The 115,343-nt window shown below is 31.6% G+C and carries 96 protein-coding genes, 1 tRNA gene and 1 pseudogene (1 of these 98 running past the window's edge); 60 read left to right on the forward strand and 38 right to left on the reverse strand.

Annotated features, from left to right (window positions below; genetic code table 11):
• Nucleotides 1-120 (forward strand): annotated as a pseudogene (locus Q0842_RS04920) (fructose-6-phosphate aldolase); the annotation flags it as partial.
• 84 nt (nt 121-204) lie between these two features.
• Here Q0842_RS04920 and Q0842_RS04925 read toward each other — a convergent pair.
• The 4 genes from Q0842_RS04925 to Q0842_RS04940 all read right to left on the reverse strand — a co-directional run bounded on the left by Q0842_RS04925 (nt 205) and on the right by Q0842_RS04940 (nt 9,192).
• On the reverse strand, nt 205-3,075 hold the full coding sequence (locus Q0842_RS04925) for an alpha-amylase family glycosyl hydrolase (RefSeq protein WP_298494960.1): 2,871 nt from the start codon (nt 3,073-3,075) through the stop codon (nt 205-207).
• A gap of 82 nt (nt 3,076-3,157) precedes the next feature.
• Nucleotides 3,158-4,507 (reverse strand): SusE domain-containing protein, encoded by a 1,350-nt coding sequence (locus tag Q0842_RS04930; protein WP_298494962.1) that lies wholly within the window; start codon nt 4,505-4,507, stop codon nt 3,158-3,160.
• 20 nt (nt 4,508-4,527) lie between these two features.
• Nucleotides 4,528-6,075: a RagB/SusD family nutrient uptake outer membrane protein gene (locus Q0842_RS04935; protein WP_298494964.1), complete on the reverse strand. Its 1,548-nt coding sequence runs from the start codon at nt 6,073-6,075 to the stop codon at nt 4,528-4,530.
• Between the two features lie 12 nt (nt 6,076-6,087).
• Complete coding sequence (locus Q0842_RS04940; RefSeq protein WP_298494966.1) at nt 6,088-9,192, reverse strand: TonB-dependent receptor; 3,105 nt, start codon at nt 9,190-9,192, stop codon at nt 6,088-6,090.
• A 238-nt stretch (nt 9,193-9,430) separates the two neighbouring features.
• Between Q0842_RS04940 and Q0842_RS04945 the strand changes: the two genes are divergently transcribed.
• From Q0842_RS04945 to Q0842_RS04990, 10 genes are all read left to right on the forward strand, one after another.
• Nucleotides 9,431-10,504 (forward strand): LacI family DNA-binding transcriptional regulator, encoded by a 1,074-nt coding sequence (locus Q0842_RS04945; RefSeq protein ID WP_298494968.1) that lies wholly within the window; start codon nt 9,431-9,433, stop codon nt 10,502-10,504.
• Between the two features lie 178 nt (nt 10,505-10,682).
• A complete protein-coding gene (locus Q0842_RS04950) occupies nt 10,683-12,053 on the forward strand; it encodes an MFS transporter (RefSeq protein WP_298494970.1) in 1,371 nt (456 codons plus the stop codon).
• Nucleotides 12,053-12,715 (forward strand): beta-phosphoglucomutase, encoded by a 663-nt coding sequence (pgmB, locus tag Q0842_RS04955; protein WP_298494972.1) that lies wholly within the window; start codon nt 12,053-12,055, stop codon nt 12,713-12,715. The genes Q0842_RS04950 and pgmB overlap by 1 nt, the downstream gene beginning before the upstream one ends.
• Before the next feature lie 7 nt (nt 12,716-12,722).
• Entirely contained in the window at nt 12,723-15,032 is a 2,310-nt protein-coding gene (locus tag Q0842_RS04960) for a glycoside hydrolase family 65 protein (RefSeq protein WP_298494974.1), read from the forward strand.
• Nucleotides 15,033-15,052: 20 nt separating this feature from the next.
• A complete protein-coding gene (locus Q0842_RS04965) occupies nt 15,053-17,170 on the forward strand; it encodes a glycoside hydrolase family 97 protein (protein ID WP_298494977.1) in 2,118 nt (705 codons plus the stop codon).
• A gap of 116 nt (nt 17,171-17,286) precedes the next feature.
• Entirely contained in the window at nt 17,287-19,164 is a 1,878-nt protein-coding gene (locus Q0842_RS04970) for a glycoside hydrolase family 13 protein (protein ID WP_298494979.1), read from the forward strand.
• 55 nt (nt 19,165-19,219) lie between these two features.
• Nucleotides 19,220-20,200, forward strand: coding sequence for an alpha/beta hydrolase-fold protein (locus tag Q0842_RS04975; protein ID WP_298494981.1), 981 nt, complete (start codon nt 19,220-19,222; stop codon nt 20,198-20,200).
• A gap of 1 nt (nt 20,201) precedes the next feature.
• Nucleotides 20,202-22,079: an alpha-amylase family glycosyl hydrolase gene (locus Q0842_RS04980; protein WP_298494984.1), complete on the forward strand. Its 1,878-nt coding sequence runs from the start codon at nt 20,202-20,204 to the stop codon at nt 22,077-22,079.
• 67 nt (nt 22,080-22,146) lie between these two features.
• The gene (locus Q0842_RS04985) at nt 22,147-23,799 is read left to right on the forward strand and encodes an alpha-amylase family glycosyl hydrolase (RefSeq protein WP_298494986.1); all 1,653 of its coding nucleotides are present in this window, start codon (nt 22,147-22,149) and stop codon (nt 23,797-23,799) included.
• A gap of 99 nt (nt 23,800-23,898) precedes the next feature.
• Nucleotides 23,899-26,271, forward strand: a complete 2,373-nt coding sequence (locus tag Q0842_RS04990) for a GAF domain-containing protein (protein WP_298494989.1) — start codon at nt 23,899-23,901, stop codon at nt 26,269-26,271.
• Here the strand turns inward: Q0842_RS04990 and Q0842_RS04995 are convergent.
• Nucleotides 26,261-27,511, reverse strand: a complete 1,251-nt coding sequence (locus Q0842_RS04995) for a Pycsar system effector family protein (protein WP_298494992.1) — start codon at nt 27,509-27,511, stop codon at nt 26,261-26,263. The genes Q0842_RS04990 and Q0842_RS04995 overlap by 11 nt on opposite strands.
• Before the next feature lie 156 nt (nt 27,512-27,667).
• Between Q0842_RS04995 and msrB the strand changes: the two genes are divergently transcribed.
• The 5 genes from msrB to Q0842_RS05020 all read left to right on the forward strand — a co-directional run bounded on the left by msrB (nt 27,668) and on the right by Q0842_RS05020 (nt 35,104).
• Nucleotides 27,668-28,129, forward strand: a complete 462-nt coding sequence (msrB, locus tag Q0842_RS05000; protein WP_298494995.1) for a peptide-methionine (R)-S-oxide reductase MsrB — start codon at nt 27,668-27,670, stop codon at nt 28,127-28,129.
• 72 nt (nt 28,130-28,201) lie between these two features.
• Nucleotides 28,202-29,764: a YdiU family protein gene (locus tag Q0842_RS05005; protein ID WP_298494998.1), complete on the forward strand. Its 1,563-nt coding sequence runs from the start codon at nt 28,202-28,204 to the stop codon at nt 29,762-29,764.
• Between the two features lie 19 nt (nt 29,765-29,783).
• Nucleotides 29,784-30,284: a peptide-methionine (S)-S-oxide reductase MsrA gene (gene msrA / locus Q0842_RS05010; protein WP_298495001.1), complete on the forward strand. Its 501-nt coding sequence runs from the start codon at nt 29,784-29,786 to the stop codon at nt 30,282-30,284.
• A gap of 42 nt (nt 30,285-30,326) precedes the next feature.
• Nucleotides 30,327-31,292 carry an aldo/keto reductase gene (locus tag Q0842_RS05015; protein WP_298495004.1) on the forward strand — a complete coding sequence of 322 codons (966 nt, stop codon included), beginning with the start codon at nt 30,327-30,329 and terminating at the stop codon, nt 31,290-31,292.
• Nucleotides 31,293-31,399: 107 nt separating this feature from the next.
• Complete coding sequence (locus Q0842_RS05020) at nt 31,400-35,104, forward strand: metallophosphoesterase (RefSeq protein ID WP_298495007.1); 3,705 nt, start codon at nt 31,400-31,402, stop codon at nt 35,102-35,104.
• Here Q0842_RS05020 and Q0842_RS05025 read toward each other — a convergent pair.
• Entirely contained in the window at nt 35,101-35,904 is an 804-nt protein-coding gene (locus tag Q0842_RS05025) for an SdiA-regulated domain-containing protein (RefSeq protein WP_298495010.1), read from the reverse strand. The genes Q0842_RS05020 and Q0842_RS05025 overlap by 4 nt on opposite strands.
• A 127-nt stretch (nt 35,905-36,031) precedes the next feature.
• Here Q0842_RS05025 and Q0842_RS05030 point away from each other — a divergent pair, with 127 nt between their 5' ends.
• The 15 genes from Q0842_RS05030 (at nt 36,032) to Q0842_RS05100 (ending at nt 50,080) form a co-directional block, all read left to right on the forward strand.
• The gene (locus tag Q0842_RS05030; protein WP_298495013.1) at nt 36,032-36,904 is read left to right on the forward strand and encodes an acyl-CoA thioesterase II; all 873 of its coding nucleotides are present in this window, start codon (nt 36,032-36,034) and stop codon (nt 36,902-36,904) included.
• Nucleotides 36,894-37,580 (forward strand): glycerophosphodiester phosphodiesterase family protein, encoded by a 687-nt coding sequence (locus Q0842_RS05035; protein WP_298495015.1) that lies wholly within the window; start codon nt 36,894-36,896, stop codon nt 37,578-37,580. Before Q0842_RS05030 ends, Q0842_RS05035 begins: the two co-directional genes overlap by 11 nt.
• On the forward strand, nt 37,577-38,788 hold the full coding sequence (locus tag Q0842_RS05040; protein ID WP_298495018.1) for an NAD(P)/FAD-dependent oxidoreductase: 1,212 nt from the start codon (nt 37,577-37,579) through the stop codon (nt 38,786-38,788). Before Q0842_RS05035 ends, Q0842_RS05040 begins: the two co-directional genes overlap by 4 nt.
• A gap of 1 nt (nt 38,789) precedes the next feature.
• Nucleotides 38,790-39,326, forward strand: coding sequence for a DUF1697 domain-containing protein (locus Q0842_RS05045; protein WP_298495021.1), 537 nt, complete (start codon nt 38,790-38,792; stop codon nt 39,324-39,326).
• 3 nt (nt 39,327-39,329) lie between these two features.
• Nucleotides 39,330-40,409: a diphosphomevalonate decarboxylase gene (gene mvaD / locus Q0842_RS05050; RefSeq protein ID WP_298495023.1), complete on the forward strand. Its 1,080-nt coding sequence runs from the start codon at nt 39,330-39,332 to the stop codon at nt 40,407-40,409.
• 68 nt (nt 40,410-40,477) lie between these two features.
• Entirely contained in the window at nt 40,478-41,407 is a 930-nt protein-coding gene (locus Q0842_RS05055) for a mevalonate kinase (RefSeq protein ID WP_298495024.1), read from the forward strand.
• A gap of 69 nt (nt 41,408-41,476) precedes the next feature.
• Nucleotides 41,477-42,379 carry a geranylgeranylglycerol-phosphate geranylgeranyltransferase gene (locus tag Q0842_RS05060; RefSeq protein ID WP_298495027.1) on the forward strand — a complete coding sequence of 301 codons (903 nt, stop codon included), beginning with the start codon at nt 41,477-41,479 and terminating at the stop codon, nt 42,377-42,379.
• Between the two features lie 161 nt (nt 42,380-42,540).
• A complete protein-coding gene (locus Q0842_RS05065) occupies nt 42,541-43,383 on the forward strand; it encodes a pseudouridine synthase (RefSeq protein ID WP_298495029.1) in 843 nt (280 codons plus the stop codon).
• 601 nt (nt 43,384-43,984) lie between these two features.
• A complete protein-coding gene (locus tag Q0842_RS05070; RefSeq protein ID WP_298495031.1) occupies nt 43,985-45,436 on the forward strand; it encodes an arginine decarboxylase in 1,452 nt (483 codons plus the stop codon).
• Nucleotides 45,437-45,440: 4 nt separating this feature from the next.
• Entirely contained in the window at nt 45,441-46,376 is a 936-nt protein-coding gene (speB, locus tag Q0842_RS05075) for an agmatinase (RefSeq protein ID WP_298495034.1), read from the forward strand.
• Nucleotides 46,363-47,340 carry a deoxyhypusine synthase family protein gene (locus tag Q0842_RS05080; protein ID WP_298495037.1) on the forward strand — a complete coding sequence of 326 codons (978 nt, stop codon included), beginning with the start codon at nt 46,363-46,365 and terminating at the stop codon, nt 47,338-47,340. The genes speB and Q0842_RS05080 overlap by 14 nt, the downstream gene beginning before the upstream one ends.
• A 2-nt stretch (nt 47,341-47,342) precedes the next feature.
• Nucleotides 47,343-48,869: a bifunctional GNAT family N-acetyltransferase/carbon-nitrogen hydrolase family protein gene (locus tag Q0842_RS05085; protein ID WP_092847997.1), complete on the forward strand. Its 1,527-nt coding sequence runs from the start codon at nt 47,343-47,345 to the stop codon at nt 48,867-48,869.
• 48 nt (nt 48,870-48,917) lie between these two features.
• On the forward strand, nt 48,918-49,241 hold the full coding sequence (locus Q0842_RS05090; protein ID WP_298495043.1) for a hypothetical protein: 324 nt from the start codon (nt 48,918-48,920) through the stop codon (nt 49,239-49,241).
• An 11-nt stretch (nt 49,242-49,252) separates the two neighbouring features.
• On the forward strand, nt 49,253-49,474 hold the full coding sequence (locus Q0842_RS05095) for a hypothetical protein (RefSeq protein WP_298495045.1): 222 nt from the start codon (nt 49,253-49,255) through the stop codon (nt 49,472-49,474).
• A 225-nt stretch (nt 49,475-49,699) separates the two neighbouring features.
• Entirely contained in the window at nt 49,700-50,080 is a 381-nt protein-coding gene (locus tag Q0842_RS05100; RefSeq protein WP_298495047.1) for a hypothetical protein, read from the forward strand.
• 24 nt (nt 50,081-50,104) lie between these two features.
• Here the strand turns inward: Q0842_RS05100 and Q0842_RS05105 are convergent, their stop codons facing one another.
• The 6 genes from Q0842_RS05105 to Q0842_RS05130 all read right to left on the reverse strand — a co-directional run bounded on the left by Q0842_RS05105 (nt 50,105) and on the right by Q0842_RS05130 (nt 57,183).
• A complete protein-coding gene (locus Q0842_RS05105; RefSeq protein ID WP_298495050.1) occupies nt 50,105-51,496 on the reverse strand; it encodes a mannosyltransferase in 1,392 nt (463 codons plus the stop codon).
• 135 nt (nt 51,497-51,631) lie between these two features.
• Nucleotides 51,632-53,122 (reverse strand): cellulose synthase family protein, encoded by a 1,491-nt coding sequence (locus Q0842_RS05110; RefSeq protein WP_298495053.1) that lies wholly within the window; start codon nt 53,120-53,122, stop codon nt 51,632-51,634.
• Nucleotides 53,122-53,811, reverse strand: a complete 690-nt coding sequence (locus Q0842_RS05115) for a glycosyltransferase family 2 protein (protein ID WP_298495055.1) — start codon at nt 53,809-53,811, stop codon at nt 53,122-53,124. The genes Q0842_RS05110 and Q0842_RS05115 overlap by 1 nt, the downstream gene beginning before the upstream one ends.
• The gene (locus tag Q0842_RS05120) at nt 53,808-54,284 is read right to left on the reverse strand and encodes a hypothetical protein (protein ID WP_298495057.1); all 477 of its coding nucleotides are present in this window, start codon (nt 54,282-54,284) and stop codon (nt 53,808-53,810) included. The genes Q0842_RS05115 and Q0842_RS05120 overlap by 4 nt, the downstream gene beginning before the upstream one ends.
• Entirely contained in the window at nt 54,284-55,873 is a 1,590-nt protein-coding gene (locus Q0842_RS05125; protein ID WP_298495059.1) for a 4Fe-4S dicluster domain-containing protein, read from the reverse strand. Before Q0842_RS05125 ends, Q0842_RS05120 begins: the two co-directional genes overlap by 1 nt.
• Before the next feature lie 2 nt (nt 55,874-55,875).
• Nucleotides 55,876-57,183, reverse strand: coding sequence for an FAD/NAD(P)-binding oxidoreductase (locus Q0842_RS05130; protein ID WP_298495062.1), 1,308 nt, complete (start codon nt 57,181-57,183; stop codon nt 55,876-55,878).
• Nucleotides 57,184-57,414: 231 nt separating this feature from the next.
• Between Q0842_RS05130 and Q0842_RS05135 the strand changes: the two genes are divergently transcribed.
• The 5 genes from Q0842_RS05135 to Q0842_RS05155 are packed head-to-tail and all read left to right on the forward strand — an operon-like array spanning nt 57,415 to nt 62,045.
• Nucleotides 57,415-58,128, forward strand: coding sequence for a DUF547 domain-containing protein (locus Q0842_RS05135; protein ID WP_298495064.1), 714 nt, complete (start codon nt 57,415-57,417; stop codon nt 58,126-58,128).
• Between the two features lie 31 nt (nt 58,129-58,159).
• Nucleotides 58,160-59,026 (forward strand): transporter, encoded by an 867-nt coding sequence (locus tag Q0842_RS05140; RefSeq protein WP_298495067.1) that lies wholly within the window; start codon nt 58,160-58,162, stop codon nt 59,024-59,026.
• Between the two features lie 36 nt (nt 59,027-59,062).
• Nucleotides 59,063-60,067: a glycoside hydrolase gene (locus Q0842_RS05145; RefSeq protein WP_298495070.1), complete on the forward strand. Its 1,005-nt coding sequence runs from the start codon at nt 59,063-59,065 to the stop codon at nt 60,065-60,067.
• The gene (locus Q0842_RS05150) at nt 60,064-60,789 is read left to right on the forward strand and encodes a hypothetical protein (RefSeq protein ID WP_298495072.1); all 726 of its coding nucleotides are present in this window, start codon (nt 60,064-60,066) and stop codon (nt 60,787-60,789) included. The genes Q0842_RS05145 and Q0842_RS05150 overlap by 4 nt, the downstream gene beginning before the upstream one ends.
• Nucleotides 60,786-62,045, forward strand: coding sequence for a POTRA domain-containing protein (locus Q0842_RS05155; protein WP_298495075.1), 1,260 nt, complete (start codon nt 60,786-60,788; stop codon nt 62,043-62,045). The genes Q0842_RS05150 and Q0842_RS05155 overlap by 4 nt, the downstream gene beginning before the upstream one ends.
• Before the next feature lie 7 nt (nt 62,046-62,052).
• Here the strand turns inward: Q0842_RS05155 and Q0842_RS05160 are convergent, their stop codons facing one another.
• Nucleotides 62,053-65,505: a pyruvate carboxylase gene (locus Q0842_RS05160; RefSeq protein ID WP_298495079.1), complete on the reverse strand. Its 3,453-nt coding sequence runs from the start codon at nt 65,503-65,505 to the stop codon at nt 62,053-62,055.
• A gap of 173 nt (nt 65,506-65,678) precedes the next feature.
• Here Q0842_RS05160 and Q0842_RS05165 point away from each other — a divergent pair, with 173 nt between their 5' ends.
• Nucleotides 65,679-66,407: a metallophosphoesterase family protein gene (locus Q0842_RS05165; RefSeq protein WP_298495081.1), complete on the forward strand. Its 729-nt coding sequence runs from the start codon at nt 65,679-65,681 to the stop codon at nt 66,405-66,407.
• Nucleotides 66,408-66,410: 3 nt separating this feature from the next.
• On the opposite strand, the gene Q0842_RS05170 is transcribed toward Q0842_RS05165, so the two are convergent.
• From Q0842_RS05170 to Q0842_RS05210, 9 genes are all read right to left on the reverse strand, one after another.
• A complete protein-coding gene (locus Q0842_RS05170; protein WP_298495083.1) occupies nt 66,411-67,202 on the reverse strand; it encodes a TIGR04283 family arsenosugar biosynthesis glycosyltransferase in 792 nt (263 codons plus the stop codon).
• A gap of 6 nt (nt 67,203-67,208) precedes the next feature.
• Nucleotides 67,209-68,072 carry a DUF547 domain-containing protein gene (locus Q0842_RS05175; RefSeq protein WP_298495087.1) on the reverse strand — a complete coding sequence of 288 codons (864 nt, stop codon included), beginning with the start codon at nt 68,070-68,072 and terminating at the stop codon, nt 67,209-67,211.
• 30 nt (nt 68,073-68,102) lie between these two features.
• Nucleotides 68,103-69,074 carry an arsenosugar biosynthesis arsenite methyltransferase ArsM gene (gene arsM, locus Q0842_RS05180; RefSeq protein WP_298495089.1) on the reverse strand — a complete coding sequence of 324 codons (972 nt, stop codon included), beginning with the start codon at nt 69,072-69,074 and terminating at the stop codon, nt 68,103-68,105.
• A gap of 16 nt (nt 69,075-69,090) precedes the next feature.
• The gene (locus tag Q0842_RS05185) at nt 69,091-69,903 is read right to left on the reverse strand and encodes a purine-nucleoside phosphorylase (protein ID WP_298495092.1); all 813 of its coding nucleotides are present in this window, start codon (nt 69,901-69,903) and stop codon (nt 69,091-69,093) included.
• Nucleotides 69,896-70,525, reverse strand: coding sequence for a TIGR04282 family arsenosugar biosynthesis glycosyltransferase (locus Q0842_RS05190; protein ID WP_298495095.1), 630 nt, complete (start codon nt 70,523-70,525; stop codon nt 69,896-69,898). The genes Q0842_RS05185 and Q0842_RS05190 overlap by 8 nt, the downstream gene beginning before the upstream one ends.
• Nucleotides 70,518-71,012 (reverse strand): rhodanese-like domain-containing protein, encoded by a 495-nt coding sequence (locus tag Q0842_RS05195; RefSeq protein WP_298495097.1) that lies wholly within the window; start codon nt 71,010-71,012, stop codon nt 70,518-70,520. The genes Q0842_RS05190 and Q0842_RS05195 overlap by 8 nt, the downstream gene beginning before the upstream one ends.
• Nucleotides 71,013-71,022: 10 nt before the next feature.
• Nucleotides 71,023-72,078 (reverse strand): arsenosugar biosynthesis radical SAM (seleno)protein ArsS, encoded by a 1,056-nt coding sequence (gene arsS, locus Q0842_RS05200; protein ID WP_298495099.1) that lies wholly within the window; start codon nt 72,076-72,078, stop codon nt 71,023-71,025.
• 143 nt (nt 72,079-72,221) lie between these two features.
• Complete coding sequence (locus Q0842_RS05205) at nt 72,222-72,557, reverse strand: arsenosugar biosynthesis-associated peroxidase-like protein (protein WP_092847926.1); 336 nt, start codon at nt 72,555-72,557, stop codon at nt 72,222-72,224.
• A 144-nt stretch (nt 72,558-72,701) separates the two neighbouring features.
• The gene (locus Q0842_RS05210; protein ID WP_298495104.1) at nt 72,702-73,844 is read right to left on the reverse strand and encodes an acyl-CoA dehydrogenase; all 1,143 of its coding nucleotides are present in this window, start codon (nt 73,842-73,844) and stop codon (nt 72,702-72,704) included.
• 138 nt (nt 73,845-73,982) lie between these two features.
• On the opposite strand from Q0842_RS05210, the gene Q0842_RS05215 reads away from it, so the two are divergent.
• The 9 genes from Q0842_RS05215 (at nt 73,983) to Q0842_RS05255 (ending at nt 82,226) form a co-directional block, all read left to right on the forward strand.
• On the forward strand, nt 73,983-75,041 hold the full coding sequence (locus Q0842_RS05215; protein ID WP_298495106.1) for an anhydro-N-acetylmuramic acid kinase: 1,059 nt from the start codon (nt 73,983-73,985) through the stop codon (nt 75,039-75,041).
• 159 nt (nt 75,042-75,200) lie between these two features.
• Complete coding sequence (locus Q0842_RS05220; protein ID WP_298495109.1) at nt 75,201-76,427, forward strand: Glu/Leu/Phe/Val dehydrogenase dimerization domain-containing protein; 1,227 nt, start codon at nt 75,201-75,203, stop codon at nt 76,425-76,427.
• A 12-nt stretch (nt 76,428-76,439) separates the two neighbouring features.
• Nucleotides 76,440-77,840: a sodium:proton antiporter NhaD gene (gene nhaD / locus Q0842_RS05225; protein WP_298495111.1), complete on the forward strand. Its 1,401-nt coding sequence runs from the start codon at nt 76,440-76,442 to the stop codon at nt 77,838-77,840.
• Nucleotides 77,841-77,950: 110 nt separating this feature from the next.
• Complete coding sequence (locus Q0842_RS05230; RefSeq protein WP_298495113.1) at nt 77,951-78,652, forward strand: MotA/TolQ/ExbB proton channel family protein; 702 nt, start codon at nt 77,951-77,953, stop codon at nt 78,650-78,652.
• A 1-nt stretch (nt 78,653) separates the two neighbouring features.
• The gene (locus Q0842_RS05235; protein WP_298495116.1) at nt 78,654-79,043 is read left to right on the forward strand and encodes a biopolymer transporter ExbD; all 390 of its coding nucleotides are present in this window, start codon (nt 78,654-78,656) and stop codon (nt 79,041-79,043) included.
• A 3-nt stretch (nt 79,044-79,046) separates the two neighbouring features.
• Nucleotides 79,047-79,901, forward strand: a complete 855-nt coding sequence (locus Q0842_RS05240; protein WP_298495119.1) for an energy transducer TonB — start codon at nt 79,047-79,049, stop codon at nt 79,899-79,901.
• 3 nt (nt 79,902-79,904) lie between these two features.
• Nucleotides 79,905-81,122, forward strand: a complete 1,218-nt coding sequence (locus Q0842_RS05245; protein WP_298495121.1) for a folylpolyglutamate synthase/dihydrofolate synthase family protein — start codon at nt 79,905-79,907, stop codon at nt 81,120-81,122.
• 62 nt (nt 81,123-81,184) lie between these two features.
• Nucleotides 81,185-81,259 (forward strand) — tRNA-Val (locus tag Q0842_RS05250).
• A gap of 196 nt (nt 81,260-81,455) precedes the next feature.
• A complete protein-coding gene (locus tag Q0842_RS05255) occupies nt 81,456-82,226 on the forward strand; it encodes a LuxR C-terminal-related transcriptional regulator (RefSeq protein WP_298495123.1) in 771 nt (256 codons plus the stop codon).
• Nucleotides 82,227-82,373: 147 nt separating this feature from the next.
• On the opposite strand, the gene murF is transcribed toward Q0842_RS05255, so the two are convergent.
• Together murF and gldJ are read right to left on the reverse strand one after the other, a co-directional pair.
• On the reverse strand, nt 82,374-83,654 hold the full coding sequence (gene murF / locus Q0842_RS05260) for a UDP-N-acetylmuramoyl-tripeptide--D-alanyl-D-alanine ligase (RefSeq protein WP_298495125.1): 1,281 nt from the start codon (nt 83,652-83,654) through the stop codon (nt 82,374-82,376).
• 89 nt (nt 83,655-83,743) lie between these two features.
• Nucleotides 83,744-85,435, reverse strand: a complete 1,692-nt coding sequence (gene gldJ, locus Q0842_RS05265) for a gliding motility lipoprotein GldJ (protein ID WP_298495128.1) — start codon at nt 85,433-85,435, stop codon at nt 83,744-83,746.
• Nucleotides 85,436-85,697: 262 nt separating this feature from the next.
• On the opposite strand from gldJ, the gene porU reads away from it, so the two are divergent.
• The 11 genes from porU (at nt 85,698) to Q0842_RS05320 (ending at nt 99,949) form a co-directional block, all read left to right on the forward strand.
• Nucleotides 85,698-89,582: a type IX secretion system sortase PorU gene (gene porU, locus Q0842_RS05270; RefSeq protein WP_298495130.1), complete on the forward strand. Its 3,885-nt coding sequence runs from the start codon at nt 85,698-85,700 to the stop codon at nt 89,580-89,582.
• Nucleotides 89,583-89,616: 34 nt separating this feature from the next.
• Complete coding sequence (porV, locus tag Q0842_RS05275; RefSeq protein ID WP_298495133.1) at nt 89,617-90,825, forward strand: type IX secretion system outer membrane channel protein PorV; 1,209 nt, start codon at nt 89,617-89,619, stop codon at nt 90,823-90,825.
• A gap of 95 nt (nt 90,826-90,920) precedes the next feature.
• Nucleotides 90,921-91,403 carry a cytidine deaminase gene (gene cdd, locus Q0842_RS05280; protein WP_298495136.1) on the forward strand — a complete coding sequence of 161 codons (483 nt, stop codon included), beginning with the start codon at nt 90,921-90,923 and terminating at the stop codon, nt 91,401-91,403.
• A gap of 181 nt (nt 91,404-91,584) precedes the next feature.
• Nucleotides 91,585-92,583, forward strand: coding sequence for a pyruvate dehydrogenase (acetyl-transferring) E1 component subunit alpha (pdhA, locus tag Q0842_RS05285; RefSeq protein WP_298495138.1), 999 nt, complete (start codon nt 91,585-91,587; stop codon nt 92,581-92,583).
• A gap of 3 nt (nt 92,584-92,586) precedes the next feature.
• Nucleotides 92,587-94,218, forward strand: coding sequence for a pyruvate dehydrogenase complex dihydrolipoamide acetyltransferase (locus Q0842_RS05290; protein WP_298495140.1), 1,632 nt, complete (start codon nt 92,587-92,589; stop codon nt 94,216-94,218).
• A gap of 108 nt (nt 94,219-94,326) precedes the next feature.
• A complete protein-coding gene (locus Q0842_RS05295) occupies nt 94,327-95,361 on the forward strand; it encodes a M20/M25/M40 family metallo-hydrolase (RefSeq protein WP_298495143.1) in 1,035 nt (344 codons plus the stop codon).
• Nucleotides 95,354-96,037: an SDR family oxidoreductase gene (locus Q0842_RS05300; RefSeq protein WP_298495146.1), complete on the forward strand. Its 684-nt coding sequence runs from the start codon at nt 95,354-95,356 to the stop codon at nt 96,035-96,037. The genes Q0842_RS05295 and Q0842_RS05300 overlap by 8 nt, the downstream gene beginning before the upstream one ends.
• A 3-nt stretch (nt 96,038-96,040) precedes the next feature.
• Complete coding sequence (locus Q0842_RS05305; RefSeq protein ID WP_298495149.1) at nt 96,041-96,670, forward strand: HAD family hydrolase; 630 nt, start codon at nt 96,041-96,043, stop codon at nt 96,668-96,670.
• 114 nt (nt 96,671-96,784) lie between these two features.
• Nucleotides 96,785-97,393, forward strand: a complete 609-nt coding sequence (locus Q0842_RS05310; protein ID WP_298495152.1) for a SprT-like domain-containing protein — start codon at nt 96,785-96,787, stop codon at nt 97,391-97,393.
• Nucleotides 97,386-98,465, forward strand: coding sequence for a mannose-1-phosphate guanylyltransferase (locus Q0842_RS05315; RefSeq protein ID WP_298495155.1), 1,080 nt, complete (start codon nt 97,386-97,388; stop codon nt 98,463-98,465). Before Q0842_RS05310 ends, Q0842_RS05315 begins: the two co-directional genes overlap by 8 nt.
• Nucleotides 98,466-98,467: 2 nt before the next feature.
• Nucleotides 98,468-99,949 (forward strand): DUF389 domain-containing protein, encoded by a 1,482-nt coding sequence (locus Q0842_RS05320; protein ID WP_298495157.1) that lies wholly within the window; start codon nt 98,468-98,470, stop codon nt 99,947-99,949.
• A gap of 48 nt (nt 99,950-99,997) precedes the next feature.
• Here the strand turns inward: Q0842_RS05320 and Q0842_RS05325 are convergent, their stop codons facing one another.
• Both Q0842_RS05325 and Q0842_RS05330 read right to left on the reverse strand, forming a co-directional pair.
• Nucleotides 99,998-100,765 carry an ATP-binding cassette domain-containing protein gene (locus Q0842_RS05325; RefSeq protein WP_298495160.1) on the reverse strand — a complete coding sequence of 256 codons (768 nt, stop codon included), beginning with the start codon at nt 100,763-100,765 and terminating at the stop codon, nt 99,998-100,000.
• Complete coding sequence (locus tag Q0842_RS05330) at nt 100,765-101,502, reverse strand: ABC transporter permease (protein ID WP_298495168.1); 738 nt, start codon at nt 101,500-101,502, stop codon at nt 100,765-100,767. Before Q0842_RS05330 ends, Q0842_RS05325 begins: the two co-directional genes overlap by 1 nt.
• Nucleotides 101,503-101,610: 108 nt before the next feature.
• Between Q0842_RS05330 and pafA the strand changes: the two genes are divergently transcribed.
• Nucleotides 101,611-103,233 (forward strand): alkaline phosphatase PafA, encoded by a 1,623-nt coding sequence (pafA, locus tag Q0842_RS05335; RefSeq protein WP_298495170.1) that lies wholly within the window; start codon nt 101,611-101,613, stop codon nt 103,231-103,233.
• Nucleotides 103,233-104,042: a DNA/RNA non-specific endonuclease gene (locus Q0842_RS05340; RefSeq protein ID WP_298495171.1), complete on the forward strand. Its 810-nt coding sequence runs from the start codon at nt 103,233-103,235 to the stop codon at nt 104,040-104,042. Before pafA ends, Q0842_RS05340 begins: the two co-directional genes overlap by 1 nt.
• On the opposite strand, the gene Q0842_RS05345 is transcribed toward Q0842_RS05340, so the two are convergent.
• The 4 genes from Q0842_RS05345 to gcvP form a co-directional block, all read right to left on the reverse strand.
• Nucleotides 104,035-104,883 (reverse strand): glycosyltransferase family 2 protein, encoded by an 849-nt coding sequence (locus tag Q0842_RS05345; protein WP_298495173.1) that lies wholly within the window; start codon nt 104,881-104,883, stop codon nt 104,035-104,037. The two genes, Q0842_RS05340 and Q0842_RS05345, sit on opposite strands and share 8 nt — an antisense overlap.
• Before the next feature lie 24 nt (nt 104,884-104,907).
• Complete coding sequence (locus Q0842_RS05350; RefSeq protein WP_298495175.1) at nt 104,908-105,429, reverse strand: methyltransferase; 522 nt, start codon at nt 105,427-105,429, stop codon at nt 104,908-104,910.
• A 2-nt stretch (nt 105,430-105,431) separates the two neighbouring features.
• Nucleotides 105,432-106,490, reverse strand: coding sequence for a 3-oxoacyl-ACP synthase III family protein (locus Q0842_RS05355; RefSeq protein WP_298495177.1), 1,059 nt, complete (start codon nt 106,488-106,490; stop codon nt 105,432-105,434).
• Nucleotides 106,491-106,603: 113 nt separating this feature from the next.
• Entirely contained in the window at nt 106,604-109,447 is a 2,844-nt protein-coding gene (gcvP, locus tag Q0842_RS05360; RefSeq protein WP_298495178.1) for an aminomethyl-transferring glycine dehydrogenase, read from the reverse strand.
• A 120-nt stretch (nt 109,448-109,567) separates the two neighbouring features.
• Between gcvP and Q0842_RS05365 the strand changes: the two genes are divergently transcribed.
• Nucleotides 109,568-110,386, forward strand: a complete 819-nt coding sequence (locus tag Q0842_RS05365) for a hypothetical protein (protein WP_298495180.1) — start codon at nt 109,568-109,570, stop codon at nt 110,384-110,386.
• Here the strand turns inward: Q0842_RS05365 and Q0842_RS05370 are convergent.
• From Q0842_RS05370 to Q0842_RS05405, 8 genes are all read right to left on the reverse strand, one after another.
• Nucleotides 110,379-110,639, reverse strand: coding sequence for a hypothetical protein (locus Q0842_RS05370; RefSeq protein WP_298495181.1), 261 nt, complete (start codon nt 110,637-110,639; stop codon nt 110,379-110,381). The genes Q0842_RS05365 and Q0842_RS05370 overlap by 8 nt on opposite strands.
• 2 nt (nt 110,640-110,641) lie before the next feature.
• Nucleotides 110,642-111,193, reverse strand: a complete 552-nt coding sequence (locus Q0842_RS05375; RefSeq protein ID WP_298495422.1) for a sigma-70 family RNA polymerase sigma factor — start codon at nt 111,191-111,193, stop codon at nt 110,642-110,644.
• 208 nt (nt 111,194-111,401) lie between these two features.
• Nucleotides 111,402-111,800 (reverse strand): hypothetical protein, encoded by a 399-nt coding sequence (locus tag Q0842_RS05380; protein ID WP_298495183.1) that lies wholly within the window; start codon nt 111,798-111,800, stop codon nt 111,402-111,404.
• A gap of 10 nt (nt 111,801-111,810) precedes the next feature.
• Nucleotides 111,811-112,452, reverse strand: a complete 642-nt coding sequence (locus Q0842_RS05385; RefSeq protein WP_298495184.1) for a methyltransferase domain-containing protein — start codon at nt 112,450-112,452, stop codon at nt 111,811-111,813.
• A 101-nt stretch (nt 112,453-112,553) separates the two neighbouring features.
• On the reverse strand, nt 112,554-113,294 hold the full coding sequence (locus Q0842_RS05390) for a DUF2071 domain-containing protein (RefSeq protein WP_298495185.1): 741 nt from the start codon (nt 113,292-113,294) through the stop codon (nt 112,554-112,556).
• On the reverse strand, nt 113,278-113,667 hold the full coding sequence (locus tag Q0842_RS05395) for a DoxX-like family protein (protein WP_298495186.1): 390 nt from the start codon (nt 113,665-113,667) through the stop codon (nt 113,278-113,280). Before Q0842_RS05395 ends, Q0842_RS05390 begins: the two co-directional genes overlap by 17 nt.
• 44 nt (nt 113,668-113,711) lie before the next feature.
• Nucleotides 113,712-114,215 (reverse strand): MarR family transcriptional regulator, encoded by a 504-nt coding sequence (locus Q0842_RS05400; protein WP_298495188.1) that lies wholly within the window; start codon nt 114,213-114,215, stop codon nt 113,712-113,714.
• Between the two features lie 100 nt (nt 114,216-114,315).
• On the reverse strand, nt 114,316-115,343 hold the 3' portion of the coding sequence (locus Q0842_RS05405; RefSeq protein ID WP_298495191.1) for a M3 family metallopeptidase. The gene runs 1,006 nt beyond the window's last position; the window shows 1,028 of its 2,034 coding nt (coding positions 1,007-2,034); its start codon lies off the right edge, out of view — the gene reads right to left on this strand; the stop codon is at nt 114,316-114,318.

The following is a 115,343-nucleotide window of genomic DNA, read 5'->3' on the forward strand; positions in this document are numbered from 1 at the left end:
AAATTAGGAAGTGATGTTATGACAGGTCCTTTATCGGCTATTAAAGGATTATTAAAACACCCTTTAACAGATATTGGGTTAGCTAAATTTTTAGCAGATTATAAAAAAGGAAATAGTTAAAATACTATCATTTTATAAAAGTTAAAAAGCTTCTCAATTCCAATATGGAATATGAGAAGCTTTTTTATTAAACAAACTACAAGACTATATTTTTATAAGTTTTATAGTGTTTACTTCACCTAAATCGTTAGTCACTTTAACTAAGTAAATGCTTTGATTTAGGTTTGATATGTTGAATTCAAATCCTTTTTGGAAATCACCTTTAAAAGTTTTTACCAATTTTCCAGTTATAGAATAAATATTTAAAACTTCTATGTTTTTATTTATTTTAAATGAATTTTTTGTAGGATTAGGAAATACTTTTAAGCCAGATTGTTTATCAACCTTATTTGTTGTTAATGTTGATGCTTTATTTCCATAAACTTTAAATTCACCAGGAGCTAGGTTTATAGATGATATAGCACCATCAATAGTAGTTGTTCCTGAATTATCCATTAAATCATACCAATCTCCAGAATAAGGGAAGTTAGGATTTACAGATTGTGTAGTAACTGAAAAATTTGCTAGTACAATAACATTTTTTAATTCGGTACCAGAAGCGTTTTCATCACCTGTATAAATACTTATTCTAGGGGTTTGCGTGCCAGAAGTAATATTGTAATCTCCTTCAAAAACAGCTTCATTAATTTTTAAAGAATTTAACCTTGCCCAATCATTATAAATTTGGCTTCTATTAGTATCACTTAACCAGTTATTTACCCATTGTGGTTGGGGTTTTGTGTCTAGTTTACAATCACCATCTCCGTTGCCATCATAATCTGAATTAACGGCTCCGTTTGAGCACATCCAAATAGAGTTTTCCATGCCTAAATCTGCAAAATGCCAAACCATTTTTGGTCCAGGAACAGTAAGTGTTACAGCTCCTAAAGCAGACATTCTTTCTAAAGCAGTATTCAATTCAAATCCCGAACCACTATTTCCAAACTCCATCATTTCATACATGATTCTGTCTTTATCATGACTTTCTGGGTAACCAAGTGTTCGCTTTTCAGTAAAACCATGAGCCGTATGGCCCATTCTGTCAAAATTTATATCACTAGATTGGCCTTGAGCAAGGTTTTTATATGGTGTCCACATTTCGCTCCACATCATAATACCTTTAGGAATAGCGTCTCCAAGTCTGTAATTAGCCCATTGTTTTTCTTCAGTATCTCCACCCAAATGCTCAAATATAACATAATGAGTTTCATCTAAACTCCAAGAGTAATCGGCATAATCTTTTAAAATATCAACACGGTCTTGTTGAAAGCTATTTGTACATCCTTCATCACCAGAAGAACAATTTTGTGTGAATCCTTTGGTTAAATCCCAACGGAAACCATCAATATTAAACTCTTCTATCCAATGTTTTACAACACGTTTTGTGTAAACTTTTGTAAAAGAATTTGAATGGTCGAAATCCGAGCCAACACTATAGGTGTGTTTTGCGGTTTCGTTAAAATAAGGGTTTTCTGAACTTGGTTCTCCCCATCCATCGTTATCTGAATCGTTCATCCACATGCGAACCATTGGGTTTCTACCAAATGCATGGTTTAATGCTACATCTAGAATTACTGCAATACCATTTTGGTGACAAACATCTACTAGTTCTTTAAATTTATCTTCGGTTCCGTAAAACTTATCCAAAGCCATGTGAAATGAAGTGTTATAACCCCAACTCTCATTGCCTTCAAACTCCATTACAGGCATTAGTTCAATAGCATTAATATTTAAGTTTTTAAAGTAGTCTATTTTATCAATAATATCTTGAAAGTTTCTATCGGCATTAAAATCACGAATTAAAACTTCATAAATTACTAAATCTTCTTTTTTAGGTTTATTGAAATTAGTAACCTGCCAATTATATGGTGTTTTTCCAGTTTGTAATACAGTAACCTCACGTTCTTGACCAGCAGGATAAGCCGGTAAGCTTGGATATGTTGATGCTGGAATATATGGATCATCAAAAGGTGATAAAACTAAAGTAGAATAAGGATCTGCTGTTTTAACTAGTGCCGGTGAATTTGCTAATGGTGTTTTATCTACAACCCAATATTGGTAGGTTTCAATTTGTCCTGGCGTTAATCCTGTTAATGTTATCCAGAATTTGTTATTTCTTGAAGGGTCGCGTTTCATAGCATAACTAGTATCTGGTTGCCAGTTATTAAAACTACCTGCTACATAAACAAAATCTTTGCCTGTAGCATAAAGTACTAAAGTTGCCGTAGTTGGGTCGTTATCATCATAGGTAATACCATCTAAATACGTTTGTGGCATAACACTAAAATTCGAACCTGGATCTACAATAACCGAAAATGATTTGGTTTTTGTTGTACCAGCAACAGTAGCTTCAAGTGTGTAATTTTTATTTGTAGTAATATTTGTATCTGTATATGAATAAGAAGTAACACCAGATTGTGAGTTAATGGTACTGCCATCGACTTTTAATACGTAATCTGCATTGCCACCAGTATTTGATGCTGAAATGCTAAGATTACTTCCAGAATTTAAAATGGTTGTGGTATTGGTAGGTGTGCTTAATGATAACTGAAAAGCTCCAACATCTTCTAATATATCTTGAGATTTTTTATCGCCTGAACCATCTTTAGCTTTTATTAAAAAGCCAATTCTTCCAATCCCAGTTCTTGAGAAAAATGAGGTTGGTGTAAAAGAAATTGTATAAGTATCTGAACCACTATTATAAGTGAATCTATTTGTTTCGCTTGAGTTGTCCCAAGAGCCATTAGTTGGGCAATCTTGTTGTGCGGTTAAATTAGTATCATAAGACCAAGCCCATAAGTAAAGAGCATTACCAGTAATGTCCCAAGTTACTTCGTTAACACTACTACCTTGAATTGTAATGGTAATATTATCACTTTCTTCAAAAGGAGAGGGTGTTACAGAATAAGTAACGTTTTGTTGTTGCGCGAAACACCAATTAGTAAATAATAAAAAAATAAGTATTAGTTTCTTCATAGCATTAAGTTTTATAAAAAAAGGGGTTACAGCACCTAACTTGCAACCCCTTTTAATTAGTTTATATCTTTTTTATAAGAGCTTACCTTGAACCTAAGTAATAAACAGGTCCAGCAGCATCATTAAAATCTATAGAAACTACATAGTTTCCAGCAGTAACAGCAATATTGTTATCAGCATCTTGATCTAGAATATTATCAAGATTTGCATCTCCATAATCACCACCCCAATCATTATTCATACGGAATTTAATTTCGCCATCAACCATAGTAAGATTTTCAGCATAAAACACGCCAGGTTGAATTTCTGTTAAGCTTCCATCAGGTGTTGCTCCCCAATCATTGTAACCAGACCCTACAGCACCCCAAACGGTTGCTTCTTCAATAGTGTAAGAATTGTCATTTAGGTTTATAGTTATTAAATAGTGTCCGGCAGTTGATGCAATATTATTATCAGCATCAGTATCTAAAACACCATCAAGAGTTGCATCACCAAAATTAACATCCCAAGCATTATTCATACGGAATTTAATTTCGCCGTCTAATAATTGAACACCAACTTTAAAAGTATCGGTTGTATAATCATAGTAGAATTTTGCATCAGGAGTTGCACCCCAATCGTTATATCCAGATCCTACAACACCCCATGAATATGGCTCAATTGTATAAGAGTTATCGTTAGTATCGATAGTAATTTTGTAATCTCCAGCAGTAACAGCAATATTGTTATCTGGGTCTGCATCTAATACACCATCTAAATCAGCATCACCTAAATCACCACCCCATTCGTTATTTTCTCTAAATTTAATTTCACCATCTACTAAGTTTACATAAGAAACAATGACACCAGGCACAGCTGTAGTGTAAAATTTAGCATCAGCAAATGCGCCCCAGTTATTATAACCAGAACCAACTACACCCCAAGAAGCAACTTCAAAAGCACCACCACCTTCTACTATTTCAGGTAAAACTACTGTAAGTTCTTGTATTGCAGAATATGTTGGTAAGCCTTCAGTTCCAACAAATCCTTTTACTCTAAAGTAAAGTGTTCCTGTATTTGGTAAATCTGTATTAGGGTCATTATCTAAACCAGCTTCTGTAGCAAATTCAAGCATTTTTCCAATAGTTACAGCAAGTTCATTTCCTCCTGTAGTTCCAACTTGTTTTGCGTCTGTAAAATCCCCTAATATTGAATTTTCCAATTCGTAAGTTACATTTGTTGGTACGCCAAAGTTAGCATCTTGCCAAGTAAAGCGTTCACCCAAATTGTTTGAAGCTGCAACCGTTAGTACATACTCCTCTAAAAAAGAATTAGAGAACATGATGCCTTCAACAGGTGCTTGAGCGGTGAATACTAAATCATCATCTTGATCACAGGCAGTAAAGCCTATGAATGCAATTAATAAGAGTGATAAAAGTTTTATATTTTTCATAATCGTTTATATTTAGTTTTTTAGAATCCTGGGTTTTGAGTTAAATTTGGGTTAGCTTGTAATGCAGAAGAAGGAATTGGATATAATTTATAAGTGGCTGGAATTGATGTGCCATCTTTTACACCACCTTTCCATGGCCATAAATATTTGTTTCCTGTAAACATTCCAAATCGTATTAAATCTGTACGTCTGTGACCTTCTAGGTTTAATTCTCTTCCACGTTCATCAATTATAAATTGCTCAGTTAAATCTGTTTGTGTTATAGGGCTAGCTTTTGATCTTGTACGAACATTATTTACATAAGTTACAGCAGTTCCCATATCTGCACCTGCAGCACCTCTAACAGCACATTCAGCATACATTAAGTAAGCATCGGCTAGTCTAAATAAAGGAAAGTCTGTTGGAGAAAAACTTGAAGGTAAAGAAGTTCCTGTTAAGTTAGTATTTCTAAATTTGATAGAAGGATAACCATCAGTCCATTCTTTATAGTCTTCCATTTCGTAATTGTGACCTTCAGTCCAAAATAATTTTGCTCTTTCGTCTGATGTAGTTCCTAAATCACCAAATAAACCATACCAAGCTTTGCTCGATCTGTGACCACCCCAACCTTCAGTAGCTCCAAATTGAGCTAAAGGCGTTGTATCTGCGTTTAAGCTTCCATTAACTATGTAAGTAGTGTTTCCGTAACTTTGACTTACTTGTGCATCAGCAATTAATGGAAATATAATTTCTGTAGACGAATCATTATCTGCTGAAAATATACTCACGAAATCTGTTGCTAATGAATAAGGGCCTTCTGTAATTACTTTATTAGCATAAGTCGCTGCTTCACCATATCTAGGAGTTCCTGTATACACTTCGGCATTTAAATATAATTTTGCTAATAACATTTGTGCAGCACCTTTGGTTGCTCTACCATAAGTATTTGTTTCTGGTAATAAAGGTTCTATAGCTAATAATTCAGATTCAACAAAGTCAAACAATTCTTGTCGTGATGCTTCAGGTAAAGATTCTGTTTGACCAAAAGTGTCTTCAGTAGCTAAAACTCCTTTTCCGAATACATCTATAAGATAATAGTTTGCTAAAGCTCTAATAAAACGTACTTCAGAATTAATACCTTCTTTGTTTTCTAAATCTACATTAGGTAGAATAGAAAGTAAGTTATTACATTGAGGGATTGTAAAGAAAATTCTATTGTATAAATATCTAAAGAATTTGTTCTCAGGTGTCCAGTCTGTAGTAGTAGTTAATTGATCAAGACCATTATCACCCCATCTATTTTTCATAGCATCTGCAGCGAAATCCTGAAGGTTAACAATACCTCTTAAAAAAGGTGATTCACCAGCATCGTCACTAATATCTGAACTACCAGGGCCATCTGCTCCAGAAAGTGCAAAAGAACCGTAAAGTCTTGATAATATGCCCTCAACTGCTTGTGGGTCTTGAGCTAGAAGCTCATCAAGAGATAATTCAATAATTGGTTTTGTGTTTAAATCATCTGTGCAACTTATGTTAACAGTGAAGATTACTACTAAACCAAATAGTAATTTTAAAGTTTTATTTTTCATAATTTTCATAGTTTAAAAATCAACATTAATACCTAAATTATAAACTGTTGCTCTAGGATAGAAGTCGTTATCAATCCCTGTGAAATTTTCTGGATCTTGTCCCGAATAATTTGTAATTAAGAAAGGATTGTTAACAGCACCATATATTTTAAGCGTTGCATTTTTTATAACATTACTTAACGTATGGCCAAGTACAATATTTTCGCATCTTAAGAATGAAGCACCTTCAATAAAGTAATCTGAATATTGAACAGGATCGACAATATCTGTAAATACTGGATTTGCTTCACCAGTAAAGAAATTTAATGTGTTGTTAAACGAATTGCCATCTAAAGATAGTGCATTTTCTACAGCACCATGAGTTAAACGTCTTGAGTTATAAATTTCACCATCTAACTGGCCTCTAAAGCTAGCACTTAAATCCCAGTTTTTGTAGTTCATATTAAAACCAAAACCAAAAGTCCAGTTAGGTTGTATAGCTCTATAGTATCTGTCAGCTTCAGTAATTCTACCATCATCATTTAAATCTACAAAAGATCCTAGAATTGGGTCTCCAGCTGTATCATAAACTTGTTTTAACACCCAAGCAGAACCTGCTTGTTCGCCTAAAGCATGTCTTAGAAGGATATTTCCTGTTCCTATGGCTAAGCCACCATCTTCTGCATTAATTTGTTCTGCACCTTTTAAATCTGTTACTTCGGTAATATTATATGAAAGGTTACCGTTAAAAGATAGATTGAAAACTTCATTTTGTATAGGGTTTAAGTTTAAGTTTAATTCAAAACCTTTACTTTCTGTTGAGCCCACATTTTGAATAACCTGATCACTTAATGCTTGTCCTGGTGGTACATTTGTTAGAACTAATAAATCTGTGGTTTCTCTTTTAAAGATATCAAAAGAACCAGAAAGGAAACTGTTTGTAAAGAAATCAAAATCAACACCCGCATTATAAGTGGTTGTTTTTTCCCAAGTTAAATCTGGGTTAAATTCTTTAGCGTTATATAAATTAACACCTGTTATGTATTGACTTTGTGGAGAACCTATTTCAAATAATGGAATAGATGGATAAAAACCAACTTGCCCAGATATATCTTGTTGTCCCGTTTCACCCCATCCAAATCTTAACTTAAAATCGTTAACAAAGTTTATATCTTTTAAGAAACTTTCCTCTTTAACCTTCCAAGCTAAAGCAGCAGAAGGAAAATAACCCCAACGATTATCTTCTGTAAAGAATGATGATCCATCTGCTCTTAAAGATGCTGTAACAAGATATTTGTTGTTTAGATTAATATTTGCTCTACCAAAGAAAGATTGAAGGTTTAGCTCGTTAAAATATCTGTTATTAGGATTTAAAGGGTCGAAATTAATTACTCTTTGGCCAGTTACTGGGTCGTTTTGGTATTCATCTTTAATACCATCATTTTTAAAATTTTGGTAAGAATAACCTGCTTGTACATCAAAGTTATTGATAAAAGATTCTTCAAATTCTTTTCTATAAGCTAAGTAAGATTCCATAGTAACATTAGTAATATGTTGGTTTTCACCAAAGCTTTTTCCTGGATTAAAAATATATGTCCCAGCAGGAACATTGGTATCAGGAACTAACGTATATGCATTGATAGCATTTTCGGCGAAATTTTCAGTAATCTCTGCTCTAGAAGCTTCTAAACCTAAATTCACAATAGCGCGTAATTCTGGTAAAAAGTGCATCTTATAATCTAGTTCTATATTACCAAGTATACGATTTACTTTTTCTGGGCGTGTTCTTTGAAGTAATACACCTAAAGGATTTCCTGCTCCAATTTTTGCATTTGGGTCGTTAGGATTGTCTGATGCTTGTAATTGCTGATAGAAACCACCAAAAATTGAATTTGCATCATAAATTGGTTTTGTAGGATCCATGGAGATAGCTCCACCTAAAGCAGCACCATCATCAATAGAGTTTTTATCTACAACAGTTCCTTTAGCATTAATATCTACTTTTAAGTGATCGTCAAAAAACTTAGGCGTTAATCTTAACGATGCTGTAATTCTTTCGTAATCATTAGTTCTTACAACACCTTCGGTTTCATTATAACCAATAGAAGCTCTAAAAGGAATTTTTTTCAATAAATTAGCTCTTACACCAAAGTTGTAATCTTTAGTCACAGCTGTTCTGTATATAACATCTTGCCAATCTGTATTATAAATAGCTCTATCACCACTTGGTGTGCTAATAATTTGTGAAACAGATTGATTAGTATCTACACTTCCAACAGGTACACCTAAAGCTTCTATGTTTTCTGGAAAGTATGTTTGTGCGAATGATACAAACTCATCACCATTCATAACTTGAATCTGGTCTCTTGAGCTCACATTGCTTAAAGATGTTCTTGCAGAGAAATTAAATTTAGCTTCTCCAGAAGTTCCTTTTTTAGTAGTAATAATAAGTACACCATTAGAAGCACGCGAACCGTAAATAGCAGTTGCAGAAGCATCTTTTAGTACACTAAAACTTTCAATATCATTTGGGTTTATTAAACTTAAAGGGTTACCTACACCAGCAACACCACCATTATCTAATGGTACACCGTCAATAACAATTAATGGCGCGTTATTACCAGAAAGCGATGATCCACCTCTAATTCTAATATTTGGAGCGGCATCTGGTTGTCCACCAGCACTAGTAATTCTAACACCTGCAGCTTTACCTTGTAGTAATTGATCTGGAGAGACAACAGCACCTTGGTTAAAGTCTTTAGACGAAATAACATCAACAGCACCAGTTAGGTCTTCTTTTTTAACACTACCATAACCAATAATAACAATCTCATCTAATTGAGAAGTATCTTCGGTTAATTGAATGTTTAATTTTGATTGCCCTGAGTAGATAACTTCTTGCGATTGGTATCCAATATAGGAAAATACAATAACGTCTCCATTATTTGCTTCAATACGGTAATTTCCATCAAAGTCTGTTGCGGTACCAGTACTGGTTCCTTTAACAACAACATTAACTCCTGGGAGTGGAATTGAAGTGGATTGTTCTGTTACCGTTCCTGTAAGTGGTGTTTGCCCAAATATGTGGACGGGAGCCAAAAACAGAAAAAACAGTAAACTATTAAAAATTGTCTTCATACAAATTAGTTTAGTTAATAAGTCATTTTAATTTAGTTATATTTTCACTTCTCGATATCAAAGCTATGTAAAGAAATTGTAAACAAGTAAATAAGTATTACGAAATATTTAACGAAAACGTTTTCGTGTTAACAACTTTTCAAAATATATACCTTATTTTGATAAAACCATAATAACTGTTTTGTTTAAATAATCTTATATATTTACAAAATCATATGAATTATTACTAATTTAGAGTATGAAAAGAAAGATAACATTAAAGCAAATTGCAAAAGAACTAGATGTCTCTGTTTCAACAGTTTCAAAAGCTTTAAGTAATAGCAAAGAAATTAGTGAGGACACTACTCAAAAAATTCAAGCGTTTGCAAAACTTTATAATTACAAACCAAATAACATTGCGCTTAGTTTAAAAAACAGAAAAACTAAGACCATTGGGATTTTAATTCCAGAGATTGTACATCACTTTTTTTCGACCGTTATTCGCGGTATAGAACGAGTAGCCAATCGTCGTGGATATAATGTTATTGTTGGGTTATCAAACGAGTCTTTTACAAAAGAAATTATTAACATGGAAATGCTCGCTAATGGTAGTATTGATGGGTTTGTGCTTTCTATCTCAAAAGAAACTTTATTAAAGCAAGATTATCATCATTTTAATGCTACAATAAATCAAGGTATTCCTATTGTGATGTTTGATAGGGTGGTGAACGAAGTGGATTGTGATAAAGTTATAGTTGATGATTTTAATGGTGCAGTAAAAGCCGTAAATAAACTCTTAGAAAACGGATGCAAAAATATTGCATTAATTACCACTATGGATTATGTAAGTGTAGGGAAATTAAGAACTCAGGGTTATTTAGAAGCTTTACAAAACAATGGGATTATACCAGATTCTAATTTAATACTTAAAATTGATGATAGTTTAGATGTAGAGAACAATCTTGATGTTTTAGAGATCGAAATAGCTCAGTTTTTTAAGTCTAATCCTAATATAGATGGAGTGTTTGCTGTTAATGAGCTTTATGCCGTTTCAGCAATGAAAGTTGCGAGAAAATTGGGGTTAAAAATACCAGACGATCTACAAGTTATAGGGTTTACTGATGGTGTACTTTCAAAACATGCCACACCAAGTTTAACAACGGTAAGTCAACATGGTCAGAAAATAGGGGAACAATCAGCAAATTTACTCATAGATAGATTGGAGGCTGAAGATAGTGAGACTGAGCAATACTTTACAAATAACGAGAAAAAAAGAGACTTTATTAAGATGGTAATTGAGACCGAAATTATCGAAAGAGAATCTACTAAATAGTTTCGTAACCAAAATTGGCAATTAGGAAATTCAAAATTCTTTTATATCTTTGATTCGAAATCAAAACTTATATTTTCACTTCTCACGTAAGTTTTGATAAGTAAAACATATTTAGTTCAAAGCTAAATTTGTTTTTATAACCGCTTATCAAATAGTATTCATTTAAACATACTATTTAATGGAAAAGCGCAGATTAAGTTTCTGGCAAATTTGGAACATGAGTTTCGGATTTCTAGGAATACAATTCGGATTCGCACTTCAAGGAGGCTTTATGTCTCGAATTTTTCAAACGTTAGGAGCAGGTCATGACGATATCCCATTGTTATGGATTGCAGCTCCTTTAACAGGATTGCTTGTACAACCAATTATTGGTTATTTAAGCGATAGAACTTGGCATCCTAAGTTAGGGAGGAGACGACCATACTTTTTAATTGGAGCTGTTTTAAGCTCGATTGCTTTGTTTTTTGTGCCTCACTCTTCGGCTTTATGGATGGCAGCAGGGTTTTTATGGATTCTCGATGCTTCTATAAATATTTCAATGGAACCCTTTAGAGCTTTAGTTGCAGATAAATTACCAGAGTCTCAACGGTCTTATGGATTTGTAGTTCAAACTTTAATTATAGGAATTGGTACTTGGATTGCAAGTAACCTCCCATGGTTAATTTCGCAATTGGGAGTTAGCGATTCTGCACCTCAAGGTGTTGTGCCAATGTCTGTGAAAGTGGCTTTCGCAATTGGTGGTTTTGTTTTTCTTATTAGTGTTTTATATACCATTTTTACAACTACAGAATACCCTCCAGAAGATATGGAGGCATTTGAAAAAGAAAAGCAAAAAAAGAATCAGTTTATACCAGATATTGTAAACAATATAGGGAATATGCCTAAAACCATGAAAAAGCTTGGTATCATTCAATTCTTTTCTTGGTTTGCCTTTTTCACCATGTGGAGTTTAGCAAACCCAGCTTTAACAGAACATGTGTTTAATGCACCAGCACCAATTGAAGCAAATTACAACATGGATATTCCTTTACAAAAAGAGGCTTTTAATGTTGCTAATACATCATTTCAAAAGGCATCAAACCTTGTTGGTTCGGCTATGGGAGTTTACGGGTTATCATCAATGGCGTTTGCATTGTTATTAACGTTTTACACTTCAAAAAAGAATATAAATAGAAAATACGTTCACATGGGGTCTCTAATTTTAGGAGGCTTAGGGTTTATTGGAATGTATTTAATTGAAAGTCCAGAAAATTTAAAATACTGTTTTATGCTAGTAGGAATAGCTTGGGGAAGTATTTTATCTATGCCGTATGCTATGTTATCAAGCTCTGTTGATCCTACAAAAATGGGCATGTTTATGGGGATTTTTAACATGTTTATTGTAATCCCTCAAATTATAGCGGCTTTAGGAGGTATTAATTATATCTCTGGTCTTATAGGAGAAGAAGCTATTAATGCCATGTTAGTAGCAGGCGGAAGTTTAATAATTGCAGGACTATGTAATTTCTTAATTACTAACAAATCAGCAATTTCATATCAATTAAAATAATGAACAAAATAGGAGTCATATTCGATTTAGATGGTGTTATAGTTGACACCGCCAAATATCATTTTTTAGCATGGAAAGACCTTGCAGATCATTTAGGTTTCGAGTTTACCGAAACACATAACGAACTTTTAAAGGGTGTTAGCCGTGTAAGGTCTTTAGAAATTCTTTTAGACATCGGGAACATAAAACTTTCTGATGAAAAAAAACAAGAGTTTTTAATTAGTAAAAACGAGCATTACTTGCAGTATATAAACAAAATGGGGCCAGAAGAAATTTTACCCGGAGCCAAAGAGCTATTAAATACTTTAGATGATTTAGGTATTAAATATGTATTAGGTTCTGCAAGTAAAAATGCACCATTAATCTTAAAACAAGTTAATCTATTAGATAGGTTTGCTGGTATTGTTGATGGTAATAGTGTAACTAAAGCCAAGCCAGATCCAGAAGTTTTTTTAATTGGAGTTAAAAAATTGAATTTACAACCAGAACATTGCGTTGTTTTTGAAGATGCCATTGCAGGTGTTGAAGCTGCAAATGCTGCAAACATGATATCAGTCGGAATTGGTGATGAAAAAACACTACATGAAGCCGATTTTAATTTTAATAATTTAACTGAAATTCCTAATAATTTTTTCACAGAGGTTATTTCAGAAAAAATATAGAATCATAATGAACCAGGATTATATAAAACCAGATAATTGGTCCATCATAGAAGAAGGGTTTGATGCAAGTCGCATTAAATCTTCAGAAAGTTTATTTAGCATAGGAAACGGTGCTATGGGGCAACGTGCTAATTTTGAAGAAGCATACTCCGGCGACACCTTTCAAGGAAGCTATATTGCTGGGGTTTACTACCCAGATAAAACCCGCGTAGGTTGGTGGAAAAATGGCTACCCAGAATATTTTGCAAAGGTATTAAATGCACCAAATTGGATTGGAATTAACGTGATTGTTAATGGTGAAAACTTAGATTTAAATACTTGTAAATCTGTAGATAATTTTAAACGCGAACTTAATATGAAAGAGGGTTGGTTGTCAAGAAACTTTATTGCAACCTTACCAAATAATATTCAAGTAGAAGTAAAAATAAAGCGTTTTTTAAGTTTAGATTTAGATGAAATAGGCGCTATAAATTATGAAGTAAAACCTTTAAATAATGATGCCGAAATTATATTTCAACCATATTTAGATTCTGGTATTACTAATGAAGATACTAATTGGGATGATAAATTTTGGGATACTACAGATGTTTGTCATTTAAACAATCAAGCTTTTATTCAGGCAAAAACCATGAAAACAGACTTTCATACTTGTACATTTATGGAGTCTGAAGTGTACATTTCAGGAAAGCCAATTTTGGTAGAACATAATATAAAAGCAGATTCAAATAAAGTGTCTTTTAGTTACGCATACTCTGTAAAAAAAGGCGAGACTTATAGTATACATAAATTTGGTGGTTATACAGTTGATAGAAATCATAATAAATCTGAAATAGTAAATATTGCCAAACAAGTTTTAAAAACGGCAACTAAAAAAGGTTTTAATCAATTACTTGAAGACCAAAAACAAGCTTGGTCAACTATTTGGGATATGGCAGACATTACTATTGAAGGTGATGTGAAAGCACAACAAGGTATTCGTTTTAATATTTTCCAATTAAATCAAACTTATTTGGGTAAAGATTCTAAATTAAATATTGGTCCTAAAGGGTTTACCGGAGAAAAATATGGAGGTAGTACCTATTGGGATACCGAAGCATATTGTATTCCTTTTTATATGGCAACTAAAGACCAAAAGGTAGCTAGAACGTTGTTAGAATATCGTTACAACCACCTAGAGAAAGCTATTGAAAATGCAGAAAAACTAGGTTTTAAAAACGGAGCAGCTTTATACCCAATGGTTACTATGAATGGTGAAGAATGTCATAACGAGTGGGAGATAACCTTTGAGGAAATACACAGAAATGGCGCTATAGCATTTGCTATTTATAATTACTATCGATATACAGGTGATTATAGTTATATACCAGAAAAAGGATTAGAAGTATTAATTGGTATTGCTCGATTTTGGCAACAACGTGCTACGTTTTCAACAGATAAAAACCAATATGTAATTCTTGGTGTTACTGGGCCAAATGAATACGAAAATAACGTTAATAATAATTGGTATACAAACTATTTGGCTAAATGGTGTATCGATTATACTTTAGAGCAAATTGAAAAGATAGAATTAGAATACGCTTCAGATTTTTCAAGAATAGCTAAAAAAGTAAAGCTCTCTGAAAAGGAATTAGCACTATGGAAAACCGTTGCAGATAATATCTATTTTCCATATTCAGAAAAGCATAAAGTGTTTTTACAACAAGATGGATTTTTAGATAAAGAATTAATTTCTGTTGAAGATTTGCCTAAGTCTGAAAGACCTATAAATCAAAAATGGAGTTGGGATAGAATTTTACGTTCACCATACATTAAGCAGGCAGATACTTTACAAGGGTTTTATTTTTTTGAAGATCAATTCTCTAATGAAGAATTAGAACGTCATTTTGATTTTTATGAGCCATTTACCGTGCATGAGAGTTCTTTGTCACCATGTGTACACAGTATTCAAGCCGCTAAATTGGATAGAATGGAACAAGCTTATACTTTCTATTTGCGTACCTCAAGATTAGATTTAGATGATTACAATCACGAAGTTCACGAAGGTTTACACATCACTTCAATGGCTGGAACCTGGATGAGTATTGTTGAAGGTTTTGGTGGAATGAGAATTAAAGATAATACTCTTTCATTCACTCCAAAAATACCAAAACAATGGAAAGATTATTCGTTTAAAGTGAATTTTAGAAATCACATTTTAAAAGTAAACATCGCTCAAAATAAAACAAATTTCGAGTTGTTAAGTGGCAGCGACCTTGAAATACTTGTAAATAATAAACCGGTATTACTTAAAAGTGATTCGTTACGTGCAGTAAGTTAATCTATATTAAAACCTAAAAGATGAAATCTCTAAATATATTAATTATAACCCTGTTTTTATCAGTCTTTAATCTCATTAGTGCGCAAGAATTAAAGTCACCAAATGGTGAGATAACAATGGTGTTTTCATTGCAAGAAAAAGGTGTTCCAACTTATGAATTGGTATACAAAAACCAAGATGTAATAAAACAAAGTCATTTAGGTTTAGAATTAAAAGAAGATGAAAAATCTTTATTAGATGATTTTAAAATTATAGACACTAAAAATGCAACTTTTAATAATACATGGAAACCAGTTTGGGGTGAAGAAAAAGAAATTAGAAACCATTATAACGAATTAGCTGTAAGCTTAAAACAAAATGAAACGGATAGAATAGTATTAATTCGTTTCAGATTATTTAATGAAGGTTTAGGGTTTCGTTATGAATTTCCAACACAACAAAATTTAGTTTATTTCACAATTAAGGAAGAGAAATCGCAATTTGCAATGACTGGCGATCATACAGCTTTCTGGATTCCGGGAGATTATGATACTCAAGAGTATGATTATACAGAGTCTAAATTATCAGAAATAAGTACAAAATTTGATAAAGCTGTTACTGGAAATGCTTCTCAAGAACAATTCTCAAAAACAGGAGTTCAAACAGCGTTAATGATGAAAACGGCAAAGGGTTTATACATCAATATTCATGAGGCAGCTTTAATAGATTATTCATGTATGAGTTTAGATTTAGATGTTGAAAATTTGGTTTTCGAATCGCATTTAACACCCGATGTTAATGGTGATAAAGGGTATATGCAAGCACCTTGTAATTCGCCTTGGAGAACCATTATGGTAAGTGATGATGCCAGAGATATATTGGAGTCAAGAATAACATTGAATTTAAATGAACCATGTGCTATTGAAGATACTTCTTGGATTAAACCAGTTAAATATATTGGTGTTTGGTGGGAAATGATTACCGGTAAAAGTTCTTGGTCGTATACTGATGATTTACCTGCAATTCAATTAGGAGTTACAGATTATTCTAAAGTAAAACCAAATGATACGCATGCAGCAAATATTACGAAGGTAAAACGCTATATCGATTTTGCTTCAAAGCATGGGTTTGATGGTGTTTTAGTTGAAGGTTGGAACGAAGGTTGGGAAGATTGGTTTGGAAAATCTAAAGATTATGTATTTGATTTTGTAACGCCATATCCAGATTTTGATGTTCAAGATATTCACAACTATGCAAAATCAAAAGGCGTTAAAATGATTATGCATCATGAAACTTCTGGTTCTACTAGAAATTATGAACGCCACATGGATAAAGCTTATCAATTCATGAAAGACAATGGTTATGATGCTGTTAAAAGTGGATATGTAGGTAATATTTTGCCACGAGGAGAGCATCATTACAGCCAATGGATTGTAAACCACTATCAATATGCTATTGAAAAAGCTGCCGATTATCAGGTTATGGTAAACGCTCATGAAGCAGTAAGGCCAACAGGAATTTGCAGAACATACCCAAATTTAATTGGGAATGAATCTGCAAGAGGTACCGAGTTTCAGGCTTTTGGTGGTTCAAAACCAAATCATGTAACCATATTGCCATTTACACGTTTAATTGGAGGACCAATGGATTATACGCCTGGGATTTTTGAAATGGATATTAGTAAACTAAACCCAAATAACAACTCTCATGTTAATAGTACTATAGCCAATCAATTAGCACTATATGTTACCATGTATAGCCCGTTGCAAATGGCGGCAGATTTACCAGAGCATTACGAGCAGTTTATGGATGCATTTCAGTTTATAAAAGATGTTGCGATTGACTGGGATGAAAGTGTGTACTTAGAAGCTGAACCAGGGCATTTTATAACAGTTGCTCGTAAAGAAAAAGGAAGTAATAATTGGTTTGTAGGTAATGTTAATGGAAACCTTGCTAGAACTTCAAGTATTAAGTTGGATTTTCTTGAAAAAGGAAAAAAATACAAAGCAACTATTTATGCTGATGCTAAGGATGCGAATTATAAATCAAATCCGCAAGCTTATACAATTAAAACAAAAATAGTAACAAGTAAATCAAAGCTTTCAATTTCATCAGTTCCAGCAGGAGGTTTTGCAATTAGTATTATAGGAATTAATTAAAAGATGAATTTATGAAAACTGTTTGTTTAATTATTCAAAAAAAAATAAAACAATCACTTTTGATTGGGTTAGTGTGTGTTTTTGCTTTAAATTTATCTTGTAAAAAAGAAAGTAACATGAATCTAATTGAGGCTGATGATGCATCAGCGATAGTTGAAAGTCATGATATTTCAAGAATTGAGCCTCTAAATTGGTGGGTTGGTTTTAAAAATCAGTCATTACAGCTTTTGGTTCATCATTCAAATATTTCTAAAAGCACTCCAGAAATTTCTTATCCAGGTGTATTTATAGACAAAGTACATCATGCAGATAGTCCTAATTATCTTTTTATAGATTTAACCATTTTAGAAACAGCAAAAGCTGGAAAATTCAATATTGTTTTTAAACAAGAAGGTGAAAAAGATTTAATTCATACATACCAATTAAAGTCTAGAGAAAAAGCTTCTGAAGATTATGTAGGTTTTAATAGTAGTGATGCTATTTATTTAATTACACCAGATCGATTTGCTAATGGCAATCCAGAAAATGATATTGATACTACTCTTAATGAGAAAACAATTAATAGAAAAGATAATTATGCTAGACATGGTGGAGACATCCAGGGTATAATTAATAACTTAAACTATATTGAAGACTTGGGTTTTACTGCAGTTTGGCCATGCCCTCTATTAACTAACAATATGCCTCAAGGTTCTTATCATGGTTACGCTGTGACAGATTTTTATGAAATTGATCCTCGCTTTGGGACTTTGGAAGATTATAAAAATTTATCTACTAAAATTTCTGAAAAAGGGATGAAGCTTATTATGGATCAAGTAGCAAATCATTGTGGTTTAGAACATTGGTGGATGAAAGATTTACCTTTTAAAGATTGGGTAAATCACCAAGAAAACTATGTAAATAATAAAAATAATTGGGATAATAGTAAAAGTATAACAACAAATCATAGACGCACAACAAATCAAGATATATATGCCTCTCAAATTGACAAAAATAATATGAAGGAAGGGTGGTTTGTGCCTTCTATGCCAGATTTAAATCAGCGCAATCCGTTTATGGCAAACTATACAATACAAAATAGTATTTGGTGGATTGAAACAGCAAATTTAGGCGGTATACGTCAAGATACATACCCTTATCCAGACAAACATTTTATGAGTCGTTGGGCTGGTGAAATTATGAATGAATATCCAAATTTTAGTATTGTTGGAGAAGAGTGGAGTTACAATCCGCTTTTGGTTGGGTATTGGCAAGATGGAGCCAATAATAGAGATGGCTACAAGTCTAATTTGAAATCGCCAATGGATTTCCCAATGCAAAATTTTATTGTTGAAGCTCTAAATGAACATGAAGAGTGGGATAAAGGCCTAGTTAAAATTTATCAAGGTTTGGCAAACGATTTTCATTATGCAAGTCCTAAAGACCTTCTGGTTTTTCCAGACAATCATGATATGAGTCGTATTTTTACCCAGCTAAAAGGCGATATAGAAAATACAAAGATGGCTTTGAGTTACGTTTCTATTTTGCCTCGAATTCCACAAATATATTACGGTACCGAAATTTTAATGAACGATTTTGATAACCCAGGAGATCATGGTTTAATCCGTACAGATTTCCCAGGAGGCTGGCATGGCGATACTGTTAATGCTTTTACAGGTGAAGGCTTAAGTGAAGCGCAAAAGGATATGCAGACCTTTTTAAAGAAACTTCTAAATTACAGGAAAAATAGCAAAGCCATTCATTACGGTGAAACCATTCATTTTGCACCAGAAAATGGTGTTTATGTGCTTTTTAGAATTTTAAATGATGAAATCGTGGTGCATATTATGAATAAAAATGATAAACCCGTTGAGCTAGATTTATCAAAATTTAAAGAAATTGGATTAAAAGGTAAGGCCGTAAAAAATATTATTACAGACTATCAATTTTTCTGGGGAGATAATATTACTCTAAATAAAAAAGGAAGTACCATTTTATCTACTAAATTAAATTAATTCAATTTTCTACAATAAAATTTTTCAGCATCCTAAATTTGAAATAAATACTAAAATGAAAAAGTTGTTTTTTATTGCCATATTATATTTTGGTTTCATTTCCTGTAAGGATAATAGAAAGCAAAATGATAATACACTTAAGCTCGATGAGCAAAAAGCTTATTTTATTAAAAAATTAGATAAAGCAAAATTGTCTAACGGAAAATTAATGCGTTTGGATAGTTTTTCTTCAAAATATATAAAACCCCGACCAGTAGATATATGGTTGCCTGATAATTATTCTGAAAATAAAAAACACGCCGTTTTATATATGCATGATGGGCAAATGTTATTCGATTCTACCACTACTTGGAACAAACAAGAATGGAAGGTTGATGAGTGGGCACTAAAACTAATGAATGAAAATAAAATAAAAGATTTTATCGTTGTTGCGATTCATAATATTAATGAAGAACGTTGGTCAGATTTATTCCCACAAAAGGCATTTGAGTTTTTAAATGAGAAGGATAAGGAGCTTATTAATAAGCAATCAAATAATATAAAGCATAGTAGTAAACTAAATGGCGATAACTATCTGAAATTTTTAGTAGAAGAACTAAAACCAATTATAGATTCTGAATTTGAGGTATATAAAAACATAGAAAACACAATTGTTATGGGGTCCAGCATGGGAGGGTTAATGAGTATGTATGCTATTTGCGAATACCCTGAAGTTTTTGGGGGTGCTGCATGCATGTCTACACATTGGCCAGGAGCAAACCCTATCGAAAATAATCCACTTCCTAAAGCTATATTTAAATACATGGAAGACAATCTGCCAAATCCCGAAACACATAAAATTTATTTTGATTATGGTACCGAAACCCTAGATGCTTACTACCCTGAGTATGCACCAACCGTTACCAAAATTTTAAAATTAAAAGGGTATTCCGAAAATAATTTTAAAAATTTAAAATTTCAAGGAACAAATCATTCCGAAAACTCATGGAATAAAAGATTGGATATACCTTTACGTTTTCTATTAGAAAAAAACTAAAATGAAATCAATAACATACATATTAATAGCAATAATGATAACAGGATTAAGCTGTACGAAAGAGAAGAAGGAGATTCGAAGTGATAATAATAGCGTAAAAATAACAAAGAAAAAATACGTGGTTTATCAGGTCTTTACTAGATTGTTTGGTAATACAAATACAACTAATAAACCTTGGGGCACTATAGAAGAAAATGGTGTTGGTAAATTCAATGATTTTACAATAAAAGCTTTAAACGAAATTAAAGATTTAGGCGTGAGTCATATATGGTATACAGGAGTGCCTCATCATGATGTTATAAGAGATTATAGCAAATACGGGATTTCAAATGATGATCCAGATGTAGTAAAAGGGCGTGCAGGTTCGCCTTATGCTGTTAAGGATTATTATAATGTAAATCCAGATTTAGCCGTTAATGTAGAAAAAAGATTAGAAGAATTTCAAGCACTTATAAAAAGGACACATGAGGCTGGTTTGAAAGTAATTATTGATATTGTTCCTAACCATGTGGCTCGAAATTATAAGAGTATTTCAAAGCCAGAAGGTGTCAGGGATTTTGGTGAAGATGATGATATATCTGTCGTTTACAATGTTAATAATAACTTCTATTATAATCCAGATGAGTCGTTTAAAGTACCAGTTTGGAAAAATGATTATTCGCCTTTAGGAAATGAAAAACACCCGCTTGAAGATGGTGAGTTTCCAGAAATGCCTGCAAAATGGACTGGAAACGGTTCTAGGTTATCACAACCAGATATGAACGATTGGTATGAAACTGTAAAAGTTAACTATGGTATTTCACCAGAAGGTAAAAAGGATTTTGACGAACTTCCCGACGGTTTTGAGAATGAAGATTATAAAACACATTATAATTTTTGGAAAGATAAAACGGTGCCTAATTCTTGGTTAAAGTTTAGAGATATTGCTTTGTATTGGTTGGATATGCAGGTTGATGGTTTTCGTTATGATATGGCAGAAATGGTGCCTGTTGAGTTTTGGAGTTTTATGAATTCATCCATCAAAATGAAAAATCCAGATGCTTTTTTATTGGCTGAAGTTTATAACCCTTCACTTTATAGAGATTATATAAAGAAAGGAAAAATGGATTATTTATATGATAAAGTACAGTTGTATGATACCATAAAAAGTGTTATGCAAGGAACCGGTAAAACAGATCATATTCCTCCAATTCTTGACGAGTTAAAAGATATTGAACACCACATGTTGCATTTTCTTGAAAACCATGATGAGCAACGTTTAGCAAGTTCTGCTTTTGCCGGTAATGCAGAAAAAGGTAAACCAGCAATGGTCGTTTCAGCAACTTCAACAACAGCTCCAACAATGATTTATTTTGGACAAGAAGTAGGGGAGGATGGCTCAGAAAATGCAGGGTTTGGCTTACCAACAAGAACTTCAATTTTTGATTATATAGGTGTTCCTGCTCATCAACGTTGGGTTAATAATAAGCAGTTTGATGGAGGCCAATTAACAAAAGAAGAAAAGCATTTAAGAGATTTTTATAAAAGAGTGTTAAACCTTACAATTAACAGTTCTGCTTTAGCTGGAAATTATCAAGATATTCATTTACATAATATACAAAATACACAATGGTATAATGATAAAGTACTATCATATGTGCGTTGGAGTGATGACGAGAAACTAATTATTGTTTCAAATTTTAACGACCAAAATACCTTTGGTTTTGAATTAAGTATTCCTGAAGATATTATTGAAAAATGGCACTTAAAAGATGGGGATTATGTAATTGAAGATCAATTGTATAAAGTTTATAAAACTAATTTAAAAGTTACTAAAGGAAAAGCTTTATTGAGGGTAGATGTTAAACCATTGGAGTCCTTTATTTTTAAAGTGAATTAATTTAATAATCAAATTCTTTGCCTGCTAGGTTTCTAAAGCCTAAAGGTTAAATAAACATAGAAACAAAATGAAGTATTTTTTAATCCTATTATCTTTTTTAGTTTTTAATGATTGTGAAGACAAAAAACAAATATCCTCTAAAAAACAAAAAACACCTTTTGTATGGGAAGGTGCAAATGTGTATTTTTTATTAACCGATAGGTTTAATAATGGAGATACTTTAAATGATGTAAATTTTGATAGAAATTTAGAGACAGGAAAACTTCGTGGTTTTAAAGGAGGAGATATAAAAGGAATCACTCAAAAGATAAAAGATGGGTATTTCACCAAATTAGGAATTAATGCCATTTGGATGACACCAATAGTAGAGCAAATTCATGGCGGAACTAATGAAGGAACAGGATTGAGTTATGGCTTTCATGGCTACTGGGCTAGTGATTGGACAACTTTAGACCCTAATTTTGGAACAAAACAAGATCTACATAATTTAGTTGAAACGGCTCATAAAAATGGCATTCGTATTCTTTTAGATGCTGTAATAAATCATACTGGGCCTGTAACAGATAAGGATCCTGTATGGCCATTAGATTGGGTGCGAACAGGGCCACAATGCGATTATCAATCTTACAATAATACTATAACTTGTACATTAGTTAAAAATCTTCCAGATATTAAAACAGAAAGTGATGAAGCTGTTGAATTACCAACTCAATTAGTTGAGAAATGGAAAAATGAAGGTAGATATGAAGATGAAGTTGCAGAATTAAACTCATTTTTTAAGAGAACAAACCACCCAAGAGCGCCTCGATTTTATATCATGAAATGGCTAACCGATTACATAAAAGAATTTGGAATTGATGGTTATCGCGTTGATACCGTTAAGCATGTTGAGGAAAACGTATGGCAAGAATTTAAAAAAGAATGTGATTTTGCGTTTTCTGAATATAAAAAATCTAATCCAGAAAAAGTATTGGATGATAACGATTTTTATTTAGTAGGAGAGGTATATAATTACGGGATTTCGGCAGGAAAAGCATTCGATTTTGGAGATAAAAAAGTAAATTATTTTGATAATGCTTTTAACGGACTTATAAATTTTGAGATGAAATGGAATGCCGCTCAACTAACAAAAGAAGAGTTATTTAAAAAATATTCTGATATTTTGAATTCAGAATTAAAAGGCTATGGCGTTTTAAATTATTTAAGTTCGCATGATGATGGGCAACCATTTGATGCGAACCGTAAAAAACCATTTGAAACTGCAACAAAACTGTTGTTGTGTCCAGGAGCATCGCAAGTATATTATGGTGATGAGTCAGCTCGTGCTTTAGTAATTCAAGGAACAGAAGGTGATGCAACATTACGCTCTTTTATGAATTGGGAGTCCATTAAAAATAATACTGAAACAAAAGCAGTTTTACATCATTGGCAAAAACTAGGACAATTCCGTGCTAAACACCCTGCAATAGGGGCTGGCGTTCATCAAATGATTACGGAGTCACCTTACGCATTTTACAGAAGTTTTTCTAAAGACGATTTCAAAGATTTGGTTGTTGTTGGTTTAGATTTACCTATTGGTGAAAAAGTATTAGATGTTTCAAAAGTCTTTGAAAATGGTGATACACTACATGATGCATATTCAGGTCTGTCTAGTAAAGTTGTAGAAGGGAAATTTACAGTTAACTCTCAGTTTAATATTTTACTTCTAGAAAAAATATAACTGTAATATTTTAAACGACAAATTAATAGGTAAGTAAGTTAAATTAATAACGACAAAACTTATTAATTTGTAACTTTGTATAATAAGCATAGTAATATTATGGATATTAACGACAATATTGAGTCACCTTTAAATTTAAAAGTTAGTTTCAATAAATTGTTGGAGCAATATGAGGTTTTGGCTAAAAGTGATGATGAATTTATTGTTACAAAAGCTAAAAGTATTCTTAAGATTGCTAATATATATCCTGAGCTTAGAGAAGGTTTTAGTGACACTTCTATATTAAAACTAAGAGAAAAAGAAATAAGCACGATTCTTAAAGACAGTTTTAGTCCATTACTAACACAAAATGAGATTAAAACAGCTTCGGTACCTTTTCATGATTTAATATTTAATTCTTCAGTACGTTTTAAAAATATAATAGAAAAAGCAGGAGAAGGATTTACTTTAAATATTAAAAATATGCCTGATGATGATAGGTATATTATAGCATGTACAATTATCTTAAATTTTTGTTATGGTTATAATTTAAATTTTAAAAGACCTTTTTATTACGAAATTCCCGATGCTGATGGTATACTACATTACTATAAAATATTATACAATGCAGATTTTTGCGAAATTATTCCAACGGATAAAGCAAAGAAAATTACAGAAGCAGACTATAGAGAATTATTAGATAATTTTGAAAATATTGCACTCTGGAAAGAGAAGTTTCCGCCAAATAGTTACTTGTTTAAAGGATTTGTAATTTCTAATATTTTTGATGTTACAGACGATCAATCAATATCAAATATAAAATCAACTCTTATTGGAGAAAATAAGCGGAAAAATGAAAATTTTATGGAAAGTTTTCATGAAATATTTAGGTCGCTACTTATGTTAAAAGACATTAAGGTTGGGTTTTCAATATATAATAAAGAAGAAGGAAGTTTTCAGCGTGTATATGGTGCAGGTATGAATAGCTATCTTCTAGGAGATAGAGATCATGAAAAGTGTTCAGATGCGTTATGTGGATGGTCGTATAACAGGTTGTTAAACGAAAACAAATACTTTTCTGTTTCAGACGTAGACACTAAATTCGATATAGCTAAAGGTCGTGCGCCACACATTACAAGTCTGCATGAACAAGGAATTAAAAGTGCAATTTTTGCACCCATTTCCAATGATGATGGATTAATGGGGGTTATAGAAATAGTGTCTAAAAAGCCAAGAGTATTAAATAGTATTAATGCTAATAAACTGGTTGATGTTATGCCTTTTATTATTTCGGCTGTTGAGCGTTCTAAAAATGAAGAAGAAAATTTAATAGAAGCAATTATTCAACAAGAATGTACATCTGTACATTCAAGTGTTAAATGGCGTTTTGTAAAAGAAGCAAAAGCGTTTATTAAAGATGAAATGAATGGACTAGATCCAAGTTTTAATGAAATTGCATTTAATAATATTTATCCGCTTTATGGTCAAATAGATATTAAAGGGTCTTCCGAGGCTAGAAATATAGCAACACAGCAAGATTTAATACTACAACTTAAATCTATTAAGAATATTTTCAATTTAATTTCAAAAACTGAAAATTTGCCAATCTATGAACAATACATCTACCAAATAAACGAATTTTTAGACGCTACAAAAAACAACTTTCAAGTAGATAGTGAGCAACAGATATCGGCATTTTTAAAAGAGGATATCGATCCTGTATTTAAACATTTAAGTACTTACAGGCCTGTAAAAGAAAAGATTGAAACATATTATTCTAGTATTGATGATGAATTAAATGTGTTGTATAAACACAGAAAAGCTTATGATGAAACCATAGCTAAAATTAATACAGAAATGGCATCATTATTAGATAAAAAACAACATGATGCTCAGGCAATGTACCCACATTTTTTTGAGCGTTTTAAAACCGATGGTGTAGAACATAACATGTATATAGGAGAGTCTATAACTAAAGAAGATAGTTTTAATCCTGTGTATTTATACAATTTGCGTTTGTGGCAATTACAAGTTATGTGCGAGATGGAAAACAGCTATTATCAAATGAAATCTGATTTTCCTGTTGCCCTTGATGTTGCTTCTATGATTTTAGTTTTTAGTCAACCTTTATCTATTAGTTTTAGAATGGATGAAAAACAATTTGATGTAGATGGTACTTATAATGCACGCTATGAAATTGTAAAAAAACGAGTAGATAAAGCATACATTAAAGGCACCACAAATCGTGTAACCCAAAAGGGAAAAATAAGTATTGTTTATTCGCAAAAGCAGGATGAACAAGAATACTTACGATATATTAAGTTTTTACAGTCTAAACATTATTTAGATACCGATGTTGAAATTGTTGAGCTTGAAGATTTACAAGCTGTAACTGGATTAAAAGCTATAAGAGTAAGTGTACTTTATCATACAGATGGTAATGATAAAGAATTTTACACATATGATGATTTAATGAATGAGATTAAGGCTTAGTTGTCATTTCTTGAACATGAGAAACTGGCGATTCGTCTGGTAAAACATCTTCTAACTCTGCTCCATTTATCTTTAAAGCAATACCAAATGATAGAACAGAAACAATCATGCCTATCATAAAAATAGTATAAGTAACTCTAAGAATTCTATATTTACGCTCTAAAACTTTTCCTAAAAAATAAAGGTCTTTGGTTAAAGAGCTATAAACGTATTCTTTATCTTTTATAAGTTCTTTAACTGCCCAATCATATTCCTTTAAACTCATTTTATGAAAGTTTCCAAAAAAGGTAAGGTTAACATCTTTATTTGCTACATCTTCTTTAGTAAACTCTCCACTAGTAATATTAGGTCTGGTTGCTATAATTGATAAAACCATAGATACAACACATGATAATGTAAAAATAGCTGTAGGGTAAATTAAATAAGCGTTATTATCTAATTTTGATATTAAATTTGCTAAAACAAGTGAAATGATAATGGCATTTACAGATAATAAAATGTTAGCTTTAGTATCTGCAATATCACTAAGTTTAATGTGGTTTCTTAATGCAACCCTATAAAATGTTTGTATGCCTCGTTCTGGACTTTCGTTTTTGTATTGTGCTTTATATTTTGCTTTTAATTCTTCAGTTTTAAGTTTGCTATTTCTTTTCTTCTTAGTTTTCATTAATTTAGAAAGGTTTTTTTCCTTTCTAGGTTGCCAATTTTTTAAAGCATAGTCTGTGTAAAACTCATGTTTCTTTGTAAGAACTTTTATGTTTTCATTTAGCCATTCATTAGGCGAATAGCTTGCAACTCCTTGTATTTCTAGTTCCTTTCTAAGAAATTCGCTGGCTTCGTCAAAATATTTTTTTCCAAAATGAGACGCATCAGCATCTCTAATTATTTTTCCAAGTTCTGTATTTGGCGAATCTTTAAATTTAGTGGCTAAAATACATGCGTTTACAGCTTTTATTGTTTCCGCATCGGCATTGTTGTCTGTTAAAAAACGCGTTGCAATCTTAACACTTTCTTCTTCATGCCCATCTTTAGTTTTAGTATAGCCAGTATCATGTAATAAAGCAGTTAATTGAAGAATTTCTGAATCTTTTTCGCTTATCTCAGTATTTTCAATAATTTCTCTTACACTTCTTAAAACACGTTCAGTATGTGTGTAGTTATGGTAAATAAATGTATGGTCTAATTCGTTTTTAAACAAATCAAAAACAAATTTTTCAGCACTATCAATTAATTTCGACATAAAACAAGTAAATTTAATATCACAAATTACTAAAATTTAAATATATTATGTGTGCTTTATCTATAAAGATTTTGACTGTAAGAATGTTGACTTGTTTTCGACTTAAGATATCTTAAAACATAGTATATTTAACTAAAAAATAAAGAACCTATTATTATGCTAACTTGGAAAGAAGTTATTAATTTTTCTGTAAAAGGAAACCCTACTCCAGACAAACGTGTCGAAAAAACTGAAGCTGAATGGCAAGCTCAACTAACTCCAGAACAATTTAGGATTACAAGGTTAAAAGGGACAGAAAGGCCGCATAGCGGTGCTTTATGCTCAATTCATGAAGCTGGAAAATACAATTGTATATGTTGTGATACGCCATTATTTGATTCTACAATTAAGTTTGAATCTGGTACTGGCTGGCCTAGTTTTACGCAACCAATTAAGGAAAATGCTATAAAGTATGAGCGCGATACTGCTTTTGGTATGGTTCGCGTTGAGGTTATGTGTAATACTTGCGATGGCCATTTAGGGCATGTTTTTCCTGATGGTCCTGAGCCAAGTGGTTTGCGGTACTGTATTAATTCAGAATCAATGCAGCTAGAAAAAGGTGCATTAAGTACAGAATAAAATTAATTTTTATAATACATGCCATAAGGGGTTAAAATAAACAGTATTAAAAAGTACGGTTATAAAACTTATATGAATTTAAATATTAAAGATATATTTAATAAAGAATTACCTGCAGATCTTATTAAAGATAACTCTAGGCGACAAGTAATTGAAGCTTGTTTTTCTTTTGTTACACCAAAGCATACAGCAAAACCAGAATTACTCCATGTGTCTTCTGAAATGTTAGAAAACTTAGGGCTTTCTGAATCAGATGCAGAAAGTAAAGATTTTTTAAATGTTTTTACAGGAAATAAAGTTTTAGAAGAAACAAATCCATATGCCATGTGTTATGGTGGGCATCAATTTGGTAATTGGGCAGGACAATTAGGCGATGGGCGCGCCATTAATTTATTTGAAGTTGAGCATAATAAATCTAATTGGCAAGTACAGTTAAAAGGAGCAGGAGAAACACCTTATTCTAGACATGCAGATGGTTTAGCGGTATTGCGTTCTTCGGTAAGAGAATATTTGTGTAGTGAAGCCATGTTTCATCTAGGTGTTCCTACAACTCGTGCTTTGTCCCTGGCACTATCAGGAGATAATGTACTTCGAGATGTTATGTATGACGGGAATTCGGCTTACGAAAAAGGAGCAATAGTATGCAGAACAGCCGAAACTTTTTTACGCTTTGGGAGTTATCAAATTTTTGCTTCAAGACAAGATGAAATAAACTTAAAAAAGTTAGTTGATTATACAATTAAGAATCACTTTACTCATATAGGAGAACCATCTAAAGAAGTATATATCACATTTTTTAAAGAAGTCTCAGAACGAACTTTAGATATGATAATTCATTGGCAACGAGTTGGTTTTGTTCATGGGGTAATGAATACAGATAACATGTCGATTCTTGGTTTAACGATAGATTACGGGCCATATGGCTGGTTAGAAGGTTATGAGTATGGCTGGACTCCAAACACAACTGATAGGCAAAATAAGCGCTATCGTTATGGTAACCAACCTAATATTGGTTTATGGAATTTAATTCAACTTGCAAACGCAATATACCCGTTAATCGATGCTGCAGAACCTTTAGAAGCTATTTTAAATCAATATAAAACAGATTTTGAAGTTAAGTTACTAAACATGATGTGCTCTAAGTTAGGTTTTTTAAATAAAGATGAAAATGATCAAAAACTAATACTAGAATTAGAGGATATATTACACTTAACAGAAACCGATATGACAATTTTCTTCAGAAATCTAAGTAATTTTGAAAAAGAAAAACCTTCAGAAGGGCTTCATGTAATTAGCGATGCATTTTATAAACCAGATGAAGTTACTGGGAATATTGAAAAGCGATGGAAAAGTTGGTTTGAAGAATATGCAAAAAGGTTGCGACAAGAATCATTTTCAAATGATGAACGAAAAGACAAAATGAACACAATAAATCCTAAATATGTATTACGTAATTATATGGCACAATTAGCCATTGATGATGCAGATAATGGAGATTACAAATTAATAGACGAATTGTTTAATATGCTTAGAAAGCCTTATGATGAGCAACCAGAATATCGAAAATGGTTTGCTAAACGCCCAGAATGGGCTAGACATAAAGTTGGCTGTTCTATGTTATCTTGCAGTTCATAAAATAATATAAATTATAATAATGAATAATTATAAAAAGGCATACATAGCAGGAGGCTGCTTTTGGGGTATGGAAGATTTGTTTAGAACGCGCCCAGGAATAAAAGATACCGAGGTTGGTTATATAGGTGGCGAAAACGAAAACCCAACTTATAAAAACCATCCAGGTCATGCTGAAGGGATAGAGCTAATTTATGATCCAAACGAAACATCATTCAGGGAGATATTAGATTATTTTTTTAGAATTCATAATCCTACAACAATAGATAGACAGGGTAATGATAAGGGTTCGAGCTATAGGTCGGCTATATTTTTTCAAAATGAAGAAGAAAAAAAAGATGCCCAAGATATTATTAAAATTGTAAACGACTCAGGTAAATGGGAAGGGACTGTAGTTACTACTTTAGAGCCCTATTCAACATTTTGGAAAGCTGAGCCAGAGCATCAAGATTATTTGGTAAGAATTCCTAATGGATATACATGTCATTTTGAAAGGTTTGAAGAGCCTTTTATTTTATTGTAAACTCAATATTAATACTATTTTCAAAAAAGTTGTTACAGATAAATGAAAACGAATTCAAAAACAGAATTAGGCCTAGGTTTAGCAGCTTTAGGTAGGCCAGAGTACATTAATATTAGAACAAATAAATCAATTGATAAGTCTGAGGAGGCTTTTAAGCAAAATACATTTTCGGTTTTAGATGAAGCTTATAAGTTAGGAATTCGATATTTTGACACAGCACCATCCTACGGGAAAGGCGAAGCTTTTTTAGAAGAATGGAATAGAAAACATAAGCACCTAAATGTTGTTTTGGGTACAAAATGGGGTTATACTTATGTGGCTAATTGGGAACTTGGTTTTGAGGGAAAACATGAAGTTAAAGAACATTCATTAAAAAAATTGAATGAGCAATGGGATGTTTCAAAAGCAATGCTTCCGAGCCTTAAATATTATCAAGTGCATTCGGCTACTTTTGAAAGTGGGATTTTAGAAAATATAGATGTTTTAAATCAGCTTCATAAAATAAAAAAGGAAACTGGAGTACAAATCGGTATCACAACAAGTGGTCCAAATCAAAGTAACGTAATTAATTTTGCTTCAAATATTATAATAGAAAATAAATGTTTGTTTGATACTTTTCAAGTAACTTATAATGTTTTTGAACAATCAGCTTATCCTGTTTTAAAAGAGCTTCTTAAAGATGGTAAAAAGGTAATTGTTAAAGAAGCCTTAGCTAACGGACGTGTTTTTCAAAATAAAAATTTTCAACATTATAATAGAGCATATTTAGTTTTAAACCAGTTGGCAGAAAAATATAAAGTGGGTGTTGATGCCATTGCATTACGTTTTGTTATAGATGGTTTACAACCAAACTATGTGCTAAGTGGTGCCTCAGATTCTATACAATTAAAAGAAAATTTTAAGGCATTAAATTTTAAATTAACAGAAGAGGAATTGAATGTACTTAAATCAATAAATGTTGCAAGTACTACTTATTGGGATGAGCGAAGTGATTTGCCTTGGGATTAAAGAAACTCTTTTTTAGAAACTATATATTATTTGAGTTAATTATTTAGTTGATTGGAATAGCTTTACAAAAGCTAAAAAAGTAATTTTACATACAGAAATAATAAACTATGAAGATTCTTAAATACATTTTAATTTTAACAGTAATTTTATTTGTAACTGCATGTGCCACATACACACCACAATATGCTGATGAGAATCATAGCAAAATAGAGTTTCCAAACAAAGAAATAGACAAAACATTTTATCTAGTTGGTGATGCCGGAAAATCTCCAATAGGAGGTATGTCTAAAGCCTTAACGGCTTTTAATAAATATATTGAAAACAAAAAAACAAAGGGCGATTACACTATTTTTTTAGGAGATAACATATATCCTTCAGGGTTACCTAAAAAAGGCAAAAAAGGGAGAGGAAACGCAGAAAATGCTCTTAATGCTCAAGGAAAATCTATTGCCGATTTTGAAGGAAAAACTGTTTTTATTCCTGGAAATCATGATTGGTATGCAGATGGTTTAAAAGGTCTAAAACGCGAAGAAAAATATGTTGAAAAATTAGTTGGTAAAAATACCTTTAAACCAGAAAATGGTTGCCCGCTTGAAAGTATTGATGTTAGTGAATCTATTCAATTAATTATTATAGATACGCAATGGTATCTAGAAAACTGGAACAGACACCCAACAATTAACGACGAATGTGAAATAAAAACTAGAGAGCGCTTTTTTCAAGAAATTGAAGGAGAACTTAAAAAAGCACAAAATAAAACTACGGTTTTTGCCATGCATCACCCTATGTACACAAATGGCGCGCATGGAGGTAAATATGCATTAAAAAAACACTTATACCCATTTCAACAAAAAATACCACTTCCTGGTGTAGCATCTTTTATCACACAATTAAGAACACAAGGTGGTGTGTCTATACAAGACAGGTATAATGAGCGCTATCATGAATTAATGAGTCGTTTGGAAACAATGACTTTAGATGCTGATAATGTCGTTTTTGTATCTGGTCATGAGCATACTTTGCAGTATATTGAACAAGAGAGCATAAAACAGATCGTATCTGGATCGGGAGCAAAAGAATCTTCTGTTGAGTTAAGTAGCAATGGATTGTTTTCTTCTGGCGAACAAGGGTTTGCAGAGTTAACTATTTTTAAAGATGGAAGCAGTTGGGTGCGTTATTATGGCGAAGCTAATGGTAATCCAAAATTATTATTTACAAAAGAAGTGTTTCCTCCAAATAAGAAATATGATTTTTCAAACCTTCCAGAAACATTTCCACAAGAAGTAGAAGTGTCTATTTATACAAAAGAAGAAACAGATGTTTCTGGTTTTTTTGAGTCGGTTTGGGGAGACCATTATAGAGATATTTACAGTACAAAAATTAAGGCTAAAGTAGCAACACTTGATACTCTTTATGGCGGATTAGAATTAGTAAGAAAGGGAGGAGGGCACCAAACAAGGTCTTTGCGATTAAAAACTAAAGATGGTCGCGAACTTAATATGAGAGCCCTCCGAAAAAGTGCTACACAATATTTACAAACAGTACTTTTTAAAGATACTTACATTCAAGATGAATTTGAAAAAACAGCAATTGAAGGATTAATTTTAGATTTTTATACTGCTGCTCATCCATACGCTTTTACAGTAGTTTCAGATTTATCTGATGCCGCAAAGATATACCATACAAACCCTAAATTATTTTTTATACCTAAACATAAATATATGGGTGAGTACAATAAAGAATATGGCGGGGAATTATATATGATAGAAGAAAGGCCAGAAGATAATTATGCTGATGATAAGAATTTTGGGTATGCTGATGATATTGAGAGTACACATGATATTGTTAAAAAAATTAGAGAAGATGAAAAACATAAAATTGACGAAAATGCTTTTGTAAGAGCTAGGCTTTTCGATATGTTAATTGGCGATTGGGATAGGCACCAAGATCAATGGCGTTGGGCGCAGTTTGATATGGAAAATGGAGATAAGTATTATAGGCCAATTCCTAGAGATAGAGATCAAGTATTTTCAAATTTTGATGGTGCGCTGTTAGACGTCATGAAGGTTATTTCTGGTTCAACAAAACAGCTTCAGGTATATGATGAGGAATTGGCAAATATTGAGTGGATGAATGCTGCAGGTATAAAACTAGACAGAGTTATGGTCCAGCAAGCAGATAAGGAAACATGGTTAAAACACGCCAAATTTCTTCAAGAAAATATTACTGATGATGTTATAGAAAAAGCATTTAAAAAAGTACCTAAAGAGGTACAAGACAAAACGCTTGATGATATCAAACAAAAGTTAAAAGGAAGACGTGCTAATTTGCAAAATATTGCAACTCGTTATTATAACTATTTAAATGAATTGGTTGTTTTAACTGGTACAGATAAAGATGATTATATAGAAGTATCCAGAACAGGAGATAAAGAAACAAATATTAAAATATCTAGAATTATAGATGGTGAAAAAGGTGAAGTTATTGTTGATAAAACATTTAATAAAGATATTACAAAAGAAATGTGGATTTATGGTCTAGACGATAAAGATGTTTTTGAAGTAAAAGGAAAAGCTAATAATCCAATATTTATTAGGCTAATAGGAGGTCAAGAAAACGATACTTATATTATAAAGAATGGTAGGAAAGTTAAGGTTTATGATCATGAAAGTAAATCCAACACTATTAAAGAAAATAATGGCGCTACAATAAGATTAACAGATGTTTACAAGTTAAACCTATTTGATTTTAATAAGAATATTACAAAATCTAGTGTCATTACACCAGCTATTGGATTTAATCCTGATGACGGGTTTTTGCTTGGTGTATCATATTCCAAAACAATCAAAGGATTTCAAAGAAACCCTTTTTCACAACAACACAGGTTTAAAGGAGGGTATTATTTTGCTACAAATGGCTTCTCTTTAAATTATGATGGTGAATTTGCAAATATTATGAACGATTGGAACCTACACATTGCTGGGCAATTTACAACCGAAAATTTCACAAATAACTTTTTTGGTTATGGAAATGAAACAGAAAATAATGATGATTTAGAGTTGGATTACAACCGAGTTAAAACAAGTACTTACGCTGTAAAGGCGGGTATTTTAAAAAAGGGAAATTTTGGTAGTGATTATGGAATTAGGACAATATTTGAAGGTATAGAAATTGAAAATACTGAAAATAGATTTATCACCAATGAATTTGTTGATGCTAATGACTCAGATTTTTACAAGCGACGTTTTTTTGGAGGCTTGGAAGCTCAATTTAATTACAAGAGTTTTGATAATAAAATCAACCCTAAAAAAGGGATGACTTTTATGTTACAAGTTGGTGGTAAAACTGAATTTGAAGACACAAAAAACACTTATGGATATTTAAATTCAAATCTTGGTTTTTATAACTCATTATCAAAAAACAAAAATTTAGTTTTAAAAACAGATGTAAGAACCCAAATACGAATGGGTGACGATTTATTGTTTTATCAAGCTGCAAATATTGGTGGTAAGAATGGATTAAGAGGGTTTAGGAATGAGCGCTTTACAGGAAAAAGTTCTTTGGTAGGAAGCGTAGATTTACGCTATAGTTTTCCTTCTTTTAAAACAAATACTCTACCATTACAAATTGGTATTTTTGCAGGTGGTGATGTTGGTAGAGTTTGGCTAGAAAATGACTTTTCAGATAAATGGCATAATGATTACGGAGGTGGTTTTTGGATAACTGCTGCCGAAAGTTTATCCGGAACATTTAACTTTTTTAATAGTGAAGAAGGCTTAAGGTTTACTTTTGGATTTGGATTAAATTTTTAATTCAATTGGAACTCGTAAAGATGTCCTCCCTTATTTTTATTTTTTTCATCTGTTATGTATACTGTCGAATTGTTTTTAAAACATATGCCCTCTTTTTGAGAATTATGTTTGAAATTTAACAATTCAATATCACCATCAAAAAAATTATCACCTTTAAAATTGCTAATTTTTATTAATTTATTATGATTTAAAAGAGCTATAATATTTTTTGATTCATTAATAGCAGCCGAGGTTATTTTTAAACTTTTTCCTTTTAGTTTAAAATCGGTAATAACTTCAGCAGTATGCTTTCCAATGGTATTAGGTACTTTAATGAGCATACAAGATTTATTCTCTTTGCTAAAAATATAAAAGTAATTATTTAATAGAAAAAAGGCCTCAAAGTCTTCCGAATTAACTTTTTTTGGTAATGTGAAATTTATACGTTTTGCACTAGTTTTATCAGACTCTAAATCTGATACTTTATAGATGGTAAAATCGTCACGATTTTTACTATTATTGCCAAAATCTCCTATGTAAAGATTTCCATCTTCATCAGAGGTTAAGTCTTCCCAATCAATATTACTCGAGTTACTAATGTCAATTTCCTTTATAATATCTCCGTTTAAATCTATACCGTAAATGTTGTTTTTATTGCCCGAATCTTCAATAGTCCACAGTAAGTTTGAACCAGCAACACGCTCAATTGCAGAAGCTTCTTTCAAACTTTTAGGTAAGCCAGCAATAATATCTAATTTTCCAGAATTGCAGGACAAAAAGAGAAATGTGAAAAGTAATGTGGGTTTTAGGGTAAAAGTCATAAATTGTATTTTTATCTTTGTAAAATATAACATAATAAAGTTCCTTTAAAAAATTAAATGGAACTTTAAAATATTCGTTAAAGTTAAATAAAGCTTATTGCTTATTAGATTAATTTATTAGAAGTTTATGACTACAGTTAACGATTTATTAAACCTTTTAGTATTAGAGAAAATAAACGATAACGAATTTAATGGTATAAGTAAAACAATTGGAAGTCCTATTGTATTTGGAGGGCAAGTATTGGCACAAGCTTTAAATGCAGCGAGTAGAACAATTACCAATCAAAGAGTTTTGCATTCTATGCATGCTTATTTTTTAGAAGCTGGAGATTTAGAATTGCCTATAACTTATAATGTAAGTATTGTTAGAGATGGAGGAAGTTTTTCTGTTAGACGTGTAACAGCACATCAAAAGGACACAACAATATTTATTTTATCAGCCTCTTTTCATAAAAAAGAAGATGGGTATAGTCATCAAATTGAGATGAAATCAAATATTAAACAACCAGAAGAATTGTTAAGCTGGACAGATATGTATAAGGAATATGGAGATTTTTTACCCAAAGGACTTAAATCTTTTTTAGCTATTAAACGTCCTGTAGAATTTAAGCCTACAGCGTTTGCTAATCCTTTAGATCCAAAAGACTTACCACCTAGTCATGATGTTTGGTTTAAACTAAAAGGCGATGTTAAAGATTTAGATTTATCAACTAAACAGCAGATTTTAACTTATATTTCGGATTATAACATATTAACATCAACATTAAATCCTCATGCAAGTAGTGCACATTGGGGTAATACAATAACAGCAAGTTTAGACCACTCAATGTGGTTTTTTAGAGAATTCGATTTTTCAGATTGGTTACTCTACAGTACAGAATCCCCTAGTACCTCTGGTGCTAGAGGTTTTGCACGAGGACATATTTTTACAAGAGGCGGAAAATTAATAGCCTCTGTAGCTCAAGAAGGATTAATAAGACCTATTAAAAATGACAAGTAATATTTTAAAAATCGGACATAGAGGAGCCAAAGGGCATGTAACCGAAAACACTTTAGAATCTATAAAGAAAGCTTTTGCTTTGGGAGTAGATGGTATTGAAATTGATGTACATAGATGCGCATCAGGCGAGTTAGTAGTCTTTCATGATTTTACCGTAGATAGAATCACAAATGGTACTGGCGAAGTTTCAAAACAACCACTAAGGGCTTTAAAAAACTTAAAAACTAAAGGTACATATCAAATCCCAACTTTGGCCGAGGTGTTGCTTTTAGTGGATAATAAGTGCTTGCTAAATATAGAACTTAAAGGTCAGGATACAGCAAAAGAGGCAGCCAGAATTATTACATTTTATGTAGATAAAAAGGGATGGGATTATAGCAATATTTTAGTCTCTAGTTTTCATGAAGATTTACTTGAAACGGTACGAGGTATAAATGATAAAATTCCTTTAGGAGTGCTAACTGAAAACAATCTAGAAAGAGCAATTACTTTTGCAAAAAGTATTAAAGCAGTATCTATTCTTCCTAATTATACAATGTTAACAGAAGAGATTGTAACAGAGCTTAAAGAAGATTTTAAAGTAATTACGTTTACTGTAAATAATTTAAAGCCATTGGAACGTATAAAATCTTATGGTGTTGATGGTATAATTTCGGATTATCCTGATAGGATATGATAAAAAAAAGCGTCATCGTTATTGGTGGTGGAGCTGCAGGTTTCTTTGCTGCAATAAACATAGCTGAACAAAATCCAAATTTAAAAGTTACTATTCTTGAACGAGGTAAAGAAGGTCTAGGAAAAGTAAAGGTATCTGGTGGCGGGCGTTGTAATGTTACTCATGCAGAATTTATTCCTCAAGAATTAGTTCAAAATTATCCGCGAGGCGAAAAAGAACTCTTAGGGCCTTTTCATCAATTCATGACAGGTGATACTATTGACTGGTTTGAAAAACGAGGCGTAGAATTAAAAATTGAAGACGATGGCAGAATGTTTCCTGTTTCTAATTCATCACAAACTATCATTGACTGTTTTTTAAACGAAGCAGAAAAGCATCAAGTTGAAATATTGTACAATCATTCTGTAAAGGCTTTAAGTCAAAAAGGTCAAACTTTTAAAATTGAAACCTCACAGGGCGATTTTTTATCTGATAGGGTTTTAATTGCAACAGGAAGTAATCCCAAAATATGGAATATTTTAGAATCTTTAGGGCATACCATTTCACAACCCGTTCCTTCATTATTTACTTTCAACATAAAAGATAAACGTATACAGGATATTCCGGGTGTTGTTGCTCAAAATGTTGAGATTAGAGTTTTAGAAACTAATCTTTGGAGTGAAGGCCCATTGTTAATTACACATTGGGGAATGAGTGCGCCATCAATTTTAAAATTATCTGCTTTTGGTGCTTTAGAATTGTCAAAACGAAATTATAATTTTCAAATAGAGGTTAATTTTATTAAGCAAAGTTTTGAAGATTGTTTTAATACTTTAAAAATTTTAAAACAAGATTTGGCTAAAAAGACAGTTTTTAAAACCACACAATTTGATTTGCCAAAACGTTTATGGCATAAGTTAGTTTTAGCCTCAAATATGGACATAGAAACTCGATGGGCAGATTTAAATAAAATTCAGTTAGAAACTTTAGCAAATCAACTTACTAAAGCCATTTTTAAGGTAGATGGTAAAAGTACCTTTAAGGAAGAATTTGTTACAGCAGGTGGTGTTAATCTCAAAGAAATTAATTTTAAAACTTTTGAAAGCAAATACGTAAAAGGTCTGTATTTTGCAGGTGAAGTTATTGATGTTGATGCGGTTACAGGAGGTTTTAATTTCCAAAACGCTTGGACTGGCGCTTATATTGCTGCTCAAAATATTTCAAAATAAAATGCATACTTATATCGCTTTTTTAAGAGGAATTAATGTTGGCGGACATAAAAAAGTGCCAATGGCTCAATTAAGAGAATTACTTGGTAAAAAGGGCTTAAAAAATGTACAAACGTATATTCAAAGTGGCAATGTGATTTTTCAATCGAAAGAAACAAACAATAATATTTTAGAGGGTAAAATACAAAAGGCTATTGTAGGGCAATTTGGATTTGATGTTCCGGTTTTAGTAATTAGCCCAATAGAGTTAAAGAAAGTTTATGATGATTGTCCTTTTCCTGAAGCCCAAAAAACTAATAGTTATTTCATGTTTCTTTACGATATTCCAGACCAAGATTTAGTTAAAGAAATTTCAGGAATATCTTATCCAAATGAAACATTTGTTATTACTAAGATTGCTATCTATTTTCATTGTTCGAAAGGATATGGTAAAGCGAAGTTTAGTAATAATTTCTTCGAAAAAAGGTTAAAAATTACAGCCACAGCAAGAAACTATAAAACTATAGTAAAGTTATTATCTTTGTCAACTGAAATATAATAAATGATAGTAGAAGATTTCATTCCAAAATCAAGTTCAAAAAGTATAGAAAAAGGTAGTTTCACTTGGTCATCACCAAGTAATATTGCTTTAGTTAAATATTGGGGGAAGAAAGCGCATCAAATACCAGAAAACCCATCTATAAGTTTTACACTTAATAATTGTAAAACAACTACAACTTTGAGTTTTTCAAAAAAAGAAACTAATAATAGCTTTTCATTTGAAGTTTATTTAGATGATGAAAAGAAAGATGATTTCAAACCAAAAATTGAAACTTTTTTTAAACGTGTTGAAGTTTATTTGCCTTTTTTAAAGGATTATCATTTTAAAATAGAAACATCAAATACTTTTCCACATAGTTCTGGTATTGCATCTTCGGCCTCTGGTATGAGTGCTTTAGCGTTGTGCTTAATGAGTATTGAGAAAACACTAAGCCCTAGCATATCTGAAGAAAGTTTTACTAAAAAAGCCTCGTTTTTAGCTCGTTTGGGCTCTGGTAGTGCTTGTAGAAGTTTAGAAGGTAATTTAGTTGTTTGGGGAAAGCATATTGAAATTGATGGAAGCTCTGATTTATTCGGCGTTAAATATCCTTATCAAGTGCATCAAAACTTTAAAAACTACCAAGACACAATATTGCTTGTAGATAAAGGAGAAAAACAAGTGAGTAGTACTTTAGGGCATAATTTAATGCACGATCATCCTTTTGCTCAAGAACGCTTTAAGCAAGCTAATAAAAACCTATCAGATATAATCTCAATATTAAAAACAGGTGATTTAGATAAATTTATTGCACTTGTAGAAAGTGAAGCATTAACGTTACATGCAATGATGATGACAAGCATGCCGTATTTTATTTTAATGAAACCTAATACATTAGAAATTTTAAATAAAATATGGGCTTATAGAAATACTTCAGGTTCAAAAGTTTGTTTTACTTTAGATGCTGGAGCAAATGTGCATGTGCTTTATCCTGAGAATGAAGCTGCTCAAGTATTAGAATTCATTCAGAATGAATTAGTTGCATATTGTCAAAATGGACAGTATATTTGCGACGTTATTGGTTTGGGGGCTAATAAAATGTAATATGCTAATATTTTGTTTAAAAAAATAGTATATTTGTTAAACATGTTGTCTCAAACAAAGTATCTTTTATGAAAGGACCTCTATTTTACTCAAAAATTTTACTCTTTGGTGAGTATGGAATCATTAAAGATTCTAAAGGTTTATCAATTCCTTATAGTTTTTATAATGGTGCTTTAAAGAAAGATGAAAATCCTTCTGATGAAGCTATAAAATCGAACACAAGCTTAAAAAGATTTGCTAAGCATATCCAGAGTATTGATACTGCTATTGTTCGTTTTGATAATAAACGCTTACAAGACGATGTGAATTCTGGTATGTACTTTGATTCGTCAATACCACAAGGCTATGGTGTAGGAAGTAGTGGAGCTTTAGTGGCAGCCCTTTATGATAAATATGCCTTTGATAAAATTACGGTACTCGAGAATTTAACAAGAGAGAAATTATTAAAACTAAAAGCAATATTTTCTGCAATGGAATCTTTTTTCCACGGAAAATCTTCTGGTTTAGATCCTTTAAATAGTTATTTAAGCATTCCAATTCTTATTAACTCCAAAGATAATATTGAAGCAACAGGTATTCCGGCACAACAAAGTGATGGTAAGGGTGCTGTGTTTTTGTTAGATAGTGGAATTATTGGCGAAACGGCACCAATGGTAAGTTTATTTATGGAAAACATGAAGCAAGAAGGCTTCCGTAGCATGCTTAAAAATCAGTTTATAAAACATACAGATGCCTGTGTTGACGATTTCTTAAAAGGCGATATAAAGTCTCTTTTTAGAAACACCAAACAACTTTCAAAAATTGTTTTGAATAATTTTAAACCCATGATTCCTAATCAATTTCATGACCTTTGGAAAAAAGGATTGGATACCAACGATTATTATTTAAAGCTTTGTGGTTCAGGTGGTGGAGGTTATATACTTGGGTTTACTCAAGATATTAAAAAAGCAAAACAAGCATTATCAGATTATAAGTTAGAAGTCGTTTATAACTTCTAAAAGCCATTTACTGTTTATTCTAAAATGTTATCTAGAACCAGATTCAGGATTTCATCAAACTTTTTTTAAATGTTAACAAGAAGGCAGAAACATATACTACTCAAATTTTTCAGTATGTTTTCTGTAATTAGAGGCTACAATATTCTGGTTGTTGTAATTGCTCAATATCTTACTTCAATTTACATTTTAGCTCACGATAAGCCATTAAAGCAGGTCGTTTTAGATTTAAATCTACTTATGCTAGTGTTAGCATCAGCAGCAACTATAGCAGCAGGCTATATTATTAATAGTTTTTACGATTCAGAAAAAGATTTAATAAACCGCCCAATAAAATCTAGATTAGATAGGTTGGTTAGCCAAAACACCAAACTCTCCTTTTATTTTGTATTAAATTTTATTGCAGTAATTATGGCCAGTTATGTGTCGTTTAAGGCTGTAATTTTCTTTTCATTATACATTTTTGGTATTTGGTTTTATTCACATAAATTAAAAAAAATGCCATTTGTAGGTAATCTAACATCGGCCATTTTAACTATTACACCATTCTTCGCCATTTTTATGTATTACAAAAATTTTGAAACCGTAATTTTTGTACATGCTATATTCTTGTTTTTAATGATTTCAATGCGAGAACTTACTAAAGATTTAGAAAACATAAAAGGAGATATTGCGCAGAATTACGTAACAATACCTGTGGCTTACGGGGAAAAAACATCAAAAATAATGTTAACTATTTTAGCGGTTTTAACGATAATACCAACCTATTTATTGCTATATCGTTTTGAAGTAGGACATATGTATCTCTTTTTTTATTTAAGCTTTTGTTTGCTCGTAATTTTTCTGTTTTTACTATGGCAATCAAAAACCAAAATACAGTATTTAATATTACACAATATTTTAAAATTTATCATTCTAGCAGGCGTCTTTAGTATTTTACTAATCGATGTAAGTGTTATTTTAAATAGAATTTAATTTATTTGGGTTTTCTAAAAGTTGGGTTATAGGTCAATGGTACTTACTAGTACCTCTTTTTTGGTTTTCAACTTTAATCCCTAACCTAAAAGCAACAAATCAATAAACATTAAATATAGAATCATAATTTTTAAGTATATCTTTGCACAAAATATAAAGTAATGAATAAGAATCAAGGGAGTAAAGGAAAAGGAAAACCATCTGGACGTGGAAAAGGAAACACACGTTCTACAAGTTATGCAAGAGGAAATGCACCTATTAAAAAAAATACTCAAGCACCTAAAAAAACAGGAAATCCTGATGAAATTAGGTTAAATAAATATATAGCTAATTCTGGTATATGCTCGCGTCGTGAGGCAGATGAACATATAGCAATAGGTTTAGTAACCGTAAATGGTAAAGTAATTACCGAAATGGGATATAAAGTAAAGTTAGCAGATGAGGTTAAATATGATGGCTCACGAATAAACCCAGAGAAAAAAGCCTATGTGTTATTAAACAAACCAAAAGGTTTTGCAACAACAACTAGCGAAGGTAAAGGACGTACAGTTATGGATTTAGTTGCAAATGCTACAGATTCGCGAATTAAACCTATTGGGCGTTTAGGAAGAAACTCTAAGGGATTATTGTTGTTTACTAATGATGATTCAGTTGCTAAAAAATTCACAAATTCTAAAAATGGGGTAGCCCGTTTATTTCATATAGAATTAGATAAAAATTTAATATTAGAAGATTTAAAAAAGATTCAAGCTGGTTTTAAGGTAGAAGGAAAATTAATTGAAGTTGAAGAAATTAGTTATATTGATGGTGCTTCAAAAAAAGAAATAGGCTTAAAAATTAAAAATACTGGAAACACAATAATTCGTACCATCTTTGAATATTTAAAGTACGAAATAGTAAGCTTAGATTGTGTTGCTATTGGTCACTTAACCAAAAAAGATATTCCTCGCGGACATTGGAAACACTTAACAGAGCAAGAATTGAATACTTTGAAAATGTTGTAATACAATTAATTTATTTCATTGTTTTTATAATAATAATTCTTAAGTTTTTTATAGATTACCTTGGTGTATTTTATAGAACTCTTGTAGGTTTATTATGTCATTTTTTATATATAACTAGATATTTGTTTAATACCAGGAAACTTTCTTTTGTATTGCGTTTTTTACGTTAGGGATAGTAACGGAAAGCCCACAGCGAGGTACGAGCGAGGACTTATAGTGTATAGCCCGACCCTTGTGGTAACGCCCAAAAAAAATATTTCAAAAAAAATATTAAAAATGTTTGGTGTGTCAAAAAATAAATTACATTTGCGCACTTTTTTAAGCGAAATAACTTAAAAATTAGCTGAACACATTGAACCCTGTTTGTATGTTCGGGCTTTTGAAAATTAGGAAGTCATATTCAAAAGCAGCTTACAGATTAAGCGACCGAATTTTAAAGCTAACTTCCGTTTCTCCAATACATGCTATACAGCATGAATATGCCTTTGTGCCCACTACCGAAAAGGAATTTCGTATTTGATATTGTTAAATTTTTATTGGCTTAACGTGTAGTTAATACACTTATTACATCTTTAACTTTTATTAAAATTTACTTTTTACATTGAATACAAAATATATTGATTTAATCAATCAAACTTACGAGTTCCCTCAAGAGGAATTTAAAGTTGAAAAGGGACAGTTGCATTTTCATGATATTGACTTAATGCAATTAACAAAACAGTATGGTGCACCACTAAAATTCACATATTTACCTCAAATATCTAACAATATTAATAAGGCAAAAATGTGGTTTGCTAATGCTATTGAGAAATATAATTACAAAGGAAATTATAATTATTGCTACTGTACAAAAAGCAGTCATTTTAAACATGTTTTAGATGAAGCTTTAAAGAACGATATACATATTGAAACATCGTCGGCTTTTGATATTGATATTGTTGAAAGCTTAAAAGCAGATGGTAGGATTACAGATAATACATATGTAATTAGCAATGGTTTTAAACGTGCACAGTACGTTACAAACATTGCGCGGTTAATCAATAATGGGCATAAAAATGCGATTCCAATTATAGATAATTACGAAGAAATAGATTTACTTTCTCAAGAGATTAATGGTAAATTTAATGTTGGAATTAGAATTGCATCTGAAGAAGAACCAAAGTTTGAGTTTTATACATCGCGTTTAGGTATAGGTTACAAAAACATTGTGCCTTTTTATAAAAACCAAATTGCTAATAATGAAAAAGTTGAGCTAAAAATGCTACACTTTTTTATTAATACAGGTATTCGTGATAATGCTTATTACTGGAACGAATTATTAAAGTGTTTAAAGGTTTACACAAATTTGAAAAAGATTTGTCCAACTTTAAATAGCTTAAATATTGGTGGTGGTTTTCCTATTAAAAACTCATTAGCTTTTGAGTTTGATTACGAGTATATGATAGATGAAATTATCAATCAAATTAAACTAACTTGTGAGGAAGAAGAAGTAGATGTACCAAATATTTTCACAGAGTTTGGAAGCTTTACAGTAGGCGAAAGTGGCGGTGCTATTTATGAAGTACTTTACCAAAAACAACAAAACGATCGTGAAAAATGGAACATGATAAACTCATCTTTTATTACAACATTACCAGATACTTGGGCTATTAATAAACGTTTTATAATGTTAGCAATAAATCGTTGGCAAGATAGTTATGAGCGTGTATTATTGGGAGGGTTAACTTGTGATAGCGATGATTATTATAACAGCGAACAGCATATGAATGCTATTTATATGCCAAAATATAACAAAGACAAACCTTTGTATATAGGTTTTTTTAACACCGGAGCTTACCAAGAAACTATTGGTGGTTTTGGCGGTTTACAACATTGTTTAATTCCGTCGCCTAAGCATATCTTAATTAATAGAGATGCCAATGGAAACATAACGACTGAATTATTTAGTGAACAACAAAAAAGTGAAGACTTACTTAAAATATTAGGTTATGATAAGCGTCAAGATCAAATTGTTAAAGATGACGCTTTAGAATTAACCAAATCTCATTCATAGTAAAATGGAAAATACATACGCAGGAATTCCTGAAGAATTAGCAAAATTAGAGCAAGCAAAAATTGTTTTAATTCCTGTGCCTTACGATGGTACAAGTACATGGCAAAAAGGTGCCGATAAAGGCCCAAAGGCTTTTTTAGATGCTTCGGAAAACATGGAGCTTTATGATATTGAAACCGGAACAGAAGTTTATAAACAAGGTGTGTTTTTAGCTGATGCGGTTACAGAAGATGCTTCGCCAGAGGCCATGGTTGAGGCGGTGCATCAAGCCACTAAAAAGTATATTAAAAAAAATAAATTCGTTACTATTTTTGGAGGCGAGCACTCCATTTCTATTGGTACTATTCGTGCCTTTAACGAGATGTACCCTAGTTTAACGGTATTGCATATTGATGCGCATGCCGATTTAAGAAAGGAGTACGAGGGTTCTACTTGCAATCATGCTTGTGCGGTTTACGAAGCAAGCCAGAATACAAACCTTATTCAGGTAGGAATTCGCTCTATGGATATTATTGAAAAAACGGTAATGGACGAGGAGAAAACCTATTTTGCACACGATATGGCGATGGATGATACTTGGATGGATTCGGCTATCGATCAAATGACAGAAAATGTGTTTATTACTTTCGATTTAGATGCTTTCGATCCTTCAATTTTACCAAGTACAGGAACGCCAGAACCAGGTGGATTATTATGGTATGAAACCCTAGAGTTCTTAAAACAAGTTTTTGAAGAGAAAAACGTGGTGGGATTTGATATTGTTGAATTATGCCCAAATAAAAAAGAAAAATCATCAGACTTTTTAGCTGCTAAACTTTACTATAAAATGTTAAGCTATAAGTTTGTAAATGAGGCTGTAGAAGCCGATTACGATAACAATTACGAAAACCCAAAACAAAAAACGAATACTTTAAAATTTACTGACGATGACAACTACTAAAGGACCAATTTCTCAATTTATTGAAACGCATTATTTGCATTTTAATGCAGCAGCTTTAGTGGATGCTGCTAAGGGCTATGAAGCACAATTGGAGTCTGGTGCTAAAATGTTAGTATCGCTTGCTGGTGCCATGAGTACTGCCGAATTAGGTAAAAGTTTTGCCGAAATGATTCGTCAGGATAAAGTACATATCATTTCTTGTACAGGAGCAAACTTAGAAGAGGATATCATGAATTTGGTAGCACATTCGCATTATAAACGTGTACCAAATTATCGCGATTTAACACCTCAAGATGAGTGGGATTTGTTAGAAAAAGGATTAAACCGTGTAACCGATACCTGTATTCCAGAGCATGAAGCATTCCGTCGTTTACAAGAGCATATCTATAAAATATGGAAAGATGCCGAAGCTAAAGGTGAGCGCTATTTACCACATGAGTATATGTACAAAATGTTATTGTCTGGAGTGTTAGAGCAATACTACGAAATCGATTTAAAAGATTCTTGGATGTATGCTGCAGCCGAAAAAAACTTACCAATAGTATGCCCAGGTTGGGAAGATAGTACTATGGGGAATATTTTTGCTAGCTACGTTTTAAAAGGCGATTTAAAGGCAAGCACCATGAAATCGGGTATAGAGTACATGACGTTTTTAGCAGATTGGTATACTAACAACTCATCAAAAGGTATTGGGTTTTTCCAAATTGGTGGAGGTATAGCTGGCGATTTTCCAATATGCGTTGTGCCAATGTTATATCAAGATATGGAGCGCACAGACACACCATTTTGGAGCTATTTTTGTCAAATTTCAGATTCTACAACAAGTTATGGTTCATATTCTGGAGCTGTACCAAACGAAAAAATTACTTGGGGAAAATTAGATATAAATACACCAAAATTTATTGTGGAGAGTGATGCTACTATTGTTGCACCTTTAATTTTTGCTTACCTTTTGGGTCAGTAATCATGGACGCAAAAAAAATAGAAAATATCGAGCTTAAGTATTTAACTGTTGATGATTATCAAGAGTTAAAAGAAGCCACATTAGAGTCTTATGCAGGAGTACTAGATTCTTATTGGAAAAAAGATCATATTATTCAATTAACCTCCATGTTTCCAGAAGGGCAAGTGGTTATAAAAATTGATGGCGATATTGCAGGTTGTGCATTATCTCTTATTGTAGATTATGATAAGATTGATGATAACCATACCTATGCCGATATTATTGCTGGCGAGTCTTTTAAAAATCACGACCCCGAGGGCGATGTGTTATATGGTATTGATGTTTTTATAAAACCAGAGTATAGAGGTTTGCGTTTAGGCAGACGCTTGTACGATTACAGAAAAGAAATCTGTGAAAACCTGAATTTAAAAAGCATCATTTTTGGTGGAAGAATGCCAAATTACCACAAACACAAGGAGTTTTCGCCTAAAGATTATATTGAAAAAGTAAAGCGCAAGGAAATTCATGATCCTGTTTTAAATTTTCAAATTTCTAACGATTTTCATCCGGTAAGAGTTTTAAAAGGCTATTTGGAAGGCGATACAGCATCCAATGAATATGCCGTGTTAATGGAGTGGGATAATATTTATTATACCAAACCAACACGAAAAGCGGCTTCGGTAAAAACGGTAGTGCGCTTGGGCTTAATCCAATGGCAAATGCGACCATACAAAGCCTTGGAAGATTTAATGCAGCAGGTGGAATATTTTATTGATAGTGTAGCAGCCTACAGATCAGATTTTGCAGTATTTCCAGAGTTTTTTAATGCACCTTTAATGGCAGAGTTTAACCATTTGCACGAACCCGAAGCCATTAGAAAACTTGCAGAATTTACAGAGGTTATAGTTAATAAACTAAAGCAGCTATCTATATCGTATAACATTAATATTATTTCTGGAAGTATGCCAGAAGTTGTTGGCGATAAGCTATATAACGTAGGTTATTTGTGCAGACGAGATGGTAGTTTTGAGCGTTACGAAAAAATTCATGTTACGCCAGACGAGGCTAAAGTTTGGGGTATGCAACGTGGTAATTCATTAAAAACTTACGATACCGATTGTGGTAAAATAGGAATTTTAATTTGTTACGATTCTGAGTTTCCAGAACTATCGCGCTTACTTTCAGACGAAGGTATGGATATATTGTTTGTACCGTTTTTAACCGATACTCAAAACGGCTATTCTCGTGTGCGTTTATGCGCGCAAGCTAGAGCCGTAGAAAACGAATGTTATGTGGCTATTGCAGGAAGTGTAGGTAATTTACCAAATGTAAATAACATGGATATTCAATACGCGCAATCGGCCGTATTTACGCCATGCGACTTTTCATTTCCTAGTAATGGAATTAAAGCAGAAGCCACGCCAAATACAGAAATGATATTGGTTGCCGATGTAGATTTAAGCTTGCTTAGAGAGCTGCATTCGTTTGGTGCCGTTAAAAATTTAAAAGACAGAAGAAAAGATTTTTATGATGTTATTCGTGTTAAATAATGATAAATAGTATATTTATAACATCAAGAAACCCCAACTTTAAGAAAAATGAAAAATAGAAATAGTAACTTGAAACGTGTAATAGTCGATTTTAAAAAATTGACTCCAGAAATTTTAGCTTTGCTAGTAGAGCGTTATCCCGATGGATATGATGACGATGATGTAATCTCGTTTAAAAATCAACATAACGAACTTGTTGAGGCTGTCGAGGTTATTACAGAAGATACTAAGTATTTGGTAAAAGTAAGTACCAAATTATCGGTAACCATGGAGAATTATGATGAAGATGATTATGAAGATTTTGATAATAACGATCCTGAAGCTGTTCAGCCACCAGATTTAGCTGATGAAGATACAGAAGACAACGATTAAATATAATTATTATGAGAACTGCCGCTTTTAAATCTTACAAAAACGGTTATTACAATTTTTGGTTTGAAAACGGGGAGGAGCTAGCCTTCGAAGAGGTGCACCCTCGCGTTTTAAAGCAATATGATTTACAAAATGACGAATCTTTAATTGATAAGGACTTTAGAATTACTTTTATAGAAGACGGTGATGATGAAAACCCAATCTACAGAGTAGAGAGTCTTAAACCACTTTAAATGCGAGTTTTAAAAACTGCATTATTTTGATTGCTTTTAGGTCTGTTTATTTTAATTATTTATTGTAAAAATATTATTTATTTTAATCTAGATAATAGAATAAAACGTATATTTAATATTGTGACTGCTAGTAGTTTCTGGGTGAAATTATTTTAAGTGTTCGGGCTTTAGGTAGTCTGTTTTTTTCCGAAAAAAGGATTTAGTTAAATTTTAAATTTTTTAAAAATGAACACAAAAAAAATTATAGTGTTAAGTGGTTTAATGTTGTTTTTTTTATCACTTTCAAGTTTTAAAATACAATCAGATTTTAGTGCTAATTTAATTTCTGTTGAAGACCAAGAGGGTTTAATTGTTTATGCTACTTTTGACGGAAAAGAAGATTATGGTTATAATTTTATAACTAAAGATAGAGATGGCGAAGAGCAGACTTTAACATTTCAGAAAGTTGAAGATGCGGTTTTAGCATCATTCGATTTAAACGGAGATACTTTAATTGGTACAAAGTTTAAAATAACTTTTAATCGCGATTTAAAGTTTTCTAAAGATGAAGACGGCATGGATGATGAAGATGAAACAAATACAATTATAAAGCTAGAAAAGCTTTAAAAAAATATTTATAATAAAATTATTTTAGGCTCCTAGTTTACTGGGAGCTTTTTTTATAAATGCTTCCCAAATAAATACACCATATACAATGATGTACTCTAAGGCTATAACTACCATATTTTCAGATTTGTCAGCAGAATTTAGGTTTACGTATGCTAAGTAACTAAGAATAATAACAAAACTCCAAACCAACGGAAATTTATATTTAGTAAATACCGATAAAATTATAAGTGTAGAGACATACCATGGGTGTACTGTAGTGGCCGTAAAATAATAAAAGGATAACGCTAGTAACATAGCAGTAATAAGTTCTGTAAAGGTATTGTTTTTTCTAAAAAAGGTAGTTATTAAAACAAATAAAATAACAACTATTGGTGTAACGCTACCTATAATGGCAATTTCGTTATATCCTCTAAATTGGTAGCCAATTTCTCTGGCTATATAGTACAAACTACCATTAAATTCGAAATTTTGAAACCAAAGAGCTACAGTTTTCGAGTAGTTGTTTATAAACTCAGACGAATAAAAAGGCATAAAAAGTAAGAGTGTTGTTATACCTACAATAGCATAAAAACCAATTAGCTTTTTGAGTTTTTTTGCAAAAGAGATGTCTTTATTATTATTTTTTGTAAACCATTGGTAAAAAAGAGGTAAAAAGATTAAGGGAATTAATTTAACAGATATAGATAAAGCTAATACGATTGCAGCTGGTTTCCATTTACCAACAAAAAGTAAATATAAACTCCAAACTAAAAAGAATATCATAACGCCTTCAAAATGTAAATTACCTGTTAATTCGATAATTATAAACGGGTTTAATATATACCAGAATATATTATGAGTAGGAATTTTAAGTTTTGCCAATAGTTTTGATCCGAAGTGAAGTGTACCAAAATCTGCAGCAATAATAAGCAGTCGCATAACTACTACCGAGCCTAAAATGCTTTTACTAGCAAACAAGGCCGCAATTGCAAAACAAAGTTGGTTTATAGGTGGGTAATTGCTAAAATGGCTGGCGTTTAAATCGCCCATGCCTGCACGAAGCTCTAAAGCTTGAGCTATAGGGAATTCATTTTTGCTTATTAGAGATTCTACGGTAAATAAATACGGGTTAATGCCTTCTAAAATCATACGGCCGTCCCAAACAAAACGGTAAAAATCTTGCGATAAATTGGGTATAGCTAATATAAAAAGAGCTCGAAACCCAAAGGCTAAATAGGTTAGAGTTTTGGTGTTACTTTTAAAACGCTGTACTAATTTATAGAATAAAACAAACAATGCTGTATAAAGCAAGATGAGTTTTAGATATTCTGTTCTTAGTAAATTATATGCAAATGCCCAGTAGAATAACACACTTAATATCACCAGAACTAATGGTGTTTTATTGAGTTTTAAAATCGTGGGGTTTAAAAACATGCGTAAATATAATTCTTATTCTAATACACAATATTAATATCTGCGTTAGCGATTGAACGGTCTGTTTGAGCTCGCCGACGTAGGAGGAAGCGAGTAGTGAAAGCGCGACCCTTTTTAGGGTAACGCCCAAATAAGTTAAACCTTTGAAGCTATAGATTTGAAAAACACATAGCCAAAGCCTACAAATAACATAAGATGAAATGGGAAGAGCCCAAAATCGCCACCTTGGTTACCAACAATAAAGGCACTATACATACCAAAACCAAAATAAAGCATAAGAAGCCCTTCGAATATTACATTTACTGATATGTTGCGTTTTATGTATTTGTTATTTTTCCAGTTGTCTTTGTACTTACTGATATTGAATTTTGGTGTACGAACAAATTCAGATTTTTTACCAAAATGCCCTTCTAGAACGGCAATGGAATTGTGTAATGAAAAACCCATGGCTATTGAGAAAAACACAAAAAACATACCGATGTAACGTATAAAGTTTTTAAAGCCACCACCATAAATATTTTTGTACATAAACCAGTAGCATACAAAAAAGATAATGGTACTGATAACGAAGAAACTCATAATATAAAAGTACGGGCGTAAATGTGCGAATTCGTTTTTAATATAAAGCATAGGGATGCTTAAAACACCTACAATTAGTACGTTTAAAAACATGGTACTGTTTAGTAAGTGTAGTAAACCATGTATTTTAGTTTTTGCTGATATGTTTTTGCTTTTAACAACACGCCCAAGCATCTTACGAAAGTTTTCTGCTCCGCCTTTGTTCCATCTAAATTGTTGAGAACGTGCCGCACTAATAACTACTGGTAGCTCTGCAGGTGTTTCTACGTGTTCTAAATATTTAAATTTCCAGTTTTTAAGTTGTGCGCGGTAGCTAAGGTCTAAATCTTCGGTTAAAGTGTCACCTTCCCAATTTCCTGCGTCGATTATACATGCTTTGCGCCACAATCCTGCTGTACCATTAAAATTGATAAAGTGCCCTTTGCTATTTCTGCCAACTTGCTCAAGCGTAAAATGTGCATCTAGTGCAAAGGCTTGAATTTTTGTTAGTATGGAATAGTTGCGGTTTATGTGCCCCCAACGGGTTTGTACAACGCCAATTTTTTTGTCTTTAAAGTAAGGTACTGTGCGTTTTAACCAGTCTTTTTTTGGAAGGAAGTCGGAATCAAAAATGGCAATAATATCGCCTTTTGCAGTTTCTAATCCTTCTTTTAATGCGCCTGCTTTAAAGCCTTTGCGGTCTATTCTAGTTATATGTTTTATGTCTAAGCCAGTTGCTTGTAATTTTTGAATTTGTTTATGTGTGCTTTCAACAGTTTCATCTGTAGAATCATCTAAAACTTGAATTTCTAATTTGTTTTTTGGATAGTCAATTTTAGCAATATTATCTAACAAACGTTCCATAACATACATCTCATTGTATACTGGTAGCTGAATAGTAATATATGGGATTTCGTCTGGGTTTGATAAATCGAGTTTAGGACAATTATCAATTTCTTTTTTAGAAGATAGGTAGTTAAATAACAAGTTAAGTTGCGCTAATGCATACATGAAAATTAGCAAAAGCGAAATGGTGTATATAGTAATAACTATTGTTTCTAAAATCATTATTTAAAACTGTATTTAAAAATCCAACCTAAGATTTTTATGCCTGCAAATATAGCACCTTTTATCGTACCTGAAACTTTTGATACACCTATTCTATTTCTGTAATTTACTGGTACTTCAATGTATGTAAGTTTTTGTTTAAGGGCTTTAAGTTGCATTTCTACGGTCCACCCATAAGTTTTGTCTTGCATATTAAGAGCTAGTAGTTTATGGTATTTAATAGCTCTAAAAGGGCCTAGGTCTGTAAATTTAGCTCCAAAAAATAAGCGCATTAATGTTGTGGCTAGCCAATTGCCAAATATTTGTGGAACCGTCATAGAACCTTTTTCTCGGAGTTCTTTAGTTCGAGCACCAATTACAAAATCAATATCATCATTTATTATTGGCGAGACTAATTTTAATAACTCTTCTGGGTAGTCGCTATAATCACCATCAAGAAAAACAACAATATCTGGTTTTTCTGTTTGGTTAGCTATGTATTGCATGCCTTTTAAACAAGCATATCCATAACCTTTATTTGCTTCTTTTAATACGGTTGCACCTGCTTTTTTTGCATTAACTTCAGTATTATCAGTTGAATTATTACTAACCACAATAATCTCATTAACGATTTTTGGTATGTCTTTAATAACATGCGTTATAGAATCTGCTTCGTTATATGCTGGAATGATGACTTTAATTTTGGTCATTTAAGGTCGCTGAGTTTGTTTTCTCTTTTAAATGCTGCAAAGGTACTCCATTCTTTTAATTTTACACCTGCTTTATATTTTGAAGCTGAAACTAACTTATCATTTTTGTACATTAGGCAATAGCCGTTTTTTTGGTTGTCTTTTAATTGACATTTATGGTTTACTTTTTCAGAAGCATCATAAAATAACCACCAGTTATTTTTTTTATCATTCACAAAGTGCCCTTCTTTTTCCAGTCGACCATTTCTAGTATAAAATTTCCAGTATTTGTTTTTCTTATCTGCTTTAAAGTGTCCTTCTTTTTCTAAATTTCCGTTTTCGTAATAGAATTTCCAGAATTTTGCTTTTTGATTGTTTTCTATCCAACCTTCGGATTTTATATGGCCGTTTTCAAAATATGTTCTTTGGTAGTTTTTATTAGCTATTGTTTTAAATGCAGTAAAAATTACAAAGAGATAAAATAAGTATTTCATTATTTTTTATTTACTAGATCCATTAAATCTACATCATTACCTAATAATATTTCAGTTGGGTTAATACGTCCTTTCATACTATCGTTTTCTAATTTTAATACCCCTCTTGGGCAAACAGCAGAACAAACACCACAACCAACACAGCTAGAACGTACAATGTTTTCTCCTTTTTGAGCATAATGTCTTACGTCAATACCCATTTCGCAACTGTTGGAGCAATTACCGCATGAAATGCATTGTCCGCCATTTGTGGTAATTCTAAATTTTGAAAATAAGCGTTGTTGAAACCCCAGAATTGCAGCCATTGGGCATCCAAAACGACACCATGAGCGGTTCCCTAAAATTGGGTAGAATCCAGTACCTATAACCCCAGAAAATATTGAGCCAATGTACAGGCCGTAAGCAGATCTTAATGTACCTGCTTTTATGTAAAAAATATTTTTGGTAGTACCTGTAAAATGCATGATTAATAATGCAGAAATTACTATAAAGAAAGCAATAGCGCCATATTTAGCATCTTTACCAAGTTCTTTTCTTTTAAATAACATAACACCTGCAAAAACTATGGATAAAAACCCAATTACTAATGCGATAAAAAGACTTCTTGTTAACCAAAAATCATTCTTATCATAGCCTAAATAGGTGTATATCATAGCAACTGTCATGACTACAGAAAATACTAAAACGGTATGGATTAACCAACGTTCTAATTTCCAAGCCGACATTTTTTTAGATGATAATTGCCTAAATGAGTCACCGGCAGTTTCAGCTAAACCGCCACAACCACAAACCCATGAGCAATACCAGCGTTTACCATATTTGTAGGTTAAAATAGGAGTGATTACAAAAATGGAAATTATGCCAAACAATATTAAAGCTAAACCAATGTTTCCGTTTGAAAGAAAGCCTTTAACAGACCATTCGTCAAAAATATAATAATTTAAAGGCCAAATACTTTTTAAATCGTAGTATGGTAAATCATTATTCATTACATACATAAACTCCGGAATTAAAAAGGCAAAACCTAATTGAAAAAACATAACGGAACCTGTTCGTAATTGTTGGTAACGGTTATGTCTATATTTTAAAATAAACTTGTATCCAAAGGCTAAAATGGCAACGGTATATAAAGTTCCGTAAACAAACCATTGGCTTGCAGGTCTTCCACTTAATAGTTTACTTAAAGGGTCAAATAATTTTATTAAACCAGTATTTTCTGTACCATCTGTGCCTAATCCCAAATATTTAGGAAAGAAGTATAAAACGATATAAAATGCTGTGAGTATAACGCCAACAATCCAGCCCCAAACCCCTCTAGAGGAAATAGATTTAAACCAAACACCATCATTTTTTATGCCTTCTAGTTTAGTTAAATAGGCGTCTCTAGAATATATAACAATTCCAACAGATATTAATCCTAAAGCTAAGGTTAAAAACAAGCCTTGGTTTGGGAAATTAGTATTAAAAAGTGCTAGTGTTAAAATGAACAAGCCAATAATTCCTATGGCAAGAGCAATTTTTTGTTTATTTGAAATATCCGTAGCATCTGGTTTAGCTAAAGACATGCTATGATTTATTTTGTTGCTCATGGTTATGCTGTTTGTAATTGTTTGTTGTAAGCAGAAAGAATATCGGCTTCATAATGGCTATAAAATTCAGGGTCGAAATTGGCTTCAGAAAGATGATTCATAACATAATCAACATCACGTTCTTCAGTTAACCATGTGTCAAAACTTTCATGACGCATTCTTATACCAAAAGTATTTATACCTAAAAAATGATTCGTGTCTTTATGATATGCTACGGTAATACATTTAGTGTCATCTTCATGTTTCCAATGAAAGTGCTTTTCGTATTCTGGTCGACCGCGTTCACCAAATACCCATCCATAAGTTTGATATTCAATATCTAAAAATTTAGCAGAGTTAAACCAATGCCCAGGATTATATTGTATTCTATTTCCGCAAATGGTTTGTGCTAAAGTTTCTCCCATCATTCTACCGGTATACCAAACGGCTTCAATAGGTCTGCGTCCATTTATACCTTCGTGTTGTTCTGCGCAATCGCCAATAGCATAAACATCAGGGATGTTAGTTTCTAAATACCGATTTACTTTTACACCTCTACCAGTTTCAATATTAGAATCTTTTATAAAATCAATATTAGGAGATACACCAGCAGTTAAGCCAACCACATTACATGCAATTTCTTCTCCGGTTTCTTGAATAATGATTGATTTTACTTTTCCGTTTTTATCGGATTTAATTTCCTTAAGATTCATACCCAAACGTAAATCGATATGATGATTTTTTATGTGACGATTAATCATTTCGCTTTCACCAGAAGGTAAAACACCATTCCAGAAACTGTCTTCTCTTACTAAAAATGTAACAGGAATACTTCTTGAATTAAGCATTTCAGCTAGTTCGATGCCAATTAATCCTCCACCAACTATTACAGCGCGTTTACAAATCTCTTTACTAGGAGCATGTTTTTCAAGATTTTCTAGATCCTGCTTATGATACATACCCATAACACCATCTAAATCCTGACCTGGCCATCCAAATTTATTGGGTTTGCTACCAGTTGCGATTATAAGTTTATCGTATTTTAAGGAGTCACCTTCAGTAAAATGAAGTTTTTTAGCGTCTGTATCAATATTGTTAACAAATCCTTTTTTTAAATCGATTCGGTTTTTATCCCAGAACCAATTTTCGTATGGTTTTGTGTGCTCAAACTTCATATGTCCCATATACACATACATTAATGCTGTTCGAGAGAAGAAGTATTCCGTTTCAGAAGATACTATAGTGATTTTCTTATCAGACAATTTTCTAATATGTCTAGCTGCAGTTACGCCAGAAATGCCATTACCTATAATTACAATGTGTTCTTCCATAAATTTTGGTTGTTAATTGGTATTAGGTCGAAGCTAAAGATAAGAACTTAAATTAAAGACGTTAATTTAGAATAAGTTTAAATTGGTTATGTTTTGTAAGGATTAACAAAGGAATAAGACCCGAAAAAACTTTTAAGTTTCTTGTAATTACCTAAAGTTTTGTTCGACCTAATGTCAGTTACTTTGCAAAGTTGAATTATATAGAAACAAGTTGAAATCAATTTTTAAAATATGAAAAAACAATTTATAATAATATTTATAGCCATTATATCTTTTGAAGTATACGCACAAGACTTAAATGCATTTTTTAGTCAAACAGATGCGTTTTTAAAAGCTCATGTTTCAAATGGAAGAGTGGCTTATTCAAAAATATACAGCAATCAAGATGAACTTAATAGTGTATTGAAAATAGCAGAGGGTATTTCAGTTTCAAAAACCGATGTGAGTAACTACCAAGCTTTTTGGATTAATGCTTACAATTTATCTGTAATAAAAGGTATTATAGATAACTACCCTACAAACTCACCATTGGATAATGCCGGGTTTTTCGATAAAACAACTTATGGTCTAGGTGGAAAAACAATCACCTTAAATGATATTGAACATAAACTTTTAAGAGGTAATTTTAAAGATGCCAGATTTCATTTTGTATTGGTTTGTGGTGCTGTTGGTTGTCCGCCATTAATTAATCAAGCTTATTTGCCAAATACATTAAACAAGCAATTAGAAAAACAAACTAAAATAGCTTTAAATGGCTCTTTTTTAAGAGTAAATTCAAAAAAGAAACGTGTGCAGGTATCGCAAATTATGGAATGGTATAAGGATGATTTTACCATAAATGGCGAAAGTGAAATCGATTTTATAAATAAGTATAGAACAGAAAAACTAGATAGTAAATATAAATTAAGTTACTTTCCATATGATTGGAATGTAAACAAACAATAAACTAAAAATAACAAACCAAAATAAAGTGAAGATGAAAAAAATAATAGTAATAATAGTATTTACAATTATAACCTATAACGGGTTTTCGCAAGAAGGCGATACAGCCCAAAAAAGTAACATTCAAACCTATACACCTTCTAAATTATTAAAGAAAGGGCAATGGGATATTAAATGGTTTAATAACTTATATACTGAAACACAGAAGCGGGAGAATGGTGTTAAAAGCGATAAAGATCGAGAAACTTATTTTACATCTAGCTTTGATATTTTTACAGGAGTTTCAGAAAACAATAAATTAAATGTTGGTCTTCTTTTTGATATTAGATCAAATGTTATTGGAGATAGAAGTGCGTTTGATGTTTTTTCTTTTGATGGAGAAAAAGGTACTGCACGTTCTGGTTTAACATCTGTGGCTCCAGTAGTTAAATTTAATCCTTTAAAGAGTGTTAGTAATTTTACGGTACAATCTGCATTTCATATTCCTTTAATTAGTGAAGAAACTGATGCTAGTGGCGTATTTTTAGACCAAACAGCTTATACTTTCCAAAACAGATTCTTTTATGATTATACATTACCAAGCGGAAATTGGCAATTATTTACAGAGTTAAATACAGAATATAATTTTGGTGATGATAAGAGTTTTGCAAACAATACTTTTGTTTTGGCACCTGGTGTGTTTATGAGTTATTTTCCTAGTGATAAATCAACCATTTTAGGTTTTGTGCAACACTTTCAACGAATAGGAGATTTTGATCAAGATTTTACAGCTTTAGGATTTGGGGGAAAGTATCAATTAACAAAAACACTTAACTTAGAAGCTTTATATAGTAAATTTGTTAGGGGTGATAATACAGGCTTAGGGCAATCTTTTAATATAGGATTAAGAGCTTTGTTTTAACAGAAAAACATTAAATTAGGTATTCACTATTATGTTATGCAACAATATAAATTTATAATTTTATTATTAATATTAAGCATACAATCATGCGAAACTCAGACCAATAAAATTAATGGTGTGAGTTTTGTTGCGTCTAGAGAATCTGTAAATGAAAGTCATATATACCCTGTTGTAAATGTAAATGCTAATTATGCTGCAATTATGCCTTTTGGGTTTATAGAAAGCTTAGAGCATCCTGAAATATTTCATAATACAGATAGACAATGGTTTGGAGAAACTGCAAAAGGCGCTAAGCAGTATATTGAAGAACTAAGAAAAAAGCATATTAAAATTATGCTGAAACCTCAAATTTGGGTTTGGCATGGAGAGTTTACAGGTTTTATTGAAATGAAGAATGAAACCGATTGGAAAACTCTAGAAACTTCTTATTCTAATTTTATTTTAGAATATGCAGAATTAGCAAATGAAGTAAAAGCTGAAATATTTTGTATTGGCACCGAACTTGAAAAATTTATAGAAAATAGACCTGAGTTTTGGATAAATTTAATTAGAAAAATAAAAACTAAATATAGAGGTAAGTTAACCTATGCTGCTAATTGGGACGAATATAAGCGTACACCTTTTTGGAGTAATTTAGATTTTATAGGAGTAGATGCTTATTTTCCAGTTAGTGATAGCAAAACACCAACCGTTGATGAGTGCTTAAAAGCTTGGAAAACTCATAAACAACTGGTTTATAATACATCTTTAAAACATAGTAAGCCTGTTTTGTTTACTGAATATGGTTATAGAAGTGTTGATTATTCAGGAAAAGCACCTTGGGTTAGTGATAGAAATATAGGGCAAGTTAACCTGGAAGCCCAAACAAATGCAACAAAAGCTTTATTTGAGACTTTTTGGAAAGAAGATTGGTTTGCTGGAGGATTTATATGGAAATGGTTTCATAGTCATGACAAAGTAGGAGGTGAAGATAACGTTATGTTTACGCCTCAAAACAAACCAGCAGAAGCAGTTTTACGTAAACAGTATAGTTCAAAATGAAAAAAATTCAATCTATTGTTTTAATTATTATTGTTTTATTTTCATGCTCAAAAGAGGATGATGTTGAGGAAACGTTAGCAACTTATACAGCGAATAAATCTATTGAAACAGGTGCCGTTATTGCTTGTGCCGCTACAGATGAGCAAACAGGAGAAGTTTTAGCGTTTTATTACCCAAAAGAAGGCGCTACAAATATAAGATATTACGAAACTTTAAATGATTTGGTTGATAGTGCTAATCTTTCAAATTATTCACAAGTTTTAATTCCAAACGAACCCGTTTTTAATGGGCATTTAGGAAAGTTTACTCGAAATATATCAAAACAAAAATGGATTATTATAACTTTTGAGTTGGATGGTGAAATAAAAATATCTAACCCAATTAGAACTAAGCAAATTTCAAAACCAACAGTTTGGAATCAAGAAGTAGATATTAATCAAGATACTTCTGGCATGCCTATATTTTCTTGGACAGATAATGCCTTTGGTGAAAATGCCATTTATTTTCAAGTAGTAACAGATGAGAATAATAGCCTTTTGTCTGGAACTTATACATACCAAAACCATTTTCAATACTATAAATTAAATAATGTAGTTTTAAATGTTACAACTCAAGTTCCTCCAAATTTAGTTGTCAATAATAATTATTTTTTCACCTTAATGGATGTAAGTCTAGATAATTGGGTAAATTTGGTTATTCAAAGACCATTTATTGCTAAATGAAAAAAATATTATATCTCTTTGTTTTTTTTAGTTTTATAACTTCGGGTGTCTTAGCTCAAGAATTATTAGTACACGATTTAAAAATTCAAGGGAATAAAAATTTAAAATCATCATTCATTAAAAGCATATCAAATGTTGAGCCTGGAACTGTTTTAGACACATTGTTGATTGAGCAAGATATTCAACGTATAAAACGATTGCCTTCCGTATCACATGCTTATTATCAAGTCTTTCCTTCTGAAAAGAATCAGTACAATGTGTTTTATAATATAGAAGAAAATTTCACACTCATTCCTTCTGCAAATATTTATACAACCGACGACGATGAGTTTGCTTATAGATTAGGACTCTATGAGTTTAATTTATTTGGAAGAAACATCACTTTTGGTGGATTTTACCAAAAAGATATTTATAGTAGCTACGCCATTAATTTTAGAGCTCCTTATTTATTTTCTAATAAAATAGGTTTGGCTATTAATCATCAAGATTTAACCACACAAGAACCTGTTTTTTTTGATGATGAAACAGCCGATTATAAGTATAGAAATAAATCGTTTGAAATCTTGGGCTTATACGAGTATGATTTTAAAAACCGAATGGAGATCGGGCTAAATTATTTTATTGAAGATTACAGGTTTAAAGGCGATAATGTTAATAATAGACCAGAGTTAAATGTACATAAATGGTTATTAAAAGGTATATATGAGTACAATAAATTAGATTATTATTATCAGTACATTTCAGGTTTTAGAAGTCAGTTAAATTTTCAGTATGTTACTTCTACAAATTATCAGCTTCCAGATTTTTTTATAGGCTGGAATGATTTTTTTATTTTTAAACGTGTAGGCAAAAAAGGGAATTGGGCAAACAGAGTTCGTTTAGGTCTTGCGTCAAACAATGAGACACCTTTTGCCCCTTTTTCAGTTGATAATAATATAAATATTCGTGGTGTTGGAAATACCATTGATAGAGGTACAGGTGTAGTTGTTTTAAATACAGAGTATAGGCAAACGCTTATTGAAAAAGGTTGGTTTGTTTTACAAGGTAATGCGTTTATAGATAGCGGTTCTTGGCGAAATCCAGGTGGTGATTTTGGAGATTTTAGTAAAAATGATAACATAAAAATTTATCCAGGTTTGGGGCTTCGTTTTATTCATAAAAAAATATACAACGCTATTTTTAGAATAGATTTTGGTTATGGCATTACTAAAAACTCTAGTAAAGGTTTTGTGTTTGGAATCGGACAATATTTTTAGAAAAAAATTATTCCAATACAACTACCAAATCTTCAGAATTTACCATAAACCCAGTTTTTAAAACAATTTTCTTTACAGTAGCATCTGTTGTTGCAGTTATGGTGGTTTCCATTTTCATAGCTTCAATGATAAATAAAGGTTGGTTTTTTACTACCTTTTCACCACGCTTCACTAAAATAGTAGATAGCATACCTTGTAATGGTGCGCCTATTTGGTTAACATCCGCCTTATCAGCTTTAGCGTTTTCAACTTTATCAATTTTAATTGATGTGTCTTTTATTTCTACACTTCTACCTTGTCCGTTTACTTTAAAATAAACGGTTACCATCCCATCGTTATTTGCTTTTCCAATAGAATCTAATGTAACCAGTAGTGTTTTACCTTTATCTAATTCAATTATAATTTCTTCTCCTATTTCCATGCCATAAAAGAAATTTTTTGTTGGCAAATTCATTAGGTTGTCATACTTTAAATGCTTGTTATAAGCATCTGTAAATACCTTAGGGTAGAGTTGATAAGATAGAAAGTCTGTGTAATCAATTTTTCTGCTTAAATCATTCTCAAATATTTTTTTGAATGCTTTATATTCTGTATCAATATCTAATGCTGGAATGTGTGCGTTTGGTCTATCTGTGTATGGTTCCTGATTTTTTAAAACGAGTTTTTGAAGTGTTTTTGGAAAGCCTCCTACAGGTTGTCCTAATTCACCTTTAAATAAATCAACAACAGACTGTGGAAAAGAAATAGTGTCTCCACGTTCAATAACATCTTGTATGGTTAAGTTGTTACTTACTAAATATTGTGCCATGTCTCCAACTACTTTAGAGCTTGGAGTTACTTTAATGATATCACCAAAAAGCGTGTTTACTTCACCATACATTTTGGTGATTTCATGAAAACGGTCTTCTAATCCTAAGGCTTGGGCTTGTGGTTTAAGGTTTGAGTATTGTCCGCCAGGAATTTCGTGTTTAAAAACCTCTCCTGAGCCTGCTTTTAATCCAGATTCAAAAGGATAATACAATTCGCGAACAGCTTCCCAGTAATTTGAATATTCGTTTAAAGAGTCTATGTTGATTGTACTAGCTCTATCTTGAAATTTCAACATTTCTACAACCGAGTTAAAGTTGGGTTGCGAAGTTAGCCCTGAGAGACCGCCAAGGGCAACGTCTACAACATCAACACCAGCCTCAATAGCCTTTAAATAAGTTGCAGATTGTATAGATGAGGTGTCGTGTGTATGTAAATGAATTGGAATTTTTAATTCAGATTTTAAAGCAGAAATAAGTTCGAAGGCAGCATACGGTTTAAGTAAGCCAGCCATATCTTTTACACCTAAAATATGTGCGCCAGCACCTTCAATTTCTTTGGCAAGATTTACGTAATAATCTAAATTATATTTCGTGTTTTCAGGATTTAAAATATCGTTAGTGTAACAAATAGACCCTTCAGCTAAACCATTAGTTCTTGTCCGAACATGTTCTATGCATGGGCCAAGAGATTTCATCCAGTTTAGGGAGTCAAAAATCCTAAAAACATCTACGCCATTTTCCCATGATTGTTCTACAAATTCGCCTATTAAATTATCAGAATAGGCTTTATACCCAACACCATTTGAGCCACGAATTAGCATTTGTAAAAGTAAATTAGGCATAGCTTTACGTAGTAATCTAAGGCGTTCCCAAGGGTTTTCTTGTAAAAAACGTAAGCAAACATCAAAAGTAGCACCACCCCAAACTTCCATGCTAAAAATATCTGGATGGTTTTTTGCGTATCCTTCAGCAACTTTTAGCATATCATAAGTACGCATTCTTGTTGCTAATAAACTTTGGTGTGCATCACGCATGGTAGTATCTGTAAAATGAACTTTTTTTTCATTTAATAACCATTGCGAAAATTTTTCGGGTCCTAGCTTAGTTAGTAAGTCTTTAGTGCCCTTAGTATAATTAGTACTCGCATTAAATTTTGGTACTTTTGGTTTAATAAACGTTTTAGTGTGGTCTATTTTCTTTACATCGGGGTTTCCATTTATAATAACATCTCCTATATAAGTTATTAATTTTGTTGCTCTATTTCTCGGCGCTTTAAAAATAAACAAGTCTGGATTAGACTTAATAAAATTTACAGTTACTTTACCTTGTCTAAAAGTATTGTGTTGTAATATGTTATCAAGAAAAGGCATGTTTGTTTTTACACCTCTAATTCTAAATTCTGCTAAAGCACGACGTATTTTTCTGCTGGCACCATCTAAAGTTCTGCCATGTGCAGTTACTTTTACTAACATCGAATCAAAAAATGGTGAAATTTTAGCACCTTGGTAAATGCTGCCTGCATCTAATCTAATTCCAAATCCAGAGGCGCTCCTATAAGCAGAGACAGTTCCGTAATCTGGTTTAAAATCGTTTTGAGGATCTTCAGTAGTGATTCGACATTGTAGAGCGTAACCACTTATTTTTATAGCATCTTGATTTGGAATTTTTATTTGTTCATCAGACAGCTTATATCCACCAGCAATAAATAATTGTGTTTTAATTAAATCAATATTTGTTATAACTTCAGTTACTGTATGTTCTACTTGAACCCTAGGGTTTACTTCAATGAAATAAATAGAATTATCATCGTCTACTAAAAACTCAACTGTGCCTATATTGTTATAGTTTACTGCTTTACATATTTTAATGGCATAGTTGTAAAGAGCTTGTTTTGTGTCATCTTTTAATCCATAAGACGGTGCAAATTCAATTACTTTTTGGTAGCGCCTTTGTACCGAGCAATCACGTTCAAATAAGTGTACCATGTTTCCATGACTATCAGCTACAATTTGAATTTCTATATGCTTTGGGTTTTCTACAAATTTTTCTAAAAATACAGTATCATCTCCAAAAGCATTTAAAGCTTCACGTTTACTTTCGTTAAAAGCACCTTTTAATTCATCTTCTTTTCTAATAACTCGCATGCCTCGGCCACCACCGCCAGAAGCAGCTTTTAGCATTATGGGGTATCCAATTTTTTTAGCCTCCGATATTGCAGTCTTAATATCTTTTAAAGGCTTTTTGTTGCTTAGGATTATTGGGATGTTATTATCAACAGCTACTTGCTTAGCTGTGATTTTATCACCTAAAGATTTTAATACAGATACTTTAGGACCAATAAATATAATGCCATTATTTTCACAAGCTTGGGCAAAATCTGCATTTTCAGATAAAAAGCCGTAACCAGGGTGAATAGCGTCTGCGCCATTTTCTAAGGCAACTTTAATAATTCTATCAATATTTAAATAAGGTTTTAAAGGTTCGTTGTCTTCTCCTATTTGGTAGGATTCATCAGATTTGTATCTGTGTAAAGAATAACGGTCTTCATAAGTGTAAATACCAATAGTTTTTACGTTTATTTCGGTGCAAGCTCTAAATATTCTAATGGCAATTTCTCCACGGTTGGCTACAAGTACTTTTTTTATTTTCAATGTATTTACGGTTTTAATGACTGAAAAATTCTACTAAATATAGTTAAAGTCTTGCTATATTGAGTGCTACATTAATTAAAAAATGGAAAGAACACATATTTAATCAAAAAAATGATGTTGAAATAAATTGTTTTTGATGTATTCTATTATTTTAGCAAACAAAATAATTAAGTATGCGTGTTTTTGCAGTAGGAGATATTCACGGAGGTTTAAAAGCTTTGATTCAAGTTTTAAATAAGGTAGAGATTAAAGATGAAGATACTTTGATTTTTGTTGGGGATTATGTGGATGGTTGGAGTGAGTCGGCCCAAGTTATTAAGTTTTTAATTGAACTTTCTGAAAAAATAAAATGTGTTTTTATAAAAGGTAATCATGATGTTTGGTGTGAAGAATGGTTAAAAAGTGGTGAGGTAAATCCTGTATGGTATATGCATGGAGGTAAAGAAACCATAGAAAGCTATAGTAGTTTTTCTAAACAGGATAAAAAAGCACATTTAGATTTCTTTGAGAATATGCCACTTTATTATTTAGATGAAGAAAATAGGTTGTTTCTGCATGCTGGTTTTACTTCCATGCATGGTGTTAGTAAAGAGGTTTTTGAAACGACTTTATACTTTGATAGGACACTTTGGGAAATGGCTTTAACTATGGATAAAAACATTGAAAAAGATTCTCCAATTTATCCTAATAGATTAAAGCATTATAGAGAAATTTATATTGGGCACACCCCAACAATAAATTTTAATTGTAGTACACCAATGAATGCTGTAAACGTTTGGAATATTGATACAGGTGCTGCCTTTACAGGTAAGTTGTCTGTTGTTAATGTTGATACTAAGGATGTGTATCAAAGTGATAATTTGCCTGCTTTATATCCAAATGAAAAGGGTAGGAATAAATAAACTCTAACTAATATTATTCTTGTAATAATTATACAATTCGTTGGCATTGGCACCAAACCATTTTTTTATATAAATATTTAAATAGAAATATTGTAGTTTCCAAACGCCATGTTTTCTAAACATTCTGGCAGATGTTTTTAATGTTTTATTTATTACTACAAATTCTTTTCTGGCATACAACTCGTTAATTAAAATGTTGTCTTCGTAAATGAGATAGTTCTCATCAAAACCACCAATATCATTAAAAAGTGTTTTTGTTATAAATTGACTTTGGTCACCACCACGACAAACACGCCAATTAAATTTGGTTAGCCAACCAGTTAGTTTTAACCACCAATGGTTACTGTTAAATTGCATTTTAAAACATCCTGCATTATTGTTTTTTTTAACTTTATTTATAATAAATTGGTCGAAATTTTTAGGAGGTAAAGAGTCTGCATGCAAAAAATAAAGGATATTACCTGTTGATGATTTAACACCAGAATTCATTTGTTTGGCACGTCCTTTTTCAGAATTTAAAAGGATGATTTTTGTTTTGTTTGTTTCTGTTGAAATTAATTTATTTTTTAATGAATTACTGTCAATATAGTTAAATGCTTTTATGTTTTTAATTGAGTTTATTTTAGAAAATGCTTCAACAATATTTCTAGTGTTATCAGCACTTCCTCCATCAACAACTATGATTTCTGAAATTAATTTTGAAGATGAAAAAAGAAGTAAGTGTTCTAGTAATTTAGCAATATATTTTTCTTCATTTAAAGTAGGGATGATTATGGATATTTGATGTTTTATCATTTGTGTTTATTCATTCAAATCCCAGTTGTAATCTTTGAAACTTGTTTTTGCTTTTTCAGAAATTTCTACAGAAGAGTATGTGATTAAGAAATCAATTAAATTACCATTTTGTTTAAAATCTTTTGAGAACCATTGAAATATTTTTGACAACTTTATATCGTTTTTAGATATTTCATTTCTATTTGAATCGCTTAAAAATTCTTTAGTCGCCTTTGTTAATTGGTTGTTTAAGTGATGAGACGTAAAAGCAATATTATTCAGTTTTGGGCAGGAGTATGATGCACAAACAATAGCAAAATGAATTCTTGGTTCATTCATTTTTCTTAATATATCATGCTCGATTTCATTTAGGTTATACCATTTATTGCCAAGTTTCCAAAAACGCTTGTCCCAAGGTTTTTTAATGTCTTTAATGCTTTTTAATGGGTAATAACGTAAAATTAAATCTATAGTCATAGCGTTATAGGCATTTATCCAATACGCTAATTTTTCGTTATTTGTCCAATTATTAGTTGGCATAATTTCCCCTAAATGAGAAATGTACTTTTGTAAAAGTATTTGTTCCTTTTTAAAACTTTTATAATTAACTAAGCCTTCATTGGTAACATATTTTTTTAAAAGTTTAGTAAAACTATCATGGTTAGGTTTTTTTATCGTGTCTTTTATTGGTTTGAATTCATAATCAATAACTAAAGAATCACTTTTTTTTATTTCTGTATCAATAGTTGTTACTTTTTCTGAAATAGTATCTTTTGTTTTAGTAACAATTTTAGATATATTGGTTTTTTGTGGAGTACTATTTGTAGCATTCTTTGTACTCGAACAGGCATAAAAAAAACAAATTATAAAAATGAAACTAAAGTATTTCATAAAAAAAGTAATCAATAAATTGATATTTATTTAACAACAACCTCCACCATCGTAATGGTAAGTAGATTCGCTAATAAAAATATCATCTCTGCCTAAAGCAGCTATATCTCCAGCGGTTTTGTCGCAAATGGCAATAGGTTGGTTTTTAAGTAACACGTGTCCTTTTTTGTCATCAAAATAATCTTCATTACCAAAATAAATGGCCGCTTTTCCGGTAAATATACATGGACCATCTTCTGGCATTGGGTCTTTAATGGCAGCAACCTCAATGGATTCTATATAAATTAGTTCGTCTGTTGGGTAATTTTTTGGGTCTAAAATTCGGTAAGGTTTTCTAGCACGAATTTCAATAGTACCAAAACCAGCATCAGTTAAAGCTTTTACGTAATCTTTAATTGGTAAACTACCACTAAGGCATAATGCTCGCAATCTTTCATCATTACGTAAAGTGTCATTCATATCTTGTTCGCAAGTAGGATCACTCATAACTAATCTGCCATGTGGTTTTAATACACGATACATTTCTTCAATGGCTTTCTTTAAATCATCTGCTTTAAAAATATTAAACAAACAATTTTGAGCAGCAACGTCAATACTATTATCTTCAACTGGTAAATTCATGGCATCTCCTTTTTTAAGATCAACAAATTCACTTTTAAACCAGTCATTTTCAGCTTCAGCTTCAATAAAGTTTTTTCTAGAAGCTTCTAGCATTTCATCAACAACATCAATACCTATTACACCATTTTTTTGACGGTTAAAATAAGCGAATTGTAATAATTCCATACCGCCACCAACTCCAACATATAACATTTTGGGATTGTTTGTTAAATCGCGAGCATGTACTGTTGAGCCACAACCGTAGTTCATCTCTTGCATGATTTTTGGTATTTTTAAACCCGGTAATTCCCAAATTGGGTTTGTGGTGCAACATAAGCCAACATCTGGAGTTAAGGCTGCTTCTTTATATACGTCGTGGGTTGTTTCTAAATATGTGCTCATGCTATTAAATAGTGTGTTATAATGTGCTAATTAATTCTTTAAATAAGGTAACCATTTCTGGTTCTGCTTTGCCTGCCATGGCAATAATTTCTGAAATATCAACAGGTGCTAAGTTGTCTGGGTCGCATTCATCTGTTAAAACAGATACAGCGGCTGCTTTTAAGTTTAAATGATTTGCCACTATAATTTCTGGTACTGTGCTCATTCCAACAGCATCGGCACCTAATATTTTTAACATACGGTACTCTGCTCTGGTTTCTAATTGTGGACCAAAAACACTTGCATAAACACCTTCATGTAACTTAATGTTATTAGCTTTTGCAATAGCTTTAAATTTTGTGTTAATTTCGGTGTTATAAGGAGCACTCATATCAGCAAAACGTTCGCCAAGTTTTTCAACTCCTTTAAAAGCTAAGGGCGAACTTCCTTGAAGATTTAAATGGTCTTCAATAAGCATTAATTCTCCTTTTTTGAAATTAAGGTTTATAGCTCCAGCGGCATTGGAAACTAGTAATGTATGGATACCAAGTTTTTCCATAATACGAACAGGGTAAGTTACATCTTGTAGTGAATAATCTTCATAAAGATGAAAACGCCCTTGCATTATAATAACTTTTTTACCAGCCAAGGTGCCATAAATAAGTTTACCTTTATGAAATTCTACAGTAGCTGTTGGGAAATTAGGTATATGGTTGTAACTAACTTCTTTTATTATGTTTACATCGTTAATAAGTTGACCTAGACCCGTGCCTAGAATAATACCAATTTCAGGATTTTCAAAACCTTTGTCTTTTAAATAATCAACTGTTTCTTCTATTAATTTAATCATGTAATTGTTTAATTTTTTCTTGTAATTTTATATTAGTTTGATAAAATTTTGAAGCTATTAAATCTTCATAAGTATCAATGTCATTTAAAGTATCTAAAGTAGTAAATGTAACGCAGTTTTCTTTTAATTCTTTAAGGGTTTCTTTTAATAATTGCGTTTCACTCCATGGCTTATTATCAAACACAAAATTGTGCATTTTTGATAAGCCTATTAAGTAATAACCACCGTCTTCTGCTGGTCCAAAAACAACTTCGTTTTGTGTTAAAGCTTCTAATCCTTTATTGATGTGTTTAGCTGTAATGTCTGGTAAGTCTGAACCTATTAAAACGATTCGTTTATAGCCATCTTCAAAACCTGTTTTAAAGGCGTTTTTCATGCGTTCACCTAAATCTAGTCCTTGCTGCGTTGTTTTAAAATCTTGCTTCCATTTTGAGTTTACAACAGCATTAGAAAAATAAATGCGTTTATCAACTAAAACATTATTAGTGGCTTTTTCGGTTACATTAACAAGCTCGCTATAAACTTCAAAAGCACCTTGGTTGCCAATGGTTTTTGCAAGTCGAGTTTTTACTTTTCCTAGTTTTATGTTTTTTACAAAAACTATAACTAATTCTTTACTCATAAACTTTAACACCTTTTTTTAGCCATTTACTCCATGTTTTTGAAAATGTATGAATGGAATCTGTTGCTTTTTCTTGTGAATTTAAAACCTCCAAATCGTTATTCTTCCATTCAAAAATGCCACCATATAAATTAAATACATTGGTGTATCCTGCCTTTTTTAACTTTTCGGCTATATCCTCAGACCTTATTCCTAAAGAGCAATACACTACTATTTTTGAACTTTTATTGGGTAATTTGGGTTTAACAGAATCAAGATTAAAAGAGTCATAGCCAACGCAAATAGCATTTTCTAGATGGCTGGTTTTAAATTCTTTTAATTCTCTTGAATCTAATAAAATAACATCCTCTTTTTCATTTTGAAGTGTTTCAATAGAAATATAAGGAATACTCTCTGTATTTTGCTGTTTTAATAATTTTGATAGCTTTTTTTGTGAAAAGCTTGAGAATGAAACCCCTATGAATATGAGTAAAAAAATATTTTTCATGTATTTATTTTTAAGCAACACTACCTTGACAGCTACTTCCTGCGCCTGCGGTACAGCCATAGCAATGTTGCGAAATTACAATGTTTCGTCCTACTAATAGTTCTTCGTTGTATTCTGATATATGTTTTACTTTACTGTTAACTGGTAATTTTAACATTTGATTAAAATCGCAATCAAATAAATAACCATCCCAACTTATGGAAATTGTGTTTGTACACATAACGTTTTTAACAGCAGTTGGGTTGTAAGCTTCTACAAGTGAATACATGTAGTCTTCGTAGTTTTCTGAAGCTATCAAATAATCTAAAAAACGTGAGATTGGTAAATTAGTTATAGCAAATAAATTATGAAATTGAATATCAAAATCTTCTAATAAAGCTTTTTTAAAATCTTTTTCCATAGCAGCTTGGTCGCTAGGTAAAAAAGCACCCGAAGGGTTGTAAACTAAATCTAATTTTAGATTACTGTTTGGCATACCATAGCCAATAGCGTTTAATTCTTGTAATGCTTTAATTGAAGCATCAAAAACACCATTTCCACGTTGTTTATCAGTTTTACCTCTTGTCCAATGTGGCATAGAACTTACTACGTGGACATTATGTTTTTTAAAAAATTCTGGTAAATCATAAAATTTCTTATTTGCTCTAATAATTGTTAAATTAGAGCGTACAATAAAATCTTTAATGCCAGCTTTAGCTGCTTCTTCAACAAACCAACGAAAATCTGGATTCATTTCTGGTGCGCCTCCTGTTAAATCTAAAGTATGTGCTTCTGTATTTTTTATGACTTCTAAACATTGTAACATAGTGTCTCGTGTCATTATTTCTTTACGATCTGGACCTGCATCTACATGACAATGGTCGCAAACTTGATTACACATGTAGCCAACATTTATTTGTAGGATTTCAAGTTTTTTTGCTTTAAGTGGAAATTGGTTGGTTTCGGAAATTTTATTTTTAAAAGTTGGTAATTCTCCGTTTTGAAAAATACCATTCGATAATATTTCTAATTGCCTATTACTATTTGCTAAATTACTTTCGCGTTTTTGTAGGGACTTTGTTGCCATTAATTATATTTTACTTCTTAACGTTTTTGAACTTAAACATTGGGTAGGGAATTATTTAATTGGGTACATAAGTAACACCACAAATACAATTACTATCGAGTGCTTATGTAGTAAAATTATACCTTATGTTTATAACAATAATACTAACCGTCTAACTTATTTACTTTATTCATCATTTGCACGCCATGAACTAAAGTTGCACCGCTTTTAATAGCTGCGCCAACGTGTATGGCTTCCATCATTTCTTCTTTGGTTACACCGCGTTGTAAGCCATCTTTTGTGTAAGCATCTATACAATAAGGGCATTGCTCTGTATGAGCCACGGCTAATGCGATTAGTGATTTTTCGCGGGCAGTTAGTGCGCCATCTTCGAATACTTTACCATAATATTCAAAAAATTTATTGCCTAATTCTTCATTCCATTCGGTAATTTTACCAAATTTTCTGAGATCTGCGGGGTCATAATATGTTTTGCTCATAAAATATTTTTGTCTAAAGATAGAAATCTAATTTATTAAGTCGAAAGCTTTAACGCAACTTAACAAAAATCGCCAAAAAATATATAAAATATATCAATTGGCGATTTTTTAAAAGTAGGTATAGTTTATGGAGAAACTATGCGGTTATTCTTTAATTAAACTTCTAGAAATAACTATTTTTTGTATTTCTGATGTGCCTTCGTATATCTGAGTAATTTTTGCATCACGCATTAATCGTTCTACGTGGTATTCTTTAACAAAACCATTACCACCATGAATTTGAACAGCTTCTACAGTATGTTCCATAGCCACTTTTGATGCATAAAGTTTTGCCATAGCGCTAGACTTATCATAGTTATTGCCTTGGTCCTTATCCCAGGCGGCTTTCATAACCATCATACGTGCAGCCTCAATATCTGTATACATGTCTGCTAATTTAAAAGCAATAGCTTGATGGTTGCAGATTTCTGTTCCAAATGCTTTACGTTCTTTAGAGTATTTAAGTGCTAATTCATATGCACCACTTGCAATACCAAGAGCTTGGGCTGCTATACCAATACGACCGCCAGAAAGGGTTTTCATGGCAAATCTGAATCCAGAACCATTTACACCAATTCTGTTTTCTTTTGGTACCTTAACATCGTTAAATTGAAGTGTGTGCGTATCGCTTCCTCGTATTCCTAGTTTGTCTTCTTTTGGTCCAATATCAAAACCTTTCATGCCTTTTTCAACAATAAATGCATTGATTCCATGTGAGCCTTTATCTCTATCTGTTTGTGCTATAACTATATAAATATCTGCTCGTCCACCATTTGTAATCCAGTTTTTTGTACCATTTATAATATAGTGGTCTCCTTTATCAATAGCTGTTGTTCGTTGTGATGTGGCATCACTACCAGCTTCAGGTTCACTTAAGCAAAAAGCGCCAACAGACTCTCCTGTAGCTAATTTTGTTAAATATTTTTGTTTTTGCTCTTCAGATCCGTAGGATTCTAAACCATAACAAACTAGCGAATTATTTACAGAAACTATTACAGAGGCAGAAGCATCAATTTTCGATAATTCTTCCATGATAAGCACATAAGATATAGCATCCATTCCGCTACCTCCATATTTTGGATCAACCATAATACCTAAAAAACCCAGATCCCCCATTTTTTTAACAAGCTCTTGAGGAAATTCTTGTTTGTTATCCCGCTCAATCACTCCAGGAAGTAATTCTGTTCTAGCAAAATCGCGAGCAGCATCTCTAATCATTATGTGTTCTTCTGAAAGACTAAAATTCATATTTCGTAATTAAATTGTTCTTTTTTGTGAATAATGTTTACAAATATAGCTTTTAAATGTGAATTCTTAAAAAACAATGATTTAATTTCAGTTAATTATTGTTTTTATATTTATACAAGATGATTACTTTTACTTCTTATGGATAAAAATGAGTATTTTGTTATTGGTGTTATGTCTGGCACTTCTTTAGATGGAATAGACTTAGTTTATGCCAAGTTTTTTTACAATAAAAATTGGAGTTTTAAGATATTAAATGCTGAAACAATTGAATATCCTTTTTATTGGTTCGAAAAGCTTAAGGGGTTAATTAATAATTCTATAGATGAATTAAAAACAATAGATGTTGAGTATACTAAACATGTAGGAGATGTAATTAAATGTTTTATAGAAAAATATAAAATCAAAAACATTGATGCCGTTTGTTCTCATGGTCATACAGCATTACATCAGCCAGAAAAAGGTTTGACATATCAAATAGGTAATATGCCTTTTTTAGCTAAAATATTGCATCAAACAATTGTGTGCGATTTTAGAGTTCAAGATGTTAAACTTGGTGGGCAAGGAGCACCTTTAGTTCCTATTGGGGATAAATTGTTGTTCCCTGAATATGAATATTGTTTGAATTTAGGAGGGTTTGCAAATATTTCTATGACTTTAAACGATAAACGCATAGCTTATGATGTATGCCCAGTTAATATAGTACTTAATAAATATGCAAAACAGTTAGGTTTTAATTATGATGCAGGCGGAGAAATTGCAGCATCAGGTAAAAGTATAATGGCATTAAGTAGTATGTTAGATAGCTTAGAGTTTTACCAACAAAAACCACCAAAATCTTTAGGGTTGGAGTGGGTAAATAAAAATATATTTCCATTTATAGAGACTTTAAAGTTAAATGAAAAGGATGTGCTAAAAACATTTTCAGACCATATAGCCAAGCAAATAGCAAGTGTAATAAAAGAAAACTCGAAAGTTTTAGTTACAGGCGGCGGTGCTTATAATTCATATGTTATTTCAAAAATTAAATCGAATGTAAAGTCAGAAATTATAATTCCAGACAATAATCTAGTAGAATTTAAAGAAGCGCTCATATTTGGTTTTTTAGGCATATTAAGACTTAGAAATGAAGTTAATTGTTTGAAAAGCGTAACAGGCGCTTTAAAAAATCATAGTTCAGGTAAGATTTATTATCCATAAAAATAATTAAAAATTAATCTTAATGGGTTTATAGTTTTTTATATTTGTTAGATTAATAATTAAAATATTTTCAATATGACTCAATTATAACTTCGCTTAGACTTACCATCGTAAAAGCTATTATAAAGTTATATATACATGATTCAATAAGAAAATAGAATGAAAGAATTATTAAAAAAATTTGAAAATAAAACACCTGAAATAATCTTTAATTGGAGAGATTCTGAAACAGAAGCAGAAGGGTGGGTCGTTATCAATTCACTTCGTGGCGGAGCTGCAGGAGGAGGAACAAGGATGCGTAAAGGACTTGATATGAATGAAGTTTTATCTTTAGCAAAAACTATGGAAATCAAATTTACCGTTTCTGGTCCCGCTATTGGTGGTGCAAAATCTGGAATTAATTTTGATCCTAATGACCCAAGAAAAAAAGGCGTTTTAGAAAGATGGTATGCTGTTGTTTCTCCATTGTTAAAAAGTTATTATGGTACCGGTGGAGATTTAAATGTTGATGAAATTCATGAGGTTATTCCTATTACTGAAGCGAGTGGTGTTTGGCATCCGCAAGAAGGAGTGTTCAATGGGCATTTTAAACCAACTGAAGCCGATAAAATAAACAGAATTGGTCAACTACGACAAGGGGTTATAAAAGTTATTGAAAACCCAGATTATTCGCCCAATGTTTCTAAAAAATATACAATTGCCGATATGATTACAGGTTTTGGAGTAGCCGAAGCTGTTAAGCAATATTACAATATATATGGAGGTTCAGTTAAAGGTAAAAGAGCTGTGGTTCAAGGGTTTGGAAATGTAGGGGCAGCTGCGGCATTTTATTTGTCTCAAATGGGTGCTAAAATAGTTGGAATTATAGATATTGCAGGAGGCTTAATAAACGAAAAAGGATTTACATTTAATGATATAAATCATTTTTTTCTTGCGAAGAAGGGTAATACCTTAGCAGCTGATAATTTAATCCCTTTTGAAGAAATTAATAAAAAAATATGGGCATTAAAAACCGAGATTTTTGCACCTTGTGCAGCCTCGCGACTTATAACTATTCATCAAATTGACGAAATGATTGATAGTGGTTTAGAAGTTATTTCATGTGGTGCTAATGTACCTTTTGCTGACAAAGAAATTTTCTTTGGGCCAATTATGGAACACACCGATTACAAGGTGAGTTTAATTCCAGACTTTATTTCAAACTGTGGAATGGCACGTGTTTTTGCATATTTTATGGAACGCAAAGTGCAAATGACTGATGAGGCTATATTTAACGACACATCAAATAGAATAAAAGAAGCAATAGAAAAAATTTACAATAAAAATAAATCTAAAACAGGAATTAGTGCAACCGCATTTGAAATAGCACTTAAACAACTTATTTAACTAATTAAACTTATGGAAGCAGCAATTATCTTAGTATTCATAATGGGCTATTTAGCCATTACTTTAGAGCATAGTATAAAAATAGATAAACTAATTCCGGCACTTGTCATGATGGCTATTTGCTGGGCATTAATTGCGCTTGGTATTGATGATTTTACCCAATGGTTCGACTCAGCTAATCATTCTTTATTAGAAGGGTTTGGAGGGTTAGCCTCCGAAGAAAAGATGCATTTAATGGAAGAGACTTTACTACATCACTTAGGTAAAACCTCAGAGATTTTAGTGTTTCTTTTAGGGGCAATGACTATTGTTGAAATTATTGATTATTTTGATGGTTTTTCTACAATTAAGGACTTTATAAAAACTAAGAAAAAAAGTAAAATACTCTGGATTTTTGCTATTCTAGCTTTCATTTTGTCTGCTATAATCGATAATCTAACTGCAACTATCGTTTTAATTTCAATTTTGCAAAAAATAGTAAAAGACAGAAGCGTGCGTATATGGTATGCAGGTTTAATAATAATTGCTGCAAATGCTGGTGGTGCTTGGTCTCCAATTGGAGATGTTACTACAACTATGCTTTGGATTGGCAAAAAGGTAACTACTGGGCATTTAATAGGCTATTTATTATTACCATCATTCTTATGTATGGCAGTACCAACATTTATAGCGTCGTTTTTACCAGCCTTTAAAGGGGAATTAGAAGTAGAGAAGATTGTGGAAAAAAAGAAATCAAGGTTTAGTGGTACAATGCTTTACTTAGGTTTAGGGGCTATAATATTTGTTCCAATATTTAAAGTAGTTACACATTTACCTCCTTATGTAGGTATGATGTTATCGTTAGGAGTAGTAGCTATATTTGCCGAAATATATAGTAGCTCTAAATTCAGTTTAACAGAGCACGGCTCGGAAGAGAGTGATGCGCATGCACAGCATAGTCCAGTACATTACTCATTGTCTAAAATAGAATTACCTAGTATTTTGTTTTTCTTGGGTATTTTAATGGCAGTTGCTGCTTTAGAATCTTTAGGTATTTTATTCAATTTTGCTGGTTCTCTTCAAGAATCTATGCCTATGTTAGGAACAGAATTACATCAAGAAGGTCATACAGGAGTTTCAGACCTTGTAGTATTGCTATTAGGTGTTGGTTCTGCAGTTATAGATAATGTGCCTTTAGTTGCTGCTAGTTTAGGAATGTTTCATGAGCCTATAGATAATGAATTGTGGCACTTTATTGCTTACTCTGCAGGAACAGGAGGAAGTATGTTAATCATAGGATCTGCAGCTGGTGTTGTTGCTATGGGAATGGAAAAAATAGATTTTTTCTGGTACTTGAAAAAAATTGCTTGGTTAGCTCTTGTTGGTTTCCTAGTAGGTGCAGTTGCATTTATGTTTACTAGAACTTTGTTTTAGTCAAAAATAAAGTAAATATTTTTCGCTTTCGCAGAAGTGAGCGTAAAAAGAGACTAGCTATACTATAATATTAAAATAAGCGTTATACATTTGCAATAAATTAATATTATATGCTAAGTACATTATTACAAAACACACAAGAAAGTACAGAGGTGCTAACTGATGGTGAATCTGTTGAAAAAACACTTTCAATCATTGAATTAATAAGTAGCGGTGGTGTTGCAGGGCAAGTTATAATTGCTGTTCTGTTTTTATTACTCGTTGCTGCAATCTATATTTATTTTGAGCGCATTTTTGCGATTAAAGCTGCTTCGCAAGTTGATGCTAACTTTATGAATCAAATAAAAGATCATGTAAGTAATGGTAAAATTGATTCAGCCCAAATGTTATGCGCTCAACAAAATTCTCCAGTATCTAGATTAATTGGTAAAGGTATTTCAAGAATTGGAAAACCTCTTGCAGATATCAATACTGCTCTTGAAAACGCTGGTCGGTTAGAAATTTACGGTTTAGAAAAAAATGTAAGTGTCCTAGCAACTATTTCTGGTGCTGCACCAATGATAGGTTTTTTAGGTACAGTAGTTGGTATGATATTAGCAATATTTGAATTGGCCAATGCTGGCGGAACCATTCAAATGGATGTTTTGGCTAGTGGTCTTTATACCGCTATGACAACTACGGTTGCTGGTTTAATTGTTGGTATTGTTGCTTATATGGCATACAATCATTTGGTGGTTAAAACCGACAAAGTTGTTTACCAAATGGAAGCAAATTCATTGGAGTTTTTAGATCATTTAAACGAACCTACATAGTATGAACTTTAGAGGAAGAAATAAGGTTACACCAGAATTCAATATGTCGTCTATGACAGATATTGTATTTCTATTACTTATCTTTTTTATGATTGCTTCAACTTTAGTTACTACAAATGCTATCGATATCTTATTACCAAAAGCAAGTGGTAAAACTGAAAATAAAAAATCTGTTGCAGTTAGTATAAAAAAAGATTTAACGTACTATATAGATCAAAAGCGTGTTGGCGAAAGTGTTTTAGAAAATGAGTTATTGGCAGTATTGTCATCTCAAGACCAACCAACTATTATTCTTAGAGCAGAAGAAACAGTACCTGTTAAAAACGTTGTTAAAGTAATGGATATAGCTAACAGAAATAAATTTAAAGTTGTTTTAGCTGTAAAGCCTTAAATAATGAAATACTTTAAAACTAAACACGAAAAGAATTCAGCAAAATTAACTGCTTTAATTACAGTTATACTTCTGTTATTACTGTTTGTTGTTGGAACAAAGTATATGGATCCTCCAGAAGAATATGGTGTTGCCGTAAATTTTGGTAATTCAAGTGTTGGTAAAGGTAATGTACAGCCATTAAAACCTGTTAAGTCTGAGCCTCGTGAAATTGAAGAACCCCCTCAGCCAGATGTTTCAAAAGCAGAACCAGAGCCAACTAAATCATCAGAGGTAAAAGAGGAGGTCTTAACCCAAGATAACGCAGAAGAAATTGCAATAAAAAAACAAAAACAAGCTGAGGCTAAAGCAAAAGCTATTGCAGAAGCTAAAGCTAAAGCAGAAGCAGATAAAATTGCCAAAGAAAAGCGTGAGCAAGAAGAAAAAAAGAAAAAACTTGATGCTTTAATTGGTGGTGTTAGTAAATCAGAAGGTGCTCAAACAGGAAGTGAAGGCAATGATGATAAATCTGGAGATAAAGGACAATTAGATGGTAACCCTTATGCACCAAGTTATTTTGGTGGACAGGGTACTGGAAGTGGCGGTGTTGGTTATGGTTTGAATGGAAGAGGTAAAGCATCTTTTAAAAGATTAAAACAAGATTGTAACGAGTCGGGTATGGTTATTGTAAAAATAATAGTGAATCAAAGTGGGAACGTTATTTCTGCCGATCCAGGTCAAAAGGGAACAACAAACACAGCACAATGTTTATTAGAGCCAGCTAAAAAAATAGCCATGTCTCATAAATGGCCTTCAGATCCTAAAGCACCATCTAGACAAGTAGGTTTTGTTAGTGTTAACTTCAAATTAAGTCAATAGACAATGACATATCAAGATACATTAAATTGGATGTTTTCTCAACTGCCAATGTATCAGCGAAAAGGTAAAACAGCTTTTAAAAAAGATTTATCAAATACTTTAAAGCTTGCAAAACATTTAAAAAATCCTGAAAATAAATTTAAATCTGTACACGTTGCAGGAACCAATGGTAAAGGTTCTACAAGCCATATGTTAGCGTCTGTATTGCAAGAAGCTGGATATAAAGTCGGATTATATACTTCTCCTCATTTAAGTGATTTTAGAGAGCGTATAAGAATTAATGGAGACGAAGTAAGCAAGCAGTTTGTTATTGGTTTTATAAAAAGGAATAAATCCTTTTTTAAAGACCATAAATTATCATTTTTTGAAATGACTGTTGGGATGGCATTCGATTATTTTGCAAAGCAAAATGTTGATATTGCTATTATAGAAGTAGGCTTAGGAGGACGATTAGATTCTACAAATATTATTATTCCAGAAATATCTGTAATTACAAACATAGGTTTAGATCATACACAGTTTTTAGGAAATACTCTAGAAGCTATTGCTTTTGAAAAAGGAGGTATTATTAAACCAAATATTCCAGTAGTTATTGGAGAAACAAAAAAAGAAACACAATCAGTTTTTAAAGATTTAGCTAAAAAGAATAATTCTAAAATTACTTTTGCAGATAAACAAATATTTAAAGATTATAAATCAGATTTAATAGGGAGCTACCAGTCTAAAAACATAAAAACAGTTGTACAAACTGTTTCCAAGCTTCAAGAAATAGGGTATAAAATATCAAATCAAAATTTAAAACAAGGATTATTAAATGTTGTTAAAAATACTGGTTTATTGGGGCGTTGGCAAATTTTGAATACCAAACCAAAAGTAGTTTGTGATACTGGGCATAATAGAGAAGGTTTAACTTATGTGATGAAACAAATAAAAAATGAAGTTTTCGAGTCTTTGCATATTGTTTTTGGAGTAGTTAATGATAAAGATTTAAGTACAATTGTAGATTTGTTACCCCAAAAAGCATCATATTACTTCTGCAAACCAAATATTCCAAGAGGTTTAAATGCAGAAGTATTAAAAAATAGTTTATTTGAGAGTAATTTAATTGGTGAGACTTATGAATCTGTAAATGAAGCTTATAAAGCTGCTTTAAAAGCTGCAAATAGTAGTGATTTTATTTTTATAGGAGGAAGCACATTTGTTGTAGCTGAAATAATTTAAATTTTTATTGAAAAAGTTTTTGCAATATTAAAAACTAGGTTATATTTGCAGTCCAATTTAGAGGGCGCGTAGCTCAGTTGGTTCAGAGCACTTGGTTTACACCCAAGGGGTCAGGGGTTCGAATCCCTTCGCGCCCACAACAATCCAAATTCCGATTTGATTTTTTCAAATCGGAATTTTTTTTTGAAAGATATTGGTTTCCTCTTAAGTTTTTAACATGTCAATGTTTTTTATGTATTTACACAATGAATAATTCTATTAAATGTTAGAGGATTTTTTTATTAATTAATAAAGATTTATTTTTTTTTCATATTTTTAAAAAAACCCTCAACTATGAATATTGGTAGCATAAAAGAAGTCTACAAAGAAATATTTAAGTCGCATGACAACCCTTCATTAAAAAAGCATATTGAAAAAATAATAGAATTAGATACTTATTTACCTTATAATTCTACATTTTTTTGCATTACCAATACGCAAAATTTATCTTTTGAATATGTAAGTAAAAACATGAATGCTTGTTTGGGTATTGATAACAATGAGTTTAAATCAAAAGGGATGCGCTACTTTTGGAGTAGAATACATCCAGACGATTTGGAAATTTGGCTAAATGCGTTAAATGCCTTAATGGATTTCACTTTGGATAAAATTTCTATTGAAGAAAGAAGTAAAGCAACTTATACTTGGAATTATAGATTTAAAGATGGGAAAGGTGAATATGTAAATATTGTACAAAATACTTCTCCGCTTGAATTTGATAACGATAATAAACCTATTATTGGATTAGCACATTATACAGTTTTACCTTCGGATATAGAAATGCAAGTATGTGCATCTGCTAAGCTGTTAAATGAGAAAAATGAATATGAAACTATTTATTTCAATAATTTTTCTCAAAAATTACTTACAGATAACATTAGCAATAGAGAGCGCGATATTATTAGACTTTTAGTTTTAAGTTATTCAAGCAAAGAAATAGGTAAAAGCTTAGGTATAACAGCTAATACTGTGGATACTCATAGAAGAAATATTCTAAAAAAACTAGATGTTTCTTCAACAGGAGAACTTATTGGAATGCTTAAAATGAATAAAAATATCATATAAAATCAAACAATACTCAAATTGAGTATTGTGTAAACGGAATTAATTATGCATCTTTACGGTGCTATTAATTAGTTCTTAGGGAGAATTATATTAAACAAAATGTCAGTTTGAAGTTTTCAAACTGGCATTTTTATTTTCAGTAATTTTTTAAATTAATTGTAAAATACGTTCTAAGGCCATACCTCTTGATCCTTTTATTAGAATAGATTTATTTTTAATTAAAGATAAATTATAATCATTTTTAAAAGTTTCAAAAGATTTAAACTGAATAATTTTTTCTGAATTAATTTTAGATTTATAAAAATTTTCTCCAATTAAAATAACTTGGTTTATATTCATAGCTAAAGCTAAATTAGCGATGTTTTGGTGTTCTATTTTTGCTTCTTCACCAAGTTCAAACATATCCCCAAGAATAGCTAGTTTGTTTCCAGTCTGTTTTTCGAAATTTAATAAAGCTGCTTGCATGCTTGTAGGGTTTGCATTATAAGCATCTAGAATAATTTTATTTGAGTCTTTATCTATAATTTGAGAACGATTATTTGTTGGTATATAATTTTCTATAGCTTCTTTTATTTCTATATCATTAATTTTAAAATAATTGCCAATAGTAATAGCAGCTGCAATGTTATTAAAATTATAATTCCCAATAAGTTGACTTTGAATGTTTAATTTATTGTAATGGCATTTTACAAATGGCTGGGCTTCAACAAAATTTATTAAGACATCTACTACGTTTTCTTTATCTCCGAAAGTATATAAGTTAGTGTTTTTTGTTTTTTCTACTTGAATAGGATCGTTTGCATTAACAAATATGTGTTTGTTGTTAGAAATTAAAAAATTATACATTTCACTTTTGCCCTTTATTACACCTTGTACACCGTCAAAACCTTCTAAATGCGCTTTTCCGAAGTTTGTTATATAGCCATGGTCTGGTTTAGCTATTTCACATAAAAATTCAATTTCTTTTTGATGATTGGCACCCATTTCAACAATACCTATTTCTGTTGTTGGTTTCATTGATAGTAAAGTTAATGGCACACCAATGTGATTATTTAAATTACCAATTGTTGCTGTAGTGTTATATTTTTTTGATAGTACAGCATTAATTAATTCTTTAGTAGTTGTTTTTCCATTACTGCCGGTTAATGCAATTATAGGTATATTGAGGTGTTTTCTGTGGTATGATGATAATGTTTGTAGTGTTTTTAAAACATTATCTACAAGTATAGTTTTGTTAGAAGTGTCGTAATTAGATTCATCAACAACAGCATATTTGGCACCTTCCTTTATAGCTATTTCCGCATAAAGGTTACCATTAAAATTATCGCCTTTTAAGGCGAAAAACATATCGCCTTTTTTAAGTTTTCTAGTATCTGTACATATTGAATTGCATTCTAGAAATAAGGCATGTAAGTCTTCTGTTTTCAAAAATATATTTTTTAATTTCAAAAATAAATGTAAATAAAAAAGTCCTAACTAAGGTTAGGACTTTTTTAATATTTTGTATGAACTAAAATTTAGTTTTTCTTTTTGTTTTTACCTTTACTTTTTGATCCAACTCTAGACATAGCACATCTAAAACCAATATAGTCTGTAGCCATATCTTGTGGAAAGTAACGTCTTTGAGCAGGGTCTAACCAGTACTCTCTGTCTTTCCAAGAACCACCTTTGTAAACTCTAACTTCATCGTTAATTAAAGATGTTCTTTTGTTAGATTTGTCATATTCTTTTACAATATTTCCAAGAGAATCTCTTGTGATACTAGGTTTAGGCGAGTTGTACATTTTACTGGTGTTTGAATTAGGTTTATCACCTTCTTCATCTTCACCAAAACTCTCGTAATTACGAGACGAACGTCTATCACCATCTCTAAAGTTTCTTGCGTCACTTTTATCAAAATTAGTTCTTTGGAATGTTTCGTTGTCATCTACAGGAACTTTAAGGATTTCGCCTGGTAAATTTCTAGCAACAACTTTTCCGTTAGATAATGTATCATATACAATGTTATCAGATGTAACTACTTTTACTGTTCCATCTTCATTAAGTGCGTTTTTAGTGTAAACATTTCCACGGTAGTAGTTAAAATCATTAAACTCATCATCTACAATAGGTCTGTAAACATCAGCTACCCATTCGGCAACATTTCCAGCCATATCATATAAACCAAAGTCATTTGGGTCGTATGATTTAACTTCGTTTGTGATATCAGCACCATCATCAGACCATCCTGCAATTCCGCCATAATCACCTTTACCTTGTTTAAAATTAGCCAATTGGTCACCACGTATTTTACGTTTGCCAGAACGTGTGTACTGTCCGTCCCAAGGGTATTTTTTACGCCCACGGTATAGATTGTAACTTCTAATTTCACTTAAACCTAAAGCTGCATATTCCCATTCTGTTTCAGTTGGTAGTCTGTATTTTGGAGAAATGATTCCTGTTTCACGAGTTGCGTAAATACCAGTTTCATTACCATCGGCATCAGTTCTTACATTTCTCTTTTTACGTCCATCGCCAGCTAATATTTCTTCATTACCACCATATGTTTGAGTAGGTGCGTTAATATAAGTATCTGTGCTAAATGTTTGTTCTGAATCTACATCGGTAATTTTTGCCCCACGTTTAATATAGCCAGCTTTTTCAAGGTTGTATTCATTAACACGATCCGAACGCCAGTTGGCAAATTCAACAGCTTGAATCCAACTTACACCAACAACAGGATATTCTCCATAACCTGGGTGACGTAAATAGTTTTCAGTCATAACTTCGTTAAACCCTAAACGGTTTCTCCAAACTAAAGTGTCTGGCAAAGCACCATGATAAATAGCTCTGAAATTTTCTTCTGATGGTGGGTAAACACGTTTTATCCAATCTAAATATTCCATGTACATAGCATTGGTAACTTCGGTTTCATCCATATAGAAAGATTGTACGTGTTGTTGATTTGGAGTATTATTCCAATCATGCATCACATCGTCTTGTACTCTACCTTTAGTAAATGTACCACCTTCAACAAAAACTAATCCTGGAGAAGTTTCTTGTTCTTTGAAGTCTGTATTATACTGGAAACCACCTTCTCTATCGTTAATGTTCCATCCAGTAGCTCTAGAGCTATTTTTTGAACTCGAAGATTTTTTGCAACTAGTTGAAGTCACTATTAGTGCTAAAACTAATAAAATCCTGAATGCTACTACTTTTTTCATATCCATACTTTTAAGTAAGCTAATAATAATTTTGGTGCTGCAATATAAGAATTAAACCTAATATCACAAGATGTTTTTTGCATTTTAACCAAAAAATAGTGTATTTCGTCCTATTTTTATGCATTACAACGATGATTTTAATGCTTTAAACCACAGTTTTGTGTTGTATTAACGTGTGATTTACTAATTTATTATTGTATTTTTGAAACAGTTTTTAAAATTGTTGTTTTTTTAATAATAACAATGCTTTAACAACGTTATTTTAACAATGAAGAAGAAAATTTTATTTTTACTGCTGATAATTTCAGTAGGTGCAAATGCACAACAAAAACAATATAGTCTTATTTGGGGTGATTCTAAGGAGTTCTCAGGAGATAGTTTTTCATTTATAGTTCCTACATTTAATCAAGAGTATTTTAATTTTGATTTAGATAAGGGGCTTTTGTTAGTAGATCAATGGGAATCTAAGAACGAAATAAACGAATCTTCTGCTTCAATAAGTAATATAGTTTACAAATCTATTTCTAAAATAGAATTAAAAGATTTAGATTTAAGTAAAATACCTAAAGAGTTAAAATTTAGTTTAAAAAATTCTACTTCCAGAAATAAAAACTATGCCTTTTTTGAGTTGTATCCTATAATTAAGGACGCCAATGGTAATTTTAAAAAAATTATATCCTTTCAATTAAATTATAAGAATGGTTCTAATCTAAATAGAACTTCATTACTTGCAAAAAATAGTGGTCTTAAGGTTATTTCCAATTCGGTTTTAAGTACCGGAGAATGGTATCGCTTTTATGTAGATACAACAGGTGTTTTTAAATTAACTAAAAGCTTTTTAAAACGTTTGGGTGTTAATGTGAATAATGTCGACCCTAGAACTATAAAATTATATGGACATGGTGGTGCTATGATTCCATTTTCAAACGCTATAGCTTATCCTTACGATGTACCCGAAAACGCTATAAAATTTGTTGGAGAATCTGATGGAATTTTTGATGAAAGCGATTATATTTTATTTTATGGGCAAGGGCCTAAAGGATACAATGAAGAAAGCAGAACTCATATAAATTGTTATACTGATAAAACATATTATTATATAAATATAAGTTCTGGTAACGGAAAACGTATTCAATCTTTTAATCAACCTGCTGGTAGTGTAGATTTGGTTATAGATACATATGATGATTACCAATTTCATGAAATAGATGATTATAATCTTATATCGCTAGGAAGACGCTGGTTTGGAGATAAATTTGATATTGAGAATAGTAAAGAATTTGAATTTGACTTTCCAGACCTCATTACTTCAGAGCCAATAACTTTATCTGTTTCTGTTGCAACAGCCTCAAAGAGTAATAGTCAAATGAGAGTTAATGTTAATGGGGTTGATGTCTCTACTTTAAGTATTTCAGGGGTTACTACACCCAATTTAGCAAATGGCGCATCTTATATTGGTGATTTGAATGTTAATTCTTCCACAATAAAGGTTGGTCTTGACTTTGATAATTTGGGCAATCCTAGTATTGTTGGTTATCTTGATTTTATTGCTATTGAAGGCACGCGTAGATTGAATTTTAATGGTAATCAATTTTTATTTAAAAATAAAGCAGTAGCATCGGCATCCGGTATTGCACAGTATACTATTGAAAACGCTTCAAGTCTTGTTGAAGTATGGGATGTATCAGATATATATAATGTTTCAAACTATGAAAACGTAGATGGTAATACTACAGTTAATTTTACTTCTTTATTGGGGTCTTTAAAATCATATGTAGCAGTTTCTTCGTCTGACTATTACTCGGCTAAAATAGATTCAAAAACTACTGTAAATAATCAAAATATTAAAGGGACTATTTTTCAAAATACCTTAGGTGAATTTCAAGATATTGACTATTTGATAATTGCTCCTGGTATTATGCTTAATCAAGCAGAACGCCTTGCACAGATAAATAGAAATCAATATGGCTTAAATGTGAAAGTTGTTGGCCTAGATGAAATTTATAATGAATTTAGTTCAGGAAACCAAGATGTAGGCGCTATTAGAAATATGGTTAAATATGTTTATGATAATGCAAGTACACCAGAAAATAGAGTTAAATATTTGTGTTTGTTTGGAGATGGATCATATGATTATAAAGATAGAATTACTAATAATACGAATATAGTTCCTTCATGGTATTCTTACAATAGTTTTAGTCTAGCAACCTCATTTGTGTCTGATGATTTTTACGGAATGATGGATGAAAATGAAGGCACTATGGTTTCTACTGATAAATTAGATATTGCTGTTGGTAGAATTTTAGCTGATACGCCACAGCGAGGAAGTGAAATGGTAGATAAGATAGAATCTTATTATATTAAAGAAGCATATGGGAGTTGGCGAAATAATTTTGTTGTCATTTCAGATGATAATGATAGTAAGCTTTTAGGGTTGTTACAAGAAACTACAAATGATATAGGTGATTTAGTATCTCAAGAAAAACCTTTTATAAATGTTGTTAAGATTCATGCTGATGCCTTTCAGCAAGAATCATCTGCAGGTGGAGATAGATATCCTGATGTTACCGAAGAGATAGTAAATGCGATGGATAATGGTGCCTTAGTAGTTAATTATTTTGGTCATGGAGGTGAAGAAGGTTTAGCAGAAGAGCGTATTTTGTTAAAAACTGATATTACAGATCTTCGTAATACTTGTAAACTTAATTGTTTTGTTACCGTAACCTGTGAATTTACTAGGTTTGATAACCCATTAAGAGAAACTGCAGGAGAGTTTACATTTTGGAATAAAGAAACAGGTGCTGTGGGATTGATTACTACAACTCGACAAGTATTTGTTAATTTTGGGATAACTTTTAATAGAGAACTAGGGCAATATTTGTTTTCTTATAGTGAAGATGATGCTTATGGAGATAATGAATATCCAACTATAGCAGAAGCATTAAGATTAGCTAAAAATGACCCATTAATTTCTGGTAATAGTCAAAAAAGTTTAGTGTTTTTTATTGGAGACCCAGCTATGAAATTAGCATTTCCAAAGCCTAGCATTAGGTTAACTCAAATTAATGATAAGCCAATAGCAACTGCAACAGATACGCTTAAAGCATTAAGTTATGTAAAATTAGCAGGTGAAGTTACAGATGAAGCAGGTAATCTTTTAAGTGATTATAATGGAACACTATCAACAACTATTTATGATAAGGTTATTAATAGGCAAACCTTAGCAAATGATGGAATTAAAGAAAGTGGTGTTGTAATAAAGTTAGATTACACAACTCTTGGCGAAATAATATTTAGAGGTCAAGCTTCAGTTAAAAATGGACAATTTGAATTTGATTTTGTTGTACCAAAAGATGTAGGTATTCCTGTAGGTTATGGGAAAGTTAGTTTTTACTCGAAAAATGAATCCTCAACCGAAGATCAGGCAGGAGCAGATATTAATACTGTTAGAATAGGAGGGTTAAATGAGGATGCACCCGAAGATAATATGGGGCCTGTCATAACGCTTTATATGAATGATGAAAACTTTGTTACAGGTGGAATTACAAATGAATCTCCCACATTATTGGCAAAATTAGAAGACGCTAATGGAATAAATACCGCTAGTGGTATAGGTCATGATATTGTAGCTATTTTAGATGGCGATGAAACAAATCCAGTTGTTTTAAACGATTATTATCAAACTGAAGTTGACGATTATACTAAAGGTGTAGTAAGTTTTCCTTTTAGAGATTTAGAACCTGGTTTACATACTTTAACTTTAAAAGCTTGGGATGTTTATAATAACTCATCTATTTCAGAAATACAATTTGTTGTTTATGATGAAGACCAAAGTTTAGTGATAAATAACGTTCTTAATTATCCAAACCCATTTGTAAATTATACAGAATTTTGGTTTAATCACAATAGTTCAGAACCTTTAGACGTTTCAATACAGATATTAACTGTTTCTGGAAAATTAGTAAGAACATTAAATGGTCAAACTACAGGAGGTATAAAAGCAACAAGTTCATTATCCAGAGATATTGTCTGGGATGGAAGAGACGATTTTGGAGATAAAATAGGTAAAGGAGTTTATATCTATAAGCTAAAAGTACATTCTAACTTGTTGAATAAAACAGTCGAAAAAATTGAGAAACTTGTTATACTGTAATAAAAAATTATATTTGTTAAATAAAATTGAATACATGAAGAATCGAATATTACTAATTATAGCGTTCGCCTTTATACTTAAAGGCTATGCTCAAGAACCTACAATTTTTCCAAACCAAGATAGAAGAGTAATAACAACAGGTATTCCCTTTTTATTAATAGCATCAGACGCTCGTGCAGCAGGTATGGGTGATATGGGTGTTGCAACTTCTGTTGATGCTTTTTCTCAACAATGGAATTCTTCAAAATATGCATTTTCTGAAACAAAATCAGGTATAGGTGTTAGCTATACTCCATATCTAAGTAAATTAGTTAACGATATATTTTTAGGTAATTTTACTTATTTTAATCGTATAGACGAACGTAGTGCATTTGCTGCTAGCTTAAGGTATTTTTCTTTAGGTGAAATAGAATTTGTTGATGGGCCTGATGATACTCCAAGACAACAAAAACCAAATGAGTTTTCTCTTGATGCTTCATATGCTTTAAAACTAACAGATCAATTTTCAATGTCTGTACTTATGCGTTATTTACGTTCAGATTTAAGAATTCAAGGTGTAGGTGGTGATATAAAACCAGCAAGCACATTTGGTGTAGATTTATCTGGTTACTATCAAAGTGAAGAAGAGGCATATTCAGATTTTAATGGTCGATGGAGAGCCGGATTTGCAATTCAAAATATTGGGCCAAAATTTAAATATGATGAAGGAGGCGAAGAAAATTTTCAACCAACAAATTTACGTTTAGGAACAGGTTTTGATTTTATTTTTGACGATTACAATAAAATATCAGTAACAGCAGAAGTTGCTAAGCTTTTAGTGCCAACACCTCCAGTTTATGGTTATGTTGATGCAGATGATGATGGTACTCAAGATAATGACGGAAGTGAGCCAACAATTATAGTTCAAGGTAAAGACCCAGATGTAAGTTTTCTTTCTGGAATGTTTCAATCTTTTGGTGACGCACCAGATGGTTTTAGCGAAGAGTTAAAAGAGTTTACTTGGTCATTAGGGGCAGAATACTTATATCAAGACTCATTTGCTTTTAGAGCTGGATATTTTAACGAAAGTGAAGATAAAGGTGCTAGGAAATTTTTAGCATTAGGTGCTGGTTTTAAAGCAAATGTTGTTAACATTGATTTATCATATTTGTTTTCAGCATCTAAAGTACAAAGTCCTTTAGAAAATACTTTACGTTTTTCTTTAACCTTTAATTTTGGTGCCGGAGAATACTTAGAATATTAAAATTTATAAAAAAATTATTAAAAAAGACTATTGCTTTTTTAAGCAGTAGTCTTTTGTTTTTATATGTTTCTTAAATTTATTGAATACATTGTATTATGAAAGAAATAAAAATAGAATCTACCCTGTTTGTATTTGATTCCTTATCAGAACTTCCTAAAGATGTTGTGTATCTTATGGAAAAAGCAGTTGAAGCTAGAGAGAAAGCGTATGCTCCTTATTCTAATTTTAATGTTGGAGCTGCAATTCTATTAGATAATAATGAGGTAGTTTTAGGTAGCAATCAAGAAAATGCATCATATCCATCTGGTTTATGTGCAGAACGAACCGCGATATTTTATGCAGGGTCTCAATTTCCAAAAGCAAAAATAATACGAATGGCAATTACTGCTGGTTCAAAAAACAAAAAAACAACTAAACCTATTCCTCCATGTGGTGCTTGCAGGCAGTCAATTGCAGAATACGAGATAAAACAAAAAGCCCCAATAGAAATTTATTTTATGGGAGAAACTGGTGCCATTGCTAAATCAAATTCACTTTCTAATCTTCTACCTTTAGGGTTTGATAAATCTGAACTATAGATTTTTCGTTAATGATATTTATGTTTTTATTTAAAAAAAATATTAATTAATTAAATAATATCGATAACACCTCTATTTTTATTTTTTTTTATACTTTAGTCATATTGTGTTTTTGCAATACAGCACAAAGTGTTACTTTTGTAACCCGCTAATTTAAATAATAGTACTCAAAAAGTATTCAATGAAAAAAATCACAAAAGAGGTATACCTTAATTGGTATGAAGAGATGTTATTCTGGAGAAAGTTTGAAGATAAACTTGCTGCTGTATACATTCAACAAAAAGTAAGAGGATTTCTTCATTTATATAATGGTCAAGAAGCTGTTTTAGCTGGTGCTTTACATGCTATGGATTTGACTAAGGATAAAATGATTACTGCTTATCGTAACCACGTTCAGCCAATAGGTATGGGGGTTGACCCAAAACGTGTTATGGCTGAATTATATGGAAAAGTTACAGGTACTTCTCAAGGTATGGGAGGTTCTATGCATATTTTTTCAAAAGAATTTAGATTTTATGGTGGTCATGGAATTGTAGGAGGTCAAATTCCTTTAGGCGCTGGTATCGCATTTGGTGATAAATATCATGGTGTTGATGGTGTGACTATTTGTTGTTTTGGTGATGGTGCTGCACGTCAAGGATCATTACATGAAACATTTAACTTAGCTATGCTTTGGAATTTACCAGTTGTATTTGTTTGTGAAAACAATGGATATGCCATGGGAACTTCTGTTGAAAGAACTGCAAATCATGTAGAAATCTGGAAATTAGGTTTAGGGTACGATATGCCTTGTGGACCTGTAGATGGCATGAACCCTATTAAAGTTGCCGAAGCTTTCGATGAGGCTATTACTAGAGCACGTACAGGTGGCGGACCAACATTTTTAGAGTTAAAAACATACCGTTATAGAGGGCACTCTATGTCTGATGCGCAGCATTATAGAACGAAAGATGAGGTAAATGAATACAAGAAAATAGATCCTATTACGCAAGTAAAGGATGTTATTCTTGAAAAGAAATATGCTACAGAAGACGATATTAAAGTAATTGATAAGCGCGTAAAATCACGTGTTGCAGAATGTGAAAAATTCGCTGAAGAATCTCCATTCCCAGAAAAACAACAATTATACGATATGGTATACGAGCAAGAAGATTATCCATTCATTCAACACAAATTATAAGTTATGGCAATAGTTGTAAATATGCCGCGTTTAAGCGATACCATGGAAGAAGGTACCGTTGCTGCTTGGTTAAAAAAAGTAGGAGATAAGATAGAAGAAGGAGATATTTTAGCTGAAATCGAAACCGATAAAGCGACAATGGAATTCGAATCTTTTAACGAAGGTACACTACTTCATATTGGTGTTCAAGAAGGTGAAACTACTAAGGTAGATGAACTTTTAGCTATAATTGGTGACGAAGGTGAAGATATTTCAGGACTTTTAAATGGAGGTGGTAACGCTTCCGCGGAAGCAAAAGAAGAAACAGTTGAAGCTGAATCTACTCAAGAAGCTCCTGCTGAAACAGCTGCTACTCCTACTGCAAGTGCCGCATTACCTGAAGGTGTTATAGTAGTAACTATGCCACGTTTAAGTGATACTATGGAAGAAGGTACTGTGGCAACATGGTTAAAGAAAGTAGGTGATACTGTTGAAGAAGGCGATATTTTAGCTGAAATTGAAACAGATAAAGCAACCATGGAATTTGAATCATTCCAATCTGGTACGTTATTAGAAATAGGATTACAAGAAGGAGAATCTGCAAAAGTAGATGCTTTATTAGCAATAATAGGTCCTGCAGGAACAGATGTTTCTGGTGTGGCTGATAATTTTTCTGCATCGGCAGCTCCTGCAAAAGAAGCGCCAAAAGCTGAAGCTAAAAAAGAAGCTTCAAAAGCAGCGCCTGCGGCAGCATCGGCTCCTAAAAAAGCAAGTGCTCCAGCACCAACACCGGTTACAGAAAATGGTCGTGTGTATGTGTCACCTTTAGCTAAAAAATTAGCAGAAGAAAAAGGAATCAACTTAACAAAAGTTCAAGGTTCTGGTGAAAACGGACGTATTATAAAGCGTGATATAGAAAATTATGAGCCTGCAGCTTCGGCAGCATCAGCTGGTAAATTTGTGCCATCGGGTCAAGAAGATTTTGACGATGTTGATAACTCGCAAATGCGTAAAGCTATTGCTAAAGCGTTAACAAACTCTAAGTTTTCTGCACCTCATTATTATTTAAGTGTAGAGTTTGATATGGAAAATGCTATGGCGTTCCGTACTCAGTTTAATTCTATTCCTGATACTAAGATATCTTATAACGATATTGTTGTTAAAGCTTGTGCCTTAGCATTAAAACAACATCCTCAAGTAAACTCACAATGGTTTGCAGACAAGATGCGTTTAAATAATCACGTTCATGTTGGCGTTGCAGTAGCAGTTCCTGATGGATTAGTTGTGCCAGTTGTACGTTTTGCTAATGAGCAAACATTACCTCAAATAGGTGCGGCAGTTAGAGATTTAGCTGGAAAAGCAAGAAATAAAAAGTTAACTCCAGACGAAATGCAAGGCAGTACTTTTACAGTATCGAACTTAGGTATGTTTGGTATTGATACTTTTACATCAATTATTAATCAACCAAACTCTGCAATACTTTCTGTTGGAAATATTGTTGAAAAGCCGGTTGTTAAAAATGGTCAAATTGTTGTTGGACATACTATGAAATTATCATTAGCATGCGATCATAGAACGGTTGATGGTGCTACAGGCGCTCAATTCCTTCAAACCTTAAAGGGGTATATTGAGAACCCTGTAACAATGTTAGTGTAATAATTAATCTTCCTGAACAAGATTTAGGAGGTTATCATTATAAAACTAAAACCTGTATCATAATAATTGATACAGGTTTTTTTATCTTTATCTTTAAATAAAAAATCCATGAAAAAAATTATTGGTTTACTAGTATTAGCTGTAATAGTAAGTTGTATTGGGCAAAAAAGGCAAATTATTCAAACTAATCCTGATTCTATTAGTAAAGGAGTTTCAGAATCAGAAGAAAAAAGCAATAACACTATTTCTAACAAGGATATTGTAATTGAGAATTATGCACTTTTAAATGAGATAAAATCTAGTTTAGAATACTTAGCGTCTGATGAATTAGAAGGTCGAAATACTGGCAGTAAAGGTATTGAAAAGGCTGCGGTCTTTATTGAGGGTTTTTTTAAACAAAATAATATTAAACCCTATTTCGAAACTTATAGAGATAGCTTTAATATTGAAAAAATAATTGGATATAATATAGTGGGGTATGTTGAAGGAAATGACCCTAAATTAAAAAATGAGTTTGTAATTCTTGGAGCTCATTATGATCATATTGGTCAAGGAAAAGAAGTACTAGGTGATGTGATTGCAAACGGTGCAAACGATGATGCTTCTGGTACAGTAGCAGTTTTAGAATGGGCTAAGTATTTTTCAAATACAAAGAGTAATAAAAGAAGCATATTGTTCACTTTGTATGCTGCTGAAGAAATGGGGTTGAAAGGTTCTAGTCATTTAGCTAAAAGACTAAAAAAAGAAAATATTGATTTATATACGATGATTAATTTTGAAATGATAGGAGTGCCTAGAGCAGAAAATGAAATTATGGCTTATATATCTGGTTACGATAAATCTAATATGGCAAAACAATTAAATAGTTATGGAGGTTCTGAAATAATAGGTTTTTTTCCAAAAGCAAAAGAGTTTCAATTATTTATGAGATCAGATAATTATCCGTTTTATGAAGCTTTTAAAGTACCAGCACATGCCATATCTACTTTCGATTTTACGAATTTCGATTATTATCATCATGTTGATGATGAGGCAGATAAAATGGATTATAGCCATATGACTAATTTTATTAATAAAATGATTCTTGGCTTACAAGGCATGATAAATGCACCAACAAAGGAAATAAAAATGAATTATGAGTAAAAATATTATAATAACTGGTACAAGCCGAGGTATCGGTTTTGAGTTAGTGCAACTGTTTGCCAATGCAGGACATAATGTATTAGCACTTTCAAGAAATGAGATGCCAATAAAAAATTTAAAATTAAAACAAGTAACTTGTTTTTCATTTGATTTGAATGATAATAATGCCTATCAAAAAGTTGTTGATTTTATAAATAAAGAATGGCAGCATGTTGATGTTTTAATCAATAACGCAGGAGCACTTTTAAACAAGCCTTTTTCTGAAACATCAATGGATGATTTTGAAAAAGTATATAAAACAAATGTTTTTGGTGTGGCTGAGTTAACAAGAATTGTGTTGCCTTTCATGAAAAAAGACAGTCATGTGGTTGCTATAAGCTCAATGGGTGGTGTACAAGGTAGTATGAAGTTCCCAGGACTAGCTGCGTATAGTTCAAGTAAAGCAGCAATAATCACTCTAACAGAATTACTTGCTGAAGAATACAAAGATTCTGGTATTTCATTTAACGTTCTAGCCTTAGGAGCAGTTCAAACCGAAATGTTAGAAGAGGCTTTTCCTGGTTATAAAGCGCCTATAACTGCTTTGGAAATGGCCGAATATATTCAAGATTTCGCTGTAAACGGAAATAAGTATTATAATGGAAAATTAATGCAAGTGTCTAATTCTACACCGTAATTTATGAGTAAATACAAATGTATAATTTTTGATTGTGATGGTGTTTTAATTGACAGCGAATCTATTGCCATAGGTGTTTTAGTTGATATGGCTAACTATTTGGGTGCTAATATGGATTTTAAAGAATCAATGATTGATTTAAAGGGGAAGTCGCTTAATTCTTGTATGGCATTAATTTCTAAAAGAATAGGTAACCCTTTACCTATTAATTTTGAATCTGATTATCGTATCAATACATTTGAAACTTTTCGAAAAAAAATTCAACCTATTAAAGGTATCAAAGACGTTGTTGAAAATTTACCTTTTTGTGTAGCATCTAGTGGGCCAGAAAATAAAATTAGATTAAACCTTGAAATTACAGGTCTACTGCCTTTTTTTGAAGGTAATATTTTTAGTTGTTATGCAATACAAAAATGGAAACCTGAACCAGATATATTCTTATGGGCAGCAGAAACTATGGGTTTTAAGCCAGAAGAATGTTTGGTTGTAGAAGATAGTATATCTGGTGTAAGAGCAGCCAAATTAGGCGGATTTGATGTATTTGGATACATTGAACACGATTATAATAATGAACTAGCAGGCGAAGCGAATAAGACTTTTGATAGAATGGATAAGCTTATAGGAATGTTATGATTTTTATTAAGTAAGCATAAAAAACAAATTTGTTTTAAAGTATTTATTATATTTTTCTTTCAAACTTAAGTGAGTCAGGTGTATATTTGAAAGAATTCTACTATTTTAGCAGTAATGCAAAATCAGCTCCAAGACTATATTCCTTCAAATGCAGTATCAGCAGTTCTTAAGCTTTTACAGCAAGATAATTTATCGGTAAAAGTTAAAAATGAAAGAAAGACGCGACATGGGGATTATAGGAGGTTACCTAATGGAAAGCATCAAATAACAATAAATTCAAATTTAAATAGCTACCGTTTTTTAATAACTTTAGTACATGAGATTGCACATTTCGAAGCTTATAATATTTATGGAAAATTTATAAAACCACACGGTAAGGAATGGAAACATACATTTCAACATTTAATGTTACCATTTATTAATCCAGAAATTTTTCCTAATAATATTTTACCTTTATTAGCAAAGCATTTTAAAAATCCAAAAGCATCCAGCGACACAGATGTGCAATTGGCCTTAGCCTTAAAGCAATTTGACGAACCCAATAATAAAACATTTATTTTTGAAGTACCTTTGGGTGAAACATTTAAATTATATAATGGGAAGATTTTTAAAATGGGACAAAAACGAGTAAAACGTTACGAATGTCTTGAAATAAAATCAGGAAGAATGTATCTTTTTAACCCAAATGCAGAAGTAGAATTGATAAATAAAAAAAATGAATAAAAATTATTATGCCATATTAATGGCCGGAGGTGTTGGATCTAGATTTTGGCCAGTAAGTACACAAGATTTTCCAAAACAGTTTCATGATATGCTTGGAACTGGTGACACCTTAATTCAAAAAACATTTAACCGTTTAGCAGATTTAATTCCAAAAGAAAATATTTTTATTCTAACTAACGAGCGTTATAATGATTTGGTTTTAGAACAATTACCTGAAGTTGAACAACGTCAAGTAGTATTAGAGCCTGCAATGCGTAACACAGCGCCATGTATATTATATGCGTCTTTAAAAATTCAGAAAGAAAATCCAGATGCAGTTATGATTGTAGCGCCAAGCGATCATTGGATTGAAGATGAAAAAACGTTTTCTAAAAATGTACAACAAGCTTTTGATTATTGTTCTGAAAACAATGCTTTAATGACTTTAGGAATTCAACCAACCTTTCCAAATACAGGTTATGGTTATATAGAATTTGATAAAAATTCTTCTAAAACCATAAAATCTGTAAACCAGTTTAGAGAAAAGCCAGATTATCAAACAGCGAAAAGCTTTATAGATCAAGGTAATTTTTTATGGAATGCTGGTATTTTTATGTGGAGTGCCAAAAGTGTTGTTGAAGCATTTAAAAATAATCAGCCAGAATTATACAGCTTATTCGAAAAAGGTATTTCTGTGTATAATACAGATTTTGAAGATGATTTTATTAAAGATAATTATCCAAAAGCAGAAAACATATCAGTTGATTATGCAATCATGGAAAAATCGAGTAATGTAAAAGTAATTGCAGCAGAATTTGATTGGAATGACCTAGGTACTTGGGGCAGTTTATACGATAAATTAGATAAAGATGAATCAAATAATGCAGTTGTAAATGCTAGAACATTATCAACAGATTCTTCTGGTAATATGATACGAACTAAAAACGATAAAATAGTTGTTGTTGATGGTATCAAAGATTACATTATTGTTGATAAAGACGAAGTTTTGCTTATCTTTCCTAAGTCTAAAGAGCAAGATATTAAGAAAACACTCCAACAGGTAAAAGATAAATTTGGAGAACAATATGGTTAATCATGAGTGAAGAGAGTAAGTTTAATTTCTCTGAAGAAGAGGCAAAAGCAGAAGCTTTAAAAAAGGAGCAAGATGTAGAACAATCTAAAGAAAATGTTAGAAAGGATGCTCAAGGACTTTTAGCCAGTACCAAAAAGTTTATAAAAGAACTTTTAGATTTTAGAGATGATACAGATAGAGATGCTACTATTCAAGCTATAAAAGGAGATATTCCTTTTAAAGGCGCTACGGCATGGATTTTAGTGTGCTCAATATTTGTAGCCTCTATTGGATTAAATGCAAACTCTACAGCTGTTGTTATTGGTGCCATGTTAATATCACCACTTATGGGACCTATTTTAGGAATAGGCTTATCCATTGCAATAAATGATATTGATACTCTTAAAAGGTCGTTAATCAACTTAGCAACTATGATTGTATTGAGTTTATTAACAGCCTTCCTGTTTTTTAAATTTTTTCCTTTAAGTGAAGATACAAACGAGCTTTTAGGTCGTGTAAAACCAGATATTCGTGATGTGTTAATAGCATTTTTTGGTGGTTTAGCATTAATTATAGCACGTACAAAAAAAGGGACTATAGCATCTGTAATATTTGGTGTAGCAATTGCTACGGCTTTAATGCCACCTCTTTGTACAGCTGGTTATGGTTTAGCAAAAGGAAACTTCGCATATTTTGGAGGTGCTATGTATCTCTTTACAATAAATACCATATTTATAGCTTTAGCTACATTTTTAGTACTTAAGTTATTAAGGTTTCCAATGCTTAAATATGCGAATTCTAAAAAAAGACTTTTTATATCAAGAATGGCTACATTGTTAGCAATTGTGGTCATGATTCCAGCAGGTTTTACTTTTGTAGATGTATACCGAGAAAGTAATTTTAAAAGAGATGCTGGTTTGTTTGTTGAAAATGAATTAACTGCTTTACCACATGGCGAATACATTAAAAACAATGCCATTTATAAGTATGAAACCGATGAGATTAGTAAAATAGAATTAAATACTTTTGGTTTAGATGAAATTCCTGAAACAACTATTTCTCTTTTACAAAGTAGAATGAGGAATTATAGTGCATTATCAAATAGTGAATTAGTCATTAATCAAAATAGATCTAAAAACTTAGATAATTTTAAATACATGGAGCAGCTAAGAGCTAGAGACTCTTTAGATCTATTATCACAAACTCAAAAAATAGCTTATTTAGAAAGCAAGGTTCAGCAACTCTCAAAACTCGAAAAGAATTATGTAGCATTTGATGAGCTTGTTAAAGAAATAAAAATTAATTACGAAACAATAGAGCAATTATCATACGCTAATGTTATTAATTCAAATTTTACAAAAATGGATACTATTTCAGTATTCTCTGTAAAATGGGTTGATTCTTTGGCTAAAGAAGATTTAAGAATAAAGGATAAAGAAAAACTAGAAAAGTGGTTAAAGTTTAAACTTCATTTAGATACTTTAGTTGTTAATAGAATCAACTAAAACCAGGTGTTTATTATTAAATATTAGTTTGAAATTAATAAGTAAGAATTACTCATTTTCTTCTAAGTACATTTTACGTACTTTTTTAAATAAATTTGAAGAATAAACAAAATCGGTTACTACTTCGTTATCTGTTTTAAATATGGTTTTATTGGAACCTTCCCATGCTTTTAAACCATTTCTTAAGAAAACTATCTTTTCTCCAATTTCCATAACCGAATTCATGTCATGAGAATTTATTACTGTAGTAATTTGGTATTCGTCGGTTATTTCCTGAATCAAATTATCAATTACAATAGCTGTTTTTGGATCTAAACCAGAGTTAGGTTCATCACAAAACAGATATTTTGGTTTATTTACAATAGCACGAGCTATGGCAACACGTTTTTGCATACCACCAGAGGCTTCACTTGGCATTTTTTTATGAGCATCATCTAGATTAACACGTTTTAATACAAAATCTACACGATCTTCCATTTCGCTTTTACTTTGCTTTGTAAACATTTGCAGCGGGAACATTACATTCTCTGCAATAGTCATAGAATCAAATAAAGCACTCCCTTGAAATACCATGCCAATTTCTGCTCTTATATTTCTTTTCTCATCTTCAGACAGTAGCGAGAATATTTTTCCATCGTAAGCAATGGTGCCTTCTTCATAATCAAACAGTCCTAGTAAACATTTTAAAAATACCGTTTTACCAGATCCACTTTGACCAATAATTAAATTTGTTTTGCCTTTTTCAAAAGTGGTGCTAATTCCTTTTAAAACTTCAACATCTCCAAATGATTTATGTAAATTATTAACTTCTATCATTAGCTTAATAACATTTGGGTTAAGAAATAATTTAATACAATAATTACAACACTAGTCCATACAAAAGATGTTGTACTAGCTTTACCAACTTCTAAAGCACCACCTTTCATGTAAAACCCATGAAAAGATGGAATAGTAGCTAAAACAAAAGCAAACACAAAGGTTTTTATAAAGGCATAAGTGACATGAAAAGTTTCAAAATCGGTTTGAATTCCAACATTATAATCTTCTAGAGTACTAAAACCGCCATAAACACAGGCTGCCATACCTCCTAAAATCCCTAAAAACATAGCAATAGAAATTATAAAAGGATAAAGTAATAATGAAATAAATTTCGGAAATACTAAATAGTTTAACGAGTTAATACCCATAACTTCTAATGCATCAATTTGTTCTGTAACACGCATGGTACCAATACTAGAGGTGATAAACGACCCCACTTTACCAGCCATTATAATAGACATAAATGTGGGTGCAAATTCTAATATAATTGATTGTCTTGTGGCAAAACCAACAAGATATTTAGGAATTAATGGGTTGTCTATATTTAATGCTGTTTGAATGGTAACAACACCACCAACAAAAAAGGAAATAAAGGCTACAATACCTAGAGATCCTATTATTAAATCGTCTATATCTTTAAGTATTAATTGTTTCATAACAGTCCATTTTGTGGGTTTACGAAACATTTCTTTTATCATTAAAAAGTAAGCGCCTATGTTATGTAGGTAAGTCATATACAAATTTGTATTTGCTAAAGTAAAAAAACTTAGTGGTATTTAACCTTAATTTTAAATAATGATGCGTTAATATGCGTATTTTTGATTTATAAAATTAATAATATAATGAAGTATTTTTTATCTCTTTTATTCCTCTTATCTTTTCAAGTATCTATTTTAGCTCAAAATGAAAAACCTAAGTTAGTAGTAGGTATTGTTGTTGATCAAATGCGATTTGATTATTTAACCCGATTTAATGATAAATATGGAGAAGGAGGATTTAAGCGTATGATGAATGAAGGGTTTAATTGCAAGAATAACCATTATAATTATGTGCCTACATACACAGGCCCTGGCCATGCCTCAATTTATACAGGAACCACACCTAAATACCATGGGATAATTAGTAATAATTGGTATGACAAGGAAATAAAAGCAATGGTTTATTGCGCACAAGATGATTCGGTTTTGGCTGTTGGTTCAGACTCTAAATTAGAGCGTATGTCTCCACACAGAATGCAAACAACAACGTTTACTGATGAAAACCGATTGTTTACACAATCTAAAGGGAAAACTATTGGTATTTCAATAAAAGATAGAGGGGCTATTTTACCTGCGGGTCATGCTGCTAATGCCGCATATTGGTTTAGAGGGAAAGAGGAAGGTCATTTTATTTCTAGTACATATTACATGAAGAGTTTGCCTAATTGGGTAAATAATTTTAATGCTTCTAAAATCAATAAGTCTTATTTAAAAGAATGGAATACGCTTTATGATATTTCAACGTATACAGAAAGTGGTTCTGATTTAAATAATTTTGAAGGAGGATTTAAAGGAAAAGAAACAGCTACCTTCCCTTATGATATAAAAAAGTTAGCAAAACAAAATTCAGGATATGATATTTTAAAAGCAACACCTTATGGAAATAGTATAGTTGCAGATTTTGCTATTGAAGCTATAAAAGCAGAACAATTAGGGAAAGATAATTTTACTGATATTTTAACAGTAAGTTTTTCAAGCACCGATTATATTGGTCATAATTTTGGTGTAAACTCTAAAGAAATTGAAGATACTTATATACGTTTAGATTTAGAATTGAAAAGGATATTCGAGGCGTTAGATACAGAAGTAGGTGTTGGAGAATATACCGTGTTTTTAACTTCAGACCACGGAGCTGTTGATGTACCTGCTTATTTACAATCATTAAAAATTCCTGCTGGATATTTAAATAATGCAGCTAGTAAAGAGCGGTTTAATAAATTTTTAACCAATACATACGGAACAACTGATATTGTTGAAAATATGAGTAATAATCAGATATTTTTAAACAAAGAAAAACTTAAGGATCTCGATTTAAACATAAATAATGTACAAGAAGCTATCGTTAATGAGCAAATTAAGTACCCACATGTGTTGAAAGCTTATACGGGTATTACAATGAGTTCGGTTAATTTTACAGATGGTATTGAAGCTTTATTACAAAAAGGATTTAACCAAAAACGCTCTGGAGATGTTATTTTATTAAATGATCCTGCTTATATATCTTATGGTAAAACGGGATCAACACATGGTAGTGGTTTAAATTATGATACGCATGTACCTTTATTGTTTTTTGGAAAAGGAATTAAAAAAGGGCAAACCTTTAAGAAAACCGAAATCACAGATATAGCTCCAACAATGTCGGCTCTTTTAGGTATTAGTTTTCCTAATTTCGCCATTGGGCAGCCATTAGATTTTGTATTAGAATAATGAATAAAAGAACAATTTACGCTATTGTAGGTTTAGTTATTGTTTTAGCTGTTTATGCTTTTGAATATTTTTTGGGTGAAGAAGAAAAAGCTGAAATTATTACCCAAGGACAAGCTACTAAAACCAATACTAACGAATACTTTTTGCCTACCAGTACTACTGGGCAAATTGTACATCATGAAGGTTATTCATTATCATATAATGAAACCCACGAACAAGCTGAATGGGTGGCTTACGAATTAAAAAAAACTCACCTATCAAGCACCAACCATAAACGCCCTTATTTCGAAATTGATAAGGCTGTAAAAACAGGTGCGGCAAGTTGGAGGAATTATAAAAACTCTGGTTATGATCGCGGACATCTTTGCCCTGCAGGAGATAGAAGATATACGAAAAAAGCACATGATGAAACTTTTTTAACAAGTAATATTAGCCCACAAGAGCATCAATTTAATTCTGGAATTTGGAATACTTTAGAACAAAAAGTGCGCTACTGGGCAAGAAAATATGATGGCGTTTATGTAGTGACCGGAGGAGTGTTGAAAGGAAATATGAAAGATATTGGGAAAGAACATGTTTCGGTACCCAATCAATTTTATAAAGTGTTAATTGATAATAATACTGGTAAAACCAAAATGATTGCATTTTTGATGCCACATAAAAACTCGAATAAACCACTATATAAGTTTGTTGTTTCAGTTGATGAAGTAGAAGCATTAACTGGAATTGATTTTTTTCCTGAATTAGAAGATGAATTAGAAGATAAACTTGAAGCTTCAAGCAGTTATAAAGGTTGGAGTTTTAACTAAACTTTTTAAGCATACCTTTCCAACGAAGATTTCTTATAAATTGGCCTTCACTTTCAGAAACTAAAAATTCAATCTTTTCTTTTTTGGCTTTAAAATAACCTGTCATGTAATCTTTAAATAAAGAAAAATTTCCTTTTTTATAAGCTAACTTAAGCGCAGAAATTAATGTGATTGTAAAGCCATAACGCATTTTGTACATGGCTTCACCTTGTAAATATTTAGAAGCCTTATTATAACTAATACCAGTAGGCTTTAAATGCTTAACATGTAAAGTTTCATCGGTTAAAATGTCCCAGTTGTAATATTTAGCAAGCAATTCATCAACGGTATCCCAACCCATTGAGGGTTTTAATTTTCCTATTTCTAGAAAGCAATCTTTTTTATATGCTTTTAAGGCTCCACGAATATGGTCTTTATTTGTTAAATTTTCTAAAACCCATTTTTCATTTTTTTCTATATAACAAAATCCAGCAGCCATACCAAGTTTATTATTGCTTTTAAAATGAAATGCTATTTTTTCTAAATAGTTGTTAGGGAAAATTAAATCGGCATCAAACTTACAAATCACATCATAATTACTATCTAAAGTTTCATAACCTTTATAAAATGCATTTATAATTTTTGAGCCAGGCAGATGCTTGTTAGAAGATTTGTTATTAACCAAAGTAACAAATGAATGCTTCTTAGTGAACTCTTCAACTATCGATTGTGTATTATCTGTTGAGTTATCATTTACTATAACTACTTGCTTAGGTTTCAGGGTTTGATTAACCAAAGAATGAAGCGTAAGACCAATAGAATCAGCTTCATTGTGAGCAGGAATGATAATGTAGAAGTTCAAAGTGTAAAAGATTAGAAAGCAAATTTAAACTCTTTCTGCGTAAACAATGTAATAACGTGGTGTAAACCATCTTAAAATTGGTCGAATGCCAATTTTTTTTGTTGGATTTGTCCATTTTTGCCTATCAATAATTTTCCAGCCTGCTTTTTCTAGTAACCAATCAAATTGCCAATCTTCAAATTCATGGTAGTGTCTGTCTAGCATATCTGTTTTGCTTCTATAAGCTGAAGAGAACCATAATTTGAGAGGTATACTAGCAACTAACTTGTCTGATTTGATAGATTTTAAAACGGTAAAAGGAGATAGTAGGTGTTCAAATATTTCAAAAGCAGTAACAACATTTGCTTCAGATTTTTCAATGGTTGTAGTGTCAATATCTAAATCTTCACCTTTGGTGTTTTCAACTGAAAATCCCTCTTCTATCATGATTTTAGTAAATGGATTTACTACACCTAAATCTAAAATGGTTTCAGTTTTTGATATATGTTTTTCTAAAAATTCTAATGTAAGCTTAAAACGTTTATTCGGAAAGGTTTTCTCGTACATGATTACTGCTTATAAACAATAGCATTAATATTCATACCGGCTCCAACACTTGCAAACATAATGACATCACCTTTATTTATTTCTTGATTCTCTAAATCACCATTTAAAATAAGGTCATATAGAGTTGGTATGGTAGCGACACTAGAGTTTCCTAACTTACCAATACTCATTGGCATAATACCTTTTGGCATTTCCATATCGTATAATTCATAAAAGCGTTTTACTATGGCTTCATCCATTTTTTCGTTAGCCTGATGAATTAATACTTTTTTTACATCAGTAATAGAAATACCACTTTTATCTAAACAAGTTTTCATAGCCAAAGGCACATTGGTTAATGCAAACTCATAAATTTTACGACCATACATTTTAATGTAACGTCTGTTATCTTCAATCTCAGGCTTATTTGTTTCGCCAAAATAAATAAAGTGTGCTTCATCTAAAGCAAATGTAGCAGATTCATGAGCAATTAAGCCGCCTGTTTCCTCTGTAGCTTCTATTATTACTGCACCTGCCCCATCACTATAAATCATAGAATCTCTATCATGAGGGTCTATAATACGAGATAATGTTTCGGCTCCAATAACCAAGCATTTTTTTGCAATACCAGATTTTATAAATGCATTGGCTTGAATAACACCTTGAACCCAACCTGGGCATCCAAAAAGTAAATCGTACCCTACGCATTTTGGGTTTTTAATTCTAAGTAGGTGTTTTACTCTTGAGGCTATACTTGGTACAGTATCACTTTGAATACTATCATGTCTAACATCTCCATAATTGTGTGCAACTATGATGTAATCTAAATCTTCACGATTAATTTTGGCATTTTCAATAGCTTTTTCGGCAGCAAAAGAGGCGAGGTCTGAAGTGTTTAAATGAGGTTTTGCATAACGACGTTCATCTATACCAGTAATTGCTTTAAACTTCCTTACAATAATCTCGTTAGGTGCTTTTATGGCAGATCCATCGCTATTTAGAAACTCATGATTATGGAAGTCTTCGTTTTTTTCGATGTTTGCTGGGATATAACTTCCTGTGCCAGTAATTTTTATATTCATAAAAATAGAAATTTACTATTTGTGTTATGCGTGCATACTAAATTATGTAGTTTTTAGTTTATGGCAATTTGTATTTCATTGTAAATTACGATGTTCAACATGCTAATTTATACCTATGTATAAGCTTCAATAGGCACGCAGGAACAAATTAAGTTTCTGTCACCGTATGCATCATCAACACGTCTAACACTTGGCCAAAATTTATTATCTCTTACATAATCTAGTGGAAATGCAGCTTTATCACGAGAATAAGGGAAATGCCATTCGTTTGCAGTTACCATTTCTAGTGTGTGAGGTGCATTTTTTAGCACATTATTATCATTATCTTTTGATACGTTGTCTATCTCTTTTTTTATTGAAATCATAGCGTCGCAAAAGCGATCTATTTCAGCTTTACTTTCACTTTCAGTAGGTTCAATCATTAAGGTGCCAGCTACAGGAAATGATACTGTAGGAGCATGAAAACCATAATCCATAAGTCGTTTTGCTATATCTGTAACTTCTATGCCATTGGCTTTAAATGGGCGGCAATCTACAATCATTTCATGTGCGGCACGACCACGCTCACCAGAATACAAGGTTTCAAAACTTCCATGTAAACGTTGTTTTATATAATTAGCATTTAAAATAGCTATTTTAGTAGATTCTGTTAATCCTTCTGCCCCAAGCATTTTAATATATCCATAAGATATTAAACATGCTAAGGCAGAACCAAAAGGCGCTGCAGAAATAGCTGATATAGCCTTGCTTCCACCAGTTTTAACTAACGGGTTTCCGGGTAAAAATGGTACAAGTTGTTTTGCTACACAAATAGGGCCAACGCCAGGGCCACCACCACCATGAGGAATAGCAAAGGTTTTGTGTAAATTAAGGTGGCAAACATCGGCACCAATATTTCCTGGATTGGTTAATCCAACTTGGGCATTCATGTTTGCTCCATCCATATAGACTTGCCCGCCATTATCATGAATAATTTTAGTAATTTCTTTAATGGCTGATTCGTAAACACCATGTGTAGATGGATATGTAACCATTAAAGCAGAAAGATTCTCTTTGTGTAATTCTGCTTTTTCTCGTAAATCGTCAACATCAATGTTACCTTCTTCAGTTGATTTAGTAACAACTACTTTCATGCCTGCCATTACCGCACTAGCTGGGTTTGTACCATGTGCAGAAGATGGGATTAAGCATATGTTTCTATGGTGGTCATTTCTAGATTCATGATAGGCTTTTATAACCATTAATCCAGCAAACTCACCTTGAGCACCAGAGTTTGGTTGTAAAGACGTAGCTGCAAAACCTGTGATTTCAGTTAATTGATCTTCAAGAAATTTTAAAACATTCAAATATCCTTTGGCTTGTTTTAAAGGAGCAAATGGATGAATATTACCCCATTTAAACCAACTAAGCGGCAGCATTTCTGAAGCTGCATTTAATTTCATTGTACAAGACCCAAGTGAAATCATTGAATGATTTAATGCTAAATCTTTGCGTTCTAAAGATTTGATGTATCGCATTAATTCAGTTTCTGAATGGTAGGTGTTAAATACAGGCTCCGTTAAGAATTCTGTATTTCTTTGCACGGTTTCAGAAATATTATTTGATTTTTCAACATCTGAAATTATTATAGTTTCTTTTTTAGCTGCCTCAGCAAAAAGTGCAATTAAATAATTAATATCTCGAATAGCAGTAGTTTCATTAATTGAAATTGTAACCGTTTCTGAATCGGGATAAAATAAATTAACTTTCTTCTTAGTAGCTAATTTTTTAATTTTTTTAGCTTTAGTTTTTATTTGAAGCGTATCAAAATAAGATGTGTTTATTTGTTTATAGCCTAACTTCTCTAATGCTTTTGCTAAACTTGCAGTTTTGTTGTGTACTTTATTTGCAATAAACTTTAAGCCTTTAGGTCCATGGTAAACAGCATACATACTTGCCATAACTGCTAATAATACCTGCGCGGTACAAATGTTAGATGTGGCTTTGTCTCGTTTTATATGTTGCTCACGTGTTTGAAGTGCCATACGTAATGCTCGATTACCATTAGCATCTTTAGTTACACCTATAATGCGACCAGGTAAATCGCGTTTATACGCTTCTTTAGTTGCGAAAAAAGCAGCATGAGGCCCACCGTAACCCATTGGGATTCCAAAACGTTGTGTGGTGCCAACAACTACATCGGCCCCAAACTTACCCGGAGCTTCTAGTTTTACTAAACTCAAAATATCTGCTGCAACAGCAACTTTTATTCTAGATTTATTTGCTTGGTTTATAAACGATTTTATATCTGTAATTTGCCCGTCTTTTCCTGGGTACTGTAATATAGCTCCGAAAAAATCTTCAGTAAAATCAAAATCTTTTTCTTTGCCTATTACTAATTCAATTCCAATAGGGTATGCTCTTGTTTGTAATAAAGATAAGGTTTGAGGTAAAATGTTTTCTGAAACAAAAAACTTATTTATTCCTGCTTTTTTCTGATCCCTTTCTCTAACAGCAAAAAGTAAACTCATAGCTTCTGCAGCTGCAGTACTTTCATCTAGTAAAGAGGCATTAGCGATTTCCATACCAGTTAAATCTATAACCATAGTTTGAAAATTTAATAAGGCTTCTAATCTACCTTGAGCTATTTCTGCTTGATATGGTGTGTAGGCTGTATACCATCCTGGGTTTTCAAGAATGTTTCGTTGAATAACTGCTGGTAAAATAGTTGGATGATAGCCTAAACCTATGTATGTTTTATAAGCTTTGTTTTTTTTAGATAAATCATGAATATGTAATAAATACTCATGTTCTGTCATAGGTTCGTCTAAATTTAAACCTTTTTTTAATCTTATATCGTCTGGAATAGTTTCGTAGATTAATTGGTCTAAAGAGTCTAAACCTAAGGTGTTTAGCATGAGTTTTTGGTCGACTTCTCTTGGACCAATATGACGCAAAGCGAAAGCGTTTGTATTCATTAAGAAGTAATTTATTATATAATTCGCAAAAATACGTAATATTTGATGTGTTTAATTAAGCAAAAAGGAAAGTTTTTAACTATTCACAAACGTTATCAACACTTTAATTACATTTGCTTTATGGTGTTTTTAAAACAGGTTTTTAATTTTTATATAAACAGTAGTATTCACGTGGCTTTGTCTGTGTATTCGTTAACATGGATTACACTAATAACACTTGGTTTAGGTTATTCAGAATCTATATTATATTTTGTGTTTTATGCTTCAATAACTGGCTATAATTTTGTGAAGTATTTTGGAGTTGCTAAGTTTCGCCATAAACAGTTAGCAAATTGGTTAAAATTGATTCAAATAGTATCTTTTATATGCTTTGTTTTAATGGGTTATTATGCTGTTCAACTCACAGTTAAAACACATGTGTTTATTGCTTGTTTTGCTTTATTAACCATTTTGTATGCTATTCCATTTAGCACCAAACAGAATACTACTTTAAGAAATGTTAGTGGTTTAAAAGTTTTTGTTATTGCTTTGGTTTGGGCAGGAGTAACAGTTTTTATTCCGTTAATTAATATTGATTATACTGTGAATACTGATGTTGTAGTGTTAGGGATTCAACGTTTTTTGTTTGTACTTGTATTAATGATTCCTTTTGAAATTAGAGATTTAAAATATGATAATTTAACCCTTTCAACTTTACCTCAAAAACTTGGAGTTAAAAAGACAAAATGGCTTGGTGTAATGCTTTTGGTAGTTTTTTTCTTGTTAGAATTTTTAAAAGACGAAACCCATATAAATTCTATTATAGCTTTGTTGATTATTACAATTATAACGTTGGTATTTGTGCTATTTAGTAAGATAGAACAAAATAAGTATTATTGTTCTTTTTTTGTGGAAGGATTGCCAATAGTTTGGCTTGTACTGCTGCTAATTTTTAATTAGAAATTTCTTTTAAAACTTTATTAAGGTCTTTTTTCATGTTTTCTTTACATTCCTTATCCAAACAAGTTACTTCTGCTTTTTTTATTGTTTTGGAAAGAATTCCATTATTTTTTGAGTATTTTCTACAAGCTCTACAATAAATTAAATGAATGTTTAATATAACTTTTTCCCATAAGCTTGCATCTTTATATTGTGATTTATCACAAACATGATTTGCTTCGTCACAAGGAATCATAAACTTTAACTTACTCATAATTAAAACCAATTTTCTTTTAGGCAATCTGCCATGGCTGTTCTAGCTCTATGAATGATAACCCAAAGGTTAGACGCTGTAATATTTAATTCATTACAAATAACTTCTGTTTCAAAACCTTGAATGGTTTTCATTTTAAAAACATCTGCCTGCTTTTGTGGTAGTTTCCCTAAGCAATTGTATATAGCATCACTAAGCTCGTTGTTTTGCATAGTGTCTTCAGCAGTTTTATCAAAAGGGTCTGCAACACGTTCTTCCAGCCAATCTCCTTCACTTTCAGAATCATTATAATTAATTCTTACTTCTGCTTTCCCTTTATTAGAATTAATTTTACGGTAATGATCAATGATTTTTCGTTTTAAAATAGAAATTAACCAAGTGCGTTCACTCGCTTCTCCTTTAAAGTTTTTCATGGACTTTAAACCAGCCAAAAATGTGTCTTGCACTAAGTCTTGTGCTTTTTCTCTATCACTTACACGCGAAATAGTGTAATTGAATAGGTAATCGGCATATAAGTCGATCCACTTATTTGGATTTATAATATGATTTGGCATAGTTTTATGGTAAAAATAGTTAATTTTTATAATAGTAGGTTGCTTCATTAAATATTTTCTTAAATACATCCTTATTAATTGTTTTGAGTGTTATTGAGAGCCTTGATTTTATGTGTGAATTTGAAATATCTTTAGTTTATATTTAGAAAAATATGAAGCTTTTTTTTTGAATAAAATACAAAAAAGCAGGTGGTTCTTTTAATCTGTTTTAGTTATTAAAAAATACAATAAAGAAGGTTGTGCTAAAATATATCCAAAATAAAGAAAACAGTATATGCATACTTGTTTCAAACTTTTTGCCCTTCCAAAGTTTTGGTGAATACACAAAAAACTGAAAAAACAGTCTTAAACCCCAAAAGACACCTAAGCCTAAGCATATTTTTTTTCCCAAACTAGTTTCAATAAGTTCTGTTGAAGCCAATAAGCAAAGCAATCCCATTAAAAACACCGTTAGAGCTATAAAAAAGGTATGGGTTGTCATCATCTGCTTATTAATTAAACTTAAAGGTTTTAATTCTGTTTCCCATTTAAAGTATCTGTTAAAAAAGATGTGAATTAGGGCTAAAAGTATAAGTAGAATTCCAATTATTTTTAAGTGAATATACATATATATTTGTTTAAGGTTTGCTGTTAAAAACAGACATAAATGGTGTGAATTTGGTTTCGTTGAATATTAAGAAACCTGCACTTTTATATGCTTTTTTCCATGTTTTTCTTGAGAAAAAATGGGTGAACCCAATTGAGAATGCTAAAAAATTTGGTAAATCGCGTAAATGCTCTACCATAATTACTGTTCCGTTAGGTTTACATAATCTGTGACATTCTTTTAGAAACTCAATTTTTTCTTGTAATGATCTTATTTCATGAACAGCAGAAAGTAAAAATATAATATCAACCGAATTATCTTTAAGAGGAATTATATTAAATTTTATTTGTTCTGTATTTGGATATACTAAACTAACTTTTCTAGCTCTTATAATTGCTTTCTCTGTATGTTGTTGGGCATTATAAAAATCAAAAACTTTTAAATTTGATTCTGGAAAATGGTTTTTAAGCATGTAACTTGTTTCATCAAAACCAGCATTAATATTTATAATCTGTTTTGGTTTTGAATTATATAAGTCTATTTTTTTTAACCAATTAAAATTATAATATCCAGAAAAGTCATAAACATAAGCAGAAATAAATAGAGGCATTAACAACCCATAACCAAATGCAGTTACTATAATCCAAAACAAATTAGTTGACCATTGAAACATGAAATAACTTATTGTTATAAGACATAAAACACATAAACCGTACATATAAAAGTGTCTGTTAAAACTTAGTATGTTTAATACACCTTGAAATTTTTTTCTATTTATTTCCATAACTCTTTTCTTCCTTTTTTCCAATAATATGGTATGTTTTCAATAGTAAAAGCATTAGCTAAAACAGTATTTTTTAGTTTTAGAGATTCTATAAAACTTATGTGATAGTTAATGATTTTAGTTGGTTTTGGTTTCCAGTTTTGTCTCACACCTTCAATAATTAAAACCTCTTTAGTTTTTTCATTGTATGTAAAAGTATAAGGTAATGGACCTGCGAATCGTCTTGCCTCTTTCCAGTTTTTAAAAGGAGAATTTTTTGGTAAAAGAATTTCATTATTTTCACAAGTATCCATTGAGATTTTTAAATCAGATTTAATGGATGATATTTCTTTAGTGCTGCCATGTACTTTTTGTTTTATATCTGTTGTTGTATAGTTATAATGAGTAAATATATTGCCCATAAATTCCATCTTTTTCTTATTTGTTTCAGATTTTAAAATGAACAATCCACGTAATCGTTTACCATCTTTTGTTGTGTAACGAACAAATATGCGAAAGCCAATTAAAAAGAAATTATTACCCATAAATTCAGGGAATCCTTTTGGTCTTAAATTTTTTGTTTGGACCATAGCGGCAGCAATAAAAGCATAAGTATCGTTATAAATATCTAACTCTAAACATTCGGGTAACATGCTTTGTAATTCTTCTTTTGGAACTGCAAAAGTTAATACTAGCGAGCTTTCAAAAAAGGCTTCAACTGCAAAAGGATGATTTTTAAGAAACAATAACATGCTTTTTCTTTATTTTAAAATTCGTGTAATACACTATTATCAAAAATATTAATGCGTATAAAAAATTAACATTACCCCAAAGCAATAAATCTGGCGCTAATACTAATTCTATAACATTCATAGTTCCAACAATGACTATTTGTGCAATGGCATTTATTTTAGATTTATAATTACTTAAAATCCAGATAGCCATAATAATTTCAGACACTCCAAATAAAATGGTAATAGTTCGTAAATCATTATTACCTAAAACCCGTTCAATAATTTCTTGATGGCGAGGTACTAGATTTAGCACCTTGCAAAGTAGTCCGTTTATTATCCAGACAAAAGCAATTAAAATATTTAATGTTTTATATGTTGTGTTTGAATTCATGTTTTTAAACTTTCAGAAAAAATTGAAAGTATATTTTAAATTTTTTATTTAATCAATTTCAATAACGACTTAGTAATCCAATTTTGTTCTTGGTTTACTATTTTATTCATCATAGCATCTGCTGTTTCAGCTAAATCATACAAAGCTTTTGTTTGTTTAATAAGCTCTTTAGTTTTTTCTGTGCCATCATCTTTAATTGAAGACACCTCTTTTAGTATTTTAATAACAGGTTTTATTTCTCTTCTACTACGTTCCTTAGCAATATGTCTTGCAAGTTCTTGCACATCTTTTTCAGTTGTGAAAAACTCTTTACGTTCACCTGGAATTAGTTCTTTTGTTACAATGCCCCAGTCCATTAATTGACGCAAATTCATACTAGTATTTCCTCGAGAAATTTTAAGCTCTTCCATAATCTCTTCCATTGATAGTGCTTTTGTAGAGATAAAGAGTAGAGATTGTATTTGAGCCATAGCTTTGTTTATGCCCCATAATGTACCTAAACTGCCCCATGTACTTATAAACTTATCTTTTGCTTCTTGGTATTCCATTAGACAAATATAAATATAATTTCTAAACTTTCAATAATTATTGAAAGTTTATTTTTATAAAAAAGGTTGAACAACAAAGCACAACCTTTTTTATAATTATTTAAATTAATCCAGCGCGTTTTAACAACGCCTCAGGCTTAGGTTCTTGACCTCTAAATAGTTTATATAAGGTCATAGGGTTGTCTGTTCCTCCTTGAGATAAAACATGGTCTTTAAATTTACTTGCTACTGTTTTATTAAAGATTCCTTCTTCTTTAAAATATTCAAAAGCATCTGCATCTAAAACTTCGGCCCATTTGTAGCTGTAGTAGCCTGAAGCATATCCGCCTTGAAAAATATGAGAAAACGATGTGCTCATGCATGTTTCTTTTGTTTCAGGGTATAATGATGTGTTTTTAAATACTTCAGTTTCAAAGGCCTTAACATCTTTTATATTTGTTGGGTCTTGACCATGCCAACTCATATCCAACAGTCCAAAACTTAATTGACGCAACGTTTGCATGCCTTCATGAAAGGTGGCTGATTCTTTAATTTTATTAACTAAATCCATAGGAATTACATTACCAGTTTCATAATGTGTTGCAAATAATTCTAAAGCTTCTTTTTCATAACACCAGTTTTCCATAATTTGACTTGGTAATTCCACAAAATCCCAATATACACTTGTTCCCGATAAACTAGGGTAGGTTGTATTAGCAAGCATACCATGTAGTGCATGACCAAACTCATGAAAAAGAGTAGTAACCTCATTAAATGTAAGTAATGATGGTTTTGTTTTTGTAGGTTTAGTGAAGTTACAAACTATTGAAATATGCGGTCTGCTATTTTCACCATTTTTAATGTACTGTGGTTTGTATGATGTCATCCATGCACCATTACGTTTTCCTGCTCTTGGAAAAAAATCGGCATAAAAAACAGAAATAAATTCACCTTTGGAGTCTGTAACTTTATAAGTTAAAACATCTTCATGGTATTTATCAATAGTATTAATTTCTTCAAAATTTAAGTCGAATAACTTATTAGCGATAGCAAAAGCACCGTTAATTACGTTTTCTAATTTGAAATATGGTTTTAACTGTTCATCATCTAAGCTAAACAGTTTTTGTTTTAATTTTTCAGAATAATAAG

The sequence above is a fragment of the uncultured Algibacter sp. genome, from assembly GCF_947495675.1.
Taxonomy (GTDB): domain Bacteria; phylum Bacteroidota; class Bacteroidia; order Flavobacteriales; family Flavobacteriaceae; genus Algibacter_B.

Bases quoted from the DNA above. Each gene is read 5' to 3' on its own strand.
- Q0842_RS04925 (WP_298494960.1), bottom strand. From the start codon at position 3,075: ATGAAGAAACTAATACTTATTTTTTTATTATTTACTAATTGGTGTTTC.
- Q0842_RS04930 (WP_298494962.1), bottom strand. From the start codon at position 4,507: ATGAAAAATATAAAACTTTTATCACTCTTATTAATTGCATTCATAGGC.
- Q0842_RS04935 (WP_298494964.1), bottom strand. From the start codon at position 6,075: ATGAAAAATAAAACTTTAAAATTACTATTTGGTTTAGTAGTAATCTTC.
- Q0842_RS04940 (WP_298494966.1), bottom strand. From the start codon at position 9,192: ATGAAGACAATTTTTAATAGTTTACTGTTTTTTCTGTTTTTGGCTCCC.
- Q0842_RS04945 (WP_298494968.1), top strand. From the start codon at position 9,431: ATGAAAAGAAAGATAACATTAAAGCAAATTGCAAAAGAACTAGATGTC.
- Q0842_RS04950 (WP_298494970.1), top strand. From the start codon at position 10,683: ATGGAAAAGCGCAGATTAAGTTTCTGGCAAATTTGGAACATGAGTTTC.
- pgmB (WP_298494972.1), top strand. From the start codon at position 12,053: ATGAACAAAATAGGAGTCATATTCGATTTAGATGGTGTTATAGTTGAC.
- Q0842_RS04960 (WP_298494974.1), top strand. From the start codon at position 12,723: ATGAACCAGGATTATATAAAACCAGATAATTGGTCCATCATAGAAGAA.
- Q0842_RS04965 (WP_298494977.1), top strand. From the start codon at position 15,053: ATGAAATCTCTAAATATATTAATTATAACCCTGTTTTTATCAGTCTTT.
- Q0842_RS04970 (WP_298494979.1), top strand. From the start codon at position 17,287: ATGAATCTAATTGAGGCTGATGATGCATCAGCGATAGTTGAAAGTCAT.
- Q0842_RS04975 (WP_298494981.1), top strand. From the start codon at position 19,220: ATGAAAAAGTTGTTTTTTATTGCCATATTATATTTTGGTTTCATTTCC.
- Q0842_RS04980 (WP_298494984.1), top strand. From the start codon at position 20,202: ATGAAATCAATAACATACATATTAATAGCAATAATGATAACAGGATTA.
- Q0842_RS04985 (WP_298494986.1), top strand. From the start codon at position 22,147: ATGAAGTATTTTTTAATCCTATTATCTTTTTTAGTTTTTAATGATTGT.
- Q0842_RS04990 (WP_298494989.1), top strand. From the start codon at position 23,899: ATGGATATTAACGACAATATTGAGTCACCTTTAAATTTAAAAGTTAGT.
- Q0842_RS04995 (WP_298494992.1), bottom strand. From the start codon at position 27,511: ATGTCGAAATTAATTGATAGTGCTGAAAAATTTGTTTTTGATTTGTTT.
- msrB (WP_298494995.1), top strand. From the start codon at position 27,668: ATGCTAACTTGGAAAGAAGTTATTAATTTTTCTGTAAAAGGAAACCCT.
- Q0842_RS05005 (WP_298494998.1), top strand. From the start codon at position 28,202: ATGAATTTAAATATTAAAGATATATTTAATAAAGAATTACCTGCAGAT.
- msrA (WP_298495001.1), top strand. From the start codon at position 29,784: ATGAATAATTATAAAAAGGCATACATAGCAGGAGGCTGCTTTTGGGGT.
- Q0842_RS05015 (WP_298495004.1), top strand. From the start codon at position 30,327: ATGAAAACGAATTCAAAAACAGAATTAGGCCTAGGTTTAGCAGCTTTA.
- Q0842_RS05020 (WP_298495007.1), top strand. From the start codon at position 31,400: ATGAAGATTCTTAAATACATTTTAATTTTAACAGTAATTTTATTTGTA.
- Q0842_RS05025 (WP_298495010.1), bottom strand. From the start codon at position 35,904: ATGACTTTTACCCTAAAACCCACATTACTTTTCACATTTCTCTTTTTG.
- Q0842_RS05030 (WP_298495013.1), top strand. From the start codon at position 36,032: ATGACTACAGTTAACGATTTATTAAACCTTTTAGTATTAGAGAAAATA.
- Q0842_RS05035 (WP_298495015.1), top strand. From the start codon at position 36,894: ATGACAAGTAATATTTTAAAAATCGGACATAGAGGAGCCAAAGGGCAT.
- Q0842_RS05040 (WP_298495018.1), top strand. From the start codon at position 37,577: ATGATAAAAAAAAGCGTCATCGTTATTGGTGGTGGAGCTGCAGGTTTC.
- Q0842_RS05045 (WP_298495021.1), top strand. From the start codon at position 38,790: ATGCATACTTATATCGCTTTTTTAAGAGGAATTAATGTTGGCGGACAT.
- mvaD (WP_298495023.1), top strand. From the start codon at position 39,330: ATGATAGTAGAAGATTTCATTCCAAAATCAAGTTCAAAAAGTATAGAA.
- Q0842_RS05055 (WP_298495024.1), top strand. From the start codon at position 40,478: ATGAAAGGACCTCTATTTTACTCAAAAATTTTACTCTTTGGTGAGTAT.
- Q0842_RS05060 (WP_298495027.1), top strand. From the start codon at position 41,477: ATGTTAACAAGAAGGCAGAAACATATACTACTCAAATTTTTCAGTATG.
- Q0842_RS05065 (WP_298495029.1), top strand. From the start codon at position 42,541: ATGAATAAGAATCAAGGGAGTAAAGGAAAAGGAAAACCATCTGGACGT.
- speB (WP_298495034.1), top strand. From the start codon at position 45,441: ATGGAAAATACATACGCAGGAATTCCTGAAGAATTAGCAAAATTAGAG.
- Q0842_RS05080 (WP_298495037.1), top strand. From the start codon at position 46,363: ATGACAACTACTAAAGGACCAATTTCTCAATTTATTGAAACGCATTAT.
- Q0842_RS05085 (WP_092847997.1), top strand. From the start codon at position 47,343: ATGGACGCAAAAAAAATAGAAAATATCGAGCTTAAGTATTTAACTGTT.
- Q0842_RS05090 (WP_298495043.1), top strand. From the start codon at position 48,918: ATGAAAAATAGAAATAGTAACTTGAAACGTGTAATAGTCGATTTTAAA.
- Q0842_RS05095 (WP_298495045.1), top strand. From the start codon at position 49,253: ATGAGAACTGCCGCTTTTAAATCTTACAAAAACGGTTATTACAATTTT.
- Q0842_RS05100 (WP_298495047.1), top strand. From the start codon at position 49,700: ATGAACACAAAAAAAATTATAGTGTTAAGTGGTTTAATGTTGTTTTTT.
- Q0842_RS05105 (WP_298495050.1), bottom strand. From the start codon at position 51,496: ATGTTTTTAAACCCCACGATTTTAAAACTCAATAAAACACCATTAGTT.
- Q0842_RS05110 (WP_298495053.1), bottom strand. From the start codon at position 53,122: ATGATTTTAGAAACAATAGTTATTACTATATACACCATTTCGCTTTTG.
- Q0842_RS05115 (WP_298495055.1), bottom strand. From the start codon at position 53,811: ATGACCAAAATTAAAGTCATCATTCCAGCATATAACGAAGCAGATTCT.
- Q0842_RS05120 (WP_298495057.1), bottom strand. From the start codon at position 54,284: ATGAAATACTTATTTTATCTCTTTGTAATTTTTACTGCATTTAAAACA.
- Q0842_RS05125 (WP_298495059.1), bottom strand. From the start codon at position 55,873: ATGAGCAACAAAATAAATCATAGCATGTCTTTAGCTAAACCAGATGCT.
- Q0842_RS05130 (WP_298495062.1), bottom strand. From the start codon at position 57,183: ATGGAAGAACACATTGTAATTATAGGTAATGGCATTTCTGGCGTAACT.
- Q0842_RS05135 (WP_298495064.1), top strand. From the start codon at position 57,415: ATGAAAAAACAATTTATAATAATATTTATAGCCATTATATCTTTTGAA.
- Q0842_RS05140 (WP_298495067.1), top strand. From the start codon at position 58,160: ATGAAAAAAATAATAGTAATAATAGTATTTACAATTATAACCTATAAC.
- Q0842_RS05145 (WP_298495070.1), top strand. From the start codon at position 59,063: ATGCAACAATATAAATTTATAATTTTATTATTAATATTAAGCATACAA.
- Q0842_RS05150 (WP_298495072.1), top strand. From the start codon at position 60,064: ATGAAAAAAATTCAATCTATTGTTTTAATTATTATTGTTTTATTTTCA.
- Q0842_RS05155 (WP_298495075.1), top strand. From the start codon at position 60,786: ATGAAAAAAATATTATATCTCTTTGTTTTTTTTAGTTTTATAACTTCG.
- Q0842_RS05165 (WP_298495081.1), top strand. From the start codon at position 65,679: ATGCGTGTTTTTGCAGTAGGAGATATTCACGGAGGTTTAAAAGCTTTG.
- Q0842_RS05170 (WP_298495083.1), bottom strand. From the start codon at position 67,202: ATGATAAAACATCAAATATCCATAATCATCCCTACTTTAAATGAAGAA.
- Q0842_RS05175 (WP_298495087.1), bottom strand. From the start codon at position 68,072: ATGAAATACTTTAGTTTCATTTTTATAATTTGTTTTTTTTATGCCTGT.
- arsM (WP_298495089.1), bottom strand. From the start codon at position 69,074: ATGAGCACATATTTAGAAACAACCCACGACGTATATAAAGAAGCAGCC.
- Q0842_RS05185 (WP_298495092.1), bottom strand. From the start codon at position 69,903: ATGATTAAATTAATAGAAGAAACAGTTGATTATTTAAAAGACAAAGGT.
- Q0842_RS05190 (WP_298495095.1), bottom strand. From the start codon at position 70,525: ATGAGTAAAGAATTAGTTATAGTTTTTGTAAAAAACATAAAACTAGGA.
- Q0842_RS05195 (WP_298495097.1), bottom strand. From the start codon at position 71,012: ATGAAAAATATTTTTTTACTCATATTCATAGGGGTTTCATTCTCAAGC.
- arsS (WP_298495099.1), bottom strand. From the start codon at position 72,078: ATGGCAACAAAGTCCCTACAAAAACGCGAAAGTAATTTAGCAAATAGT.
- Q0842_RS05205 (WP_092847926.1), bottom strand. From the start codon at position 72,557: ATGAGCAAAACATATTATGACCCCGCAGATCTCAGAAAATTTGGTAAA.
- Q0842_RS05210 (WP_298495104.1), bottom strand. From the start codon at position 73,844: ATGAATTTTAGTCTTTCAGAAGAACACATAATGATTAGAGATGCTGCT.
- Q0842_RS05215 (WP_298495106.1), top strand. From the start codon at position 73,983: ATGGATAAAAATGAGTATTTTGTTATTGGTGTTATGTCTGGCACTTCT.
- Q0842_RS05220 (WP_298495109.1), top strand. From the start codon at position 75,201: ATGAAAGAATTATTAAAAAAATTTGAAAATAAAACACCTGAAATAATC.
- nhaD (WP_298495111.1), top strand. From the start codon at position 76,440: ATGGAAGCAGCAATTATCTTAGTATTCATAATGGGCTATTTAGCCATT.
- Q0842_RS05230 (WP_298495113.1), top strand. From the start codon at position 77,951: ATGCTAAGTACATTATTACAAAACACACAAGAAAGTACAGAGGTGCTA.
- Q0842_RS05235 (WP_298495116.1), top strand. From the start codon at position 78,654: ATGAACTTTAGAGGAAGAAATAAGGTTACACCAGAATTCAATATGTCG.
- Q0842_RS05240 (WP_298495119.1), top strand. From the start codon at position 79,047: ATGAAATACTTTAAAACTAAACACGAAAAGAATTCAGCAAAATTAACT.
- Q0842_RS05245 (WP_298495121.1), top strand. From the start codon at position 79,905: ATGACATATCAAGATACATTAAATTGGATGTTTTCTCAACTGCCAATG.
- Q0842_RS05255 (WP_298495123.1), top strand. From the start codon at position 81,456: ATGAATATTGGTAGCATAAAAGAAGTCTACAAAGAAATATTTAAGTCG.
- gldJ (WP_298495128.1), bottom strand. From the start codon at position 85,435: ATGGATATGAAAAAAGTAGTAGCATTCAGGATTTTATTAGTTTTAGCA.
- porU (WP_298495130.1), top strand. From the start codon at position 85,698: ATGAAGAAGAAAATTTTATTTTTACTGCTGATAATTTCAGTAGGTGCA.
- porV (WP_298495133.1), top strand. From the start codon at position 89,617: ATGAAGAATCGAATATTACTAATTATAGCGTTCGCCTTTATACTTAAA.
- cdd (WP_298495136.1), top strand. From the start codon at position 90,921: ATGAAAGAAATAAAAATAGAATCTACCCTGTTTGTATTTGATTCCTTA.
- pdhA (WP_298495138.1), top strand. From the start codon at position 91,585: ATGAAAAAAATCACAAAAGAGGTATACCTTAATTGGTATGAAGAGATG.
- Q0842_RS05290 (WP_298495140.1), top strand. From the start codon at position 92,587: ATGGCAATAGTTGTAAATATGCCGCGTTTAAGCGATACCATGGAAGAA.
- Q0842_RS05295 (WP_298495143.1), top strand. From the start codon at position 94,327: ATGAAAAAAATTATTGGTTTACTAGTATTAGCTGTAATAGTAAGTTGT.
- Q0842_RS05300 (WP_298495146.1), top strand. From the start codon at position 95,354: ATGAGTAAAAATATTATAATAACTGGTACAAGCCGAGGTATCGGTTTT.
- Q0842_RS05305 (WP_298495149.1), top strand. From the start codon at position 96,041: ATGAGTAAATACAAATGTATAATTTTTGATTGTGATGGTGTTTTAATT.
- Q0842_RS05310 (WP_298495152.1), top strand. From the start codon at position 96,785: ATGCAAAATCAGCTCCAAGACTATATTCCTTCAAATGCAGTATCAGCA.
- Q0842_RS05315 (WP_298495155.1), top strand. From the start codon at position 97,386: ATGAATAAAAATTATTATGCCATATTAATGGCCGGAGGTGTTGGATCT.
- Q0842_RS05320 (WP_298495157.1), top strand. From the start codon at position 98,468: ATGAGTGAAGAGAGTAAGTTTAATTTCTCTGAAGAAGAGGCAAAAGCA.
- Q0842_RS05325 (WP_298495160.1), bottom strand. From the start codon at position 100,765: ATGATAGAAGTTAATAATTTACATAAATCATTTGGAGATGTTGAAGTT.
- Q0842_RS05330 (WP_298495168.1), bottom strand. From the start codon at position 101,502: ATGACTTACCTACATAACATAGGCGCTTACTTTTTAATGATAAAAGAA.
- pafA (WP_298495170.1), top strand. From the start codon at position 101,611: ATGAAGTATTTTTTATCTCTTTTATTCCTCTTATCTTTTCAAGTATCT.
- Q0842_RS05340 (WP_298495171.1), top strand. From the start codon at position 103,233: ATGAATAAAAGAACAATTTACGCTATTGTAGGTTTAGTTATTGTTTTA.
- Q0842_RS05350 (WP_298495175.1), bottom strand. From the start codon at position 105,429: ATGTACGAGAAAACCTTTCCGAATAAACGTTTTAAGCTTACATTAGAA.
- Q0842_RS05355 (WP_298495177.1), bottom strand. From the start codon at position 106,490: ATGAATATAAAAATTACTGGCACAGGAAGTTATATCCCAGCAAACATC.
- gcvP (WP_298495178.1), bottom strand. From the start codon at position 109,447: ATGAATACAAACGCTTTCGCTTTGCGTCATATTGGTCCAAGAGAAGTC.
- Q0842_RS05365 (WP_298495180.1), top strand. From the start codon at position 109,568: ATGGTGTTTTTAAAACAGGTTTTTAATTTTTATATAAACAGTAGTATT.
- Q0842_RS05370 (WP_298495181.1), bottom strand. From the start codon at position 110,639: ATGAGTAAGTTAAAGTTTATGATTCCTTGTGACGAAGCAAATCATGTT.
- Q0842_RS05375 (WP_298495422.1), bottom strand. From the start codon at position 111,193: ATGCCAAATCATATTATAAATCCAAATAAGTGGATCGACTTATATGCC.
- Q0842_RS05380 (WP_298495183.1), bottom strand. From the start codon at position 111,800: ATGTATATTCACTTAAAAATAATTGGAATTCTACTTATACTTTTAGCC.
- Q0842_RS05385 (WP_298495184.1), bottom strand. From the start codon at position 112,452: ATGTTTCAATGGTCAACTAATTTGTTTTGGATTATAGTAACTGCATTT.
- Q0842_RS05390 (WP_298495185.1), bottom strand. From the start codon at position 113,294: ATGTTATTGTTTCTTAAAAATCATCCTTTTGCAGTTGAAGCCTTTTTT.
- Q0842_RS05395 (WP_298495186.1), bottom strand. From the start codon at position 113,667: ATGAATTCAAACACAACATATAAAACATTAAATATTTTAATTGCTTTT.
- Q0842_RS05400 (WP_298495188.1), bottom strand. From the start codon at position 114,215: ATGGAATACCAAGAAGCAAAAGATAAGTTTATAAGTACATGGGGCAGT.